This is a genomic window from Acetobacterium sp. (assembly GCF_030652775.1).
GTDB lineage: Bacteria > Bacillota > Clostridia > Eubacteriales > Eubacteriaceae > Acetobacterium.
Map to the genome: position 1 here is coordinate 57,672 of NZ_JAUSPS010000097.1, position 112,354 is coordinate 170,025.

Genomic DNA, 112,354 nt, shown 5'->3' on the forward strand with positions numbered 1-112,354 from the left:
TTGTTTAGATAATAGTTAGCTAATTCTGATAATGAGGCATGACCAAACACAGATGTTGAAAAGAAATTGTTTTTCAGACCATCTATAAAAAAGCGATCATAGGCTAAAGTGCATCTAAAATTTCTCTTGCTGTAACCTCACGACCACATTTCATACAGTATTCCAAAATCATTTCTTTTTTTCCCATAACTTTACCTCTTTCATTTGCAAAATCTTGGTTATCTAAATTGTATTACGTATCTTTTCTTTTCTTTCCTCACCCAATCCGCACCGCATTCTCCTTAACCGCCTTGACAATTTCCACCAGCCGCTGCTGTTTGGACAGATCGAACAGCTTGCCGAAGCTCTGGGGTTTGTCAAAGGGCGGTTTCATCAGTTCGGTGACGTTTTCGATGTAGCCGTTCTGGACCACGTAGTCGATGACCTTGCGAACAAAGACGAACTGGGATTGGTTCAGGGTCTGGTCGTCGATAAAGTCTGAGAAGGCCGCCATCGCCGCCTGGGGTTCCAGTTTGGCGATCTTGCGGAACAGCAGGCCAAAAGGCGTTTCGCCGAATTCGCACTGTTAATCAGCCTTGCTGCCCAGTTCTTTGGTGAGGATGTGCTCCAGCACCTGGTCAGTCCATCTGGGACAGGGAGATATTTTTGCGCAGTTTCTGAATCGCCAGGGTATCCTGATGGTCATTGACATCGCAGTTTACCTTCATTTTATAATCGCCGTAGTCATAGGCCGCTTCCATCACCAATCCCTCGTTGCGGTTGAGAATCGGATCATAGAGGCTGGTGATGACCGGAGACTTTTCCTGGCCCTCTTCAATGATAAACTTGATCAGCTCGCAGAGTTCCTGCCTCACTTTTTCAAAGGCCAGCAGATCCCCAGCGGCCCAGAATTCATCAGTGGTGACGGTCTGGATCAGCGGCAACCGGGTCTGGATCTGGGGGATGGTGATTTTCTTCTCCAGCTCGTTCATCAGGCCGCAAAGCTGACGCTTGGCGGTGTTATAGGTCTGCAGAGCTTCTATCTGGCTCAGCATCAGGCCGTAGATCAAGTTGTCGAAACGCTTGGCCGGCTCGTCGCTGTCTGCCATAAAATACCAACGGCGCAATTTCATGAACCAGGGCACCCTGATCCTGCTCGCTCAGACAGATGTAGGCACCACTCTGCCGAAACTGCTCGACAAGCCGTCGTTTTAAACTGACCGCTTATCAGCTCAGGGTTCAGGCTCTGCACTTGGGTCAGCACCGTTTTTGTCAGCTCCCGACGCCAGTGCAGATAGTTGTCCGCGGCAAAGGCGCTAACCTGAAGGTGACGCATCAGTCGCTACCCGTTTGGCAAAGATGGCCTCACTGAGAGACCCGGTCTCGCAGCTCTCGATGCCCTCCTTATGGGCCCGGACAAACTCAAAATTGCCAGATAGTCAAAGATAAAAAAGCGCCGCTTGTCGGCATAGCTGCCGTCGATCAGATCAGCGCAGTCCAGTCCCTGACAAAGCCTCGTACCCCGGCAGATCATCTGCCAGAACTTAGTCTTCGAGCGGGCTTTTTTTAACAGCACCAGATTGACGCATTCCGGGACATCGATACCAGTATCCATCATATCCACCGACACGGCGATGAATGGTTTTTTTTCGGCGATTTTGAAATCGTCAATGATCGTCTGGGCGTAGCTGTCCTCACAGGTGATCCGCTTGGCAAAGCCGCCTTTAAGATGGGGATAAAGGTGGTTGAACCGTTTCAGAATAAACTCAGCGTGTTGTTTATTCTGGGTAAAAATAATGGTCTTGCCAATCCGGTCACCGCCGGCCACATGGATGGCGTTGAGCATGGTGGGATAGGCGGAAAAGACAATCCGCGCGTTTTTATCCTCGCAATTGGACAACAGATTGCACAGCGACAGATGGGGCAGATAATTCTGGAGGCGGTCCGGGTTTTGCCGGTGCCAGTGGCCATTACCAGCAGGTTTTTGCGATGGCCCTGAGCGATGCTGTTGCACACCGCCTTAATGGCTTCTTTCTGATAATAACGGTCGGTGATAGCGTTGCTGATCACCACGGTGTTCAGATCCCGCTGCTCCTGGTGCTGATCCTTCTCGGCGGTATACTGCTGGGATAGAGCCGCAATTTTTAAACGCAGGGCTTCGATCTCACTGTCCTTCTGGGTCAGCAGGCTTTCCTGCACCCGGATTTTGACCGTATCCACCTCCACCTTCTGCTGAGGAATGGCGGCCTCATCAAAGCGCCGTTCGCGATAGTCTGACCCGTAGCAGTAATCGATCCATTGGGCAAACTCAAACAAACCCCGCAGGTCCAGGACGGCATCGCTGCCGGAGATATTTTTTTCGGTATGGATCGCCAGATTGCCAGCTTGATGATAAAGGGCATCTTTTTCCTGGTGTCATAGACCACGACATAACGGAAGCTGGTTTCTTGGATCAGCGACTGGAGGTTGTCCTTATAGGGCATCTCAATGGTCGTATCCACCGCATAGACGCACTTCACCGCCAGCTCCAGAGCCTTCCGGCAACCCACCGCCGACATCGCCGGTGAAGACGCAAACACCCGCTCAGCCTCAGGGCAAGCATTGGCGAACAGGGCGTATTCTTTTTGAGTAATCAGGCATTCATAATTTGATGGCATAAGGTTACCTCGTTTTGATATTTGTTTTCTTCTGACTGATATCTGCGTATTATCACTTGAGAACTATTTTACCGGCTTCTTTCCTTCAATCTTCTGTTGGGTAACTTTCAGGCTTTCAATGAAATCCTTCTCCACCTGAGAAAGCTCGGATTTTGTTTTATCCCGGTACTTTTCATACTCCAGTTCTGCTTTAATTTTGGCCTGGTCATGACTTATTTTTCCGGCATTGCTCAGTAATTCACTACCACTCATTTTAATGAAATCATCCTGTTTGGCAATCCAGTCTTTCATATACATGGGTTTCTGTCGAATTGCCTGGAGTTCGGCAAATTCCAAATACGCAGTGACCAATCGGTTTAAGATATTGATTTCGTCTTCATTGAGATAGTTTTTAGCGATGCTGGCATCAGCTTTTCTGAGCTGTCCGCCTTCAAAAGCCGTCATTCCCATAAATTCTTTTTCTGCGTTTGATCGTATATAAACAATCTCAGCCGCAGTATGACCATGGGCAGCAAAATGCATTTTGTTCTGGATCGTTTTGAAAAATGCCCGGGTGATTTCGGAGTTGGGTTCATAGTCGATGCTGGTGGCATAAATATCCAAAATCTGACGGTAAAAAACTTTCTCACTGGAGCGAATGTCCCGGATTCGTTCCAGCAGTTCTTTGAAATAATTCCCGCCGCCTACCTGCTTGAGCAGATCATCATTCATGGCAAAACCTTTAATAATGTATTCCTTCAGCCGTTGAGTAGCCCAGATGCGAAACTGAGTGCCGCGGTGAGATTTAACCCGGTAGCCTACGGAGATGATGACGTCGAGGTTGTAGAAATTCACATTGTAGGTTTTACCGTCTGATCCAGTTGTTCGGAATTTCCGAACAACTGATGATTCTTCTAGTTCCCCCTCTTCAAAAATATGTTTGATGTGTTCACTAATATTGGATTTGCTGCTTTGAAATAGTTCAATCATCTGCGCCTGGCTTAACCAGACGGTATTACCATCCATAGTGACTTCAATCTTAGTCTGTCCGTCGTCCGTCTGGTATATAAGTATTTCAGATTGGTTCACGATAATTACCTCGTATTTTTATTTTAATGACTTTGGAATTTTTGAAAACAGCATCAGCAGCGCTGGCCTAGCTTAACCAAGTCACTCAGATTTACACGCCCTGTTTTACCGCAAAAAAGACGGCAAAGTTTAAATATTTGAAAATACAATCGGCTTTGGAAAATCCTTCCGCAAGGAGCCAGTCCATCTGCTCGTTCAGGGGGGCGGTTTGATCAAACGAAGTGCGGTGATAGTAAGCCTGCAGTTCGTCATCCGGAATTTGTCTTGTTTTGACAAAATCATGCCAGATGCTGATAAACTGGGCTTCGATTTCCGGATCAGGACTTAACACCTGATCGGCATTGACAAAGATTCCCTGCGGTTTAAGGTTTGCAAAACAGCTCTTATAAAGCCCCTGCTTCTTTTCATTCGCCAGGTGGTGGATCGATAGCGCCGATACAATGGCGTCGTATTTTTCAGAAAACTGATGGGACGTATAGTCAGCAGCGATATAGTCAATCTGCTCCAAACCGGCAAAGCGTTCCCGGGCCAGATCGAGCATGTTTTCGGCCTGATCAATTAAGGTAATCTGCGCCTGGGGGTAGGCTGCCAGCACAAAGGCCGATAACAGACCGGTGCCGGCACCGAGATCGAGAATCTTTGGCGAGGCGGTATCAAATTGCAGAACTGAAATTGCTGACTGGTAAAAGGTATCATAGCTGGGGATGAAATGCCGTCGGTTGGCATCGTAATCCTGGCTGTATTGGTTGAAAACGTCTTTTAAATGCATTGCTTCTCCTCTTTTCGTTGTATTGAATGGCAGGTTTTTTTAATATAATGATTAGAAAAATCTAATCACAGATTTTCGCCAAAAGTAAAAAAATGGCTTCGATACCTTCCTTTGGCTTATTAAAGCCATTTGATCCTTTCTCTTTGGCTTCTCAAAGGCTTCTTTTTTGTTCACCCCCTTCTCTTTTTATGATAAATATCACATATTATCAAACAAAGCTGACTCATTTAATATAATCTTCTGAAAGATGCCTCGCTTTGTCTTGTCTTCTTTGGGATACATGAACGCCTTCGACAGCGGGTTTGCTTGTCCCATATTTTACATCTGCAACCACATCACGTATGGCGCCAGTTTTCCAGCTCTTTTTCATCTAGTGACCGGATAAACAATCAAATAGGTCAGCTCTTCGATGACGGTGAGGGGGTTGCTGATCCCCCCGGCCCAGATATCGGTCCATATTTTATCGACTTTGTTTTTTACTTCGGCTATGATCATTTTTTCTCTTGATTTCCTGTGTCTATTATATTTGCCGTGGCAAATTTTGATTTTTGCATTCGCTTATAATTATACGCCTTTTAGCAAAAAATGGCTATTGTAAATTGTACTTTTTCCGCCACGCTTTTTCCCCACTTTCACTTTTATTAGCACATGTCAACGTTTTGCCAGGTGCTCGGCCGACAACTGGAAAAATCTCGGCGGACTGCAGCAAAACCACAACGATGGCCCTTTAATTAAGACTCCTTTGATAAAATCCCAATAAAGAATGGTTATCGCAGGTAAACGATGGCGAGGAGGTGTCTCATGAAAATAATGTCAGTTATCGGTCTGCTCAGTGCGTTGCTGTTTTGGTTAGTATGGCCCGTTCCCCTTCACGCCCAGGCTGCCGTTCCCGCCTCCCTGGGGGCTGCTTATTGCGGCCACATTCAGGATTATGGGGATCTGCCAGCTGATAACGGCGTCGTCGTGAACGGCGGCCTGCTGGGCACTACCGGTGAAGGCAAACGGATTGAAGGGCTGACAGTCGAGTTAACCGGAGCTGCCGCAGCCACCGAGAATTACCATATCCGCTATAATGTCCATATAGAAAATGAGGGCTGGCAGGCGAGCACTGACGAACCGCTCAGTTGGAAAAATGATAGTGACTTTGCCGGTTCCCAGGGCAAAAGTCAGCGGTTGGAAGCGATTCAGCTCCAACTCACTGACGCCGCTGGACAACCAGTAACTGATTATGCCGTTGAATACCGGGTTCATATTCAGGATTACGGCTGGTCTCAAGGCTGGAAAAAAGACGGGGCCATCGCCGGAACAACAGGCGAATCCAAACGGCTGGAAGCCATCCAGATCCGGATTGTGCCCAAATTTACAAGTAGTCTCGATCCCGCTGTCTTTAAAACTTCCAGCCATCGCCTCGGCCAGACCCAGTTCAAGCCCGAAAACGTGGCGGTTAACGATGGCCAGTTGGTAATTACCATCCCGGCGGGGACAATGACCAGCGGCGAAGTTTCCAGCACCGATTTAAAAAGCTATGGCAGTTATGAGATTTCCATGAAACTGCCCGATGCGCCATCGAGCATCACCGGTTTTTTCCTCTATGCACCACCGGACTATGATCAGGAAATCGACATCGAAATCTATAATCATCCGGATGGTAAAATCATGTTTACCAGCTACGCCAATGGCGGTCTGACCGAATCGGTGACAAAAGATCTGAATTTTGACCCAACCGCCGATTTTCATCACTACCGGATTAATTACCAGCCGGACACCATCGATTTTTACGTCGACGATATTCTGCTGACCCGCTTTAGCGAGGGGATACCCCACAACCCGATGTATCTGATGGTCAATGCCTGGTTTCCCGACTGGCTTGATAAAAAACCACCAGCCCAAACTCAGCAGCTGCTGATCGATTGGATCCACTATTAAAAAAAGCTGCGGCAACCTAATTTCTGATAAGGTTGTCGCAGCTTTATTTTTACCTGATGAGCAATGGATCACTCCAGCCTTCTGAGCAGATCGTCCGATAAATTGACGAATCGCCCCTCTTAATAAATCATCACAGTCAATCAAAACGCTGTTAAATATTATTTTCGCCATTCTTCACAATTCTTCCATTGACTTCCCCTTTTTTAATCGCTAAACTTAAAAAAAGACCCATTCCGCTGGGAATGGGATAATCTGCGAAAGAAGGTCATCATCGTGCAGGAAAAAACTTTTACCTCCCCCCGGGGCACCGTTCATTATTGGATCGCCCAACACTGCGATCCCCAGGCAGTTTGTCTGGTGTTTACCCACGGACTTACTGCCAATCACTGGATGTTTGATCACCAGGTTGCTTATTTTAGAAAACATTACACCGTCATCAGCTGGGATCTGCCTCTCCATGGCGCTTCCCGTCCCTATGCGGATTTTTCATTTCACCATGTCGCCACAGATCTGGATGCCATCCTCCGTCAAGAAAGTATCCCTGCAGCGGTGCTCATCGGACAATCGTTGGGGGGCTATGCCTGTCAGCAGTATGCCCTGAATTTTCCGGAAAAGGTATTGGCCTTTGTCGGGGTGGATACCTCTCCTTTTGGTCTTTCCTACTATTCTCAGTCTGACAAATTCTGGGTGCGGCAGGTCGAGTGGATGTCCCGCTGTTATCCCCATAATAAACTGGTGACGGCTATTGCCAAAGAGGTTGCTCATACCAAACGGGGATTTGATAATATGATGGCGATGCTAAAACCCTATGGCAAGAAGGAACTCTGCCGCATCATGGGGATCGCTTATGCCAGCTTTCTCCGGGAAAACCAGGATACGGCGTTTAACTTCCCGGTGCTGCTGACGCTGGGCGAATATGACCGCTTCGGCAAAGTCCCCCAATACAACTGGGCCTGGGCGGCCAAAACCGGCTATCCCCTGAAAATCATCCCCGCTGCCGGTCATAATGGCAATGTCGACAATCCCGTTGTTTTTAATGCGGTGGTTGAAGATTTTCTGGATACCTATCATCTTATCTAATGAACACAAGGAGCAACGCAATGGAAAATGACTCTCAAAAACATATCGACGACATTGATCTCAATAACCAGAACAATACCTTTCAAACCGGGGAACTGTTCCGTTACCTTGGTTTTACACGGGATACATTAAGACATTACGAGGCCATGGGGTTTATCAACCCCTGTCATGATCAGACCAACAACTATCGCCAGTATGGTTTTGATGAAATATACAAGCTGCTGGTTATCGAATTTTATAAAAAAAGAGGTTTTTCCCTAGCTGAAATCAACCAGCTCCTTGACCAGGATCAGCTCACCCGTTTAACGGAGAACCTCAATCAAAAGCAGGCCGCCATTGAACAGGAGATTAAAAAACAGCAGCTGCTGCTGTTAAAATTAACCGACACCCAAGCATTTTGCCAGTCACTGCCCCAACACCTTAATCAGTTTTCAATCATGGACTTTCCACTTTATGAGATTGTCAGCTCTTTTTCGGCGATCTCCGCCTTCGACGAATATCAGGAAAAGGTTCTGGCTCATCTCAATCTTGCTGATGAGGATTTGCTTACCAATATGATCCGCTGTGTCACCTTTGATGCGTCCCAATATCACGATACTGAGATGCATCTTGTCGCCCCGGCTGCCGATCGGGAAATCGGTAAAAATTATCTCGACAACGGTTCCTGCCTTCATATTGTTGTTGAAGGCGGCCGGTACAGTGATGCTACCAATCAGGTCATCGACAAAACGCGGCTGGCGGCCTTTGAATGGGCTAATGAAAACCAGCTCCAGTTAACCGGAACCGTCTATCTGCATGTCCGTCTGATCCTCTTTCATGACAATATCGAACAGGCCTTTGTGGAGGCCTGGGCCCCCATTGATCAAAATAATTGACTAAAATAATTATTGACCTGGGGGCTGCCCCCGGCTTTATACTCTAGACATATCGTTAATGAGGAGTTGCAAATGAAAACAATGATTGTCAGAGAATTTCATGATTTTATGCTGCCGGATTCATATTTACTGGATTTGAGCGATCAAAAGATAAAAGGGTGCACCGGCTGTTGGATATGCTGGTGGAAAACACCGGGGCGCTGCGTCCATCATGATCTGGATCTCTTTTATCGTCACTATATTACCTCAGAAAAGGTCATCTTTTATCTCACCGTATCCCAGGGTTTTATCAGTGGCAATCTAAAAACCCTGTTTGACCGGATGATCCCCCTGTTTCTGCCCTATACCAATTATACTTCAGGTGAGTCCATGCATGATAAGCGCTATGAGCGCTATCCGGACATCGAAATTCATTATCACGATACTTTTTTAGAGGCGGCCGAAAAAAAAATCTTCGAAGATTATCTACAGCGAACATTTTACCAGTTTCACAGCAAAAATATCAGCCTGACTGGAGAACAACGAGGTGTTCGAAAATGAAAACACTGATTATCAACGGCTCCCCCCGGGCCAATCACGGGAATACCCAATTATTTATTGACCATTTTCAATCAGGTCTGACCCAACCGCTGCCGGTTCGCTATGTTTTGCGAGAGAACCCGACAACACTAGCCCTAGAGATGAATGACTATGACACCATTCTGCTGGCGATGCCCCTGTACATCCATGCCATGCCCGGGATTGTGATGAAGCTTTTTGAGGCGATGAATCCCCACCCCACCAATCATAAAAAAATCGGTTTTATTGTCCAGGCTGGTTTCATTGAAAGTTCAACTGCCCGGTATCTGGAAAACTATCTTTCATCTTTGGCCCACTATTTAAATTATACCTACCTCGGCACCGTTATTAAGGGTGATGCGGCAGCTTGTTCAATCCTGCCCCATTTTTTCTTTGGCAAGCTGTTTAAACAGCTTAAAGCTTTGGGTGCCGAGTATGAAAAAAATGAATCATTCGATCCGAACTTTGTTGAAAAGCTGGGTAATCCCGTTTATTTATCAAAATTTCAGGTGCGACTGTTGGAATCCTGCCTGGTTAAAAAGCTTGATCAGATTGGTTGGAACTGGAACCTCAAAAGAAACGGCTGTTTTGAAAATCGTTTTGATCAACCCTTTCTTTGATAGATGCTGATGATTACAGCGTCACGATTAAAAAGATCCGCCGTCATAAAAGCTACCGTCTGAGTAATTGTACACATTGCCACTAACCCCTGCAAAATTCCGACACCATTTTGACATGATTAATGGTTAGCATAATGGGCATACAATGATTGGAGGTGGTCATCATGGCTAAACCTAAAAAATTCAACCTGCGGCTGATGGTACAGATCTTTTTCTTTGCCCTTATCGCCCTTATTTCAGTGAATAAAACCCTGGCAGCTACGGGGATGGGGATTCCCTTCCTATCTGCGGCGTCTCTTCATGCTCTTTGCCCCTTCGGCGGGGTTGAGACCTTCTTTACCCTGGTCACAACGGGATTGTTTGTACCAAAAACTCAGATTTCCGCAATTATTCTAATGAGTCTGGTATTTTTGCTGGCGCTGCTCTTTGGCCCGGTTTTCTGTGGCTGGGTCTGTCCCTTTGGCGCCTTTCAGGAATGGATCGGCAAAATCGGAAAAAAGCTTTTCAAGAAACGCTATAACCATTTTATCCCCCCCAAAGTGGACAAGGTTTTGCGCTATTTACGCTATGGGGTGCTGGTCTGGGTACTGACGGTGACAGCGGTCTCTGGAGCGCTGCTGTTTGCTAATTTGGATCCCTATCATGCGTTGTTTAAATTCTGGACGGGAACGGTGGCGCTACCAGCCCTGATCCTTTTAGGCGTGATTACCATCGGCTCGTTGTTTGTGGAACGACCCTGGTGTAAATATGCCTGTCCCTATGGCGCTCTGCTGGGTCTTTTCAACAAGATCCGCATCTTTAAAATTCGCCGAAAAACGGAGACCTGTGTCAGCTGTCAGAAATGCAGCCGCAGCTGTCCGATGAATATTGATGTCTGCCGGAATGAAACGGTTACCAGTCTCAGTTGTATCAGCTGTTATGAATGCACCTCCGACCGGAATTGTCCCAAAGCCGAAACCCTGTTGGTTCAGGCCACCCAAAAAAGCCCCCAGGTTTCCATTGCCGTGGTGGCGATTGTAATGCTGACGGTATTTATTGGCGGGATTGTCGGATCGATGGTGCTGGGCATCTGGAGTTCAAAAACCAACGATCAGGGATCGGGCGGTAAGAACAACGGTAATGGACAGAAAAAGCAAGTTGAAATGCAAGAAGAGGTTTTAGATTAATCTGAAGAAGGACGAGCTGCCTTTCGCTCGGTCAGCAACTGTCACCATAATTTTCAGTTCCAATAAGAATTGTTTATAAGCGTATACGAATTTTATACAAACGTTTACAGTTTGTCTATTTACTTTTCTTTGTAGCGTGATATAATAGGCACATATCAAAAATCAACTCAATCATTTTCAGTAACGAGTGAAAAGAATCAATGTGTCAACAACTCAATAACAATTGCGACGCTGGCAATAAGATCAATGTACCGACCCGAGGTTGAAGGTGAAAATTTGACCATGATGAAATAATTGATTGACAGGCCGGGAAAACAATCTGCAACAAGTCAGATCTTCTAACTATTAAAAAGCGAAATCTTTTTAACAGCCGGATATCCCCTTATAAGTGTGTAATGTTTAAACTGAAAAGTGAAAAAGAAGGTTTTTGATAAAATCAAAAGAAGGAGTCCAAACGGATGACTACTGAGATTGTGAACTAGGCCGGTTTCGCAGGTTAAATGGCGGAATCGGTTCTAGTTCTTTTTTGGGTTGGAATGAGATGCTGCTGCTGGCAATCAGATTTCCATTTATTTTTCCATTAGTCTCAAAATATTAACTGGTCGGTTATCAACCTGCTCTAGGCATCTAAATCTTTGATAGTAACAGTTTTGGCATCGAATTCGATTAGACCATCCTGCCGCATTTTATTGAGCTCCCGGCTCAGGGACGACCGCTGAATGCCAAACCGCTGAGCCAGCTCTTTTTTTGATGACGACAGTTGGATCACCTGACTTTTCTGAACCCGGGACTCATACCGTAAGAAATCAATGATGCACTGGCGGATTGTTTTCATCAAGATGGCATTGATCTTGTCGGTGAGAATCAGGGTTTTATCGGAGATGGCTTTCATCAACCCGATCATAAAAATGCGGTTCATCTGGCACAGCTCCAGAATCAGCTCCTGATGAAGGTGAAGAATCACCGCTGGCGACTGAGCCAACACAGTCATCGGATAAGTGTTGCGGCTGGAAAAAATCAGATTGGCACCCAGTACATCCCCGTCCTGAAAAATACTGATGGTCAGGACATTCCCCTCGCTGTCCAGATTCTGGACAACCACCCGGCCGCTGAGAATTAAATCCATGGTCTGGCAGCATTCGTTCTGAAAATGGATCACCTGATCCTTTTCATACTCCCGTTTCTCATAGTAATGGGCTCTAAAAAACTGATTCAGGTCTTCATCCGGAAAATCAGAAAAAAGGCTGTGACTGGATAAAACTGCCATTAAATCCTGGTGATTCATAAAAAAACCTCCTATGTGTGACCGTGGTAACTTTTTATTCTGCTAATCTACAGTATACTATAGAAAATTCGAATTTTGAAGCTACAATTCACATGATCAACTTGGAGGTTGAAGGATGGATATTTTTACACTGATTTTCTGGGTGATTACCCTGGTATGGCTGGGATTTTCACTGAAAAAAGACAAGGGTAAAACCCTGAAGGCCATAAAAATGTCCGGGGGGATGATGAAAGGGATTGCCGGGGATATCCTCGGCATCTTGCTGTTGATTGGTCTGATCCTCACCTTTGTGCCGCCGGAGACCATTAAAGCTACTATCGGCCAGACCAACGAGGTAGTTTCTACGGTACTTTTTGCGCTACTGGGTAGCATCACCCTGATTCCCGCCTTTGTGGCCTTTCCGCTAGTAGCCTCACTGGTGGATGCCGGCGCCAGTATCGTTCCGATTGTCGCTTTTCTGACCACGCTGACGATGGTCGGGGTGGTAACCTTTCCGCTTGAAAAACGAGAATTCGGCCTGAAATTCACGCTGATCCGCAACTCTCTAAGCTTAATCTTTGCCCTGGTGATTGCTCTGACGATGGGGGTAATCTTATGACATTTTTGAAAAGCCAACTCAAAAACAACCGCTTTCTGATGATCGTGATTCTGGCTTATGTGGCAGTTGGAATTTTTTCCCCGGACAAATTTCTCCCGTCCCTGGGCAACACCTGGTATTATGTCAAGGAAATGCTGATGATCATGCCAGTAATCCTGCTGTTGACCTCGCTGATTTCAGCCTGGGTACCAAAAGAAACCATTGAAAATGCATTTGGCAAAAACTCGGGGATAAAAGGATCGCTGTTTGCTTTTTTACTGGGCAGTTTTTCAGCCGGTCCCATTTACGCCGCCTTTCCGGTCTGTAAAATGCTGCTGAGCAAGGGCGCCAGCATTGCCAACATTGTCATTATCCTGTCCACCTGGGCGGTGATCAAAATCCCGATGCTTATCACTGAAAGTAAATTTCTCGGCCCCGAATTTATGGTCGTCCGCTGGATACTGACCACCCTGGCGATTTTTCTGATGGGCTATATCACCTCCCGGTTTGTTAAACCAGAGGATCTTCCCGCCGACGATGAAGCCGCCGCTTTGGTTGATCCCCTTTCCCTGAATCCCGACTATTGTGTCGGCTGTGGCTTGTGCGCCAAAATCGCCCCCAGCCATTTCAAAATGGTTGACAAAAAAGCGACCGTCATCAGCCAGACCCTGTCGTCCGGCGATGGTCTGGCCATCAAGGACGCTGTAGCAAAATGTCCCTCACAGATTATCCGCTTTCATCCCTGAAAAATCCCCCTGATGCCGTTATTATTAGGCATCAGGGGGATTTTAATGTTTTTTTTAGCAGAAATCAACTGCGTCTATCAGTGATCCGCCCGAATTTCAACACTTTTCAAAGCTAAGCGCATCCAGCCTGATCAAAGTCATCAATCATCGCATCCAGTTGGGCGATGGTCTCTTTGCGAGTCAACACGTAATCGCTATCCGGCAGATCCATGAAAAAATCGGCAAACAGATCGATGATCCGCTCTTCTTTGAGTTCAATGGCTTTGAAAATAACCGCTTCGGCATCTTCGTAATGGAGCACCAGACGAATGGCTTCATCGGTCAGAAGAATTTCAAAAAAGCCATAATTAGCGTAAAGCTTGTCTGACATGGCATAAGCCTTAATCGCTCCAGCCGCTAGGTCATCCCGGGTTTTTTTAAGAAACGTAACCCCTTCCTCCCGGGTAAAGGGATGGCAGATATCCGGTGGAAAGAAAATGCATTGCCCCGAGATAAACCCCCGCAAATAATCCAGCGAAAAATAAGTGGTCATGGTTGACTTGCCCTTTTGCAACTGGGCATAAGTCGAAACAACGGCGTCCTGAAATAATTCATAGTAGGGCAACTCTTGATTGATCTTGGCTTCAATCATTTCCCTCGTAAAATACAGTCCAATGGCCGGAAGCGCATTCATAAGCTGATGGGTCACCCGGAACTGATCCATTCCGAATATTTTGTACAGATCCCGACTTTCTATAATAAACGCACCGGTCTTCTCCTGAAGACTGGCAAAATCATCCAGATAAAGCTTATGGATGCTGGCATCCTCATAAATGACGAGCCGTTTAAAGTCAGCAGAAATGGTCAGGGTCCGGTCTGAGGTAAGAATATAGTAAGGAAACAAGGCGCTGTGTTCAATCTCTCCTGCTTCATAATAAGCATAGTTAGACTGATAGGAGACATTTTTCAAAATCGAAATCGAGATCAGATATTTTAGCGTCGACAGATATTTATCCGTGGCCGATCCGTCACTGACCCGGGGCATGTGGACCACATCCTCTAGTATCAGACTTTTTTTATTCCCCATCAGCTGCTGAAAAATATGGTCGTAGACCGGCTCTTTTTCCCCTGCGATAAACATCCGGATCTGGGGAACGCCGGTATTGAAAAGTTCCCGGTCAATGGCGTTGCGAACGCTTTCCAGCACCGCTATTTCATCAGTGAAAATGGTTTGTGTGACGGGACAATCCACCCGAATCTGCCGCGATTCAGTTTTAGACATTTCTTTGGAAAACTGGATTTCCTGTTCGGTCAGCTCGGTAATGGTTTCAATGAGTGCGACAATTTTCTGGCGATTGTTATAACGTTGGGCACCCAGTTTCTGGATCTCATACAGTTCATACAATTCTGCTTCCTCAGCCGTTGATAAACGCAGAGTCTCGCACAATTCCCTTAAAAACGCTCTTGTCGGCAACCGTTCTCCTGTTTTAACCCGTTGTAAGGTGGTGCGGTTAAAATTCCCGATTCTGGCTAAAGACTGAACGTTTTCACCACTTTCATCAATCAGGTTATCAATTTTTTCACTGAATTTTGACATCGTCATACTCCTGAATTTATTTAATCTTTGGATGTGCTAATCTTAAACTATCTTACGATCCGTCACTGATCTTTGGATTTGATTATAACACAATCTGATTTTAAGAACTAGCTGGTTATATGGAGATAAACGATATGTAACGATAATAACATCGCCATCTTTTCAGGATTTCGCAAAAAAGCGTCATCCATTTTTCGAATGACGCTTTGTTTTGATTGTTTCGACATTTTTTTCTTGCTGTTTTCACTACCCCTGACAGCTTACGCCGTTTTAAGCACTCCCTTTTCACCACACAGCCTGGTTAGCTCTTCGCCGATGATCCGGGTCATCTGATTGAGGTCAATGTTTTCACCATTGAGGACGTCATACCAGCCGCCAGTCACGGCATCTCCGACGGTTTCTTTAAGGATGCCGCCGACGCCATTGTAGATTTTTATGATGGTTACGGTGGTTCCGCTTAAGGCCACCTGAATAACATATTTGTCTACCGGCGGAAACTGAATGCAGTGCATGATCCCTTTTCCGGTCAGCTGGGGTTCCCCACAGGGATAGTTTCCCGCAATCATAATCTCGTGAAGCTCTTCATAACTCAATTTTTGATTGAGTTTCACCTTGTCATAGCTTTTGATCATATCTTTTGATCCCTGTTTAAACTTGTCAAAAAATCCCATTATCCTACTCCTCTGCTAATTGAAATGGTATAAGAGGCCTTATAATCCCCTTCTCTCAAAGTTTAACCCTTTCATCAGCTATGTACAATCGCCGTTCACACCGAAAATCAGCCATTCACGAAGTCCTTCATCGGAAATCAATACTGTGGCAACACATCACCCCAGGCAAATCGGGCAAATAGAACAATGGAAACCATAGCTGCCAGCAACCCTAACGCATAATTTAAAATGAGAAAAGCCCCCCCATTGCACAGAAATTTTTTACTGTCACTGTTTTTTTAATTACTGAATAATAAGATGATAGATTACAAACTGAACGGGTATTAGATTAATATAGATGACCGCAAAAGCCTTCACACTGTGGAAGGGAGGTGAAATTCATGAAAGATTCAGAATTTTGTCCAAAGTGCGGAGCAAAACTGGAACCTGGCGAACCATTCTGTGGGAATTGCGGCTTTGATACCGATTTATCCGACCATGCAACACCAGTTCCTCAAGATTCGATTCAACCGGTTCAAATGGCATCAGCCCAAATGGCTGGATACCCAAAAACGACATCGTCCGGATCGCAGAAGACCGTGATCATCATCCTGGCTGTTATTCTAGGCGTAATCGTTCTGATTGGAGTCACCACATTTTTATGGTTCAGTCTCAACGGCAGAAATAACGGTAATCCGGCAACCACCGGCGATCAGACCACTCAGGGATTGACTGGCGAAAAACAGCTGGTAATCGCTCTGCCTTCCTATTCCTTAAACGAAGGCAGCTACACCTCATCCCAGCAAATTGAAATCAACAAACCTGCGGGCGATGGGATTCAGGTGTATTTTACCATTGACGGAGCCGACCCGACTGACAAGTCAAGCCGGTATGAAGCCCCCATCGTTTTAAACGCTTCGGCAACCGTAAAAAGCATTGCCATTGACAAAAACGGAAATAAAAGCGACATCAAGACAGGTACCTACACCATTACCATTCCTCAACAGACAACGACTCAGCAGGCCACGACCCAGCAGCAAACCACCGCAACCACAACACCGGCTGTAACCGTCGAGCCCGAAGTCAATGAATGGCAACAATTCGAAAATTACATCAGCGGCACCTGGAAGTGGACAGACAGCAGCGGGTTTACGCTTTATTATCAGTTCAGTGGGGGAATGCTTCTGGTGACAGACGGCGGCAGCGACTATTATTATGATTACTACTCATCAACAGTTTCGACGGGAACAAACGGCACCATCGGCACCATCTATACCGGTGGCGACCAGCTGTATATTGACTGTAACCCGTTGGGCGACAATGCCATCTATATCAATGGTTATCTTTGCACCTATGTACAATAACAAAATTTGCAGCTAAAAAACAGAAAGGAGTCCGAACCATGACAATGGAAAAACGAAGCTGAGGCTGATTCTGCACAAGCAATGCGGAATCAGCCTCAGTACTTTTTTGCTGGCATAAGCTGATCCGATTCGAATGATGCGCAATCTACTATTTTTCTCATCGAAACGGTCTGCCAGCTTGACGCCGTCATGTTGTTTCGATATAATCGAACCATCCTGTATATCCTAGGTTGGTTGTCTTAGTACGGCCATCATCAGCGAATTTTATTGTGAAAGGTGAACAAGTCGTGGCGCTATTTTTTATTTTACTTCTGGGTTTCATCAGTATCGTCACTGCCCTGCTGATGGTCTTCTTTTCCGGCAAAATGATCCCCTTCGCCGATGCCAACGGCCAGGTGCTGCCGGGCAGCTTGTCAGAAAAATCCTGGGTACCCATCAACGGGGTGGAAATGGGGATGATTATCAAAACCCGCGACCAGACCCGACCGGTGTTGCTCTTTGTCCATGGCGGCCCGGGGATGCCGGAGTATTGGCTTAACGAAAGCCATCCGTCCCACCTTGAAGAACTGTTTACGGTGGTGTGGTGGGATCAGCGGGGCGCCGGCCTGTCTTACAGCGACGCAATCCCCCCGGAGACCATGACCACCACCCAGATGGTAGCCGATACCATTTCAGTGACCCAATATCTGCGCCAGCGATTTCGCCAGGATAAAATCTATCTGATGGCTCATTCCTTTGGCACCTATATCGGGATTCAGGCGGCCGCCCAGGCACCGGAGCTCTACCATGCCTATATTGGGGTAGCTCAGTCGGTCAACCTGGCGCTGTCAGAAGAGCTGGCTTATGAATTTATGCTGGACTTCTATGTCAATGATAAGAAAAACCGGGAGCTACTAAAAAAAGCCCCTTACGGCACCGCCGCCTATGAACGCATCCGCGATCGGGTGATGCATGAGGCCGGTATCGGTACCACCCACAAGATGTATTCGGTGATTGCCGGTATTTTTCTGGCCGTGATGAAGCACCGGGAGTATATGCTTAAGGAGAAGTTCCACATCTGGCAGGGCAAAGCGTTTTCTAAAAACTCGGTGCTTAATGACGAATTTCGCCAGGCCAATCTCAGCGATATCGTCACCCGCTTAAACATTCCCGTTCTGTTTTTCTCTGGCGCCTATGATTACACTGTCAACCACCTTTTAACTGAGGTTTATCTGGAAGAAATCAAAGCCCCGAAAAAGCACTTCTATCTTTTTGAAGACTCCGCCCACAGCCCAATTTTTGAGGAACCAGAGGTGGTGCTGGAGATTTTGAAAGATTTAATCCTCTGATGATAAAAACAACCTGGACGTATTGAACGCCCAGGTTGTTTTTTAATTATAGTTATTTAATACTTATCCATTTCCACTTCGTCCAGGAAAATATCAATTTGTGGTGACGATGAGCTTACTGGCTTTGGTGCCAATTGCGGCAGGGTTCTGATACTGCTTCCAGAGCTTTTACCTTTGAGACGGAAGGCGCCCACCATTTGCTTTAGGATTTCGGCTTGTCCGGAAAGTTCTTCACTGGCAGCGGCGCTTTCTTCGGCGGTAGCTGAATTAATCTGGACCACCTGGGAAACCTGTTCAATCCCTTGATTGATCTGGGCAATTTCTGATGCCTGATCATTGGATGCCTGGGCAATGTCTCCGACCAGACTGGTCACCTTCTCAATTTGATTGAGTATTTCTTTTAAGCTATCAGCTGTTTGTCCGGCAATTTTTGAGCCCACTTCGGTTTTCGAAATCGAACCCTCAATCAATGTCGTTGTTTCCTTGGCAGCTTCGGCACTTCGAGCCGCCAGAGTCCGTACTTCTTCGGCAACTACGGCAAAACCCTTACCATGTTGTCCGGCTCGAGCGGCTTCAACCGCTGCATTCAGAGCCAGAATATTGGTTTGGAAAGCAATGTCATCAATAACCTTGATAATCTTGGAAATATTGCTGGAGGCTTCATTGATTTCTACCATCGCCGATACCATCTGAGCCATCTGCACATTGCCCAACTCGGCATTGGTTTTAACTTCAGATGCCAGTTCATTAGCGTTATTGGCATTTTTGGCGTTTTGCATCGTTTCACCAGCTACTTCCTTCATAGAAGCAGTGAGTTCCTGAATAGAACTGGCCTGTTCCGTGGTTCCCTGTGATAGCGCCTGTCCGCCGTCTGAAATCTGAATGGCACCGGCTTCTACTTGACCAGCAGCCTCATTGATATCCGACATGGTGTTACTGAGGTTGGTTGTAATCTCGTTGAGCGCCGTTTTAATAGCCTGGAAATCGCCCAGGTATTCTCCGGTAATTTCCAGATCCAGATTACCTTCACCCACTTCTTTTAGCGTATAAGCAATTTCATCCACATAACGTTTCAGAAAGACAACGGTCTGATTCATATCATCTTTAATTTGGGTGTAATCACCGTTGTAATTGCCGACCATGCCGGTGTTAAGATTCCCCTGGGCTAGTTCTTTTAAGGTTGCTGAAGCTTCCTGCACTGGTGCAACCACGGCGTCCAGGGTGGCATTGACACCGTCAACAATTTTGGCAAAATCACCCTGATGCTGGCTGGCATCGGCGCGGGTATTCAGTTGACCCTCAATCCCGGCTTGTGCCAACATGGTGGCATCACTGATGAGATTTTCAACCGAATCCTTCACTTCCGATAAACTGTTTCGGATTTCAGCAAACTGAGCACTGACTTCAGAGGTATACTCATCCGCTTCACCGATCATTAAGTCAAACGTCAGATCTCCCTGAGCCAGACAGGTCAGATTATTAGCCAATCGAGCCACCTCGGTGCTGGTATAATTGCTCACTCGGATCATTGGGGTCAGATCGGATACAATTTCCACAAAACCGACGTTTTCACCTTTAGCATTTTTTAGATAGGCGGTATCCTGCTTATTGTTTTTGCCGCACCAGTCAAAATAAGTCTCACCAATACCCTGATCAACCAGGCGACGGATACCGCAGCCTTCTGTCTGACAAATGTTGGCCCCAGCATGGTGGCAGTCCATCCCCACTGCCGCTTTCCGATCAGCGATAACCTTACTTTCAATCATCAGCGTTTCAAATGCTTTGTTCATAAATGCCCATTTCATGTCATTATCAGTAACATGTAGGGGAAATGGCACCGAGTCAATGATGGCCTCATACCAAACCATCTTGTCGACCACTGTATCCAAAGTATCATTAACGCCCTGAACAATCTTTTTAAACCCACCTTCAAAGGCATCTGCATCGCCCCGAGTTTGCCATTGACCAGCCAGCGCTGCATTTGACAGCATGGTGGCTTCACTAATCAGTCCCCGAATCGTTTCGACAGTCTGTTTCAGAACCGGGGTCACTTCATTAGTTGGATCAGTCACCACAACGTCTAATGAAACATCGCCGTTAGAAATTTTCTCCATTAAACCAATAATCCCAAATTGAAAGGTATCCGCTAGTTGGTTGAGGGAATCGGTCATTTCTCCCACCTCGTCCTGGGAGGTGATTGCCAGACGGTCGCCGAGATGCCCGGCATTTATTTCCTTGATCATCTGATTGGCGGCAATCACCGGCTTAGCAATGCGTTTAGAAATAATATAAGAGATCACCGCTCCAGCCACCAAAATTGCCAGTGCAAACATAATAATCGTATTACGAAGCTGCACAATCGGTGCCAGCATAACTGATTCGGATTCAGTGATGACCAGGGTCCATTCCGTTTTCGGGATTGGTGCCACAAAAGCCAGTTTGGTGTCGCCGTTATATTGATACTCAAAATCAGCAACTTCATTTGAACCGAGATTTTTGAACATCGCACCAAAACCCTCGGGTCCATCTTTTTCAATATTGTCAAAGACGTTAGTCTGGTCCAGAACTATTTCTTCACTGGGATGAGCCATCATCCCGCCGCTGGCACTGATCACATAGCCATATTTATTTTTACCATCTCCAAGCGTTTTAGTAATCGCACTTAAGAAATTGGCATCCCGTCTGCCCAGCAGGACTCCGACAACCTGATTATCTTTTTTAATCGGTACCACTTCAAAAACTGCTGGTTTTTTAGTTACCTGACTGATAGCAACATCCGATATGTACGCATTACCCTTGAGCGCTTCCTGATACCAAATCTCATTTGGTACATCGAATTCACCGCCGCTGACAACATACTTGCCATGGCCATTCGTTCCAATCACTGCCATATCTTGATACCCTAACCGTTCCACATCAACAGATATGGATGCGAACTGGGTAGCAAATTCCATACCGGTGGTACGATCCCGAAGGGCAATTTCATTCAGTGTTTTCAGATTGCCTGAAATTTCAGCCCCAATAAGGTTAGCTGATTCCTCCACATATTCCAGCCCATCAACTTCCGTTCCCTGATCAATAATGGTTGCACCAGTATTGATCACCAGAATTCCCAACGTGATGATAGCTGCGGCTAGGGTCAGCACCGTTAAAAGGATTAACTTGGTAGTTAATCGCATTTTAATATTAAAGCTACTACCGTCATTCTGGTTGTTAATTGAATCAATTTTTTCCATCTTCATCATTTACTCCTTCATTTTTTTCGGATGCAACCACCCTTTTTTTATGCTTCTTTGGTATATTTTCACTCTTTGATGCAAAGCAAATTAAATTTATTAGTATTTAAAGATTACTTTATCAAAGACTAGTATTAAAAGTTAGGATTTAGTCGTATTTAAACCTTGAAAACCGCAATGTTTAGGATTATACTATAACGGTCTCAACAAATTCTCAACAAACTTACCGTAAAGTACAATACAAGATTGTGGAATCCTGTTCTTTGCGCTTCAATCTTATATCATAATGCTACGGAGGTAGTAATTAATATGAGCAAACAATTAATAGCTAATTCGAAAATTGATTTTCAACTTCTGGTCGATAAACTCAAAGAATACATCTGGGTCTTTGATGTCGCCCTTGAAAAATTCGTATATGTCAGTCCCTCCATCTACCAATTAAGAGGACTCACTGTGGAAGAAGCCATACAGGAAAGCATGACCGATTGCTTAACCCCTGAATCCCTTCAGAAAATAACAAACAGCGGACTTCGCCGATATCAGCGGTTTATGGATGGCGACCGAAGTGATGCCATCGTCTATGACCTCAGTGAATATGCCCAATATTGCAAAGATGGATCGACTAAGATCATTGAAACCTCAACTCGACTTGAAATGAATCTGGCTACAAATAGTCTGCTTGTGATCGGTGTTTCCCGGGATATTACAAAACGAAAACTCCATGAAAAGAAACTCATTGATACCATCCGCAATCAACAAGAATTGATAAACAACCAAAAACAACTAAACGAATGCACGCCCGAGCTTTATGTTTATTTTTTCGGAAAATTCAGAGTATTGACTAAAAACGGCTTCAAACCGATCAAATGGCGAACCGCTAAAACCGAAGAGTTATTTGCTTTTTTATTACATAAAGAATCTCAATGTATATCAAAAACTGAAATACTGGAAGCCCTGTGGCCGGATTTTGAACCGGAAAAGGCCAACAAACATCTCCATACCACCGTTTACAATCTGAAAAAGAATTTAAAAGCGGTTGATGTATCCTTTCAACTGGAGCTGATCAATGGTTTTTATTGTATCGACTCACACCACTTTTATTCCGACCTTGGCGAACTAAACAACTTGATCAAAACCACTGTGAATCCCTATGATTCCTGTGATATTGAGACTGTCCCAAAAATCGAACAGTTCATATTATTATTTGAAGGTGATTATCTGGCCGACAATGATTATCTCTGGGCTTTATCTCAATCAACTTTCTACCGACAACAGTTTGAAAAATATGTATTTGATCTGGCCCGGCATTATTTTTTTAAACGCGATTACATGTCAACTAAACGTATATTAAAAAAACTGATTGAAATTGATAATCTCAATGAAAGTTATCACCAACTCCTGTTGAACATATTTCTATTTGATGATGATTTTATCTCCTTTGTCCGCTATTATGACCATCTAGAGACTCTGCTTCAAAAGGAACTGGGCCAACTCCCCAACGGCTCTATCCAAAAAATGAATCAGCATTACCGTAAATATGCTGAAGAGGATATAAAAAACGAAAAATCTCATTTTTGAAGAATACCGGTTTCATTATCGTGGTTTTTATTTTTGAATAGTCGATCGGGATTTTTCAGTTTGCAAATACTTTAACCACCACAAAACCCTGAGAAAACTCAGATCATTATGAGTTTTCTCAGGGTTTTCAATTGTTGCTAGTGATCAGGCGAACTCAAACCTCTCCTTCGTTCATTTCAGCAATTGCTTTATCCCGATTTCCACCTTCTTTTTTCATCGGCAAACTGGTTTTAGTCAACATTAAAGCAAGTACCAGTGCTATAAAAACAAGCACAGTCAGGATAATAAAAACCACATGCAAAGCGGCATTCAACGCTAAAGCAACCTGTTGACCAGTAAGTGTGATCCCCTGACCAGTGGATTCATATAAATCATTGGGATTTACTCCCCAAATGCCGCTACTATTAAAATACTGAACAATCTTCAGATTAAATACCGATCCGAAGATGCTGATACCAATGGTCTGTCCCAATGTCTTCAGCAATGTATTGGTCGCCGTTGCTGCGCCCCGCTGACTGTAACCCACTGACTCCTGGATGAGGATAGTCAGAATAGTCATGGCTCCGCCCATACCAAAACCAATGATAGCAACATAGAGGATTACCAGAATCAACGGCGTCTGGATTCCCATGGTAGGCAGCAGCAGAATCCCCAATAATAGAATTACAGTTGCAATGATGGTCACGGTTCTCCCGCCATGGCGAATGATCAACCGCCCCAATACCACCGATGCAATCAGCCAGGTGATGGTCATGGAAATCAACGCCAGACCAGATACAGTGGGACTGAATCCCAGCACATTCTGAAGGTAGATCGGCAAATAAACATCCGCACCTATTAAAACAGCTGCCAGTAAAAAGCTAATGCTATTCACCATCTGATTGGTTTTTGTTAAAATTTCCAACGGCACGATCGGCTCAACGGCCTTTTTCTCAATGCGATAAAAAACAACCAGTAATAAAAGTGTTCCCACAACCGACATACCAATGAAACTTCGACTGTAATTCAAAAACTTGGCGGACAGAAAAATATTAAAAAATACTAGCATCGCTGCCGTCAAGGTGCCAATCCCAGCATAGTCGATGATCTGTTTTTTCTTTTCAAAGGATTCTTTTAGGTTCCGCTGAATCAAGAAAATGGATAGGATGCCAAAGGGAATATTAATAAAAAAGATCCAATTCCAAGAAAGCAAATCAATAAAGACGCCACCCAACAGTGGTCCCACCAGACCGGCAATCCCCCAAACTGTCCCTAGACTGCCCTGGACTTTGGGACGTTCTTCTAGAGTGAAAATATCCCCGACAATGGTGTAGGTCAGGGTGAAAATTGCACCGGCTCCCAGCCCCTGGATGGCCCGAAAGCCGATCAGCATGTCCATGGTCATGGCAAAACCACAAAGGGTGCTCCCTAGCAGAAAGATGATAATGCCAATCGAAATTACATTTTTACGGCCGTAAAGATCAGCGAGTTTGCCATAAATCGGCGTTGAAATTGCTGAGGTTAATAAATAGGCAGAAAATACCAGACTGATATTTTCAAACCCATTTAAATCTTTGGCGATGGTGGAGGCGGCGGTGGTAACGACCGTCCCTTCCACTGCTGCCAGAAACATTGCCACCATTAGTGCGAGTGTAATTTTTTTTTTGCCGCCTGCTGTTTTCATCATTTATGCATCTTTCCTTGCCTGTTCTCATTTAGAATGCTAAGCGCAATCACGCCGCATTTATCACTGCGTTCTGACATCAATTTTTATATTATAGCAAACAAAACCGGCTAAATCCAGCGACTCCGGATTAATCCGTTTTTGTGTGGTTGCCTATCTGCGTCTGATTTTTTGTCCTATTTAAAACGACGCGAAGGTTCGCAGCTCATAGCTATCCTGACCACATCGCAAAAAAAGGCTGCCAACCCAAAGGTTTGGCAGCCTTTTTATTTAATATTTAAATTTGATGCTTGTTGATTCTAGTAATTCTTATCGGCGTAGCCAACCCAGCCGCCTTCTTTGACCAGGGTCTTGTCAAATTCGCCAACCTTGAAATCAATGGTTTCGGATTTGCCATCGGCCTGAATGTTAATCTGGTTACCATCCACATCAATTTCCATGGTCACGGCTTTGCCGGCATAGTTGTGAAACAATCCGTCAATCTTTTCTTTGGGCAATTCAATGGCGAACATCCCGCAGTTGTACATATTCTGCCTAAAAATCCGGGCAAAGCTTTCAGCAATTACCACGTTGATGCCATTAACTTCCAGAGCCCAGGGCGCATGTTCTCGGGACGAACCGCAACCGAAGTTTTCCCGGGTCACTACCACGGCCTTATCCTGGGTATCTGCCCGGGAAAAGCCTGGTAATACCAGATCCTCCAACAGATTCGGTTTTAAAGCCTCTTTAGTAATTTCGGTCAGATATTTTGCCGGGATAATCTCATCAGTGTTAATATCGCTGCGATCTAAAAATAATACATTTCCTATAAATGTCTTCATGTCGTTCCCCCTTTTTAAACCTTGAATAATAAAGAATTTACAATCGTTCCGGTAATGGCGGCGGCGGCGGCTGAGGCTGGACTCATCAGGTGAACCATGCCGCCCTTACCCATCCGGCCGTTGAAATTACGGTTGGTTGTTGAGGCACACACTTCGCCTTCCGCCAACACCCCGTTGCTCATGCCCAGACAGGCACCACAGGTGGGGTTGGTCACGCAGAAGCCGGCATCCTGGAAGATTTCAATGATGCCTTCTTTTAAGGCCATGGAGTAAATGGCTGGAGTAGCTGGACTGACAATGGCACGAACATTGTCGCTGATTTTTTTGCCTTTAAGAACATCAGCGGCGATCCGCAAATCTTCAATCCGACCATTGGTGCAGCTACCGATATAGATCTGATCGACTTTGGTGCCCGTCATTTCGGCCACGGTTTTGACCTGATCGGGCTTGAAACCAACGGTAACCATCGGTTGCAGTTCCGAAACATTGTATTCCAGCACCCGTTCGTACTCAGCATCAGCATCGGAAACCCATTTGGAATAATCGGCCAGGGCATCAGCTTTGGTGGCAAACTCGTCCTGGATGAAGTCCCAGAGATAATCCACGGTGGTCATATCGGGATAGCAGATCCCACAGGTGCCGCCAGCTTCGATAGCCATGTTGCACAGGGTCATTCGGGATTCCATCGACATGGCGTCCACCACTGGACCGGTAAATTCAATGACCATGTTGGTAGCACCGTTGACGGTCAGCTCTTTGATAATAAATAAGATCAGATCCTTGGCATAAACTCCCGGTTTCAGTGCTCCGGTGAGGACAATTTTAATGGTTTTAGGAAAATGGAAGGCACAAACTCCTTTTAAAATCCCGACTTCCAGGTCAGTGGTGCCGATTCCGGCCGCAAAAGCCCCAAAGGCCCCATGGGTACAGGTGTGAGAGTCGCCCATGATGATGGTATAACCTGGCCGGACAAATCCTTTTTCCGGGAAGATGGCATGACAGACGCCGTTTTTGCCGATATCGAAAAAGTCCTTGATATCATGTCGTCTGGCCCAGTCCCTGAGGATTTTTCCCTGGGCCGCAGTTTTTGAATCCTTGGCGGGGGTCACATGGTCGATAACGGCTTTGATCTTGGTGGGATCGAAAACCCGATCCATCCCCCGCGCCATCAGATCGGTGATGGCAATTGGTGTGGTGATTTCATGACAGAAAACCCGGTCCAGTTTTAACACATGTGTATCTGGAAACGGCTCATCTACCCGATGTGCATCAAATATTTTTTCAGCTATTGTCTTACCCATTTTAATCTCCTTCTTTTTTTGTCACTTTCTTAATCTCAATAAACTTACATCTTATTATGACATAAACCTGTAAATAGATCAATAAACCAGATAAAATCAATCCCACAGTCTGAAATATTTTTCATTTTGACGAAAACTTTTTAAATTTCCCCCTTGACTCTGACCTTAGGTCATAGCTTATGATAGAATCAGGCAAGGGAAAACCAAGCCGAAACGAATCCCAGCAAGGAGAAGAAAATGAAAATGACAGTTAAGGAAGTGGCAACGCTAACCGGGGTCAGTGTGCGCACCCTTCACTACTACCATCGTGAAGGAATTCTGATCCCCAGCGAAATCACCGAAAACAAGTATCGATACTACGACGAAACCAACCTAGCGCAGCTCCAGACTATTCTGTTCTTACGGGAGCTGGATTTTTCGATCCAGGAAATCAAAGGGATTCTGGCCGATCCCGACTATGATGAAATGGATGCCTTTAAAAAACAACGCCACCTGCTGCTGCTCAAACGCTGCCGTCTGGACAAACTGATTGCCTTGCTGGATCAAAAATTAGAAGGAGAAGCAACCATGAATTTTAAACCATTTGATATGACTGAAATTGAAGCGAACAAGAAACAATACGAAACCGAGGTGAAAAGCCGCTGGGGTAAAACTGACGCCTATAGCCAGAGTCAGCAGAAAACCAATAAATATACCGCTGAAAACTGGGAAGCCATCCACAACGAAGCGGAAGCCATTTATGCCGGCTTTGTTACCCATATGGACAAGGAGGTCTCAGATCCGGCCGTCCAGGATCTGGTTGCTCAATGGCAGGCACACATCACCCGCCACTATTACGATTGCACCAAAGAAATTCTGTCCGGACTGGGGCTGATGTATGTCCATGACGACCGGTTCAAGGCGAACATTGACACTCACGCCGAAGGCCTGGCTCAGTTTATGAGCGATGCTATTGGGATTTATACCACTATATAGGGATTAAAACCCATTATCAGTATTATTATGCAAATATAAAGAACCATTTTGGGATCATCTACCATGTTTTCCCAAAGTGGTTCTTTTTTTTAACCCCATTCCCATAACTGCTCATACAATAATCGCTTTGGTTAATTATTGTTTCATGCGCAATGAGTCTTATTCCGCAACAACTAAAACATTACTGCTTTAATCTTCATTAAATCGTAATCTTTTGTTAACATAACGTTCACATTCATCTGCTATTATTTATTCATACACTCAATCAATATCCATGTCAATGGCAGTCGATTAACCCCAGCAAAACCGGTAGCGATACTCACCGCAGTTTCGTATATGCCTGATAATTATAAAATTAGGAGAATCAAAATGAATCAATTAACTTTAAACAACTACTTTACCCTGTCCGATCTGGAAAATGCCGTGACCAAAATCAGTCATAATATTAGCCGTACCCAGATCAAGCAAGTATTTGAGCAACCCCAGAAAACCTGCCTGAAATTTTTAAAGAGCCTCTGGTCCGACGTCAACATTGAAAACCACTGCGACCTGACCAATATTGATTTTAATGAGGTCAAAAAATCCGAGGATATTCTGATCCCCGAAACCATTGACAACCAGTGTCAGGAATGCCTCAATGCCAGCAAACATAAGCTGTCAACCTTTGAGCAGTTGTTTCTTTCCAACTATAACCTGGCCATGAATGACTTTGAAGACGGCAAAATCAAGGAATCATTTTCCAGTTATGACCACTATCTATAAACCCCTTCATCCAAGCTACTTAAAATCCAAAATCAGTCAAAATCAGTGAAGTTGTGTTCCAGATGGTATTCGATATTACTATCGTGCAGGATGACATTGGTAGTTTCGATCAGCTCCCCGAACATGACATTGGGAAATTCGTACCGATCAGCACCGAGGGGTTGGGCGGCGATCCACTCGTTGCTGTTGTAAATGTCATAGGGGGCATCACTGGCGCCGCTCTCGGTGACAATAATTTTGTTATCGCCGGGGGTTCCAAAGTCAACTTCTAAAATCATCGGATCGGTCGGATGGTAATCCCAGACCGTCGACTTCCAAAGGTGACAGGTATTTATTCTAATTGTCCCGCCATTTTCCGTGGTGGCAATCACCTCATAATAACCGCCGAGGTTCTGCCCCAGTGAGGCGGCAAAGATCCGGTCAATGCAATAGCTGTCGGTGAAATAAAGAATGTGCGTCGTGGGTTCAATGTAAGTGTACCAGAGTCCATCCATTTTGCTGCTAAAATCTTCGCTGGTCAGTTTTCCGATAAAGGGTCGGGCGGTTGATCCCGGTGCGGTTGCGCCTTTTGCGACGATCACAATCCTGATCCCTTCGAGACGATAGGACAGACCAGAGGTTCCGGCACTTTCCCCATTCTTAGCCCAATCAAGCCAGCCCACATTCTGGGCATGAACCTGATAGTAAACATCATAGTCTTCTGCATCGGCACCAGTTAGTCGAATCCCGATGGCTTCCAATCGCAATGACCGTCCCGAGGTGCCGCTCATGGCACCATCACTGACCCAGTCCTGCCAGCCGACATTCTGAACATGAGTACGATACTCAATCCCAACATCGACGGTCTCGTCATTCTGCTTGATCTCAATACCTTCCAGCCGCAGCGATTGTCCGGTGGTACCGCTTAATTCCCCATCCTGACGCCACTCCTGCCAGCCAATATTCTGGACATGGGAGTGATAAGAACAATTCAGGGCGATGTCCACAAAGGGCAGTTGGTGGGCTTGGGCATACTGCTGGGCAAAGGTGCCTGCTTCGCCAAAAATAGTGATATCAGGAGAGGATTCAAAAGCATTGTCGGCAATGCTGACCACCGTTTTTGGTATTGCAACCTTAAACAGATTGCGACAGGAACCAAAGGTATAATTATCAATTGCTGTCACCTGCTCCGGTATGGATATGCTTGTAAGCATGTCGCAGCGGGCAAAGGCTCCATAACCAATGGATTTCACCGTGTCCGGAATGATGATACTTTCCAGCGCACTGCATTCCCAGAAGGCGTTAGCCCCGATGGTCTCAAGCTTTTGCGGCAGCTCAATGCTTTTCAGACCGGTACATCCCCAGAATACATCACTGCCAATGCCAAGAATGCCGTCAGGGAGAACAATACTTTTTAGACTGACGCAATTGGAAAAGGCAAAATCCCCAATACTGACCACCGTTTTTCCGTCAAGCATTGATGGCACGATCACCTCGCCGCCGCTGCCAAGGTATTTGACAATTCTCACCCCAGTCTGATATTCTTCAACTTGAAAATCCGCTTCAACCGCCTTTCCCGAAATACTCACCTGGGCCAGCGCCGTAACTGGTAATAAGCCGATCAGGATCAGCGTTACCAGCAAACAAATCGATTTTTTCAGATACGTTTTCATGATCATTTCCTCCTTGTTATTTTGAACCATTTGTTTAGTCCATAACCAATTGGAAACAGCAAAACCGCAAGTCCGGAAACTGTGATGCGCTTTGCTTTTCACTATTTGTCTACCCTTTCTGACGACGCTGAAACTTGATTGAAGGTCATCTGAGTATTTTTTTTATTTTACTGACATAATCGCAGTTGATGATTGTTCTTATTCCCTGTATACTATTAAAAAACGACATGTTTTTGATGAATAGAAAGGAAACGCTTATGAAATATCTGGTTATCGGAGCCGGCGGGACTGGCGGATGCATTGGGGCTTATCTGGCCAAAGCGGAAAAAGATGTGACCTTAATTGCCAGAGGCCATCACCTGGACACAATCCAAAAAAACGGGCTTGAAGTAGAAACCAATTGGCAAGGGACTTATACCGTGTCCCCGATCAAGGCCTGTGACAGTGAACATTATGAGGATCAACCGGATGTGATTTTTGTCTGCGTCAAAGGTTATTCACTTGCCGAAATTGTTCCGTTTATCAAACGGGTCGCACATAAAAATACCGTGGTGATTCCCATTTTAAACATTTATGGTACCGGTGAAAAACTTCAAGCCCTGCTTCCCGAGTTGCTGGTTACCGACGGCTGCATTTATATCTCCGCCAATATTACTGATCCCGGAAAAATCAAGATGCACGGCGAAATTTTCAGAGTTTTTTTCGGGATCCGTGATCCCGCTCAATTCCGGCCGGTGCTGAAACAAATTGAAGCAGATTTAAATGACAGCGGTATTCTGGGCGTCCTGTCCCCGGATATCCGCAAAGACGCCTTGCAGAAATTTTCCTATGTGTCGGCAATGGCAGCCTGCGGTTTGTATTATCATGTTGAGGCCGGAGCGGTTCAGAAACCTGGTGAAATCAGAGACACCTATATTGATTTGCTGCGCGAAATCAAGCTCCTGGCGCTGGCCATGGACATTCATTTCGACGTTGATATCATCGAGTTTAATCTGGATATTCTGGACTCGCTGGCGCCGACGGCATCAACCTCGATGCAACGTGATATTAACCTGGGGAAAAAGTCGGAAATTGATGGCCTGGTTTTTGAAGTCCTGCGGATGGGAGAGCACTACCATGTTCCCATGCCGACGTATCAACGACTAGCGCAAACATTTGATGGATATGCTCAGTAACAGACTCTGCCATCAGGGCTATCATTGCGTCTATCCCCGACACAACACCAAGATCCACCATTAACACCAATTCAATTTGAACCGGTACAATAAAAAAACTTGCATCCATCAACTCAAAACGCTAAAATAAAACAATATACTAAAAATTCCAATATGAGAGAGAAGACCATGAATAACCAGAAAGAACAAATCCTCCAGGTGGCCAGCAAGCTGTTTTATGAACAAGGCTATAAGAAAACTTATCTGGATCAAATTGCCGAGATCTGCGAAATTACCAAACCCCTGATTTCCTATTATTATAAATCAAAATCAAGTTTGGCCCGGGCGGTCTCAGATACCTTCCTTTTCGAGCTTAAAAACAACGTTGCCTTTAAACTTTATACTGACTATTTCAAAGAGCGAAAGGTCGATCTTCAAGTCAGCACGGCGGTGGAAATCCGGCTGTATAACCTGATGTTTCTCACTGATCCCAATGCCATGCGGTTTTTGAAAGAGCTGGCCGATGATAAATATGAGGATTTATTCAGTCAGGACAGCATCCGTCTCTATAAAATCCATGATCGCCGTTATCATCTTAAAATACATAACAACATAGATGAATTGGCAATGATTGCCAATGCGGCTCGTGGTGCCTCTTTTTCTGTTTTATGGGCTTACAACCGGGGCGAATTCAATTGCACCCAGGAAGATTGCCTGGATTATATCACCCGGCTAAACTTTGTGCTGATGCATATTGATCCAATCCGCATCGATGCCATTCTGTCCGAAAGTAAGGAAGTCCTTAAACAGGTTCCCTTTGCAATTAAACCTTATTTTCAGATTGAATAATGCTAACTCTTAACTGTAAAAACCTCCCGGATTCATAGTTGAATCCGGGAGGTTTTTGCGTTGATGACGGTTATTTAGTAGTCTATCTTTTGTCCAGAATGGCATTGCCAATAAAGGACATCACCCCAACAGCAGCCAGACCGATGGCCGCCAACAGAAATTTGATTTCGATATTGCCGCCGGCTAAATTAGCTACCCCATTGGAAAGGATGGGTGAGACAAAAATTCCCACACTGGTAGCTGCTGTGACGATGGCAATGGCCAATGAACTGATCGAGGGATGAACGGCATTGGCAGCTAGAAAGGTTCCCGCCGGATTAATAGTGGCCAGGCAGAATCCACAACACATCGCTCCGATAAATAGTGAAGGCAGCGAGCCAATCACAAAGATAACCAGCATCCCCAAAGCGCCAACCAACAGGGATACCGGAATGACGAATTGCTTAAGCACCCGTTGCATCCGTCCAAACAACACCCCAGTGAGCATCCCGGCGGCTGACATCGAGGTATTGATCAGCCCGCTGGTGGAGGCATCCCCCAATCCCTTTCCGGCTACGTAGAGGGCGATATTAGTTTGAAAAACAAACAGGAAGACCCCGAACAGAAACATGGTCAAGGCCGTAAAATAAACCCGGGCATTGAGCTTGACACTTTTTTCTGTGTGTTTTTCTTCAGTGTGCGCCGGGGCACGATCCATGGGCAGGTTTTTCATGACGATCACAATCACTGGTATGAAAACCAGATAAACCAGGTATGACATTTGCCAGGAAATCCCAGCCAGCATCCCCGAGGTGAACAGCAGTACCATGCTACCCCCGTTGACAAATGCCGACTGGAGCCCCATCAGAGCGCCACTTTCCTCCGCCACAAAATAATCAGCAATCAGAGCCATGGACATAGTAGAATTCATCCCCTGGGCGATCCCCAACAGCAAACTGCAGCCCAGCAACACATAAATGCTGGTGGATCCGAAAAGCAGGGCAATCATCCCCCCAGCCAATCCGCAGACCAGGCCAAAAATCACCAGGTTTTTCTTCGGCAGCCGCAGCGATAAGGGCCCGGACGCAAAAGCAAACACCAACCCCATCAATGACGGGATGGTTAAAACCATCGAAATCAACGATGAGTCCACTCCCACAAAATAGGCCTGAATATCGGCCAGAATCGCTGATGCGGTCATTGATATCATCAATAATGATGAGATGGACAGAATCGCGACTTTAATTTTTCTCTTTTCCAAGACTTTCTCCTATACTCTTTTCCATTTTTTTTGCCGACACATTTCATAAAACAGTCATAAAACTTTACCGGTTAAATTTAGAATATTATATTATATTTTGATTTGCCTGTCAACGCTTTCAGTGTTAACAACAAACATCTATACGGCTGAAACCTTAAAATCTAAAGAAGCCGTATTCAACCTAGATGATGGTTGAATACGGCTTCCTTTATTTTTTTGATAGTGCTTCCAAAGGGTTTGTCTGTTTTCTATCTTCTTTTTAATTCAAACTGATTAATCATTTGTTTTAACATTTCTGCCTGACCGGACAGTTCTTCACTGGCGGCGGCGCTCTGTTCAGCGGTGGCAGAATTCTGTTGAACAACCTGTGCGACCTGTTCGATGCCGGTGTTAATCTGGGCAATTCCAGTCGCCTGCTCGTTGGAAGCTTCGGCAATATTTCCAACCAAGTCGGTGACTTCTCTGATCCCTTCGACGATTTCATCTAGCGCCGATGCGGTATCATCCGCAATTTTCGTCCCATGTTGAACCTTATTGATGGATCCTTCAATTAAAACAGTCGTTTCTTTAGCGGCCTCTGCACTTCTGGCCGCCAGGGTTCTTACTTCCTCGGCAACCACAGCAAAACCCTTGCCGTGCTGACCCGCTCTTGCCGCTTCAACGGCGGCGTTTAAAGCCAAAATATTGGTCTGGAAGGCAATATCGTCAATGACTTTGATAATCTTGGAAATATCCTGAGATGACTGATTAATCTCAACCATCGCACCCTGCATTTCCGTCATTTGCGCATTTCCTTTGGCAGCATTTTCGCGGACATCCATGGCCAGTTCTCTAGCTTTGTTGGCATTCATGGCGTTGTCTTTGGTTTGATCGGCAACCTCGGTAATCGATGCGGTCAGTTCCTGAATCGAGCTCGCCTGTTCGGTAGAACCTTGCGCTAGTGACTGGCTTCCCATTGAAACCTGAGCGGAACCGGCGGTTACCTGTTGCGCCGCATCACTGATATCTCCCAGTAATTTATTTAGTGAAGTAATAATCCCATTTAAGTCATTGGACATTTTTCGGAAATCTCCACCGTAATCACGAACCTGTTCTAAATTAAGATTTCCTTTTTCAATTTCTCCGGTAACAACTGACATTTCCTGAACAACGTTCTCAATCCGGACAGCCGTGTAGTTAACAGACTTAACCAGTTCATCAAATTCACCCTTATAGGTGCCGGCAACTTCCACATGTAAAATTCCTTTGGCCATTTCAACCATTACTTTAGCCACTTCTCGGGTTGGTTTGGCAATTTCATCAAGAATATTGTTCATCCCACCAACAAGATCTTCCCATGCACCTTTAAATTTACTGGCATCTGCCCGGGTATCCAATTCCCCGTCAATGGCGGCACTGGTTAGCATGGTGGCATCATTAATCAGATTGCCGATCGATTTCTTAACCTCAGCTAAATTACTGCCGATTTCACTGAATTGGCGATATACCTCCTCAGTATATTCTCCGGCTGCGGCAATGTTCGTATCAAGATCCAAGTCACCTTCTGCTAAACGCAATAAGTTCATTTCTAATCGTTTTATTTCTGTATTGGAGTACTCATTCACACTGATAATGGATGTCAAATCCGTTACAATTTCGACATAGCCTATCTTCTCGCCTTTTTTGTTGACCAGATACGCCGTATCCTGTTTGTTGTTTCTGCCGACCCATTCAAAATAACTGTCGGTCAAGCCTTGATCTACCAGTCGTCTGATTCCACAGCCCTCGGTGTTACAGATATTAGCATTCGCACTGCTACATGGCATGCCACAAGCGGCATCACGATTATTTATTACTCCATTTAGAATCATCAGATCAGAAAACGGCTTGTTTAAAAATGTCCAATTCATATCGTTGTCAATAACGTGAACTGGGAACGGAATAGCATCCAGGATCGCTTCATACCACTCCATCTTATCAACAACAATATCCATCACTTTGTTGGCATTTAAAACGGCATTTTTGTATTCGCCGACAAGATCATCAGCTGGATCTCGCTTCGAGAATTCGCCACTTTGCGCCCATTCCACCAGCAACGCCGTGTCACCGGCAAAGCGTTTAATGGAATCTCTGATTGTAACCAAACTATTCCCCAGGACATCCTGATCCGATCCGCTGATGATTTCAACCGTCATATCCCCTTCCGCCAGTTTCTTTGCAGTTGCGGTATGCATCTTGATATTCTCAGCAATATTTGCAAAGGCTGCACTGAGTTCACCCAATTGATCCTGAGAATGATCAATTTCAATCACCATATCAATGTCGCCCTTGGACAGTCGACTGGCAGCTAGGGTCAAACTTGATAGTTTGTTTGAGACACCTTTTACCGCTATGATAAATACCCCCAGCATTGCAACCAGACCGATACCAAAAATCAACACCATGTTGTTCTGGTCGCCCATTGTCACAACCAGACCGGCAACAATTAAAAATACCGCACTGATTGGCAACCCTACCGATAATAACAACTTTGATAATAAACTCTTTTTATTATTCATTTTTTCCTCCATGATGTTTATCTAATTGTATTTATACCCTTACTAACCGAATTATTCAGATCAAACTGGAAATAAATGATGTTAAAAAAAACTAACCGCAGCTTTGGGTTTCTAGTTTTTCGGATGCATCACATCATCCTGAATGCCATTGATCAAACGCTCTTAATCATCAAAGTTTAAGGCAATTTTTTACTCTTATTTAAATTATCAAGCAGCAAATATTGCAACTATATAATCGATTACTGATATTATAAACTTATTCGCAATAATATACCAATGTTTTTTACTCTATTTTTGACTTTTGTGAAATACACTGATAATATTTTGCACATTACTGATAATATTTTGCACATTTATGGAATCACTTTTCAACCCATTATTAGAAATTCACATACAAAAAAACCGCATCAACCTTTTTATTGGTTCGATACGGCTTTTGTTCGTTTAATTATGATTTCTTTGACTTATTCAAAATGAACCCGCTCGGCATCAAACCGGTCTTTCTGCTCGGTATCAGCCACCGGGTAACCAATCGGAATAATGGCGTAAGGCGTCAGATGATCCGGTACATTCAGTACTTTTCGGACATTTTCCATTCGATCTGCCAGCGGTGCAATACCAATCCAGACTGCTCCCAGTTCCAGTTCCGTGACTTCAAGCAGAATATTTTCGGTGCATGCAGCCATATCGATGTCGGCAAATTCTGGCATCATCATTTCTTTACGGTAAACCGGCACAATCGCCATGGCAGCATCTTTAATGCATCCGCCATAGGGACTGCAGTCGGCCAGAGCGGCCAGGGTTTCTTTATTTTTGACCACATAAAACTCCCAAGGCTGCTGATTGGCGGCTGATGGTGCGGCCATGGCGGCTCTAAGAATCTTATCGATTTTTTCCGCTTCCACTTCCTTATTTTCATACTTTCTGACACTAGTTCGATTAAAAATTACGCTCATTTTTTTCCTCCAAATTTTTCATAATTGTATTTTTGTAATTTCTTGCGCCTTGCTCTTATTCATGCTATCATTTTACCAATCATTTTCATAAAAACAAGTATGTACTATTTAGTTACTTACTACCCAAAAGGATAGTAAGTATTCAAAAAACTGCTAAAGGAGTCCCAAATGACTGAAAAAAATCATTTCTGTTTCCCCATTGATGCCACCATCAGCCTGATCGGCGGTAAATATAAAACCAAGATTCTCTGGAATCTGGTCAACTAATGAAGAAATCACATCAGTGATGCGATCGGATTGTTTGCCTACTTGTCATAAAGAATATTTTTACGCAAGGTCTCGGCCTCTTTCACACCAGCTAAAACCGCCACGATTTCCAGGGCAAAATCCACCGCTTTTCCCGGACCCCGCGAGGTGATTATGTTGCCGTCCTTGACGACCGCATCCTGTAGATAGATTGAATTAGGGATATCCTTTTCAAACCCAGGGTAAGATGTCACTTTTTTTCCAGCGATGATCTTTGCTTTTTCTAAAACGATCGGCCCGGCACAGATCGCAGCCACTAATTTCCCGGCGGTATGCATGTCTCTAACGATTTTCACAACCCGTTGATCGTCTCTTAGATTCGCTGCCCCTGGCATTCCGCCGGGAATAATGACGGCCTCGTAGGCGTCAAGGTCTGCCAGCTCATCGATGTGTTTGTCCGCTTTTACTTCGATCTGATGACTTCCGGAAACCTGAAGGCTGTCGCCGATGGCAACCATATCAACCTTAATCGGGTTGACTCTTCTTAAATAATCGACAACGGTTAAGGCTTCCACTTCCTCAAATCCCGCTGCTAAAAAAACAATTACATTCATTTATTTTCCTCCCTTTGCGTTATTATTACGATACCATGCAACGCTTAATATAAAATACAAAGCCGCAGCGTTTGTTTTTGTCTCTATTTTAACAGAAATTCGACCTCAGTTGGAGCGGATTATCAATGTCGGCGGAAATTACTTTAACATCTGTTGGGTGCCCGACACTCACCATCAGCAAGGCTGTTTTGATATTATTAGTCAAAATAGATGCTGCCGCCGATGAATTCACGCAATATTGAATTAAAAGGGACTTTCTCAGTATTAATTGGCTCACAGAAGGATAGAATATTAAGCAGGCGATCTCTTGTCTTCACATAGGGGCTGTTATCATCTATTTTATTTAAGGATGCTTCGGCAAAAGTTCTCATTGCATTTAATTCGTAAAGAAGGCTCGAATTAAACATCACGTCAGATTCTTCCTGGAATTTAAAAACGTTTTTATACTCGCCGCGCCGTACATTTTCCCACTGATCCAGGGTATCCTCCGGATGCGTACCGCGGAATTGGTCGCCTCTGACGATTCGTCTAATCAGCCGTACTTCAGAACTCGGCACTCTGTTTTCCAAGTTGAAATTTAACTGAAACAGTGAGCTGAGGTAGACTTTAAAAAGCATGTTCCGGTTGATACCCAAAAACAATACCGGATTCAATGCATGGATCCCTTCTACGACAAGTATTTCATCGGGTCCGACTTGCAGTCTCCTTGTTTGGCTGGAACGATGGCCGGTTTTAAAATCATAGATCGGCGTTTCAATCGTTTTTCCATTTATCAGCTCGACAAGCTGCTGTTGCAAATAGGGAAGATCCAAAGCATCAAGACAGTCAAAATCTGGCTTGCCGTCCTCAGTAAGCGGCGTCACTTCGCGGTTCACAAAATAATCATCCATCGCAAGCGTAACCGGCTTTAATCCGTTCACACTCAACTGTGTCGATAATCGTTGCGCAAATGTCGTCTTTCCTGAAGAAGATGGCCCTGAAATCAGCAGTACCCGCAGAGCCCGCTGCTGCTGCAGAATCATCACGGCAATATCGGATATTTCTTTTTCGTGCAGGGCTTCGGCCATCCCCAACAGCTTCAGGCTGGCGCTGCTGACGACAAAGTCGTTAACATCATTAAGCAACTCAATATTAATATTTTTCAGCCACTTTTGTGTCTTATCATACATTGCCGAGAGTTTATCCGGCGGAATTAACGAGGTGTTGCAATCGCGGTCAATGTCTCCAAAGTCGACAATAAAACCATCTGCATAAGGAATTACACAGAAAGGATCCATATCTTCAACGTTTGTTTCGCAGGGATAAATCATTTTTACAACATAGTCATCTACCTGATAAAAGTAGTAGCCTCCCTCATGCTTTAAAAAGTCAATATCAGGATTACTCAAAATCCATTCTTTTAGTTTTTTTTCAATCTGATAGACTTCTCTGATTGAAATTGCAGAATCGGCAAATCGGCAAAACACTCCCTCCATAATTGAATAAGCGATTTTAAGTGATTCTTGAGGAAAAAGCTGCCTGATTACAATGATCAATCCCAGCTTACAAGTCTGCCGGCTTTGAATCAAATGTGTTTCTCGCATCGTCATACCTTCTTTCTATCTAATTTATGATTGCGTATCTTAGTATCAGACACCGGTTTGATTGTTTTCTTTCTTGTTTATATCCTCGCCAAGGCGTATTTATCCATTTCGTGGTTAAGTAACTTCATAATCGTCAACTCATCCATCGCATCAGTCAGCGCATTATGCAACTCACAGTATTCCAGCTCTGCGCTTAACATCCGGTAAACACTCTCCACGCCGTAGCCTCGCTTCAATCTGCCGGTGCCGTAGCATTCGGCACAATCAGGTATGCTGTGATTGTGCTGTCGATATGCCGCCACCTTCATAATGTCATACCAGGTAAAATGCCTTAATTCTGGCAGATGCCGGTAATCAAACGCAGCGTTGTAAGCAAACATCGCCGTGGCCTCATGATCTGAAAGAAACTGCCGCAATTCAGCCATTGCCTTTTCCCGTGAACACTCAAGGTCAGGTTTGATGCCGTTGGAATATAGGGCGTATGTGTACATCCCGCCATGATCCTTGAACGGTGTGAGGATGTAATATCGTTTGTCGACCAACTCGAAGGTCACCGCATCGGCGATGACAATCCCAACCGACATAACCGCATCACCCCAGGTCGTTTCCGTGTCAATTACAGCGAATTTGCTCATTTTTTTCTCCTTTTTCGCAATGCTCACAATACTTTCTGTCAAGCACAGGCTTGCCGCAAGACTGGCTACTGTATTGTACCATTTTTTTGTTACTCATTGGATTTGCCCTCCAAATTTTTTGTTAGATTTTCCTTTGTTTTCAATAAAAACATCGATATGTTAAGCTTGTGTCTGGTACAAAATTTCAAAGTTTATTTTTATTATACGCCCCTGCCATCAAAAAAACTATTCCTAATTCGATTTTTTCGCCATGCTTATTCTCCATATTCATCTTATTTGACATTTGTCAAAGACTTCCCCAGATTAACGCAAAAACCCCGCCAGCAAAGTGGCGAGGTGTATCACTAAATATTCAAATTGCGGGGCTATCAGACCGTTCAGGCGTCAACATGCCCACTATCCCCATCTAAATCCAGTGCTTCCCGATCCAGATTCTCATAACAGACCACCTGGTTGCGGCCGTTGCGCTTGGCAACATGGAGCGCCTGGTCGGCTTTTTTGATGGTCTCGAAACAATCACCGCCTTCATAGATGGCAACCCCCAGGGAAATGGTGATCTTGCTCACACCGTTAACCGACTTTTCCACCGAGCAGCGGATTCGTTCAGCCACCAGGCTGGCCTTATCCCGTTGGCAATCAAACAGAATTGCGACAAACTCCTGGCCACCCCAGCGAATCACCAGATCCGGTCCCCGGAGACTGTGGCGGATACAGTCTGCCACAAACTGCAGAATCCGGTCGCCCTCATCGTGTCCATAGGTGTCATTGACCTGCTTAAAATGATCGACATCCATAATCACAATGGCAATGGCATCACTCATGAAAGACAAGTTATGCCCTTCACCCATGATCTTATGGAGCTGCCGCCGATTGAAAACCTGGGTCAAAGGATCGTGGAACAGGGCAAAGTCGAGTTTTTTCTGGGTAATATAATGATCATAATAAAACCCGGTAGCAATCAAATCCAAGAAACACAATAGCACGATCACCGGAACATTAAAGGACAATATCACATCCAGATTGGGAAAATGATAAAGCTGATCCGCCAGTAGGATATCGCCGATCAATGCCAACTGAGCGGCCATGGCGTAAAACGGCGGCGCACTGAAAGCGACCAGCAGCAGGATAAAGCTCATGATCATAAAACTTTCATTGACATAGGACTGATCGACCACGTAGGAACCTGCCCAGATGTTTCCCCAGATCACAACATGGACCATCATCAGCGAAATAGCCGACATGATCCGATAATTGCTGGTCTTTCGATAGGCCAGCACCACCACCGCCAGGGGAATCACCACCAGGCTTCGAATTAACAGGGATTGCCAGGAAAACTGCTCGGTCACCTGCCAGTCAGTCACTATGAGAATAAAAAATATCAAAGCCGAGACAAACAAGATTACCAGATTAAAACGTTTATAATAATCGTATTTGGCCTGGTAAAAATCCTCTTCTGCCTTACCCTCTAGTCTTAAAAATGCATCCATCTGCCTGACCTCCCCATGCTAGTCGTTTCCTTCATTAAACCCCATCTTGCCTGGATTTGTCAAGAACAACCGCTTAGCCAGACCAGCAAAGCATTTTTGCGAGTCGGGTAATCCGGGGATCAGATTGCCAACACTGTTTATTTATTTTAAACGATCAGGTGCTGTTTTATTTCTTTTTTACAGATTCGCCAACAGCATCGCTTCCACCGTTTCAAACCCCAGTCGGGCAATGGTCTGGGCAAATCGCTCCTTGGGCAGACCCTGTTCTTGATAAAAGAAAATAATTTTCTCCACCAGCTTCAAAACGTCTTCCGGCTCGGTAAAAATTCGACGTAGCGGTTTACCGATGGCGACCTGTTTGCCCCAGCGGCCGCCAATCACAATCTGATAGCCGATTTCCCCGCCAACGACGGCATCAAACGGACATTTGCCAATACAGAGGCCGCAGTTTTTGCACTTTTCGCGGTTGATCCCAATCACTCCATTATCCAACTGGACGGCTTCAATCCCACAGTTTTTTTTGACGCCACAGATTTTGCAATTCTTACAGAGCTCGGGATTTACAACTGGCACCGATTGGCCAATGATTCCCAGGTCATTGAGATCTGGCTTCATGCAGTTGTTGGGACATCCGCCCACAGCGATTTTAAATTTATGGGGTAGTGCCAAATCCCCAAGCCCAGTATAAAAGCGCTCATGGATTTCCCGGGACAGCCAAAAGGTATCAATCAACCCGTATTGGCAGGTACTGCCTTTACAGGAGGTGATCGGACGAACTTTAGCACCGGTTCCCCCAGTTTCCAGTCCCGCTGTCGCCAGATGGGTTCTAAAATTGTCGATCTGTTCAAAGGGGATTCCCTGACATTCGACGGTTAACCGGGTGGTCAAGCTCAGGTTACCATTGCCGTATTTTTCGGCCGCTTCCACCATACACCGCATTTCATCGGCGGTAACCATCCCATTGCGGGTAATCACCCGGCCAGAAAACGCATCGGTTCCTTTATTGCTTAAAAACCCCAAGGCTTTAACTCTTTTTTCTTCTTCATTGCTGATTGTCAGTGTTGCCATTTGCTTTTCTCTTAATAGGTCCTATTGTTGACTTTCTTTATATTTCATGTCCATGTGTGTTTAGTATAGCACTTGCCTTTCGATAATTAAAATGATAATATTTTATATTATCGATAAGAATTACTTATATTATAAATCTGCGAGGAGGATCCATGGATATTCGTCATCTGAAAATTATGATTGCTGTGACCGAAGCTGGCTCCATGTCAGGAGCGGCTAAAACGTTGTATATCACCCAGCCCGCCGTCAGTCAGGTGATTAAAGAACTCGAAAACCATTATGGCTGCCGACTTTTTGAACGCCTGGGCAAAGGGATCTTTATCACCGAAGCCGGGAAACTACTATGCAGCCAGGCGCAAATGGTGATCCGGCAATTTGAGACGCTGGAAGAAAACATGCAGAATATGCGCGCTAGAGAGATGCTGAAAGTGGGCTCGACCATCACCGTGGGTGCCTGCATCATGCCCGGTTTGATGGTCGATTTTCAAAAAATACATCCCTCTGTCGATCCCTATAACTTTGTCAACAATACCAAGATTATTGAGGAGCGGCTGCTCCAGTCCCAACTGGATATCGGATTGGTGGAGGGCGAGGTTCGCCATCCGGATCTGGTCGTCGAGCCAGTGATTCCGGATTACTTAGTGATTATCTGCAGTCCCCACCATCCGTTTGCTGGGCGAACTTTTATCGACGCCCGGGAACTGGAAAATGAAACCTTCGTGATGCGCGAAGATGGCAGCGGTACCCGAGAATTATTTGAATCCTTTGCCCAGAGCCGGGGCTTTCATTTAAAGATCACCTGGGAGGTCACCGCTCCGGAAATCATCAAAACCATCGTGCAAAAAAACAACGCCCTGGCCGCCATTTCCATCCGACTGGTGGAGGCAGAACTGAAAAACGGCAGCATCTATGCTATCCGGCACCCGGAAAACAGGTGGAACCGAAGCTTTAATCTGGTTTATCATAAACATAAACAGATCACTACCGGCATGCAGGGTTTTATCGATCTGGCTCGAAAATTTGGCCGCCAGGAAGTCGGGAGCGATCAACCCTTTGGCATTCTACAATAAGAAAAGGCCACTTGCTCCTTTTTGTTGCGTCCTAGATCAGCAGGTTCATATAAAAATCAAGGCTTTCTTTGCTGAACCGCTCAAAATTGGCCCGGGCAAAATCCGGGGTCAGCGGATAGCTTTCTTTGAATGTATCCCAGTCGAACAAATATTGAGACTGCGGCTTGGGCACCAGGCTTTCATTAACGACAAAGCCTTCACTGTTTAGCGGCATACCAAAAGATTCACCAGAGTTTTCGTAGCTGGCGTTGTCCCGGATGTACTCGGTTAAGGCGGCCAGGGTTTCCAGATTCACTTCTTTCAGGGTTAACGGGTTTTTGTCAAAACCAAAAATATAACCGCCACCGGGAAGCATAATATCCAGGAAGGCTTTGGCGCGGTCAACAATCTGGGCTGGAGTGTCTGTCTTCAAAGAACTGCTGGGGAATAGGCCAGTGATCATAAATTTTTCTCCCAGTTTATCTTTGATGGTTCGGGGATCACCGTATTCAAAAGCGATCTTACAGCCGGCCGGGATTTCCGACAGCAGGATATCCAGATAACGGCTCCAATCATGTTCACAGAACATATTGGGACGAGCGCCCACCGCCGCATACTGCTGCAGCATAGTTTTATAGGAAGGCAGATAGATCTCCACAAAATCTTTTTCCCGCATAAAGGTCGGCATATGCAACGGAATAAAAACCGATCCTTCGGGATGGATATTTCTCGGTAACCCCCAATGATAAAGCAACGGCATCACCGCTGCGGCCGCTTCCTGCAGCTGGGTTTTATGACGGCGGATATCCATGCTGATCCCGGAAAAGCTGCGTAGCTGATCGGCAATAAAATCCAGCGGAGCTTCAGTAAAACTAAATGAACCGCGAGGACTGCCGGGGTAATAGCCATGGGTCTGGATCAGTTCAAAAAAGGTTGGCAGAAAGGCTATTTCGTCATTCTGCAAGGCCATTTTACCCATCTGGATAGCAGTGGCCATTTTAATCGGATTCTTCGGATCAAGGTTTTTGTGCTGCCGGGGGATAACAGTTTCCACCAAAAAATCAAAGGTGTTTTCAATCAATTGGGGATATTCGTCATCCATCATTCCGACCACCTCAGGATGCTGCACAAAGCCGCCATTCCCCATTACAAAAGACTGAGATCCATAGAGCTGATACATCGACGGGGTCCGGGACAGCAGAAAATTAGTCGGTGCTACCGGACAGGAATCCGAATATATTTTTGCACATAGCTCCCGAGCCGGGTCGGCCAGCATGGCGTAGTTAAACTGAAAATCAAACAGATTCTGACTACCATATTCGGCCACCAGATGATAGGGCAGGGTGATCCCGATTGGCATCCGCTCAGGAATTGTGTTGGCATAGATATCACTGTACAGTTTACCCCGTTGCTGTTGTAAGACTAACACATCACTCATTTTTTCCTCCGTTTTATTTAGATTGATTATTCATAACTAATTTTCTATCGGCTAACCCAATTTCATACTGCATACTTCCCAATCCGGTTATTCACCAGATCACCTACCGCTTCAGTCGCTTCAAATAGATCATTGGCGTAGGCATCAGCCTTGATTCGACCAGCATATTCGGCGGTAACTGGTGCTCCACCGACAATTACTTTTACCTGCGATCGCAGCCCCTCTTCAATCAATACATCCATCATATTATCCAGTTCTGGCAGGGTGGTGGTTAACAATGACGACAAGGCCAAAACATGAGGCTTGTGCATCCGAATCGCCTTAATAAAGGTTTCTGCCGGCACATCAATCCCCAGATCAATCACCGTATAACCGCTGCCCTGAAGCATCATGATTACCAGGTTTTTGCCGATATCATGGAGATCCCCGGCCACGGTACCGATAGCCACAATGCCTTTAGTGACACCGGAAAACCGTGAAAGAATCGGTTCCATCAAATACATGGCAGCATGGGCTGCCCGGGAAGCCATCAGTACATCGGTTACGTAGATTTCGCCGTTAAACATTTTCTGACCCAGATCTTTAAAGGCCGGATTGATGGCTGTTTGGATGATCTTATCAGTTCGCAGCCCATGATTGAGGGCTTCTTTGGTTTTATTCATGGCAATCTGGGTTTCTCCGTTTTCGATGGCCTGCTGTAATTCGATTAGTATTTTTTCCATATTCTGCACCTATCGTTTATGAACTTTTCTAAATTGAGTTGGCGTAATCCCTTCAACTTTGCGAAATACCTTGGTAAAATAGCCGGCATCCCCATAACCCACCGATTCAGCAATGGTCTGGATTTGATAGTGGGGATTCAACAACAGCTTTTTCGATTTCTCAACTCTCACCTTTAGCACGTAATCCATGATCGGCATCCCCAGTTGCTCCTTGAATATTCGACCCGCATGGCCGGTACTTAGACAAGCTGATTCGGCAATGGCATCGACCGACAGATTTTCCGGATAGTGGTTTTCAATATAATCGACCATTATACCAATGTTGGGATTTTCTGATTTTTCTCCAAACTGCTCAAAGGTTTCCAGATAAGCATCCACCGCCCGAGATGCCAGAACACAGATGCTTTCGATCGAATCATTCTGATAAATCTGGGCGATGGCCTGGCTGTTGATTCCCTGAAAGGTGTCGGCCTCCAGCCCCATTTGACAGGCAACCCGGGAGAGGATCACCAGCAACTCAGTCATTTTTGCCCGCATTAACGACAGGTTCTGGTGGGCTTCATAGCGCTGGCTGGAAATGAGTCCTTCCAGATATGCCTTGGCTTTTTTTCGATTGTTCCGAAGCTGTAGCAGTATCTCGCCTTCATCAATCAAAAAACCGGATAAAACCGTCTCATGGTTTTTTTCAAGATTCTTTCGGTTTTCAATTTCAGCATGATAGAGGGTCCGCTGCATGGCGAATTCCCGGGACTGTTCGTAATTCTCCCAACCAGCTTTCATGATGTAATTGGCCACGACATATAAAAGATAGGCTGAGGCCTGAACCTGGTTGCCGGTAACGATGGCCAGTTCCCCCACCGCTTCAAACAACTCCTCAAAGTCATCGGTCAACGGCTGGTTCATTTTGCGCAGCTCAATCCAGAAAAATTCTTCCGGTTCCCACATCAGCACCTGTCCGCAAATGATGGTTCCAACATGTTCATCGTTTAAGATGATCGGCGCTGCCCATTCAATCAGCCCGGAAGGGCAACGAAAAATATAAGGCTCACCAAACAGCGCCGCCTGCTTGCCAGCCCGTTTGTAGGCCGCCTGACAACGGTTCTTCCCACCGTCCAGATTGTAAATGATGCGGCAGAATTTGCAGCATTTCTTGATGCCTTTTCGCGGGAAAATGGAAACCCCTTCGACATCCACAATATTGGCCATCAGGCCGGTGGTGGTGGTGAAGGCGTCGAGAATTTCCTGGAGGGTTTTAATGTCCACCAGGTCGCTGATGCGTTTTTGAGTTGTTTGGAGAGGGTCTGGTTGTCTGTCCATTGTTTCACCTGCAAAACTTAATTCTGTTTTTTTATCAGTATAGCATGATTTTTCTAAAAACAATATTAAATATACAAAGGCCGCCTTTTTTACAAAGATAAAACAACACAGCGTGTTTAATGCGCTGTGTTGTTTTAACTCTTTATTTGACTGTGCTTTGTCTCCCCCCAACTTGCCATGGCATGTCGGTTATACCCGTACCGAGTAAACATAACTTAATATAGCTCAAAAATATTGGAGTAAACTCTGGTTCCCCCCCCTCGATCATGACATAAAAATTTTCTCTCTGATTCATCTATATATCATCCCGTTATATTTTTATTGGCCCATGAATCCCCTGTCGGTAAGCGCGGATATACTCCACGCAGTATTCGTCATCCCCCATCAATGCCTCAGTAGCAAAAATGATGCCCATCAGATCCCGATCGGTGGGATCAAGAATCCCACTATCCAGCCCGGCCATCATGGCCATAACGGTAAAACCCATGTTCACCGTCTTTCTGGCTGGCAGATTAAAAGAACAGTTGCTGATAGCTCCAGTCACATGGATTGTTGGGTACTGCGCTTTTATCGCCCGAATCACATCCATGACCATCGAAACCCCGTCTTCAGATGTGCAGAGCATTTCGACCAGCGGATCAATGTGGAGTCGCGAAGCGGCAATGCCGTATGCTTTGGCTTTGGCCATCGTATCAGCAAACACATCCAGCCGATCTTTGGCTGTTTTGGGAATTCCCTTGTCGCTATTTAGCAGCGCCACACATTCCCAGGCGGTATCAGCGATTGCTGCAAAACCCACATCGGCCTTGTTCCCTTCCATGGAAACCGAATTGAATAAACCTGGACATTTGCAGAACTTCATTGCCTCAACGCAGGTCTGAACGTTGGGACTATCAACCGCAATGGGGGTGTCGGTTACCTCCTGGACGATATCGATGAGCCATTTCATGGTTTCAAGCTCCACATCATTTTCCACTGAGGCACAGACATCGATAAAATCAACCCCAGCCGCCGTCTGGATTCTGGCCAGATTTTTAATAAACTCGGCATCCCGCTCGGCAATGGCTTTGGCTGTGGCTGGAATGGCACCGTTTATTTTTTCTCCAATGATGATCATTTTTATGTTTCCCCTATCTATTTTTTCTTTTCTATCATTTATTTTATGGTTTCATGTCCGGAAAAAATATCCCGGACATCATAACCGCTTCCTTGTATTTATATTTTTTATGCATTCACCACCTGTTACCAACTATTTATTGAACCTTTTGATATTTTGCTAATCAAGTCTACCAGCTAAGCCGATATTTCATCTCATCATACCAAATTAAAGCTTATCTACCTGATGCCATGCTCCAATCATTGGTCCTAATCGCGAATCGCCAACAAACAGCGAGTTGCCATTTTCATTCAACAAAGTTGGAAAAAGTATGAAATTGCCGTATTTTCCATACTGTCTGGCACAGCGGATGGTCTCTGCAACGACTTCTTCAGTTGAAGCACCAATATAACTAGCTGGACCTGAAGAGTCCCAACCGCCTTCGACAATCAATTGACCCTGATATTTTTCCATAATCGCTTCTAGATCATTGCTGATCTGTGCCGAACTCCAGATTTTAGCACCCATTTCGACGTAATCTTCTACGATCTTTCCGCATTTTCCGCAGGTGTGCTGGCAAAATACCACGCCTCGGGAAGTCACTGCCTCAATAATTCTTCGATGTGCTGGTTTGATGACTTCCCGATAAACTTTTGGAGACATAAACAAACCATTGGCAGTCGCTAAATCATCTAAATAGGTGATAACATCCGGTTGATAAGCGTCAATGAAACGATTCATACAGGCAATTTTATAGTCAGCAAAAGCTTCGAAAAATTCCCGACAGGAATCGGGATCTTCAACCAGTGAACACAGAGTGTTTTCAAAACCCATAAATGCGGCCAGCCGTTCGAACAATCCGGAGGGACTGTAAACATTGATGATGACTTCATCCCGATTTACACCGGCCAGTTCCATTTTTGCTGCTTCTTCAATTCCTAAGGTATCGACATCCGGAAATTTCACATAGTCTTTCCAGTCAGCAATATCCTCAAACATAAACTTGTTTGGCTCCGGCATCTCCCCTTCTTTAGTCAAGATCCAATTGACACCAAAGACATCCACTCCACCTATTGTCGGTTGATCTGCCCGATCAGCTCCACCAATACAGATTTTATATACCTCCATAATATTGGGAATAAACTCTGGTTTTTTCCCCTCGATCATAGCAAAAAAATTCTCTCTCTGATTCATCTCTATCCTCCCGTTATTTTTTTATTTGTTTATCAATACCATCTTATCTAACTAGTTCTTTGGCCTTTACCGCAGCGCTACCGGCATCTGCTGCATAGCCATCGGCTCCAATTTCGGCGGCGAATTCCGGCGTTACTGGAGCGCCGCCCACAATCACCTTGCATCCAGTCAGTCCGCTGGCTTTAATGGTTTGAACCGCCTCTTTTAAAGCTGGCATCGTGGTGGTCAATAATCCCGAACAGGCAATTAATGTGACCTTTTCATTTTCTTTAGCGGCTTCCACAAATCTCGCCGCAGGCACATCCACGCCCAGATCAACCATGGTAAACCCGGCGCTTTCAATCATCATCGAGACCAGGTTTTTGCCGATATCATGGAGATCGCCAGCGACGGTTCCGATCACACAGGTTCCCAGTGACGCTGAAGTATCGCCAGCCATCAGCGGTCTGATCACATCTACCCCTTTTGACATGGCTTTGGCGGCAATCAGCATTTCCGGCACGAATATATCTCCAGCAGAAAATTTATCACCCACCACGCTCATGGAATCCACCATAGCCTGAAGAATTTCTGCTGGCTGGCCGCCGGCATCTAATGCTTCCTGTACGGCTAATCCAATCATTTTGGACTTGCCTGTTTCCACCAATTCTTTCACATCTTGAATTTTTGACATCCTTTTTTCCTCCTATTATAGTCGATTTTTGTCAATTTGTTGGCTAACGATTTTGAAATATCCAGTTTATTTTCTTACTGGCTCATCAGGTCTCGGACATACTTTTTCTCCAAATCTGAAATGCTTAACCACCTTTTTATTTATTTTGTAATATCTGTATTATATATAAATAAAAGCACCGATTAAATGGACAAAGTCACATCATTTTATGACAATTGCAGCTTGTTTTCCGAAATTTATTTGAGTTCTATAAAAAAAGGACTATTCAAACATGGAAATGACAATAATAGGATTATTCCGACCTTACTTTGATGCGACAGCATTATCTAGTTATTTAGTCACTGATCTGTTTATTCCTTTAAAATAAAGAAAAGGTCAATCCTTAAGTGCTTAGGATTGACCTTTATAAAAGATTATGTTTCACTTCGGCCTCAAGCAAGAGCTTTTCAACTTGATGAAATTTAACATCTGTCGGTTTTCTGATGTTCTCGACTTTCAGGAGCCTACATGTTCAATTGTTCGACAAATAAGCTACTTCTTATTTACACCCGATTCGTGCGACAATCCGCACAATCCGCGGTCGATTATACCGCTGGGCAATCACACAGGGCAGATTAATGACCAGGGCGTAGATCAGCATATAGAGAATCACGATCGGCGGCGTAAAAAAGCCGAAGACCCAGAAGGGTAGAATCGCCAGCCAGTGGATCATTTCGGCCCGGCAGGATTCCAGTAGGTATTTATCAAGATTATCTTTTTTAAAACTGACCAGCTTTTTCTTTTCAAAACCGCCCTTGACCAACGATCCACCATCGGGCAGGTATTTTTTCCAGTGTCGCACCCGGAACCACTTTTCATAGATCTCGCCATCGTTTTCCCAGGGATGCGTCCGGTAGAACCAGGCAGCGTAGTCAAACCAGCGATCCGGCAGGCGAGTGCAGATCATGGCAGCGCTTACCATCAGAAACGGCCAAACGATAAAACACAGGAGAATTGTCAGCCCCTGGGGCAGAAAAATGATTTGCATGATCTTCTCCTCTCTTATTTATCCAGGCGAATTTCCCGGTCTTTCCAGATAACCGGCTGACCTAATATTTTTTTAGCCATTGATCTCAAAAAAATCAGCAGATAGAAAATCAGCAGCAGCGGATAAAAGAAGATGCTGCTCACCGAAAAGCTACCAATATGCCGGGCGATGCGGATCAGCTCCAGCACCCAAATGGCGTAAAACACTGCCAGTATCCCGGCCCAGAGCCACTGCTGCCAGACCAAATTAAGAGCCAGATAAAGCGGTGCCGAGGCAACCGCAGTGATCCAGAAAAAGACCAGCACTAAAATCAGCAGCGGCGTTTTCGCCACCCCGGCGGCCTGATTTTTGGTCCAGCCCTGAACCAGCTCCCGCAACCCGCCGCCATACATCCGATAGGAAACGTCGTGATCCCCCAGAAACAGGGCAAAGGAAATGTCTTTTTCACGGAGTTCTTCACCCAGCGCCATATCATCGACGATGCTGTCTTTAATGGCGGCATGACCGCCGACCGCCTGGTAATCGGCCTGACTGATTAAGATCACCGGGCCATAGAGGCCGATCTGATAGGGATGGCTGCTTTTTTTATTTTTTTGTTTTAGATTTTTTTGCTCTTGTTTTTTTTGATCACGCCCCGCCGGCAAACCCAGACCATTGGCGCCCATCTGAATGCAATTAAAAAACAACGACAAGGCTTCGGTTTTGTTCTCGATCTGATGATAGGGCATCACCGAGATCACTCGGCCGGTCCTTTGATGGGCCTTTAACAACTTGCCGAGACCCGCCAAGCTAAGCCGGACATCGGCGTCCAGAAATAAAAGCAGCTCCCCGGTGGCGGCGTCCCCGCCCTGCTGACAAGCCCAGGACTTGCCCAGCCAGCCGGCCGGTTTTGGGGCCGCAGTAATCAGCCGGGTCCCAAAAGCCGTAGCGATGCTGGCGGTTTGATCGCTGGAGCCGTCATCGACGCAGATAATTTCGTGAATGTCGAGCGTCTGGTTTCTTAAACCTCCCAGCAGTAAGGCCAGGTTTTTTTCTTCGTTCCGAGCCGGGATAATAATCGAAAGCCGGGCCGATTTTGGGATCGGGCCGTTCGCTTCTTTCGGATTAACTCCTTCCAACTCGGGAAAGCGGTGAAAAAGAATCCAACTGGCCGCCAGCCCCAGCATGATCATACCACTGACGATGATCATCGTCGGGCTCCCGATTCATCACTGGACCGACCTGATCGGCGCTGTTTTTTGAGCTGTTTGATCACCCCATCCGCTGCCAGCTTACCAGTCAGGATCGATACCGGCAGCCCCGAGGGACTGAATGTCCATTGCCCGGCCTGATAAATATGGGGTAGCGGGGTTTCAATGGTTTTGGCAATTTTTCGAAAAACGCTCACTGCCGGTAATTTCCCGGCTTTCGCATCGTCGGGAAATGCCCAACCGGTGATGGCTCCGCCGGAATTCCCGGTGAGTCGCTCAATCGTTAAGGGGGTGGAACTGAAGCATTGCTCAACCTGCTCGGTCAAGCCGGGAAAAACGCTGTTCTCCAGCACTGCCAGGATCTGCTCTTCGCATAAGTCTTTAAAATCCCGATACCAGCCCGCTTCAGCAATGGCTTTGACTAATCGATAATCCATTAAGGTGCTGACAATCACCCCAGTTTTCCCGGCTGGAGCCAGGGCCGGATCCCGGAGCGCCGGGCAGGAAATCTCATAGGTGGTGAGCTCCAGATATTCCCGTACCCAGGCTTTCAAAGCGGTCTGTTGATCGGCCGCTGACCGGGTCGGATCGGCCAGCACCGCCGGCCAGTGTTCCGACTGGATAGCTGAAAGCCCGGCCTTGCTGGGGGTGTAAAAACAATGGGGGCCGCAGCGCCGGGCAAAATAGGGGGGTTCCAGATTAACTCCGAGATAGACGGTCAAGATCGAATCCCCGCCGCAATTTTCGTGGATCTTTTGTTGCTGTTCCCAAACCCGGGAGCCAAGTTCCCCTGATTTCGCATCATCAACGGCCTTATAAAGCGCTTTCATATCGCCGCACCAGATCAGTTCCTGATAGCCGAAGCGACGGCCATCCCGAGTCATTACCTGTCGGGTGCGGATATCGATCTGACTGATTTCAGTACCCAGCACCAGCTCGCCCTGGTGGGCGGCAATAAAATCACGCATGGCGGTCACCAGCCGCCCAGTACCACCGATGAGATAACTGTAATCGCTGTACAAACCAAAATAACTGAGGGCAAAAAAAGTCGGCATCTTTTCAAAAAAATGCTGGCTGATGACATCAATTATGGCCTGATTTTTAGTAAAACGCAGCAGATAGCTTTCAATCGGTTCATTAAGCTTCTGAGCTTTGCGGATATTCACCTGATATTTAAGCAACCAGGGCAACAGGGTTTTAAACAGATACTCCTTGTCCATGGTCAGATCCATAAACAGCGGATTTTCAATGCCGTAGAGCACATCCATATAACCGGTAACTTTACGGATTTCGTCGATAATAGCAGCAATTTCCGCTTGATTATCGGGAAATTTTGCGCTCAGCATGGTGGCGTAAGCAGCCAGACTTTCTACCCCTTCTAAGGTCATCTGAGTATCTTCAATACCGATGACCACCGGGTTATTAACAAACTCCAGGGCAATCCCCAGCTGCGCAAGCATCGGCAAAACAATTCCTGAGTTTTCAAAAGCTCGAATGCCGGCGTCAAAGCTAAAGCCCTGGCGGCAAAAGCTCCCCACTAGACCCCCGGGTTTTTCGCTTTTTTCACAAAGCAGGGTGGTATAGCCGGCTTTGGACAGATAAGCAGCGCTGGTCAAACCAGCCATCCCGGCGCCCACGACAATCACATCGTAAGTGTTTCCTGCTTCTCTGGTTTCCCTTTTATCTGCTGTTTTTAAATCTTTCATCTCAACCGCCTCCATTTACGTCATCAATCAGTCAATCCCGGCTTTCATTTAACCGATTTGCTGATCGTTATATTTTTGTAATCTATTCATTTCATACCCTGAATCATTATCATAAAAACATAGGTTTACCTAATTTTACTGTTAAAATGGTCAGTTTGAGGAGGCCGCCTTTGATTCGCTGGTTTTTTTCCAGAACCGCCGCCTTTTTAAATTCGAGCTCTTCATTCTGTGCATAAATTCGCCTCTTTTTATTTGTGATAACAGTATCTTTCAGTCTCAGATTCACACGTTTCATTGAGAGAAAAACATGTTAAGCAAGCCTGGAACCGTCAGTTTTTACTCATATTGAGAAAAAATTAAAAGCCGATTTTTGATAAATTAGTTTTTAGCGTTATCTTAAGGCCATGTGGTTGGCGTGATTTTATCAATAAATCGGGTAAGTAATAACTATACCTAAGGAGGCTCAATAATATGAAATATCAATTTGTTAAAGAATTTCCCCATCCCATTATGGAAAAAGGAAAACGCCCGGTTATCTCCATTTATATTAATACCCATATTCCAAAACCGGATCGACATGAAAATCCGATTCGTTTCAAGAATCTTGTGCGAGAAGCCCAGGACGCTTTAAAGAAAAAAGAAGTTCGAGGCTTTAAAGATCTGTTTTCTCTTTTCGACGAAATGGTCGATAATGCTATCTTCTGGGAAGGTGCTACCGAAGGAATGGCCATTCTGGCGGATGAAGAAGAATGTATTGTTTATAAACTGCCCATCGACGTTACCAGCCGAGCCATCGTATCCGATAGCTTCTATATAAATCCGCTTTTGAAAAGCTATCAGCAAAAAGGCCGGTACCACGTTCTCGGTCTCAACCGCGATCGTTTTTTTCTCTATAATGCTGATCTTAATGGCATTCATGAGATTTCATTGGATGAAAAGGACTCCACCCTTGAAGGTGTTTTAGGAACTCAATTAACATCAAGCGACCTGTCCCATTCCAGTCTGGGTGGGGATCAAGCCACCTATCATGGCTATGGCGGCGCAAAGGATGAGAAAAAAATCGATGAAGAAAAATTCTTTCGTCATGTGGATAACTTCGTTCAGGAGAAATATTCCATGCCGTATAAAATACCCCTCATCCTCGTTGGGCTCGACGAACATCAGGGCGAACTACGAAAGCTATCAAAAAATCCATATCTAATCAAAGAAGGCATTAAAACTGATATTGACGCAATGGACAAAAAAATGCTTCATGCATCGGTTCAAAATGTCATGACAAAACTTTTCAACCAGCAATTAAAAGAACGCATGGAAATATTTAACCAGGCCCATGCAAAAGATATGGGTTCGGATGATGCGGTTCAAATTGCCAGAGCCATCATGGAAAAACGCGTGGAAGTCCTTTATATAGAAGAAAACACCGTCCGCCCGGGCAGCTATGATCTGAGTCTCGGAACCATTACCGAAGGGGTGTCACCAGATTCTTACATCGGCGACATTTACGACGAAATGGCTGAAGCAGTTCTTAGTCAAGGTGGCGAATTGTTAATTATAAAGAAGGCTGATATGCCAACCGAAAGCGATATTGCAGCGGTATACCGATTCTAAAAATGCCTGCGTAAAATAATACCCACACGCCCAAACTGAAAGGACCAGTTACCCAGTTTTCTAAGAAAACGAGTAGCTGGTCCTTTTATAAGTCAAGTAACCGGGCACCCTCCGAAAAACGGCTATAAAAAAGCTCGCTTTCTTAAATCGTGAATGAATATGCACTAGACACAAAATGGCTGACTTTTGTGAAAGATGTGTGCCACCCCCGCAAGACCGCCATCCCAGGGTTGTTCCCTGTTTCAGCGCTGACCAACATTCTTGCTTGGTAAATTCATAATACCATCCTTTTTTTTCGTGATCAGGTCGATGTCCATTGTGTGAACATATTCAGAGATACAACTCGAATAGACATACTCCGAAAATTCTTTTAGCACCACCTGATTATACAGGGATGCCCGTCTGCTGATGATTTCCAGGGCCTCAAATAAGGCTAGTACCAATGATAAATCCGCCTTGCCGTAGTGCACAATCTGGTAAAAGGTGAAATAGATATCGTTGCGGAAATCCACGCTTTGATAAATAATGGCAGCCTTTGATTCTTTCGTCTGGATGATGGTATAATGACCATCAATGCCCGCCAATTTTCCCAGCAGCACGCCGAGCATCCGAATACAGCGGATCGCCGTGTAAGGATCATTAATGCCCGTCGAAATCGCCCGCAATGAAATCTCGATAATCTTCTGCAATGAAAAAATGTAATCATTATAGGCGTATCGTTCATCTTTAATCGAGAAACAATTAGCTAATTGGCTGCTTAAATTCTCATCTGTTTTGCCCTGAGGATAATAATAGGCGATTCGTTGCTTTTCCGACAGATAATCCCCAATTTTCGAATCGATCAATATCTTGCAGTCCAGGTCTTTAATTAAGTTCCACATCAAATCAAAGTTCATTAGATCTAAATAACCATTTTTTCTGGCAAAGATCTCAATTTGAAAATCACGGGGATCAAAACTGTACTGGTCCATTCGTTTCTTGTCTTTTAAGAATGCAAGGGTACTTTCGATGGCTTGATTTGATTCATTATATAATCGTTCAATCAGTTTATTGGCTTGTATCGATGACGACACGGTGTAGACAAAAATGATGAAGTAGATAATGCAGAGGATGGAATATAGTACGGCAACGGTGGCCCCAATCACCCAATAATTGAGGTGAACATTGCGCATAAACAACAGATTTGTAATGCAGTAAAAGAAACCGCCGACATAGATTCCCATAACTTGCATGGTGCTTTTATTCGTCAGGAAATTTTCCACCACCCGGGGGGAAAATTGCGAGGAGTACATCGTCAGCACAATTAAAATCGTTGAAAAAGTAAAGGTTGTGATGGTCAAAAGAACCCCGGCCAGCAATCCCAAAATCTCTTTTGCCAAAGCAACGGTGGTAAACAATAATTCTGGAATGTAGGGTTGAATTGGCAAGGTTCTGTTGTCGATCAGAATGACAAGAATCGACAATAATAAAGAACCCAAAAGATACCCACCTAAAATAATCCACATTTTGTTATTTTTAAACAACATTATTATTTTTTGAACCATGACTTCACCCTAATCTGAATCCGTTCTTTCACTTCCAAACCGGAATGCCACGTACTCAATGATCATCCCGTATGCAATACCCGCTAAAAAGCTCACGATGTCGATGAAACCTGTCGAACTGTAGTAGGCAAAGGATACGATCAGGCCCAGAACGGCGCCGCGGCCAAGCAGCTTTGGAATGCCGGTATGTAACCAGGGCAAGCCGATCACAAGTCCCATCAACAGCCGATTGTACCACAGGGCAAACAGCAAGTAGACTTCCATTTGAAACCCGAATCTTACCAACGCACCAATGATACAAAATACACCCAGAACAGCACCAGTTAATAGGGAAACTTTCATTCTCTTTGACATCATCTTTATCGTCAACCTCCTTGAAAAGATTTGAATTGATTTGACTTTGAAGGGCTATTTTATTGTCATACCGCCTAAAAAAATTTTAAGTGATGGCAAATTTCTTAACATACTTTACCCTAAACATACTTTAAAACCATCACAAACATATGAAACATTTACATCCATCGCTATCGGGTCTTCGACCGCTGGAACTGCGAAAGTATATCATTACCATTTATTGCATCGATCATCTCCGATTTAAATCTTCTTAATCTTTAGATATCTCTCTTATATCATTAAATATTCTTTCGTCATCACTAACCGTTTTCTATAATTTCATTTCCAAGGGCGGTATTTTTGTCAGCGCAATCGTTGTCGAAGCCAGTTCTACCTGGTTTGAACTGGCTTCAACCTGCTCAAGAATTTTTGTAAATAATTGATCCTTTACCCCGACTCGCTTTTTATAGTCCACCACATATCTTAGGCTAAACTCAACCCAGTTATCATTAGCAATAATGGTTACCGTGGGATGGGTTGAGGCGTTTTCAATCATAAACTTTTTCAGCATGATTTCCCATTGCTTTTCTGCTTCAACTGAATATTCACCAACCACTTCCTGACCGACATCAAAAATAATTTTTCTTGCCAAAGTGTAATTACTTCCGTATTGAATCGGAACTTTAATTTCATCCCAAAGAAACGGAAAATCCGCCGAGTAATTGTATACGGGCTCTTTAAAAACAAAGCTATTGGCGATTCTGACAATTCTGCCATTATATAAATCAGCCTCGACCCATCCGCCGATTTCCATGATAGTGGTTCGCAATACGCCGACATCAATTACGTCCCCTTTAATGCCTCCCAGCATCACCCGATCCCCTGTCTTATATATGTCTGTTAACAAAATCGAAATCCATCCGGCGATACTGACAATTACCTCCTGTAAGGCAAAAGCAATCCCTGCTCCGACAATCCCGAAAAAGACTGCCAGGGTTCCCAGACTTTCGCGATAAATGATAGAGATCAACAACAGGATTAAAAAATATCCCACAGCGTTGATGGCTTTTTTGCTTCGGTAGGAATTATTATTATCTTTAATATGTCTGATTAGGCGCGATCGAATCAGGTTTTTCACCGTCAAAATGAAGATCACACCTACTACAACCATTATTAGTTGTAGTACATATGGATTTTTCGTCACCAGCTCGGTATATTTTTCCATATAGCCCCTCCTCTATGTAGCTTCGACATTTTTCAAATTATCCTGATCAACCGCCACTGCTACTCGTAAGTGTCCATTCTTAGCCTTCGATAGCAGCTTTTTTTTCGCATTTCAAAGGTTCGATTTTCATAATTTTCTCCTTCGTATTTGTAATTAAATATTTGCGAAACGACCGTATCCGCTAGGCAATTATCTAACTTCTAAGCATCACTACAATCATTTTTTTGTGTTCTATAACTTATTTAACCAATATTCTTACGTCTAATCCTTTTTATAGCTTCTTAACTCAACTTTCCCAGCTGAAAAATACAGCTGAGCCATTATACATAGCCACTTAAACTTCTAAAAATATAGAAGTTGACAGAAAAATGCACCCAACGTCTGATATAATGTAGATGCAAACCAAACAAAAATCAGACAGGAAAGGTTCATACCATTGTTTTTACCCGTTACATTCTCCTGGAATGGCTTCGCCGAAGTGAAAATGTTGATAAAACCTTGTATCAAAAGGGATTCCCTGCCATTAAACGTCTTTGTAACCATAACCGCTTCTAAACTATCCCATTTATCAGTCTTGTGATTTCTTAATTGCTTTAAAACCAGAAATAACATCACTGATTTCTTCGGTAATTTGATCCTGACGCTGCCGTCGATAGCTGGCGTTTAACATCTCCAGGCGCTCATCAATATTTTTGCCCGCCGCTTCCATGGAGGCCAGTCGACTGGCATTCTCGGACGCCAGCGAATAACAGAAACTGCGGTAAAGGGTGATGAAAAAATATTGCTGGATCAAATCGGAAAAAAGCGTTTCTTTGGCAATCAGATAGGTGGGCAATGAGTTGGACTGCCACTCAACCTTATTTTTTTTCAGTTTTTTAAAATCAATGGGAAAAAGACGTTCGGACTCCTCTTCAAAAAGGGTCAGTTGAACCGGCTTATTGTAATAAAGCATGATTTTGTCAATGGCTTTTTCATCACGAATTTCATCAATTTCAAATAACAACTTTTGCACCATCGCAGTAATCCCTTCTTCTGTTTGTGGTACATGCAAAGTATGGGAAACCGTGAATTGATCCGCTAACCGGGGCAGGATCTGCTGACCGATGGCGATGATAATATCTTCTTTACCCGGAGTTATTTTTTTTAAGGAAAACTCGGCAATCCGTTCATTAAACCGCCCGGCCAGCCCGTAATCTGATCCAAAAACAATGTGAATAGTACGCCCCTGTTGTTGCAACTGCGGTCTTACAGGTTCTTCATCGCCGGCCAAAACGACATAGAGCCCCAGATCCAATACTTGACGATAGGTCATTGAAGCACTGGCGGCATTTTGAAATTGGGTAATGTTCGCCGCGGCATAGGCTTTCATGGTTGATACAATCGACCGCAGATTTTCAGCCGAATTGATCTGTCTTTTAAGCGCTTGCAGATCTTCCATTTATAAGTTCAACTCCTCGTTCAATTTTGTCTTGACCCGAAGCAAGAATTCTTTGCGGTCCTCTTCCGTTAGTTTTTTTTCATTTAACAGCTTATTCCTAAACCCGGTATCCTCGCGGATCATCGCCCTGATCCATTCTTCGGCCTGGTGAATCCGCTCCAGCGGAACCTCATCCAAGGTGCCAGAGGTAACCGCCATCAACACGGCGATTTGTTCGGTAACCTCGACCGGGGCATACTGCGGCTGATTAAGCACCGCCCGAATGCGCATGCCTCTTGCCAAAGTTCGTTTGGTACTTTCATCCAGACGGGTGCCAAAACTTGCAAAGGCCTCCAATTCTTCAAACTGAGAATAGGTGAGCTTGAGCGCGCTGGTAATTTGACGATAGACCGGTACCTGGGTTTTGCCACCCACCCGGGAAACGGAAGCGCCAATTTTCACCGCCGGGAAATGTCCCTTTTGAAAAAGCTTTGGTGAGAGATAGATCTGACCATCGGTAATGGAAATAAGGTTGGTGGGAATATAAGCAGCCAGATTTTCGGCCTGGGTTTCAATAATTGGCAATGCCGTCAGGCTGCCGCCGCCATACTCTTTTTTCAAATGGGTTGATCGCTCCAGAAATCGCGAGTGAATATAGAAGATATCCCCCGGATAAGCTTCCCTGCCAGGCGGTCGCTCCAAAAGCAGCGATAGTTCCCGATAAGAGCGGGCATGTCGAGTTAGATCATCATAGATAATCAGAACGTCATGGCCTTTTTCCATAAAATATTCGCCCATCGAAGTCGCCGCATAAGGTGCTATAAAAGCCACTCCCGGAGGGGATTCTGCCCCGGCAACCATAATCATCGTATAGGCCATGGCGTCGTTTTTTTTAAGCACGTCAATCAGCTTGGCAACCCCGGTGACCTGCTGGCCAATGGCACAGTAAATGCATATAACATTTTCCTCCCGTTGATTGATGATGGTATCAATGGCAATGGCGGTTTTACCAATTTGTCGGTCTCCCAGAATTAATTCCCGTTGTCCGCGGCCAATTGGAACCACTGAATCGATGACCTTGATGCCCGTATGCAAGGGTTTGTTCACTGCGGCGCGATGCATAATTGGCGGAGCTTCGCGTTCGATGGGCAGGCGTTTGTCCGCTTCGATGGGACCCAAATCATCAATCGGTTCACCCAATGGCGTAATGACCCGGCCTAAAAAGTTATCGGAAACGGGGATATCCGCCACCTTGAAACTCCGTTTGACCCGGTCCCCTGATTGAATGTGCTGGTATTCGCCCAGTAAAATCACCCCCACCGAATCGGGGTCCAGGTTATAGGCCATCCCCATAACATTTCCTGGAAATTCAATCAATTCCTGGTTTTGTACCGATTTTAATCCTTTAATCACAGCAATCCCGCTGTCGATGGAAATAATGGTGCCCGTCTCCTCGATATCCGCTTTTCCAAGGGACTCCTGCCTAAATAAGTCAATCGCCTCTTCCAGCAAGGAAAGTTGTTCTTTCAGCATATTGTATTCCCTCCCTCGCGTTAAGTTATCTTCTTTTTAAGTATCGCTTGAATCGTCGCTTCCGCTTCTTCCAGATAATGATTCATATTTGTATGAACGGTTAAGCTGCGGAGATTTAGTTCAAATCCCTGAATTAGGTTTTCATCCACCTCATAGCTGATTGTGCCAAAGTTGTCCAATTTTTCCCGAAGGGCAGTTTCCAATTGATTGCGCTGTGCTTTTATTAATGGTGTTGCGCTGATTAAAATAATCTTGTCCTCGGTGGATTTGATTTCCTGCTGGAGCATTTCCCGATCCAGAGCTCGAATTTTTTCCATAAAAGCAGCAAAAATCTTGCCGTCCAGGTCCTCTTTGGCAATCGTGCTCAGGATTTCAGCCGCAATCGTCACTGCGCTTTGGCCCAATACCGTTCTTAATTCATGTAAAAAGCGCTCCTCTTCTTCGGTTACTTCATTAAAATAATCGATGCGCTTTTGTTCTGCTTCTTCCCGATAGATCTGGATCAAGGCCTCTTTTTTTTCCTGTGCTTCGCTGCTTGCTGCTGCCATTTTAATTTCTTTGTTCGCTTCCCATTCTGCCAGTTTTTGCTGATAGCTTTTAATTAAATGATCCGCTTCATTCATTTTCCCATCAGCTTCATTTTGAAGATCACTAATCCGTTGCTGTCGCTCTTGCATCGACTTCATAACCGGCTTGTAAAAAAGCTTTTGCAGAATAAAAAGCAGAATAAAGAAGTTGACAATTTGAGCAATGATTTCAAACCATTTTATTTGCATATCCTAACCTATCCGATTACGAAATTCCAAAACGGATTGGCAAACAGCAGAATCATCGAAATAACAAAGCAGTAGATCGCTGTTGATTCAACCATCGCAAGCCCCACGAAAAGGGTTCGGGAAATGGTGTTCGCCTCGTCAGGCTGCTGGGCAATTGATTGCAGGGCCTGGGCAACCGCTTTGCCTTCACCAAAAGCCGGTGCAATCGAACCCACTGCCATAGTAATCCCTGCCGTCACAATAGATGCCATACCAATAATACTGATCGAATCCATAAGATAGCCTCCTAGAATTAATTTAATTTTTTACTTGGTGCCCGTTTTTTTATTTCTTTTTATTGGTGGCCGAGCCAATATAGACAATTGCTAAAATCGCAAAAATATAAGCTTGGATGACGCCGGTGAGCAACCCTAAGAGCTGCAACACAATCGGAAAAAAAATCGGAATAACACCGATTAGAATGGCCGCAATAATGCTGGCACTCATCACGTTACCGTAAAGACGAATGGCCAGCGATAAGGTTCGCGACAACTCACTGATAATATTAAACGGCAGCATCAGCACCGTCGGTTTAATATATTGTTTGAGATACCCCAACAGCCCCAGGCTTTTTATCCCATAGACCGGAACGGCAAAAAACACGCACAGTGATAGCGCAATGGTGGTGTTTAAAGAGCCGGTTGGGGCGATAAATCCCGGCACCACCGACAGGATATTTGCGGCCAGAATAAAGATAAACAGGGTAGCGATAAAAGGTAAATATCGGCCCGGTTCCTGCCTGCTGACCTCCCGAATCTGCTTGCGAATGGTCTCAATCGCAGCCTCAAGAATATTCTGGCCTTTGGTCATTTTCGGACCGGGTTTTAACTTCCTGGTAATCAGAAAGGAGCCCAAAGACAAAATAACCATGGTGATCCAGGTAAATACCAGGGTCGCTGAAATACTGACAAAGCCCCATTGGAAATAAACAATCTCGCTGGGATCAATACTCATAAAATCACTCCTTTACTTATTACTCGGGGGAACGGGATTTTTTTCGGACGCTTAAAATGATTAAAAACTTAACCAGAATAACCCCTGCCAGCACGGCCAAAAACTGCTTCATGTCGTTACCTCCCAAAAAATAAATACCCAACAGCAGCACGACCATTCGCCCTACTGCACTGATTAACATTAACGGGCCGGGGTATTTAACCTGTCCAATTTTTTGCACCGTCCAGTAAAGTCCGCCAAAAAATACCAGCCCCAACAGCATCCCGCCCACAAATCCAATCACCATCGATCATCCCCCCTTTTTAATCCTTATCACTGTCACTTTTTTGTTTGATCCAATACCAGGCATTTAAACACCCCACAATCACGCCAACAAACAATAGCGTCAGGGTCCAGGAAAACCCCATTGAAAAAGTATCGTCTAGGTAAATCCCCAGAAAAATGCCTAACAGCGTGGGAATGCTGATCGACCAACCAATAATGCCAAACACCCCCAGACCAAACATGATGTCATCCTGCTCAGCTTTGGCTTTTATTTTCTTCTCCACATCGGATTGGATCTTTTTTTCGATTTTCTTTTCTGGCGAATTTTTTTCATTGTCCAACGCATTCCCCTCCTTATCACTCGATTTCCATAAACCGCCTGATGGTATCGGCTTCCAGCTTGACGAGAATTTCCCGAGCTTTCTTTTCCTGGTCGTCCTGAACCCTAAAACTTTCCACCAGGACCTGATATAGGTCTTCCAGCGAATTTCCTTTGATGGCCTGAAACGAAGCAACATAAACGGTCGCCCCTTCCTTCACCAGAATCCCCTGGTGGATAGCGTAATAGTCTTCCTGCGTATCCTTCGCCAAAATCAAGATGCCGGGTTTCAGGCTCCAGGCCACGTCAATGTGTCGGGGCAAAACCTGGAAGCTCCCCATTGTTCCCGGCGCCGTAATTTTATCGACTTCCTGATCCAAAAGGGTTTCATTGGGAAGCACCAATTTAATTAGCATCGTTTTTGGTCCTTTCCCTGCGTTTTTCATCAGCCTGATCGATGGTACCAATCATATACAAATCACTTTCATCATAATCCATGTAATCATCGTTGAGGATCGCTTCGCATCCTGACAAGGTGTCTCCCAGATCAACCAACTGGCCTTTTATTCCGGTAAATTGTTCGGTGGTAAAAAAGGGTTGAGTCAGGAATCGCTCCAAACGCCGTCCTCGAAAAACCACGTTGCGATCTTCCGGGGACAATTCTTCGATCCCCAGCATGGCAATGATTTCTTTTAATTCTTTATAGGTCGCCAGGGTCTTTCTGATTGCCATCGCAACCCGGTAATGTCTGGCCCCGACAATCGCTTTGTTGAGCATTTTTGAGGTCGATTCCAGGGGATCGATAGCCGGGTACAACCCTTCGCTGGCCCGCTTTCGGGAAAGCACCACCGAAGCCGAAAGATGATGAAAGGTATGGGTCGCCGATGGATCGGTAAAATCATCGGCCGGCACATAGACCGCCTGAATGGAGGTGATGGAACCGTTGGCAGTACTGGAAATCCGCTCTTCCAGCTCGGATAATTCAGTTTCCAGGGTGGGCTGATAACCGACCCGGGATGGCATTTTACCCATCAGTCCCGAAACTTCAGCGCCAGCCTGAATAAACCGGAAAATATTGTCGATCAGCAATAAAATATCTTTTTTTTCGACATCCCGTAAATACTCGGCCATGGTTAAGGCGGCATGGCCGACCCGGAAACGGGCCCCCGGTGGTTCATTCATTTGCGCAAAAATAAGTGAGGCATTTTTAAAAACCCCTGATTCCCGCACCTCCCGGTACAGCTCTTCGGCTTCCCGGGACCGTTCGCCAATCCCACAGAAAATACTGTAACCCTTTGTTTTTTGCGCGGTATTGTTGATCAACTCCGTAATTAATACCGTTTTACCGACGCCGGCACCGCCAAACAAACCAGCTTTTTCACCTTTGGCAAGGGGCATCAGCAGATCAATCACTTTAATTCCGGTTAGAAAAATTTCATCCGAAGTCACCCGTTTGGAAAAAGGCACCGGCTTTTTATGAATGGATTCATATACCACCTTTTCGCCTAATGGTTCATCACTATCCAAACGATTTCCAAACATATCAAACATTTTTTCCAGGATTACTTTCCCCACCGGGACGCAAATCGGCCCACGGGTGTCAATGACCCGGTCGCCTCTGGCAATGCCTGACGTAAAGGTCAGGGCAATGGCCTTTACGGTGAAATCATTCACATAAGCGTTGACTTCCATAATAATTTCCTGCTTTTTTCCGGCCAGAAGCATATTGTTAATACCGGGCAGTTCATTTTTAAAAACAACTTCAATGACGCTGCCTCTGATTGATTGAATACTACCTATGTTCTGATTACTCATCTTCATTCCCCTTGGCTTAATTTATCGGATAACGACTTTCTTATTATTGTCTTTACCCGTTTACCCGTAAATGAATCAATCAACTTTTTTCCTCAACCCATCGATCACCGCCTGGATTTCAACCGACTGACCATTTCTGGTGTTTTGAATGCAGCGGCTTTCGCAAAGCGCCAGATCCAACGGTTCTGTTTCAATCCTGATCTGGTGTTCCTCGCAATAAGCGGCCAGCCGTTTTCTGGCCCCGACCAGATTCCCCACCGTGACCCGGCGCATGATTCCGCGGATATCCAGATTGGTCCCCTGGGTTTGCATCCCGAGAGAACAATAGGGATGCTCGCAATATTCACAACGGGATGCCTTCTGCATCAAGGTCCGAATTTCGACCGGGACATCGGCATAGAGTTTTTCGGCGGTCACCGGTTTGTCTAGGACCCGTACCATCTTCTTTAGCTCTGGCTGATAGACATAGGGCTGTAGGCCCCGTTTCTTGAGCACGGCATTGGCCGCCGAAATCCCCGATGTGGTCACGGTTGGCGTGCCGGTGCCCATCACCGTCGACTCGCCGCAGCAGAACAGATTGTCCCATTCGGTCCGGGTATGGAGCCGTTTGAACATGTGCTGCCCCAGCATCTGTTTGGGACCGGCCACCGCCCCGCCGTTTTTATTGGTATAACGCTCAATCGTCCGGGGCGTGGCCAGTTCAACGTAACGGATCGCTTCGCCAAAGCCGGGAAAGCGGTTTTCCAGCACCGCGATCAGCCGCGCTTGTTCCAGTTCTTTTCTGGCCAGATAATCGGCTTCCTCACCCGTTTGCCAGTTTTCAAAGCTGGGGCCGATAGCCAGCACCACATGACTGCTGGCATCACAAAGAGTGTGGTCATCAAGACTGGAAATATAGACCGTAACCTCACTTTCATCAAGCCGATCCGGGTTGCCCACCAGCATTTCCACCGGCTCGGTGTCCGGCGGGATCACCGCTTTGTTGACCTGGGCATAAAGTACCACACTGGGATAGGTAGGCACCTGTCGGGCCGCCCAGCGGGCCCGTTCCAGGCTCAGATATTGCCGATCGATGAGCTTGCCGTATAAATTCCAGACCGTTCCCGAATAGATCAGATCCCGGCCAAATAATTTTTCACCACTGCTCAACTCCACCCCCACCGGCCGGTTATGCTCAAAATTAATCCCCGTGACTGTTTGTTCCAGCACCATTGTGCCGCCGTTTTCTTCGATCACTTTCTCCAGCTTGCCCGGCAGAAAAATGGTCGAACCGGCGGGATAATAGCTACCGCCCACATGGTTGTCGACAAACATCACCGCTGCCAGCACCGCCGGTGCTTCTTCCAGGGTGGCATAGCAATAGGTGGAGGTGATCTTATCAAAAAACTTGAAAATTTCCGGATCGCTGAAATAAGCGGCCAGCAGACTGCGGGCACTTTTATTTAAATAGCCCAAAAACCGGGCATAGGAGAGCGGGTGTTTGATCAGACTCTTGAGGGCGCCCCGGGCTTCGGTTTCATCCGGGGTGGTATAATTGGGACTGGCCACCATCACATCGCGATACATTTTCTCCAGATCCCGGTAAAAACGCCGGATATTGACTTGTTCCGAGGGGAACACCGTACCCAGCTGCGCGGCAAAATCATCGATATCAGCCCCAAAGCGAATGACATGACCCTTAAAATGCATGCAGTACAACAGCTCGTGCTTGACCACCTCAATCGGTTCCTCCAGACAATCAAAAACAAAGCGATGGGCGTTAAAGCCCTTGTCGCCAAAACCGAACAGCATCGCCGCGCCAATATCAAAGGTCACCCCATTGCGTTTAAACACCCCGCAGGAACCGCCGGGATTATAGCTTTTTTCTACTACCGCCACCTTCAAACCACTTTTCGCTAGCAAACTCCCGGCCGTCAAACCGGCTAAGCCGCCGCCAATAATAATCGCATCATATTCCATAACTCTACCCTCTTTGCGCTCATTTTTTTGTTATTGTTATCTATTCATACCCCGAATCATTACAATTACGCCCGGTGTAGTGCGCAATTTTTTCGAGATTTTGATCAGCCCTCGTTTATTCTGGCTGTCAACAGGTATAATAAAACCACCAGAACGCAAGCAGCCTATTTTTGTTTATCCGTTTCATAATCACCCGATCCCCAATTTATCACCGGAGGTAGAAATGATTTTATATGGACTCAATCCCAATCAAATGATCCCTACAGCCCAGGCTCTGCGGCAAAAAGGCAAAGCCGCCCGGGCCGTTGTTACTTTTGTAAACCAGGGTACCTTTAATCCGGTTAACCGGGATGTCAATACCATGATCGACGAGCAGAACCGCACCCGGCTGCCCGAACTCATCGACCTGCGGCGGGAACGGATGGCGGTATCACCCTTCACCTTTTACCGCGGCACCGCGCTGATCATGGCCCATGACCTGTCCCACCAGGCGATCACCGGGGCGCCGCTGATTATCTGCGGCGATGCCCATATCAACAACTTCGGACTGTACGCCTCCCCCGAACGGCGGCTGGCTTTTGACCTCAACGATTTTGACGAAGCCGCCCCCGGCCCCTGGGAATGGGATCTGAAACGGCTCATCACCAGCATTTTCCTCTGTGGCGAAGACCTGGGACTGAGCGATACTCAAGTCAAGGAAGCCGCCATCAAAGCCGCCCTGGCCGGTGATGTTGAAGCGGCCTTTGAAGCTTATAAACAAACCGTCCGCGCGGATATCGCCCTGCTGCTGTCTCAGCATCTTTTAACTGACGTGGCGAGGCGGGTTGTCGGCGTCGGCAGTGTCGGCACCCGATGCTATCTGCTGGTGTTAACCTGTGAAAACGCCAGCCATCTGGTGCTCCAGATCAAAGAGGCATCCCCTTCGGTGGTGTCCCGCTATAATCCCATTGTCGGCTCACCACTGGGTAAACTGAACCCCGAACAAAACAACGGCCTGCGGGTCACCACCTATCAGCAGATTCTGCAGGCCTACTCGGATCCTTTTCTGGGGCACTTTCAGGCCAACGGCCGGGATTTTTACGTCCGTCAATTCCGGGATATGAAGGGCTCCTTTGAAATGAATGAACTGACCAACCAGGGCTTTCTCGACTACGTCGAAGGCTGCGGCCTGATGTTGGCCCGGGCCCACGCTCAAAGCCCCAACGCCAACTACGTCGCCGGCTACATGGGCAAGTCTGACAACTTCGAAAAGGCCATTGTTAAGTGGTGCTATGGCTATTCCCGCCAGGTTTATAGGGATTATGAGAATTTTGTCAGGTAGCCCCAGGTATCCTAGCACTCATTAAAAAAACCGGATCTTGCGGATTGATCACGGCATCTTGCTTACCGTAAAACAAATCAGGAAACGACCTGAAAAACGGTCATTTCACTTTTGCTATTCTGACTTTTCCTTTAATCCATTCAAGTTAAGCTAATATGATTGGACACCCATCTGGAAATAAGATAAACTACAGCTATAAATTTGACTACTTGAAGGATCGCCTACCCCGTCCACCTGTATTTTAAAATTAAAGATATCTTCTATCTTGACGATTCCAGAAGAAGATGAACAGAAGGAGAAATCGCTATGTATAATGGTATTGTTGACTATGAACGGTATAACCAAGTCGAAAAGAACCTGAAAAATGTATTGAATTTAGCCAACGCCGATCATTATTCAAAGGCCGTTGAGGAAGAAATTTATTATCATACCGCAAAAAACATTGGCAGCCGACTCAATGTTACTGATTACAACAGTTTATCGGCAAAAATAATGGAATTGGGGATCGGCGAAATCGTCATCACCGATATGACAGACGATAAGATAATCTTTCGGTTATTTGACTGCTTTACCTGCTCTGATATGAAACATCTTGGCAAACCGATCTGCTTTTTCGAGGCGGGTATCCTGGCGGGAGCTGTCTCGAATATTCGCAAACAGAACATGGATGCCAACGAAGTGAAATGCAATGCCCTGGGCGATGATTTTTGCGAATTCGAAGTTACGAGAGGAATTCCCGACAAAATCGATGACACTGCTGAAAAAAAAGATGATCAAGATAATATAAATCTGCTGTTTTTAACCATTAACTCATTAACTTTAGCTAAAATCAACAATCAGATACAATCCCAAAGTCAGCGTTCAGAAGAAACTAACCATAAACTGAACGAAGCCCTGAAGAATGCTCTGGAATTGAACAATTTCAATCAACATATTTTCGATAGTATCCCCAATTATGTTGCCGTGATTGACAGTAACGGTTCTGTGATCCGAATTAATGAAAAGTATCGCGAAACCCTCGCTGCTGCTTTTATCGGCGAGACCAGTATCACTGATTTAAAATGGGAATCAAAATTTGCCGAAGTCCTGGAAACCGGGAAACCGGCTATCTGGCAGCAGCTGATTTACGGTGCTGAACACATTATCTTTGAAAGCCCGATTATCGAATCAAATACTGTTTTAAGACAGGTCATCCCATTAGAATCTGAATTCGTTAAACAACTGCTGGATAAGATACCTGACGCAGAACCTGAAGTGATGCCCCGTAAAAAGCGAACCATTAAACAGGAAAGTCTATGTGATAAAAATATTATTGTTGACAGTCCTGCGATGAAAGAGCTCGTTCATTATATCAAAAAAATATCAAGAACCGATGCTTCCATCTTAATACGTGGTGAAAGTGGAACCGGAAAGACCCTCTTTGCTAAACAGATTCACCAGGAAAGTCGCCGCAGTCAACACCCCTTTGTTTATATTGACTGTACCACCATTCCCAAGAATTTTTTTGAAACTGAGCTGTTTGGATATGAACCAGGATGCTTTACTGGTGCGAATAAGAGTGGAAAAATCGGCAAACTGGAAATGGCCCAGGGTGGCACCGTTTTTCTGGATGAAATTGGGGAAATCCCCATCGAGATCCAATCAAAATTGCTGCGCTTCCTCCAGGAAAAACAATTTGAAAAATTGGGTTCAGTGGTAACCCGAAGTGTCGATGTCCGAATCATTGCCGCAACCAATCAGCCGCTTGAAACGCTGATCCGGGAAGGCTTATTCAGAAAAGATCTGTACTACCGGTTAAATGTTATTAATGTGATGATGCCATCACTGAAAGAAAGACGTTCCGAAATACCTGGCCTAATCGATAAAGTGCTCCTTGAAATCAGTGCCGAAACCGGATCGGAACCAAAAACCATTGATTCTACCGGGATAAAACACTTAATCCAATATAATTGGCCTGGCAATATCCGCGAGCTGGAAAACCTGATCAGGCGTCTTTTCTTCCTGGCCGATGAAAATGTCATTGGTGAGGATATTATTTTAAAAGAACTCACTGCTGCCGATGGTCTCAATCGCTATGAAAGAGCCCCACTGGCAAGGGAAACCAATCTCAATGAAAAAGACCTGATCCTCAAAGTGATCAAGGACTGCAATAACAATAAATCTGATGCCGCCCTTAGACTGGGTTTTACCCGGCAGACCCTCTATAATAAAATTAAAAAGTATCAGCTGCTATAATCAACAGCAATGGGCAGTGTCAAAAGTGTAAACCTTTACTTGACACCTTTGTATATTTGACACTTTTCAAACCTAATAATTTATTAAAAAAACACATTAACCCACCTAGTTTAACCATAGGTGGGTTGGTGTGTTTTTTTGGCACGATATTTGCGTTGACTATAGAATGACCACATTTTTTAATTGAAATTTGAAAGGCGGTGAAAATATGTGCATACCAAAAGAATCGAAATTCCTGGCGGTGGATGCATCCCAATGTATGGGGTGTCGAAACTGTGAATTAGCCTGTTGTACCCGAAAGGTAGAGCATTATGGTAATGAAGCTAAGCCTGGTGATATTAGGATTATGCCAAATATTATTATTGGGCACGATGGCAACGGAAGCAAACCTGCATTTTGCAGACACTGTAGCGAAGCATTCTGCGAAAAGCTTTGTCCTGTCAATGCGACAATAAAAGTAAATGGCGTTATCTTATTTGATAAGACTAAATGTAATGGTTGCGGTATCTGTGAACAGGCTTGTCCCTATGGCGTAATCACCATCGGAACATTTAAAATTAATGAAATAACGAAGAAGCTCGCTACTAAATGTGACTTGTGTATCGATCGTCGAATTAACGATGAAGAACCAGCCTGTTATGCGGCTTGTCCCACCAAAGCTTTAGCACTTATTTGAGTTGTTGTCTCTACCCAGGTTGTACTCAAAATTGAAATGAAGGAGAAAATTTATGAATGATTGTTATAACTGTTCCGACCAGAGTCTGATTGAAAAAGCTGAAAGCGAAAAAATAGATTTAGTATGGCAACGATACGAAAAGATGAAACCCCTGTGTGGCTTTGGTGAACAAGGCATCTGCTGCCGGATTTGCATGAAAGGTCCCTGCCGGATCAACCCCTTTAGTAAAAAACGCAGTGTCGGTATCTGCGGCGCCTCAGCGGATACTATCGTTGCCAGAAACCTGGTCAGAATGATTGCTTCCGGTACAGCAGCCCACTCGCTTCATGGCAAAGAAGTGGCCAAAACCTTGATGCATGTCGCTAGGGGCGAGACCGCTATCTATTCGGTCAAAGATGCGATCAAGCTGCGCAGCATTGCTCAAAAGTTAAACATCGAAACCGATGGCAATGATTTAATCCCTCTGGCTGGCGTTGTGGCGGCCAGCAGCCTGATGGATTACAGTCGCATGGATGATGAAGAAATCTGTAACTGGCTTAAATACACGATTCCCGATGCCAGACTGGAAAAATTAAAAAAACTTGGCATCACCACCAGTAATATTGATGGCTCCATCAGTGATATCATGGCCCGAACTCATGTGGGAACCGATGCTGATGCGGTAAATATCTTGCTTGCCGGTCTCCGCTGTGCATTGGCCGATTATTCGGGGATGCAGGTTGCGACCAATCTTTCTGACGTTCTGTTCGGAACCCCGCAACCGGTGGTTAGCCAGGCCAGTCTGGGGGTCCTCCGAAAAGATGCTGTCAATATCGCCATCCATGGTCACAATCCCCTGTTGAGTGAAATCATCGTCGACGTTGCCTATAAAATGCAGGCGGAAGCTGTCGCAGCCGGCGCCACCTATGGCATCAATATTGTCGGCGTTTGCTGTACCGGCAATGAAGTTCTGCTCAGACACGGAATCCCCCTTGCCACAAATTATCTGTCCCAGGAACTGGCAATAATAACCGGTGCTTTAGATGCCATGATTGTTGATGTCCAATGTATAATGCCATCACTCGCCAAGGTATCTGCTTGCTATCATACCGAGCTCATTACAACCATGCCCGATGCTAAAATTGCCGGTGTAACCCATATTGAATTGGGCAGTGGCGACAGTTTGAAAAAGGCTGAATTGATTATCCGAAAAGCAATCGATGCCTATAAGAACAGAGATGATGATCGGCTTTCCATCCCGGCGGAAAAAAATAAGGTCATCGCCGGTTTCAGTGCCGAAGCCATTATTGATCTGCTGGGTTCAATCAACAGTGAAGATCCGCTAAGCCCGCTGATCGAAAATATTGTCAATGGCAAGATCAGAGGCATTGTCCTTTTTGCCGGATGCAACAATGTTAAAGTCAAACAGGATCATAATTTTGTTACCATGGCCCAGAAATTACTGAAGCATAATATTTTAATCTTGGCAACCGGCTGCGGTGCTGGGGCTTTTGCCAAAAATGCGCTGATGAATTCCGAAGCAACTGAAGCTTATGCCGGTGACACCTTAAAAGAGGTTCTAACCTTTCTGGGCTTTGAAGCCGGTTTAAATGCCCCCTTACCGCCAGTTTTACACATGGGGTCCTGCGTTGACAATGTCCGAAGCGTTGATCTGGCCGTGGCGATTGCCAATCGTTTGGGCGTCGATTTAAATCAATTGCCTTTGGTGGCCTCAGCACCAGAGCTCATGAGTGAAAAATCAATTTCCATCGGATCCTGGGTGGTCACCCTGGGAATTCCTCTTCATGTTGGGCTGGCGCCTCCTGTTACTGGAAGCAGTCTGGTAACCAATGTGTTAACCTCAGAATTAAAAAATATCGTTGACGGTTACTTCATGGTTGAAGAAGATCCCGAAGAAGCGGCTGACAAAATCATCAGTATCATTGAAGAAAAAAGACTGGGTCTGAATCTGGACTCCAGTTTGGATTCCGCAAACAATATCGAGGTGCTTTCTTGAATATTTCTAAGGATGATTATAACAAAATTGATAGCTGTCCTGTATGTGGTCGTAAAATCAAGCCAATAAAAATGGACTATATCAAAAAAAGAATACCGGATATTTCTGAAGAAGAATTACAGTCCCTTAAAATCTGTAGCAGTTGTAAAAGAAAACAACAATAATCCAGGTAAAAAACGCACCCTATATCATTATAGAAGTTAAAAAATGCCGTGGCCTATCAGTTCATGATCAGGCCACGGATTTCCTCAATTTTATTCTGTTTTACCGGTTATCTAGAATTCTGCAGTTTACTTTTAGATTCATTTAAAATCCCAGCAGATCCAGCACCTTGTCATCGACATGGCGGTTCTTGCCAACAAAGGGATAATTATGAATATGCAGGGCCGGGTTGAAGTTCAGTTCGATGATGCTGTAATTGTTGTCAGTGGGGGGTTCTTGAATATCATGGATAATGATATCCGCGCCACAGATTTTGGCGCCCACCGCTTGCGCAGCTTTAACAGCAATGGCTTTGTACGCAGCGATGATCTCATCGGTAAAATCAAGGCTGTCACCGCCGGTACTGATGTTGGAATTTTCCCGCAGATAGACGGTTTCGCCAGGGCCGGGAATGGTCTCGATCGATTTAGACTGCTCGCTGAGAAAGGCAATTTCAGTGTGGTCCAACCGCAGCTTCTCCAATGGTGTGACATAGCCCTTACCCCGCAGCGGATTCAGGTTTTTCTCAGCTACCAGTGCTTCGATGGTATGCACCCCATCGCCCACCACATTGGCCGGAACCCGATGAAGAATCCCCACTACCTCATCGCCGATAACCAGAAAGCGATACTCCTTGCCGGGTATGAATTCTTCAATCAGCACCGCGGTATCATGAGTGAAAGCCTGGATTACTGCCATCTGGTAGCAACTTTCACACTGGAGATTCTTATGAATCACAATCCCCAGCCCAAAGTTCGAGGATTTGGGCTTCACCACAATATCTTTGCCCCGAAATTCTTCATAATACACCATCGCTTCGGCTGCCGATTTGACCTTAATCCCGGCCGGCACGTTGATGCCCTTTTCACGCAACACCAGCTTGGTGACTTCTTTATTCTCCATAATCAGCGGTGCGATATAGGTGTCGGCTGATGTCCGGGTCGCCTGTTTGACATACTCTATTTTATCGCCTTTTTTAAGCCGGATAAAATTGTCTTCAGCATCCAGGATCTCAACCGCAATCCCTCTGTGCTCGGCCGCATTAATCAGCATCGCCGTTGACAATTCCAGTTTTTTATCATTTTTTTCAAACATCACTCTTCTCCCTTTTTATCGCCGCAGCTCTGGCTATAAAGTCTTGATTCTTTATTATAGCAGTTTTAACGATTGATAACAGTCTGTTTTGAATAAAGTATCCAATTTTTGTTGACATTTTTGCAACATCAGTATAGAATTAGCTTGTGAATTATTTAACTAAATAGAAAGATAGCTCCGAGCCTTGATTACCTAAAGCATTGCTATGGGATCAGGCCGATAGGGTGTAGATGGAAACGTTTGCGCCTCCACGTTGGGAAGGGGTTAATTCTTCAAATCACAAAGCAATATTCTGATTTATTTAGCATACTTGTTTTGATTTGGTATGCTTTATTCTATTTCAGTATGCTTATTTTGCTTCGGCTTGCTATGATTTGATTGCGTTAATTTAAGAAGACCAACTGGTCTTCTTTTTATTTTTGTTTTAATGATTCCGGGGGAAGTGGCTTCCCCGACTTGTTATGCACCATCAGATGAAAGGAGGTTTCAATTAATGGACTCAATCACATTAGCATCAGACTCTTCTTAACACCGTTTATTCTATCCACGATTCAGATCATCGGAAATCATGAAAGAATAAAAACTTTGGAGGAAATATGGAAACCAAAAAATATTTTGCACCATCGGAAATTGTTGACGTTGCCATTGGTGCGGGGATAAAAAAAGTCTCAACCCCCTATTTAAAAGAATTCATGCTGGCAATACTGGCCGGTGTTTTTATCGGCTTTGCATCAGAAGGTTCCAATATGGCCGCTTTCAATCTACTGGCAGATCCAGGGACTTATGGTCTTGGCAAATGCCTTGCCGGAGCAATATTCGGTACTGGACTGATGCTGGTTATCATTGCTGGTGCGGAAATGTTCACTGGTCAGACCCTGATCACTGCCGCCGTATTGGACAAGAAAGTCCGTCTTTCTCAAATGCTCGTTAACTGGGGACTGGTGTGGATCGGCAACCTCGTCGGCGGCGTATTTCTGGCCTATATGATGAGCCAGAGCGGTCTATTCAACAGCGGTGACAACCTGCTGGGCGCCATGACCATCAAAATCGCCGTCGGCAAAGTTACCTTACCTTTCATGTCAGCTTTCTTCTTGGGGCTTATGTGTAACTGGCTGGTCTGTCTAGCAGTCTGGATGGCCTTTGCTGCTAAAGACATAACCGGCAAGATTCTGGCCATCTTTTTTCCTATCTGGTTGTTCATCACCTCTGGTTTTGAACATAGTGTGGCTAACATGTATTATATTCCCGCCGGGATATTAGCCAAAGCCAATCCAAAATGGGTTGAAGTTGCCCTAGCCCATGGTGTCACCCCAGAAAAACTGGATGCTCTCAACTGGACTTCCTTTTTTCTAAACAACGAACTGCCAGTGACCTTGGGCAATGCAGTCGGCGGTGGCCTGCTGGTTGCTGCTTACTACTGGTTTGTCTATAAATCTGACTTTGGCAAAAAAGAAGAACTTAAACACTGATAACAATCAAAATATCCTAACACAAACGCTTAGTAAAGTCCGACATCTGATTTTTTTCTCACGATGTTCGGGCTTTTTTATCTTTTTTATTAATTCTGATTTCGATTACAGTTCCACGTTTGATTGACACAATTATTGCGACATGATAACATTATTTCATACAAGGTGATGGAGTTCACCTGAATTGCTAACCAGCTGATGACTCCTGCAGGATTTTTCAATGCTGCAGGTTTTTTATTGTCTGAAATAACCAAATCATACCCTAAACCCTTCATGTCAAACTATTTTTTGCCCTTAAGTCAGGAGGACTGTCATGAAAAAATATTACTTTATCGCAGCCGGCGGCGCTGTTGGTGCGCTGTTGCGATTCGAAATCAAAAGCGCTCCCACCCTTTTTCAATCTGCCGATCAGCTCATCAATCTGGCCTTGACCATTCTTGTCATCAACCTGATTGGTTGCCTGTTGCTGGGGATGCTCAATGCCATTTTCTCTAAAACCGAACGAATCAGCACCGATGTCAAGCTGGGACTCACGGCCGGACTATTGGGCGCCTTTACCACCTACTCAACCTTTTGCAAAGAAAGTCTGACGATTCTGGATGCTGGCTATCTCCGTTTTTTTTGTTACTATGTGGCGGCCTCCGTTACCCTGGGCGTCGGCGCTGTTTACCTGGGTCATCTGATCGGCCATCATATTTTGCATCCGGTTGGCAAAAATTTGGTGGCTCGATTTAGCATCGATTATTAATAAGGAAAATAGTTCATGGAAACTTTATGCGTCATTGTCGGCGGTGCTTTAGGCAGCACCACCCGTTATTATCTGGGCAAACGTTTTGCCTCCCGGCACAAGCACATCCCGGTTGGAACCTTTGTCATTAATGTCTCCGGTGCCTTTCTTTTAGGTGTCGTCACCAGTTTTGATGTCTCAACCCTGCTATATGGTTTATTTGCCGAAGGCTTTCTGGGAGCCTATACCACCTTTTCTACCTTTATGTTTGAAGATTTTGTACTGCTCCAAAATAACCGGATTCTCAGTGCTATTGTCTATATGCTGGCTACGCTGGTCTTGAGTTTTCTGGCTTTTTATGGGGGATTCATGATTTCAGGAGCAATAATTGGCTAAATATGCTTGACAAATGAATCTACCGGCCTTAAAATTAAAGTATCTCTTTGCACTGCATATTAATCTACAGTACAACCTGATCAGGCCATGACCATTTATGCTCATGGAGCCGGGCCGTCACGACGGCAACAGATTTGAATTTTCGCATCTGTGGGACAGAACGTTCTCACAGGTGTTTTTTTATACCCTTTTGAGAACAGATATGCTGGTTTTAGCCATTAGCTGCGTGCTGAGAATATATTTTAGTACATGCAAAAACAGAAAATGGAGGACTATTATGATCGAAAACTCAACCAGCCCAATGGGGCTGACCACCAAAGAAGCGAGCCTACGGCAAGAGCAATTTGGAAAAAACGAATTGGCACCCCAGAAAAAAGAAAGCTTTTTTCACAAGGTGCTGCACATCATCAGTGAGCCGATGTTCGTGCTGCTGCTAGTGGCCGCCGCCATCTATTTTATTCTGGGCGAACCCCGGGACGGTGCCATTATGCTGATCTTTGTCATCGGCATCATCAGTATTGATGTGATTCAGGAATGGAAAACCGACAAAACCCTCAATGCCCTGAAAGATTTATCCGCGCCCCATATCAAAGTCATTCGGGATGGTCAGGAAGTCACCATTGCCAGTGTCGATCTGGTTCCCGGCGATCTGATGATGATTTATGAGGGAGTGAAAATTCCCGCCGACGGCATCGTGATCCGTTGCAATGATTGTTGTGTCGATGAATCATCCCTGACTGGCGAAGCCGAAGGGGTCTGGAAAATCGCCACTGAAAATGTCGAACCGTCAACCGATCATTGGCGTAAAGACTATTGTTATGGTGGCACCTTGGTGACCCAGGGGACCGCTTTGGTTGAGATTGATAAAATCGGTCCATCCACCGAATATGGAAAAATCGGTATCGATGTGGCATCAGCTCCGGATGAGCCCACGCCGCTCCAGAAGCAAACCGGCAGCTTGGTGAAACTCTGCGCCGGTCTTGCCGCAGTCTTGTGTGCCTTGGTTGGGGTAGTTACCTATATCAATATTCCCGACCATGCCCTGGGTGACCGGCTCACCGAAAGTATCTTGTCAGGGATCACCCTGGCCATGGCCATGATACCCGAAGAATTCCCGGTCATTCTCACCGTCTTTCTTTCCATGGGCGCCTGGCGTCTGGCCAAGAAAAAATCCCTGGTTCGTAAACTGCCTTCAGTTGAAACCCTGGGTGCGGTATCGGTGCTCTGTGTCGATAAAACCGGTACTATCACCATGAACCAGATGACTGTTCAGGACACCTGGGCGCTCGACGGCGATGTTGATACGCTATGCGAAACTATGGGTCTTGGCTGCGAAACCGATGCCTACGATCCGATGGAAAAAGCCATGCTCAACCACTGTGACAAATCGGGTTTTTCAAGAGACCACCTCTTTGGCGGTGAACTCATCACCGAATATGCCTTTACCAATGAGCTGAAAATGATGGGACATGTCTGGTTTCACGATGACGAAATTATCATTGCGGCAAAGGGCTCCCCAGAACGGATTCTGACGATCTCCGACCTTTCTCCCGATCAGCGAGCAATCGTCGATGCAAAAATCCTGGCCATGTCCGAACAGGGCTTACGCGTGATTGCTGTTGGACTGATGAAACCCCAAACCAAAGCCGATATTCCCCAAAACATTGAGGATTGTCAGCTGACCTTATGCGGTCTGGTCGGTCTGGCTGATCCGCCCCGAGAATCGGTGAAAAAAGATATTGCCATGTGTAATCAGGCCGGCATTCGAGTGGTGATGATAACCGGGGACAACGGCATCACTGCTGCCAGCATTGCCAAAAAAATCGGCATGCCCCATTCCGATCACATCATCACCGGCGACATGCTGAGCGAAATGACTGACGAAGAACTCCGTGAAAAGGTCAAGGATGTCAGCATTTTTTCCCGGGTGGTACCTGAACATAAGATGCGGATAGTCAAAGCCTTTAAAGAAAACGGCGAAATTGTGGCCATGACTGGCGACGGCGTCAATGATGCTCCGGCTCTAAAATATGCAGATATCGGGATTGCCATGGGCAAACGGGGTTCGGAAGTGTCCCGGGAGGCCGCTGATCTTATTTTGATGGACGACAATTTCTCAACCATTGTTGACACGGTTCAAGACGGCCGTCGTATATTTGACAATATCCGCAAAGCGGTGGGTTACGTGTTTACCATTCATATTCCCATTGCCTTCGCCGCTTTGCTGGCACCGCTGATGGGTATTTCCCCGGGCAGCCTGCTGTTATTGCCCCTTCATGTGGTATTGCTGGAGTTGATCATTGATCCGACCTGTTCGATCGTGCTCGAACGGCAGCCCGCCGAAACTGATATTATGGAGCGACCGCCCCGAAATCCCAAAGAAAAGCTTCTCAATGCCAAAATCCTGTTAAAAAGCGTCACCCAGGGTGTGGTGCTTTTTGCGGCCTCATTTGGCACCTATCTCTATATGCTGGGGCAACATCCGGACAACCCGGAGCTGGCTCGTACCATGGGTTTTGCAGTCATTATGCTGGCCAATCTCTTCCTGGTTCAGGTTAACAGCTCGGATCATGATTTTGCCTTCCAATCCATGAAACGGCTGGCTAAAGATAAGGTTATGTGGATTGTCAACATCGGAACTGTGGCTGGGCTCTTTATTATTCTATATACACCGCTGAATGCGTTTTTGAAATTTGCCCCTCTCACCGTCAGTCAATTCCTGATCGTCTTTGCCATTGCTGGCATCTCGGTTTTGTGGTATGAATTGGTGAAACTGATAAAAATACTAAAAAAATCGGATCAGGTTTCTATTTAACCGGATTATGACCGCAAAGAATATCTGCGAACATCCATACAATCGCTGTAAATCAATTGTTTAATGATCCTATATTGATTATTTTTTATGTTTTCGCAACTGTTGATAAAACCAAAACAGTCAGGAATCACAAGTGATTCCTGACTGTTTTTTCGATTGCTTTTTTAAATAACGGTTCTGTTAAGCTGGCTGAAATCAACCTTTGACAAGAGAACCCATGTTGATTTTCAATCTGAAGAAAAAATTCTTGATTACGTCATTTTATTCATTGCAAAATAATATTTCACAAAATCATCTGCTGATAGCGGACGACTGAAAAGATATCCCTGGATAAAATCACAACCGAATTTTTTCAGGAATTCCAGTTGTTCCGCTGTCTCGACACCCTCGGCAACAACCTGAATGCCAAGACCATGAATTATCGTAATCATCGATTCTGCAATCATTTGCTCCCGCTCATCGGTTACCATATTACTGATCAGCGACCGATCCAATTTAATAATATCCAGGGGCAGATCTTTCATGCAGCCAAAGGAAGAATAACCGGTTCCAAAATCATCCAGCGCCAGTTTAACGCCAATTTCTTTTAATTCATAAAAAACTTTGACCAGTTCGTCGGTATCTCGAATCAAAATGCTTTCAGTTATTTCAAGTTTAATGCAGGTGGGTTCGATGCCCGCTTCCCGAATACCGCCAGAAACCGACTCCGTCAGTTCAGCACCGCGGTTTTCAAATGACAAAAGTGAAACATTAATGCTGACAGTCATATCACACATCCCAGCTTTTTGCCACTGTTTGATTTTTTCACACACTTCCCCGATGACCCAATCGGTGATGGGAATAATGAGTTTTGTTTTTTCAGCAATCGGGATAAAATCAAGGGGTGAAATCCTCCCCAGATAGGGATGATCCCATCTGAGCAGCGCTTCAGCATGATTAATGATCCCGCTATTGATATCATAGATGGGCTGATAATGAAGTTCAAATTCACTCTTTTCAAGGGCTATCTTCAAATCTTTTTCCAGAATTGCTTCCCTGGTTCGAGTTTGATCCATTTCAGGAATGTATCTAACAATTTTATTTTTTTCTTTTTTGGCCACATATAATGCGGTATCTGCATTTTTGACGGTTTGTTCCAAGTCTTCTGGTTCTGATCCAATTCCGATGCCAATGCTGGCGGTTAAATAGAAAAGCCGTTTTACTACCATAAATTGGGTTGAAATTGCCTTTAGCACCTGTAATGCCAGCCCGTGAACAAACAGATAATCACTGGACTCAACGATAATTACAAACTCATCCCCGCCATATCGATAAACTAAACCATTACTGCCAACACTTTTTAAAATTCTGGTCGCCATGTCCAGAAGAACATCGTCCCCTTCCTGATGTCCCAGGGCATCATTGATAATCCGGAAATTATCAATATTGATGATAATCACTGACTTTTGTCGTTTATCCGCTTTCCCATCGAGAAACTTCTGCCTCAGCGCTTTTCGGTTTAACAACCCTGTCAGCGGATCATGGAAATCAATATAACGGATTTGTTCTTCTTTCATCTTTCGTTCATTAATATTCCGGCTCGAACTGACAATTTCGATCTCACTCTGGGCGTTATAACGAAATCGGGATGCGGTCTCCACCCAGATGGTTGCGCCATTTTTACACGGCTGCTGGATCTCATAGATATAGGTCTTGGAAATATCCGGTTCAGCGATAAACTCTTTTTTCCTTATGGAAATTTCTTCCCTAAATTTAGGGGCACTGTTAAAAGCCAATTTATCAACAAAGTTTTCCATCATCGCTTCTTCTACCGTATACCCTCGCAGATCCTGGATGGATGGACTGATATAGACAAATTTCCCCAAATCCACGTTGAATACCCAGATTACATCGGCCATCGTATCAGCCAACAATCGATATTTTTCTTCACTAGCCGCCAGCGATGTCCTGGAGTCCAGGATTTCCTGTGTCTGGTTTTCCAGACCTTCATAAATCATATTGTATAAAAATACCAAAACGATAATTATGATCTGAGCGGTGATCGCATTGACCAGCCAGAAATCGCCATACATTTCAATCGGCAAGCCTTTCAAAATACCAGCCAGGAACATCACCGTCAAAACAAAGAAAGTCACCAGATTAATGGCAAAAAAGACCTTATTCTGTTGCTTATTCAATAATGATACCGCCAGCACAAAGGAAAAGATAACACTGATCATCCCCGCACCCACGGGGCCCGTATAAATCAGCAAAATGATGCTGATCACGTAGATGCTGATAATAACAATATACTTTCTCGTGGCGATCCTCATTTTCTTTTTGCTGACTGCATATAAAATGACGCCAAAGATCGAAGCCTCAATAATGGCAAGCAGTGTATTCCCACCCGTATAGAACAAATATGCCCCATAAATAAGGATCGGTCCGAATAAAAAAACAAGTGAAAAAGAAAGCAGTGAAAAGATTCTATTTTTCCAGAATTTAATACCGTGAGTATCATCGTTGACATCGATTTTCCGAAATATCAATTTTCCGAAATTTTTTTTTATTTTTTCTCTGTCCATTAGCGTTTATCCTTATCGTTTAGTCAATCAAACTGAAAATGATGCGTTTTAACTAATAGTTGAATTATAGCACGAAAATATTTTTCTTAACACTATTATTCATTCCACCTTCCCAAAAATCAGGCGTCGTTTGTATTTAACAAAACGACGCCTTCTTATTTGGTTAAAAATTTTAACTATTAACCTGATTGCGGACAACCCCATTAATAAAATGGATCAGATTATCCACTGCAATGTCCATCAGCCGCTGTCGGCTTTCCTGGGGTGCCCAGGAAATATGGGGGGTAATAATGATGTTTTTGGCCTGCAGCAACGGGTTGTTCAGTTTGATCGGCTCAGTGGAGACCACATCCACCGCTGCGCCCCCGACCTTGCCGCTGTTAAGGGCATCGCTGAGATCTTTTTCAGCTATCAGCTGGCCCCGGGAGTTATTGATAATCAGTACGCCATCTTTCATTTTAACGATACTTGCGGCATTGATCATCTCCCGGGTATATGAAAAAAGTGGCACGTGCAGAACAATAACATCCGCTCCTTGATACAATTCATCGAGACTCACGTAGTGGCACGTCTCCGATTCCAGCTCCGGGTATTTAGTAACATCATTGGCCAACACCTTCATCCCCATGGCTTGGGCAATGTGACCAGTGCGCTGGCCGATTTTTCCAAAGCCGATGATCCCCATGGTTTTTCCGGCCAGTTCAATCAGTGGATAATTCCAGTAACACCAGTCCGGGTTATTGTTCCAATCACCGGCCATCACTGACTGGGCATGATCGCCAATCCGGTGGCACAATTCCAGCAGCAGGGCAATGGCAAACTGAGACACCGCATCGGTGCCATAGCTGGGAATATTGGTGACGGTGATACCCTGTTCTTTTGCCGCCGCCACATCCACCACATTGTAACCAGTTGCCAGCACCCCGATGTATTTAAGCTGCGTGCAGATCCCCAGGGTTTCTTTTGTAATCAGGGTTTTGTTGGTCATAACGATCTCGGCATCACCAATCCGCTGGGCTACATCGGCTTCTGCGGTTCGGTCATAAACCGTCACCGTTCCCATTTTTTTCAGACTATCCCAGCTTAGATCTCCGGGATTTAGTGTATATCCATCCAAAACGACAATCTTCATTTCTGTCACCTGTTTCTGTGTAAATTTGAGTTTATTCTTTTCATTTTTCCTAATTTCTTTCTTTACTCTGGCAGCACATCCGGTGGCGGAGCCTTAATCAGAATCAACTCCAGAGTTTCCGGATTGAAGTTATTGAGAACCATTTTAGTATTGGAGGGGATTTTTAACACCGTCCACTCCGGATAGGCATAATAATCCTGATCATCCAGCTGTAGTGAAACGATCCCCCGAACTACGGTCATATAGACCACCGCATTGGTATAATGCTCAGGAAACCCATCACTCTGATTAATAATCGCATGCATATAATGAAGATTTTCATCGAGAATCACCTTTTCAACCACCTTGTCATTGCCAGCCGTTAGTTTAAATATCTGCTCAACCATTTTGATTTCTCCTTTTCTATTCGCTCCTGCAATCATTCTGATAATACGATGTTAGTTTTATACCCCATTTTGATCGATTTAAAAGACCCTGATTATTAATATCTTATTTTTTATGTATCATAATAAAATCACCTATTGGTTGATTTCATCAACCAGAATCAACCGCAAATCCATTGAACTTTTTTGTGAAAGGTTCTATAATCAGAGTGAGGTGATCAAATGAAAGAAATCAATATTGGTAAAATTATTGTCGCCAAACGCCGCGAAAAGGGTCTGACTCAGGAAGATTTGGCCGCTTATATTGGGGTTTCCAAGGCCTCTGTTTCCAAATGGGAAACTGGCCAGAGTTATCCGGATATTACCTTTCTCCCCCAGCTTAGCGCCTATTTCAATATCAGCATCGATGATCTGATGGGTTATTCACCTCAGCTGACCCCAGTGGATATCAAAACTCTGTATCATCGGTTGGCTGATGATTTTGCCGCTAAACCGGTTGCTGAAGTACTGGCCGAATGCGAAACTATTATTAAAAAATACTACTCCTGTTTTCCCTTGCTGTTGCAAATGGCCGTACTCTTGGCCAACCATCATATGCTGGCGACTGACCCGGCAGCCGCCAAGGCAATGCTGGAAAAGGCGGTCACGCTTTGCCAGCGGATCAGAGCCGAAAGCGATGACCGGAACCTGACCCGGGATGTGATAGCGGTTGAGGGCATCTGCTATCTGATGCTGAACCAACCTGATCAGGTCATGGAATTGGTAGGTGAAACTGTCCGCCCCTTCCCCACTGATACGGAAATGCTGGCTCAGGCCTATCAGATGGCGGGTAACCCGGATAAGGCCAGACAGGTGTTGCAGATCAGCATGTATCAGCATCTGCTATTTCTGGTTTCCACGGCTTCAGCCTATCTGATGCTAAATGCCGGTGATCTCAACCGGGTGGAAATGATTCTGACCCGAACCCTGGGGGTGGCCGCACTCTACGATCTGAATGCCCTCCATCCCAATACCATGGCCCAGGTTTATTACGCCGCCGCTCAGGTCTATGCCAGCCATCAGGATACCGACACCACCCTGGCTTATCTGGCTGACTATACTGAGGTCTGCGTTTCTGACTTTTTCCCCTACTCCCTCCATGGTGACGACTATTTTGACGCCATCCAGCCCTGGTTTGAGGATTTCGACCTGGGGGTGGGTGCACCCCGGAGCGAAGAGGTCATCAAACAAAGCATGCTGGATGGCCTGGTGGCTAACCCCCAGTTTGACTTTATTAAAGGGGATCGCCGCTTTAAGGATCTGATAACACAATTAGAAACACATTTAAACAACAAAGGAGACAATCAATGAAACGAATTGGATTTTTTTTAGGATTAGCTTTTTTTCTGACCTGGACCCTGGAATTCGCCTTAATGGCCAATGGTGGGCTGTCCAGCAGCTACGCCATTTTTGTCCTTTCAGCAGTGATGCTGATGCCTGCTCTTGCGGTGGTGGCCACCCGGCTGATTACCAAGGAAGGGTTTAAGGACTTTGGACTGAAGCCCCATTTCAAAGGCAATGTCCGTTATTATCTGGCGGCCTGGTTTGGCCCGGCGCTGCTGATTGCTTTGGGTGCGCTAATTTATTTTCTGTTGTTCCCCAACCAGTTTGACCCCACTATGAGTCAGATGGCCGGGATCTATGCCGCCCAGGGAATAACCCTACCAGAAGGTACCCTGTTCACGATTTTTCTGAGCCAGTTGTTGCTTGGTATCTTCCTGGCCCCCCTGCTTAACATCATCACCACCTCCGGTGAAGAAATCGGCTGGCGCGGTTATCTGTTGCCAAAGCTGATGGAAAGGTATAGCCCCCGAGTATCGATTGTTATTTCCGGGATCATCTGGGGTCTATGGCATGCCCCGATCATTGCCATGGGGCATAATTACGGCACCGGTTATCCCACCGCTCCCTGGGGCGGCATCCTGGCAATGGTTTTCTTCTGCTTGTTTATTGGCTCCATTTTCTCATTTCTGGCCATTCGCACCAAAAGCTTTTTGCCGGCATCCATCGCCCATGGCTCCCTTAACGGATTTGCCGCTATTTCGATCTGGTTTACCCTGGGCACCCCCAGCCCTTTCATCGGGCCTTTGCCCACAGGGATTATCGGCGGCATCGGACTGATCGTTGTGGGAATTCTTTCTTTTGTTTGGGTGGGCAGTAAAAATACCGCAGTTAAACAATAAAAAAGCAGCCCCAAGTAAGCCGCTATTATTAATTTTTTTAGTAATAATGATTTTAAGTTGACATAATGATAGAGCTTTGGTATAATGTAATCAATAAAGTTGTGAAGTATATACTTTGAGTAGTTTTTCTGGTGAGCATATTTACGTGTTAAGAAACGTGGAAATATGTAAGCCGGATGATAAATAAATGAAATCTGTATAAAAAAACATTTTTATGGAACTGGGGCTTGTGTAGGATCGTGAGGTCATACACTATACTATTGGGCAATTTCGCCACAAATGGTATATTGTGAGTTATTTATATAGCGAAGCTAGGGCACTCTAACTCTGTATTTTCAGAGTTAGGGTGCCCTTTTTTTATAGATTTTTCCTTGTAGTTTGGATTTCTCTACGAACTCGGTACATATTACTTTTCCTTGATTATTATCACACAATTGTGAAAGGATAAAAATCAGGTTAATATAGATTTACTACTTACATTCAGGAGGAAGAAATGAAAAAGAAAAAATTAATGATAATGGTTTTAGGTGTGATGCTGGCCGGTGTTCTAAGTGGGTGTTCCGGATCATCCGCTGACGAAACGACCTATTCTAAGATTATCGAAACTGGTGAGATGACCTTTGCCATGACTGGTGCTTATCCGCCCTTTAACTATATCGATAAAAATGGTGAGCTGACCGGATTTGATATTGAAATCGCCCATGCCATCGCCAAAAAAATGGGGGTTACTGCCAAACCCATTACGGTCGAATGGGATGGCATCATTGGCGGACTGACCGGGAATCGCTTTGATATGATCATCGGGAGTATGGCAGTTACGGAAGAGCGGCTTAAACAGGTTAGTTTCACCGATCCCTACTACTATGACGGCGCACAATTTTTTGCCAAAGCCGGTTCGGGATTAAACAGTATTAGCGAACTGGAAAATGGCAAGGTTGGGGTTGTCACCGGTACCACCTTCCATGAATATTTGGATGGGATGGAAAATATTGCTGAAATTCTTCAATTCCAGAGTGATGTGGATAATTTCAAAAGTGTCGATCAAGGCCGTTCTGATGGGCTTGTCACCAGCAAGGTCGTTGGCGCTCGCGCTCCGATTGATTATGGGGTTGCCATTGAGCCGGTCGGTGATCTGCTTTATACCGAAAACATCGCCATCGCTATCCGTCAGGATGACCCGGAGCTGCTGGAAGCCGTCAACAAGGCTCTGGCTGCCATTATTGCCGATGGCACCTATGCCGAAATAAGCAATCGCTGGTTTGGTATGAATATTCTTGAAAAATAGAAGCTTTTTATTCAGGCAGTCCGGGTCTTAACCGAACTGCCTGAAACCATTTTTACGCTAACCAAGTATTATCTAAATTTAAACCAAATCTAAAACTGTGACATCCGTATTTTTTTTAGAGAGACGATACGGATGTCATCATTTTATGATTATTCAAAAAACAGGAGGTATCCCATGGATGCTATCATAAATCTGGCCAACAATAGTATTGAATTTTTTAAAACCGTGGTCGAATTTGCGCCTAAGTTTATTCCCGGCGTGATCTTAACCCTGCAGCTGGCATTCTTTTCCATCATCTTGGGGATGATCATCGGACTGGTGGTAGCCGTTTTAAAACTGACCAAATATAAGTGGTTAAAAAAAATCATGAACGTCTATATCACCATCGTCCGGGGAACCCCGCTATTGCTCCAATTGTATTTTATTTTTTACGGACTCCCTAGCCTGGGCATCATGATTGACAGTTTTCCCTCGGCGATTATTGCCCTGGCTCTCCATAATGGTGCCTATATCAGTGAAATTTTTCGGGGTTCCATTGAATCGATCGACTATGGTCAGCGGGAAGCCGCCCGGTCGCTGGGTATGACCAAATGGCAGGCGATGAAACGAGTCGTGCTACCCCAGGCCTTTAAGCGCTCGGTTCCGGCTTTAGGAAATCAGTTTATCATTGCCGTCAAGGACTCTTCCCTGGCTAGTGTTATCACCATCACCGAAACCATGCTGCTGGCGCGACAGTTTGGTGCCGCCACCTTTAATGTCTTCCCGATTTATTTCACCGCCGGGGTCTACTATCTGATTATTACCATGGGGCTGACTAAAATTCTTAGTATGGTCGAACAAAAGTTGAAAGTGAATGAGAGGTAAACAATGAGTATGATCGAAATTAAAAATTTACACAAGTATTTTGGCGAACTGGAAGTTTTACGCGGTATTGATTTAACCGTTGACGAAAGCGAGGTCGTCTGCCTGATCGGCTCCAGTGGATCGGGAAAAAGCACGCTGCTGCGCTGTATTAATTTCCTAGAAGAAAAAAACGAGGGTGAAATCTACATTGACGGCCAATTGGTCACGTCAAAAGATATCAATAATATCCGCCAAAAAGTGGGTATGGTCTTTCAGCGATTCAACCTTTTTCCCCATATGACGGTCATTCAGAACGTGATGGAAGGCCCTATCACGGTTAAAAAAATGGCTAAGAAAGAAGCCCGGGATCTGGCCATGGCTCTGCTTGAAAAGGTTAACCTATTGGATAAGGCTGACGAATACCCCGCCATGCTTTCCGGTGGACAGCAGCAGCGGGTAGCGATCGCCCGCTCTTTAGCGATGGAGCCGAAAGTGATTCTTTTTGATGAACCGACCTCAGCTCTCGATCCGGAGTTGGTCGGCGAGGTCCTGGGGGTTATGAATGACCTAGCCAAAGAAGGCCGAACGATGATTATTGTGACCCACGAAATGGGCTTTGCCAAAGAAGTGGCGGATCGGGTTATCTTTATTCATGACGGTCAGATTGCCGAAGAAGGAACCCCGGAAGATATTTTTGATCGCCCGGAAAATGAACGCCTGCAGAACTTTCTGGGGCAAATTTTAGTCTAGGTTCCCTTTTTGTCAGTGTTCATTGGTCAAGTCTTCAAACCAATCTTTTTTGAACTTCCTGATATTAAGTGCTATACTGATAGTAACACTAATTTTTATCACCATCAAAAGAGGAGGAAATCAATGAAGTTACTTGTTTATGTCCTAAGCCAGCCTGACAAACTGGATGCACTGCTGGCAGCATTGGCGGCCGAACGAATATGCGGTGCCACGGTGCTTGAAAGCCGGGGCATGGCCCGACATCTCAGCCATCTCCACGATGCCGACGAAATTCCCATTCTGAGTTCACTGCGATCTTTTCTGAATCCGGAAGTGACTCAGGGTAATCTTATTTTGATCGTCATTGAGGATGAAAAAATTCCCAGTGTCCTTGCGGCCATTGAATCGGTTGTTTTACCCCTGGACGAACCAGATTCGGGCATTGTCTTCACCATCCCCGTCGATTTCGCGAAAGGTCTGTGTTCAATTGGAAGCTAAACTTATCATTGAAATAGCGATTATGTTGTTAGCCGGAATCCTGCTGGGACGACTGGCCAAACAATTCAAAATGCCCAATGTCACCGGATACCTGATTGCCGGACTGGTTTTAGGACCTTCCTTTCTGAATATCATCTCGATTGATATGGTCAACGGTTTTGTGGTGATCTCAGATATTGCCCTGGGTTTCATTGCCTTTTCCATCGGCAGTCAGTTTGACCTCAACTATTTCCGGAAGGTTGGGATTGCCCCGATTGTGATTGCCACTGCGGAAGCCCTGCTGGCGGTAGTCCTGGTCACTCTGGTCCTGATGTTTTTCGGTTTTGATCCCAAACTTGCGATTATGCTGGGCGCGATTGCGGCCGCCACCGCTCCAGCTCAAACCATTATGGTGATCAAGCAATATGATGCTAAAGGCCCCCTGACCTCGATGCTGATGAGTGTCGTTGCGATTGATGACGCTATAGCTCTGATCGCCTTTGGTTTTGCCGCAACCATCGTCAATGCCATGAATTCAACCGTCGAAACAAGCCTGATCCTCTCGATTCTGGCCCCTTTTTATGAGGTCATTATTTCGTTTGTGCTGGGCGCTGCGGCGGGAATCCTGATGAAACTGTTTTTTCGGTTTTTCAAGAAACCCTCCAATCAAATCTGCATCGTCATTGCCTTTATTTTACTGACCTACTGGGTCGCTGATTTGCTTCATGGTTCCCCATTACTGGCTTGCATGGCTCTGGGCGGTGTCCTGGTCAACATTTACCGCGATCATATCGATGCCTTGATGAAAACCACCGATGCCTTTACCCCACCAATTTTTTTGGTCTTTTTTGTCATCTCCGGGGCCGGATTTCAAGTTTCCGCCCTGCCAGCGATTGGGCTGATCGGGATCATCTATGTGGTTGTCCGGGTTATCGGCAAAATGGCCGGGGCCTGGTTTGGTGGCAAAATCAGCCATCAGAACGAAAATATCTGCAAATATCTGGGACCAACCCTGATGCCCCAGGCCGGCGTCGCACTAGGGCTGGTGGTCGTTGCTGCTAAAATAGTTCCCCTTTATGCTGAACAGATCCAGGTCGTTATTTTATGTTCTACCTTCATTTATTCAGTGATCGGTCCGATTGCCGCCAAGTATGCTCTGGTTAAAGCTGGAGAAATCACACTGCCCGAGACCAGACCGATATCCCCTAAAAAAATTCATTCTTAAAACAGCAATGGCGATGCTTCCTTTTAAATAGGAAGTATCGCCATTGTTAATTTATTTCCAGTACCAGCGTGTTACTTACTTAGACCTGACAGCCTTTTTAAAACTTCAATCGTGATAAACAACTCAAATCAAAGGCGCCAACAACTCGGCCGGTAGCATCCCGGACGCCAATCTGATTGACGCCGTTTTCCAGACAGATCCGGATGCCAACAATCAGCGGATCATCGGCTCTAACCCAATGGGTCATCTCTTTTTCAGCGGCATTGCCGTTCGTGCTACCATTAAAGGGACAAACCACTTGTTCGATTTTGACAATATTCAAATAGGATAAAAAGCCCTTGTTACCGATAAAATCATCGGCAAAATGGCTCTTGCTATGAAAAACAATCGCATCCCGGGAACCCACTTCCATGATTTCACCCTGATTCATCACCACAATTTTGCTCCCCAGCTTGATGGCTTCTTCAATGTCGTGGGTGACAAAGACAATGGTTTTATTAAGGGTTTGATAAATCCGGATGATTTCATCCTGGAGCACCCCCCGATTAATCTGATCTACTGCGCCCAAGGGCTCGTCCATCAAAATAATTTCAGGATCAGCTGCCAGCGCCCGGGCAATACCGACCCGCTGCTTCTGGCCACCACTTAATTCATTGGGGTATTTGGGCAGATAATCTTCCGCTAGGCCAACCAGCTGGATCAGCTCCCGGGCCCGTTGCTTTTTCTCGGTTTCGCTGGCTTTTTGAATATCCAGGGCATAAGCAATATTTTTTTCTATGGTCAGATGGGGAAACAACCCCACCTGCTGGATGACATAACCGATGTTGCGTTTCAGGGTAATCGGATCCCACTCTTTGAGCTCTTTTCCCTTGATCCGGATTTCTCCGCTGTCTGGCTGAATCAGGCCGTTCATCATTTTTAGCAGCGTCGTTTTGCCGCAACCGGAAGGACCGATCAACACCACAAACTCGCCCTGTGAAACGATCAGACTCAAATGCCGGATAATTGGTTTCCCGGCTTCATACTGCTGGCTGACATCACGAAACTCAATCATCGAATTATAACAAGCCCTTGGCTTTCAGGAATTCAGCGGCAACGTTGCCAGCATCCCGATTTTCTTTTTCCACATAATAATTCATCTGCTGCATTTCCTCGTCACTGATCTGTCCCGCCAGTTGGTTAAGAATCGCTTCCAGTTCCGGGTATTTATCCAGGGTTTCCTGACGGATCACGGTGGCCGCTTCATAGGCCGGGAAGAATCCCTTATCATCTTTTAGCACCTTTAAATCATATTCGGCCAGTAGTCCATCAGTGGAAAAATTATTGATCACATCCACCTGGCCCTCGCCGATGGCCTTATATTTCAGACCGATATCCAGTTCTTTGGTTTCCTTGAAATTAAAACCATAGGCCGTAACCAGTCCGGGATAGCCATCTTCCCGTTCGTAAAAATCATATTCCGATCCCAGCACCAGACTGCCACTCTGGGCGGCCAGATCCGAGAAGGTATTAATCCCCATGCTATCGGCTTTGGTTTTATCCATTGCCAATGCGTAGGTGTCGTTAAAGCCATAGCGATCCAGCCAGACAAAATTGTATTTTTCCTGATACTGGCTTTTGACCCCTTCATAAAGCGCTTCCGGATCGGTCACCAGGTCATTTTTTAGCACAAACAGCCAGCCGGTGCCGGTATATTCCGGGTACATGTCGATATCACCGGCCTCCATGGCTGGCTGAATATTGGATGTACCGCCGCCAATGCCCATTTTATACTCCACCGTGATATCAGAATTGGCTTCGATCAGCTGACCCATCATTTCGGCAATGATATAGCTTTCGGCCATTGGTTTTGAGGCAATAACCACCTTCTTGTTCTCAGTTTGACAACCGGCCACTAAAAAAACCAGTACGACGATTAATCCTAACTCCATCCACTTTTTCATTTTGTCCTCCTTAATAATCTTTTTTCTACAATTCCTAATAAACCATCGGCCACAAAGGCCAGTAAGGCCACCAGCAAACTGCCGGTCACCGTCATTTCATCAAAATTCGTGGTGATGCCCCGCCAAATCGCCACGCCCAGTCCGCCGGCGCCGATAAAGGAAGCAATCCCAGCCAGAGCGATGGTCATGACCACCATATTGCGGATCCCGGCGATGATCACCGGCAGCGCCAGGGGAAACTGAATCTTTGACAGCAACTGCCAGGGGGTGCTACCCATCCCCACGGCCGCCTCCAGAATCTGATCATCCACCTCGATCAGCCCCACATAGGTATTGCGGATCACCGGTAGCAGTCCATAAATCACCAGAGCGATGATCGCCGTGGTATTGCCGATGCCAGTGATCGATACAAAAAAACCAAACATCGCAATCGAAGGAATGGTATAGAGCACATTGGTGAGACCAATCACCACGCTGGCGGCTTTTTTTGATTTGGAAATCATAATCCCGGTGGCAACTCCCACTACCGTAATAATCACAATTGCAATTAAGCTCAACACGATGTGCTGCAGCAGCAGTTCGATAAAAAAATCACTTCTAGTCTGAAATAATTCACCTAAATTTTTTATGAATTTCATGAGCGTTACCGACACTTTCCTGTTGTTTGCTGAATTTCTTTGAAGTCATCGACCAAGGCTGTAACCAACCTGACTGATAAATAAAATTGCTGCTACGATACCATTAATACCCCAAAAAGCTGGATTGAAGCAATACCTATCAGAAATCTCCTTGATGAATGCTTTTAATAATGATAGATTGCACCCTTAAAGCAAAAGGCCTCCACGCTTTACACGTGGAGGCCTTTTGAATATCACTATAATAAATCAGAAATTCTTTATCGTTTATCGCACCTGAACGGACCCTAGTTTATTCTCAAAAGCTTCAGCTGACACGGGTCGGCCGCAGTAATATCCCTGAATCTCGTCACAGCTCTGGACCCTGAGAAAATTGAGTTGGCTTTCTGTTTCCACCCCTTCAGCAATGACCCGTAGCCCCAGCTTTTTGGCCAGATGGATCATCACCGAAATGATTGATTCGTCCTTAGGCTGAACCCCAATTCCGCAAATAAAAGGTCGGTCGATTTTGATGCTGTCGACCGGCAGGTCTTTTATCCGACTCAACGAAGAAAACTCGGTGCCGAAATCATCAATGCTGATACGTACACCCATGGCTTTCAGCTGGCGAAGAGTCTGGACCACATCCTGTGACTCCTCCATAGCAATGGTTTCGGTTATTTCCAGTTCCAGATATTCCGGATCCAGACCGGTTTGCTCCAAACAATTCTTGACGACCGTGATCAGATCACTGCGAAACTGATCCACCGATAGATTCACCGACACCGGCAGCGGTTTAACGCCGCGATCCTGCCAGGACTTGTTCTGGGCACAGGCTGTCAGCAACACCCATTCGCCGATCGCTGTCATCAGACCATTCTGCTCAGCAAAGGGAATAAATACCTCTGGCAATACGTTTCCCAGTTCGGGATGTTCCCAGCGGAGCAGGGCTTCACAGCCAACCACTGTCAGTCTTTCGATCTCAACTTTGGGCTGGTAGTGCAGGTATAGCTCCTGTCGCTCCAGCGCTCGATGCAAACTGTTGGTCAGGATCATTTTCTCCCGGACATCCTTTTTCATGGCTTCCGAACAAAAAACAACCTGGCTCTTACCTTTTCTTTTGGCGTCATACATCGCCAGATCGGCATGTTTGATCAGCGACTGGACGGTGTCCCCATCTTCCGGGAAAACTGCGATTCCACCGCTTCCGGAAATATAAAATTCCTGTTCACCAAGGCTTACCGGCTGATGAAAGACCGACATTAATTGTTTTGCTACCTCCGCCAGTTCGCATTTATCGGTTAACTGCGACACCAGAATCAGGAACTCATCCCCGCCAAACCGCGCCATTGAATCACTATGTCTGAGATTTTCCGACAAACGCATGCCGATGTGTTTTAGTAGATGATCACCCCAGTCATGCCCCATGGTATCATTGACTTCCTTAAATCCATCAATATCCACAAAGATCACCCCAAGCTGCTTGCCATCGGCTTTCGCTGCTTCAATCGACTTCTCCAGCCGGTTATGAAACAGCATCCGGTTAGGCAAGCCGGTCAGGCTATCATAATAAGCCCGGTTATGCATTTCTTTTTCGTTTTCAATCTTGACGATGGCATCGGCCAGAATATTGGCCAGTACGCAGAGCAGTTCCGGGTCATCCATCCGCCAGTATTTTTTTTTCTGAATCTGGTCAAATCCCAGAAACCCGATGATCTTTTCTCTGCTTTGAATGGGGATCAGTATCAGCGCCGATATCTGATACTCTCGCAATTTTTCTTTTTCGTCTATCGCTTCATCAGGCAATTTGTCAATTGATTCCAGATAAACAAGCTGATTGTTCAAAAGCTGTTTGACACACCATGGGAAAGCAGATTGGGGAATCTTTACGGTCTTTTGCACAGACGGCAAATTGACTCCAGCTAACCACTCATCGATGTAACAAAATTCACCCTTGTCTTCAGAAAACATCCCCACATAGGTGCGATCCGAATTGGTAAATTCCCCGCTTGTTTTTAACAGATCCTGAACCTTTTCGTCAAAGTTGCTGGCGGATACCGAAACAAAATGGGTAGTCACCTGAGAAATCATCTTTTGAAAACCAATCTGTCGATCATTTTCTTTGAGTCTGGCAATATAAATGCGATTGGTATAGCCCGCCAGGTGAATGGCAACAATGCAGATGAAAAATCTGGCCAAATAATCTGCCGTCCCAATATGTGACCACTGACCCGGTTTCCATAAGCAGATGATCGAACCCGAAATAAGCATTACCAATGCAAAAATAACAAACATTTTCTGGCGTCTAAAAATAATGGTGGTCATCATAAAAATTAGTGGCACCGCCCACACCGTATTGGCTAGATTATCCAGCGGTTTAAAGAGCGCCAAGGGAATGGCAACTGCCATCAGCATCGTCATAATCTGATCCTGGCTTGTCGTTGATAAACCGGAGAAGGGCAGACTGTAAATACCGAGACCCAGAGCCAGATTAATGGTACTGACTAACATCACTCGCCATAATACAGTTGGGTGCAAAAAGAAGTGACCGAGATTTAAGACGCTGATGATAACTAATATAATTGCGATACCTCGGAATAGCGCTAAGTGCGCATCGCTACTGAGAATTTCACTGATCTTTACTTTTTTTGTTGCCGTTTCTGGAGCCATCAGTTTATACTTTTTGATATCATAGCCAAATGCCAGTACCGGAATGAGAATAATAATGGGCGCAATGGAGGGAATTTTATAGGCCAGCATGTTGTTTGCCAACATTTCTGATCCCGTGCCCAAAGCAATCGACACGGAAAATGCCAGTAGTAGCCAGAAAGCCTGCTGCTGCTTTTGTCGATCCGCAGATGTGCGATACCATTTAAACAACCCTCCCAGTGTAATCAGCGAAAAGCTCAGATAGTAAAGGTTATAGAAGCTATCCCAAAAATTGTTGCTGGGAATATTTCCCCAGCCAGCCGGGGTCTGAACCAGATTATATTGGGCATTGGCCAGATCAGGAAACAGCGAAAAAACAGTAATGGTGATGGCCGCCGGCAGATAGATGGCTACTCGTATTTTCGGGGAACGGAGTAGTTCCTGCTTTTCGGTTAGCACAAGCATAAAATGCAGCATAAAACTGAAGGCGATTCCCCAGCCCAAGGCCGCAATCCGGCGCCAGATCAGCACACTCTGGACATCACTCAGCGAGTTAGAAATGGCAAAAGCAAAGGACCAGATGGCGTAGCTCATACATAACCAGAAAAACACTTGATTGAGTCGCTCTTTTTTATTGAGAAACAGACAAAAGAATCCCAGACTGCTATACAGGATAAAAATTAAATAGAATAGCATTGATATTTGATTTTGCAGCATTTTTATCCCCTTAACAATCGTAATCCTAAAGTTTATCTTTGTTTTATGAAAGAACTCCACCAGCCAGTGCTTCTACGCACCGGGAATTATTTTTTATCCTGGAAAATTGGTTCTGATAAATGTCCTCTTTGATGGCAGCGGCAGAAACCGGCTTCGAGAAATAAAACCCCTGGATCTCATCGCAAGCCTCCACCTTTAGAAATGCTAACTGCGCAGCTGTTTCCACCCCTTCGGCAGTAACTTCCAAGCCCAGCTCCCGAGCCAGATGGATCATCACCGATATAACCGCTTCATCCCGGGGATTCTCGCCGATCCCCCAGATAAACTGTTTGTCGATCTTTAGTCGATCCACCGGCAGATCTTTTAACCGGCGCAGCGAAGAAAAGGCCGTGCCAAAGTCATCGATGCTGATGGTCACGCCCAATTTTTTTAATGCCTCCAGCTGCCTAACCACATATTGGGAGGTCTTCATGGCAATCCCCTCGGTGATTTCCAGTTCCAGATACTGTGGTTCCAGCCCGGTAGCATCCAGACAGTTGCGGATAATACGCTCCAGATTGGAACTGCGAAATTGTTCCACCGACAGATTAACGCCCATCCGCACCGGCTTGTATCCTTGATCCTGCCAGATCTTGTTCTGGGCACAGGCAGTTTTCAGCACCCATTCGCCAATGCTGCTGATTAATCCGCTTTGTTCAGCCAGGGGTATGAATACTTCTGGAGAAATGACACCCCGTTCCGGATGTTGCCACCGCAGCAGCGCTTCAAAACCGCTTATCTCATGGGTAATAGCTGATACCTGGGGTTGATAATGGAGAAACAGCTCCTGCTCTTCCAGGGCTCGATGAAGGCTGTTGGTCAGGGTCATCTTTTCCTGAACCGCCTCTTTCATAACGCCTGAGCAGTATGAAATTCGGCCTTTTCCGCTTTTTTTTGCGGCGTACATCGCTAGATCAGCATTCTTAATCAGGCTATTGACATTTTCCCCATCTTTGGGGTAAACAGCAATCCCACCACTTCCGGAAATATACAGTTCCTGTTCAGCCACCAGCATCGGGCGATGAAATATTGACATGACCTGCCCGGCCATTTTTTCCAGCTCCAGATGATGTGAAATCTGGGGAACCATAATCAGAAACTCATCACCGCCAAACCGACCGACCAGATCAGCTTCACCAAGGCAATCAGTAAGCCGCTTCCCAATCCGACTCAGTAGCTGATCGCCCCAGTCATGACCCAGGGTATCGTTCACTTCCTTAAAACCGTCCAGATCGATAAAGATCACCCCCAGGTTTTTCCCGGTTTCTCTGGCCAGGTCAATAGCCTGCTCCAATCGTCGATAAAACAAAACCCGATTGGGGATCCCCGTGAGGGGATCATAATAGGCCAGATAATTCATGTCATGTTCGGTTTCCACCTTCGCAATGGCATCCGCCAGAAGATTGGCCAGCACTCTAAGCCAATCCTGGTCGATGACCCGTAAAGCCTTGCTCCCATGCATCTCATCAAATCCGATCAGACCGATGATACTGTGATTACTCTGAATCGGAACGAGTATCTGGGATCGAACTTTTTGCTTTTTTAGCCATTGTCGTTCCTCATCAGCCGTTACCGGAAGCTGATTCGCACTGGGAATATAAACAATATCATTATTTAGAAGCTGCCCGATACTCCAGGCAAGTGTCGTTGCCACGTTATTTTCGGTATCACCGATCAGGGGTGTTATTCCTTCTTTGAGCCATTCATGGGTAAAAAACAGCTTTTTTCCATCCTGCGAAAACCGCCCGATATAAACCCGATCGGTTCTGGTAAAATTGCCGCTTTTTTTAAGTAATTGATTGATCTTTTCATCAAAATTGGTGCGATTCATGGTTACAAAATCTGACGACAATTGTGAAATCATTTTCTGAAAGGCATCCTGTTTACTATTTTCCTGTAATCGCAAAACATAAATCTGGGTGATGATGGCCGTCATTCCAATCCCGATTATGTAGAACAGCAGTCGGTAAAAATAAAACTTCTGATCAACCATCAGCCATAAATCTGGCATCAATATCCATAGAATCACTTCCATCAGCAGACTTAAAGCACCTAGCACCAAAAAAATGTTTTTATTATTAAAAATAACCGTAATCATCATAAAAAATATCGGAACCGGCCAGATAATGTTGATGAAATCCGTGTTGAAATAGGCCAGCATCACAACCGGCATCAGGATTCCCAGAAAAAGCCCCAGGACCGTCTCCTGAACTTTGATGGACTTAAAGAGATAGGGAATGCCCACAACAACGGCTCCCATCAATACCAGCGTAAAACTTAATAATAGCCCGGTTATACTATTTTCACCAGCTCTGATCCGGTCATAGAAATTCAGAATACTCCCGACAATCATTACGATACTGACATATTTCAAAAGCCTCGTGCGGCTGAGCGTACTGAGAATTATTCCTTCTGGTTGTGATTCATTTATATTCTGGGGAGACAGCATCAAACCATACTTACGGATGATACAATAAATTGTAACCACCGGTATCATGATAATCAGCGGCGCCAAAGACGGTAGCTGAACGTTTGAGTAACTAACGGTTATAATATCGGTCAGAGTTCCCAACACCAAAGCCACCAGAAAGGATGAAAGAATTGCCAGCGCTTTTTTTCGGTTAATTGCGCTATCCGTTTGCCGATACCATTGGACAATTACTATCATCGATGCCAGGGAAAAACTCAGATAATAACCTAAAAACATCCGGTCATACCAGATCACATCCGTTGTTGTGATCCAACCTGCCGGGGAATAGATCATTTGAACATGTCCATTTTCAGGCATACTATAAATAAAAAAGACGATGACGTTAATTACCGCAGGCAGATAAAGCAATGACGTCAACAGCGTTTTTTTTTGTTTTTGACTCCAACTGGATTCCATCAGGACAATACTAAAATGAAGCATGATACTGTAAACCACTCCCCAGCCAAGTACTGACATGCGCCGCCATAAAAGCGCTTCTTCGCTGGTGAGTGAAGAATTGATGGCCGCAAATGTAAATCCCCACAAGGCAAAGCAAAAACAGAGACAGGCAAACACCCGATTGAGTCTCGATTTAATGTTGACGGTTAAACTATAGGTTCCAAAAATAACATAGACGACAAATGTAAGATAGAATGTCATGGATATGATATTTTGAAGTGTCATTTGTCCTCCTCGACGATAATTGATCAATGCTAGTACTTAACATTATACTATTTTGCGACGCGATAATCAATTGGATAAAAATATGGCCCCCTCAATGAGGAGGCCATTTCAATCATTTTTTATTCTGCTTATTTTTGGGTTAATGTCAGTATTTATCCATTTCCATGTCATCCAAAACAATTTTTGGTTGCGGTGCTGGGGTATTATCTACCATTATCGTTTTTGGGGGAATTGCAGCATTGATTCGTTTTGATTTATTCGCAGCAGACTTAAGCTGGAAGGCTCCGACCATCTGCTTGAGCATTTCCGCTTGACCAGTGAGTTCTTCGCTGGCGGCAGCACTTTCTTCGGCCGTGGCAGAATTGGTTTGAACCACGGTTGATACCTGTTCGATTCCCTGAGTAATCTGGGCGATTTCTGATGCTTGTTCATTGGATGCCTGGGCAATATCGCCTACCAGTCCGGTGACCTTTTCAATTTCGCTGAGAATTTCTTTTAAGCTTTCCGCCGTTTGGTCAGCTATTTTTGTTCCCGTTTCAACCTTGTCGATGGAGCCTTCAATCAGACCGGTAGTTTCCTTGGCGGCCTCGGCACTGCGGGCGGCCAGGCTCCGAACTTCTTCGGCAACCACAGCAAAACCTTTACCATGCTGGCCGGCTCGGGCGGCTTCTACCGCTGCATTGGGCGCCAGAATATTGGTCTGAAAGGCGATGTCGTCAATGACTTTGATAATCCGGGAAATGTTTTTAGAGGACTCGTTGATATCCACCATAGCTGTCACCATTTCTGTCATTTGGACGTTGCCAACCTCAGCATTACCGCGAACCTCCTGAGCCCGTTGATTGGCTTCATTGGCGCGCATGGCATTTTTCTTGGTTTCTCCGGCCACTTCTTCAATGGAGGCGTTCAGTTCCTGAATCGAGCTAGCCTGTTCGGTCGTTCCCTGGGACAGTGCCTGGCCGCCATCGGATATTTGTACCGCTCCGGCTTCAACCTGTCCTGCCGCGTCATTGATTTCGGCCATGGTCGTGCTGAGGGTGGTGGTGATATCATTCAAGGCGATCTTGATGGCCTGGAAGTCTCCCAAATACTCGGAGGTGATCTCCTGATCCAAATTCCCCTGACCCATTTGTTCCAATGTCTGGGTGATTTCATCCACATAGCGTTTCAAGAAGGCAACGGTATTATTCATCGCCGCTTTGATTTCTGAGTAATCGCCATTATAATAGCCAGTCATTCCAGTATTTAAATTTCCTTTTGCCAACTCATTGAGTGTCGCAGAAGCTTCCTGGACTGGAGCGACCACAGCATCCAGGGTCGCATTTACCCCATTAACAATTTTAGCAAAATCACCTTGATGTCGACTGGCATCAGCCCTCGTATCCAGTTGCCCTTCAATACCAGCTTGTGCCAGCATATTGGCATCATTAATCAGATTTTCAACCGAAGTTTGCACCGCTTCCAGGCTGTTTCTGATTTCGTTGAATTGAGCACTGACTTCAGAGGTGTATTCATCGGCTGCGCCAATCTCTAAATCAAAGGTCAAATCGCCTTCTGATAATTGGATCAGGTTATTACCCAGTCGCATCACTTCATTTTTGGTATAGTCACTGACCCGAATCATCGGCGTTAAATCTGAGACGACTTCGACAAAACCGACATTTTCACCTTTGGCATCTTTGAGGTAGGCCGTGTCCTGTTTATAGTTGCGACCATACCAGTCAAAATAACTCTCTGCTAGTCCCTGATCGACCAGTCGTCGGATCCCGCAGCCGTCAGTCTGACAGATACTCGCTCCGGCATTGTAACAATCCATCCCACAGCCGGAAGCCCGATCAGTGATGACCCCATTGGCGATCATCATCGTTTCGAAAGACTTGTTCATAAAGATCCATTTCATGTCATTATCAGTAACGTGGATCGGGAATGGTACCGCATCAATAATGGCTTCGTACCAGACCATTTTGTCAACCACTGTATCCAGGGTAGCGTTGACCCCTTCAACAATTTCTTTATATCCGCCACGAAACTTTCCGGCATCACCGCGGGTCTCCCATTGACCCTGGATAGCCGCCAGTGCCAGCATCGTCGCTTCATCAATGAGTGTGCGAATGGTTTCAATGGTCGACTTGATGGCTGGTGCCAATTCGTCCTGATCATCTCTGGGTTCGATATTCGCACTGACGTCTCCGCTGGCAAGCTGATTCATGGTTCCAATCACAACGTTCTGGATGGCATCCGAGAAGGAGTCCATCGCCTCGGCCATTTCGCCAATTTCATCCTTACGTTTCATCTTCAATCGCATCGTAAAATGGCCCATATTCATTTCTTTGCTCATCTGGGTTGCCTGTTGCAGAGGCTTGCTGATCAATGAACGCAAGATCAAACCAAAGGCTATTGCCACGGCAAATGAGATCAAGGTAACAATAATCATGGTGTTCTTTGCGGTACTGGCTGTAGTTACGTCAAGTTCTTCAAAAACCTGCGCTTCCTCCAGCTTCATCGGCACCAGTTTATTGATGGCAGCCATTTCTACGGAAGCAGCTTTTCCATAGGAACCTTCATCCGCCAGCAGTGCAAAGGCTTCAGCATCCTTATTTTCAAGAGCCAGCGCTTTCACCTTTTCTAATTCGGTTGCCAGACTCTTTCGAGATACCACAAATTCTTCAAAAATCGCCTGCATCTCGGGATCAATCAGGGTCTCCTGAAAAGCCGCCGCTGCCTCATCGATTTCCTGATTGCGAACGCCGACCTGATCGGCATGTGACAAAATTGAGGCCGGATCATTCGTAACAATCATATCTCTGACAATGACTTGCATCTCCTGATAGGATGTGGAGATCTGCCCGACCGCAGCAATTGGCAGGGTCATTTTTTCGTAGAGAATGATGTTTGAGTCTTCAAGTTTTTGCACATTGACATACCCGACAGCTCCAACTATCCCGGTAATCAAGGCAATAATAATGAAACTAACCAGTAGTTTCGCACCAATTTTCATGTTATACATCCATTGCATGTTTTTCTCCTTCTGATTCTTTATCAATATCGATGTTGCTAATTTGCAAATCTAAATTTGACGGCAAGTGTCCGCTACATTTTGGCATAAAAAAAGAACGAAATAAAGTCAATTGCGAAGGCTTAGGATCCGTTCTCGCTGTTTAACGAACCAGACTTAACTTGATCTCGTTTTTTGTTAATTATAAAACAGTAGCAGGAATAATTATACTATTCTGTAAGATATTAGTCAATTGCTAAATTTTATGTTAAAAGACCATTATCTGACTTCTCACCGAACATCGATCTCCGGCCGTTCTTACCGAACTTGATCGAAAAAAGGGGCATACTCCGCCCCCAGCCGAATCGCTTCAATTAAGCTCACCGGGCTGGCAATACCCTTCCCGGCAATATCCAGCGCCGTCCCATGATCCACCGAGGTTCGCAGGATCGGCATGCCGATGGTAATGGAAATGGTCTTTTCGAAGTCAACCATTTTGGTGGCGATATGACCCTGATCATGATAAAGCGATAAGACCGCATCATATTTACCTTTTAAGGCAAAATGAAAAACACTGTCGGCTCCAATCGGACCATCAACATCGATACCGCGCTTTCGAGCCGCCGCCACGGCGGGCATCACGGCATCGATCTCTTCCCTGCCAAAAAGGCCATGTTCGCCACTGTGAGGGTTAAGACCGGCAATGGCAAGATGGGGATTTTTCACCCCCAGAATATTCAGTGCTGCCACACTCTGATCAATAAAGGCTGAGATATTATCCTTTGTGACCAGTTCACAGGCCTGTCGCAGCGAAACATGGCGGCTCAGAAAGAACACCCTGAGATTATGAACCTGAAACATCGTCAGGGGATTTTTAGTTCGGGTTAATGCCCCGATAATTTCGGTGTGTCCGATAAAGGGAACCTTTGCGGCTTTCAGAGATTCCTTGTTGATGCAAGTGGTGGTCAATACGTCAGCTTTTTTATCGAGACAGAGCCGGGTCGCTGCTTCGATATATTGATAGGACGCCTTTCCCGTCATCGCCTGAACCACGCCCATTTTCAATAGATCCATTTCAATATTATCCAGGTCAATGAGATTAAGTACCCCAGGCGCAAAGTTTCCATCCTGGGGATCATTGATGCAATTGATGGCCAGCTTAATGTTTGAAAAATCCATCGCTTTTTGAAGCACCTTCCGATCCCCCACCACCACCAGTCGCGCCATGTCGTGCACAGCACTGTCGGTCAAAGCTTTCACCGTTATTTCCGGGCCGATGCCGGCGGCATCGCCAATCGGAATTGCCAGTATTGGTTTATTCATATTGTTCTCCTTATCGCCGATTTCACAATATACCCGGCGTTTTCTGTTTGGTCTAATTTTTCATGCTTTTTCTTTACGTCCGAGTTCTAAGATCAGCCTTTTTTCAACTCATTCAGCAATCCTTCCAGATGCGACTCCCCAATGGGACGGCTGAAATAATAGCCCTGAACGTGATCACAGTGATAGGTTTTTAAACAATCTAGTTGTTCTAATTCTTCAACCCCTTCGACAATTACATCCATATGAAGAGTATGAGCCATCATAATGATGGACTCCATTAAATGCTCATTGGATTTCTTAATCAACAGATCCCGGGTAAAGGCCTGGTCGATTTTTAAGGTATCAATGGGCAAATTCTTTAAATAAGCCAGTGACGAATAGCCGGTGCCAAAATCATCCAGTGACATACGGATGCCAATCGTCTTAAGTCGATTGAAAATTTTAATGGCCTCTTCAAAGGAATGGATAAACAGATTCTCGGTAATTTCTAGTTCCAGCAAATTCGGTTCAAGTCCACATCGTTTGAGGGTCTCTTCAACCATTTGCGGAAAATGTTCATGACTCAGTTGGACCGGGGAAACATTAACTGAAATCATAATATCAGTGCCCATTTTATGATTGATTTTTACGATTTGGCGGCAGGCGGTTTCCAATACCCAGGCGCCAATCGGAACAATCTGGCCGGTAGATTCGGCAATATGGATAAAGTCCAACGGCGATACTAGCCCCAATTGCGGATGATCCCAGCGGATCAGCGCTTCAAACCCCCGGATTTTTTTATTTTCGACTTCGATTTGAGGTTGGTAATGAAGAAAAAACTCATTGTTATCAAGGGCTGATCGCAGGGAGTTCTCCAGCATCATATTTCGTAGCAGGTTCTGCTTCATGGTGTTCTCAAAAAAAGCATACTGGGATCGCCCCCGTTGTTTAGCCATATCTGCCGCCGTGTTGGCATATTGAAGTAATTCTTCGACCTCCCGGGCATCATCGGGATAGAGCGCAATGCCGACGTGAAAACGGAGATAAACATTATTCTCATTGAAGGTCATGGCCTGGTTAAAAACCGCCCGTAACTTTTCAATCTCGGTCAGGGCATCTTCGGGTTTCTCAAGATCCGTCAGCACCCGGATAAAATTGGAGCCGTTGATTCGGGCAACAAATCCATGTGAGCATTTAAGCGCCAGCAACCGGCCTCCCATCATCTCCAGGATCTTGTCCCCAAAGGATGGTCCAAAGGTATCGTTGATTCGCTTGAAATTATGAATGTCAAAACAGATTACGGCAATTTTACCGTGACTATCGACAATCAATTGATTTAGGTTCTCCAATAAATAAGCGGCATTGGGTAGTCCGGTCTGAGCGTCGTAATAAGCCAGATTCTTTAAGGCTTCATCCCGTTCCTTGACACTAGCTACCATGCCATTAAAATTTTCAGTGAGCCGATTAAATTCGTCAAAGCGATTGTCGGTATTAATTGGGTGGTAATCCCCAGCGGCAATTTCTTTTGTCTGCTGATTCAGCTCACCAAACGAATGGTTAATGTCTTTAAAAACCAACCGGGCAATAATCCGGGAGAATAAGACTAGTAAACAGGTAAATAGGAGCATCATCCCTAAAAAAGATCTTAGCGCAACAAGAATTGAATCATAGGATTGATAGACAAAGACCTGCCAATTGGCATTGTCGACGTTGACATGACTGACCATCGCTGTTTTTCCTTCATAGGTGAAGGTCGGATTCTTGTCTCCTGTCTCTGATTTCTGGTGGATTGATTGAAAATTAGCTTCAATTTCCCGCTGATAAACCTTGTTGATATCCTGATGCGAAATAAATACGCCGTTGTCATCGGTGATGGCGACCGTTACCTCATCCCCAAATGTTTTAATCAGATTAAAAGAAAGCATACTGATTTCTTCCAAGTTCAAGTAGGCCACCAGCACTCCTTCGCCATGCGGGATGGCAATCGTAACGGTAGGCTGGCCGGTTTGTTGAGAAATAAAAGAAGACGATACAAAGGGTTTACCGGTAGATTTTGTCTCGCTGAAAAATGGCTGACTGGAACGATTGACCCCCAGAATATTCGTGTTTTGAGGTGCGTTGACTTTGACAATCCCATTAGCATCAAGAACTTCAAATCCCTCGACTGAATCAGAACCTTCAAGCATCGCATTCAAACCAGTCATAACCGCCGGATCATCCTTTAGAATACCCGTTTCCAGAAGACCGCTTAACTGATACAGAAATTGAAATGATTCATCCATAAAATCTGTCATCCGATTGGCAATGGTAGCCGCAATTATGGTGTTTTTTTCATGCATATCTTTGATGAGATAATTATAGATCAAAGGCGTTACTATAAGGCCCACGAGAATCAGCGGGATGGCAATGGAAAGCATATTGTTGATCAGGATAAAATCTCGCAGCTTTTTTATTCGCTTCATTATCTATTCCACCTTTTTAAATTCACCATTCTTGATACTATATAAATATAGGCTTCTGCTGGCATCTCCCCATTCATCAATGGTAATACCACCTTGCAGTCCCTGAAAAAGACCTTTATCGATAATGGCTTTTTTGATTATATCGGGATCATAACTGTTTGCCTTTTTCAGTGTGTCAAACAGGATCATCGCTGATTCATAGGAGTAGGTCGCTGCAAAGGTCGGTTCAGCACTGTACTTATCAAGATAAGCCTTTTCAAAAGCCAGGTATTCCGGTTTCTGCGACTCTCGATCAAGTAAACTGGGGATATAAACCCCTTCCACCGAATCGCCACCCTGCAAGATCAAATCATTATTCATCGCCCAGAGCGGCAGATAAATGGGCACTTGATTGCCGGATTTGTAAAACTGCTGACAAAACATCGCCCCATCAAAACTGGCGGCCAAAATAACAATGGAATCGGGCTTTGCATTTATTACCCGGTTTGATATCTCCAGATAAGCAGGGTTATCTCCGGATTGAAAGGCTTCTTCATAAATAATACCACCACCATTTACAGACAGTTCTGAAGCAATAAAAGCTTTGATAGTTTCTGTGTATGATCGATTTTGGGATTCATAGATAACTGCGATATTTTTCCCGCCATTTTTAAGGATGCTCTCGGCGATAAAATCCGCTTCAATATCATTAGAAGATACCACCGTGATAAAATGATCGTCCTGATTAGCCAATTCATACGAACTCATCGTTGGACTGATCATCAACAGCTTGTTTTCGTTGACAAAGGGCAGACTCAGTTTTGCCATACTGCTGGTCATGTGACCGATGATAAATGAAATGCCGTCTTCGTATAGCTCCCGATCAACAGCCAGCCCGGTGTCCGGATCATTTTGGTCATCCTTAACCACAACCTCCACCAATTTGCCATTAATACCGCCCGTGGTATTAATTTCTTCCACCGCCATCATCAGACCATTGCGACCATTAACGCCCAACTCTGATGTACTTCCGGTGAGACTGGCAACAAAACCAATGGTGACCGGCTTCTGTTGAATACAGGAAGTGAGGGTCAAAACTATCATGATGGACAGAATCAGACCTGAATATATTCTCTTTTGGTTCATGGCCAACGCCTCCTTTCCAGGGTTTAGTATTTGGGCACGTGAAGATTCTAGCGAACTGAATTTAAAATCATTTTATACCAATATACCCAATATTTAATGAAATTATTCATCGATTATTTATGGACACTTTCTTTAACCTATCTTAGTCTGTTTTAAAAAGAAATACAACCAATAAAGTGCCTTTATCCTGAATTTTACATTCAATATATTAAAGCCATTTCGCTTGTTAAAATCTCATATTATAATTTTTATTTATTCGCATCTGATTATCTGTTTATTTTTGTAATTGCAGGGTAAAAATCGGGTGTATAAGGCCTAATAAATAACGTGCATCTCATTCTCGGTTTTAGCGAAATTGATCCTGCACTAGCCCTGTCCAAGTCGACAATCAAATTCATCATCAATCATGATGAGTCAAAGGAGAAATGAAATGAATAAGAAAAAAGGTTTACTCTTCAAAATGTTGCTGTCCATCGGCTTGCCCGTCGCCCTTATTTTTGCGATTGTGGCCGGGGTTTCCCTGTATGTTGTGAACCAGGCGATTACCAAAATTACTATCAATGAGCTGTCGGCTCGCTCCCAATCGGTTTCCAATGAAATAGATAGTTATTTCACGAGGTATCTGGAGGCCGCCAACCAAATGTCCACCAATCCCGAAATTCAGAACCTATTTAATCAAGTCACCCCGGGAACCGGGATCACCTCAACCGCGAATTTCCCGGAAATCAAACAGGCTCTCGACAATGTGGTTGCCACCGATCCCGAAAATATCCGGGTAGCCTGGGTTGCCGATGTCGATTCCAGTCAGTTCACCCAGTCCGACGGAGCCTCATCCGATGGCACCTATGATATTAATTCACGACCCTGGTTTAAGGAATTAGTAGCCAAAAAAGAGGTCTTCATCTCCGAACCCTATTTAGACGTTGTCACTAATCAAATTATTGTGAGCGTGGTTGCACCGGTCTTTAAACCGGGCACCAAGGACTTGATCGGCGCCACCTGTGTGGACGTATCGATTGATCGGATCAAAGAAATCATTGCCGAAAATAAAATTGGTGAAACCGGCTTCTTCGTTGTCTCGACCAACAGTGGCATCGTCTTTGATCATCCCAATCCCGACTTTAACAACGGTCCACTTAGCGATACCGATCTCTCCGAAAATATTATCGCTGCCCTGACCGATAAAACTACCGGCCCGATTTCCTATTCATCTGCTGACACTGAAAGCCAGGGCTATGTCACCGAGATCGGAGATTCCGGCTGGGTGCTGGCCACCGGACTGCCGATGGCGGAATTCAACCAATCATTTGCTACCATTCAGACGATGATGCTGGTCATCTTTGGCCTCGGTCTTTTGGTCATCGTCGGACTCATCGTTATTTCCACCCGCAGCTTTATCCGACCGATTACCAAACTGGCTGAGGCTGCCGATCATCTTGCTCTGGGTGAGGTTGATATTGACTATACCATCGCCGATGACGCCAAATCCGATGAAATCGGCGAGCTAACCAAGTCCTTTGTCAACATGGCCGAAAATATCCGGGATCAGGCCGAAGCTGCCCAAAATATGGCGCTGGGGGATTTATCGATCAATATCCAGCCCAAGTCGGAAAATGATGTCCTCGGCAACAGTATGGTTTCCATTAAAAGTGCCATTGGCAGCCTGGTTTCCGATACCATTATGCTATCCGATTCAGCCATTCGCGGCGATTTTACCAAACGGGCCGAGGTCAGTAAACACGCCGGCGAGTATGCCAAAGTTATTTCCGGCGTCAACCAGACCCTGGATACGGTCGTCGACAACATGTTCTGGTACGAAGCCATTATTGATGGGATCCCCTTCCCGGTTCACGTCACTGACATGGATATGAAGTGGACCTTTATGAATCATTCCTTTGAAGCTCTGATGATCAAAAACGGTGTCATCAAAGATCGGGTTTCCGCCTGTGGCATGGATTGCTACAATGCCGGGGCTAACATTTGCCAGACCGAAGGTTGTGGCATCCGTCGGCTGGTCGATCAGGGCTTAGCTGACTCCTACTTTGAATGGGTGGGACGAAACAACAAGCAGGATACTGCTTACCTCAAAAATAAAAAAGGCGAGAACATTGGCTTCGTCGAAATCGTCACTGATTTAACTCCAATTATTCGGGTCAGCGATTATACCCATGCTGAAGTTTCCCGCCTGGGTGATAATCTGATGCGTCTGGCCGATGGAAATCTCGACTTTGATATGAATATCAGTGAAGCTGACGAATATACCACCGAAGTCAGCGTTCAGTTCAACGAAATCAGCAAGAATCTATCCGCTGTAAAAGCATCGATCGGCGACATGATTGATGGCGCCTCGATGATCACCAATGCGGTGATTGACGGAAATCTCCAGACCCGCGCCGATGCCAGTAAATTTAATGGTGCCTGGGAAGAACTTGTCGGTGGCATGAATGCCATTTTGGACGAAATCAATAAGCCGCTGGGTGAGGTAATGGTTGTGATGGATGCCATCTCAAACGGCGATCTCAAGACACGGATTAGCGGTGATTATAAAGGTGATATTGATGCCCTCAAAAAAACAGTTAACACCACCGCCAGCCGCTTGGAAGTCGTAGTCAGTGAAATTACCGAGAAAATTGAACAATTGTCCCAGGGCAATCTGGATATTGACCATGCCCGCGCCTTCCGTGGTGATTTCATCACCATCTCCAATGCTATTAATGTGATCATCGATTCCCTGAATGATGTCATGGGCGACATTAATGTGGCTTCCGAACAGGTGGCCTCCGGTTCTGGCCAAGTGTCAGCGGGAAGTCAATCCCTGGCTCAGGGTTCTACCGAACAGGCCAGCTCGGTTCAGGAACTCACTGCCTCCATCGCCGAAATTGCTGATCAAACCAAAAACAATGCCGTAGATGCCAATAAAGCCAGAGAATTAGCCGATATGGTTAAAGATCACGCCGCCAAAGGCAATGCCCAAATGTCACAGATGCAGAATTCAATGGTATCCATCAACCAGTCATCCAACGATATTTCTAAAATTATCAAGGTGATTGATGACATCGCCTTCCAGACCAATATTCTGGCGCTCAATGCCGCCGTCGAAGCTGCCCGCGCCGGTCAGCATGGCAAAGGCTTTGCTGTTGTTGCCGAGGAAGTTCGGAACCTGGCAGCCCGGAGTGCCGAGGCCGCCAAAGAGACCACTGCCTTAATTGAAGGCTCCATCGACAATGTTCAGGAAGGAACTAAAATTGCTGATGATACCGCTGCTGCTCTGGATGACATTGTCGCCGGCATCGAAAAGGTCACCACCCTGGTTGGCAATATTGCCGTGGCTTCCAACGAACAGGCTTCAGGCATTGCCCAAATTGATACTGGCGTCGAGCAGGTCGCCCAGGTAGTTCAGCAAAACTCTGCCACCGCCGAAGAAAGCGCTGCCGCCAGCGAAGAGCTTTCCGGTCAGGCCGAACTGCTTAAACAACTGGTTGATACCTTTAAACTCCGAAGTAAAAGCAAAGCTAATACTGCTTCAGCAGCCCCCCAAAAAAAATTGGAAAAAAATAACAAACCAGCGCCTGAACCAAATATCGACCTAGGTGATATGGACATGGATAAATATTAATTCCACAAAAGTACCATTTAGAAAGGTATTTGTGTGGAACGGCCTATTCCGTTCCCTTACAAAACACCCGTATCTACTAGCTTTATCCATGATATAAGCTAATATTCCTACACGCTGTCCGCATTAAATACATTTTGTTTGACCTTTTATTTCGAAGGTCGGAGTTGG

91 protein-coding genes, 1 pseudogene and 3 riboswitches are annotated in these 112,354 nt (G+C 45.3%); of the genes and pseudogenes, 33 read left to right on the plus strand and 59 right to left on the minus strand.

All coding sequences use genetic code 11. From position 1 onward, the window contains the following. Positions 1-256 precede the first annotated feature (256 nt). The 8 genes and pseudogenes from Q7J41_RS17830 to Q7J41_RS17295 form a co-directional block, all read right to left on the minus strand. Entirely contained in the window at positions 257-493 is a 237-nt protein-coding gene (locus Q7J41_RS17830; RefSeq protein WP_370651037.1) for a type I restriction-modification enzyme R subunit C-terminal domain-containing protein, read from the minus strand. Positions 494-617: 124 nt separating this feature from the next. Next, the gene (locus Q7J41_RS17835; protein ID WP_370651038.1) at positions 618-1,112 is read right to left on the minus strand and encodes a hypothetical protein; all 495 of its coding nucleotides are present in this window, start codon (positions 1,110-1,112) and stop codon (positions 618-620) included. A 209-nt stretch (positions 1,113-1,321) separates the two neighbouring features. Beyond that, positions 1,322-1,825, minus strand: a complete 504-nt coding sequence (locus Q7J41_RS17840) for a helicase-related protein (RefSeq protein WP_370651039.1) — start codon at positions 1,823-1,825, stop codon at positions 1,322-1,324. Further along, positions 1,735-2,199, minus strand: coding sequence for a DEAD/DEAH box helicase family protein (locus Q7J41_RS17845; protein ID WP_370651040.1), 465 nt, complete (start codon positions 2,197-2,199; stop codon positions 1,735-1,737). Before Q7J41_RS17845 ends, Q7J41_RS17840 begins: the two co-directional genes overlap by 91 nt. After that, a complete protein-coding gene (locus tag Q7J41_RS17850) occupies positions 2,160-2,636 on the minus strand; it encodes a hypothetical protein (RefSeq protein ID WP_370651041.1) in 477 nt (158 codons plus the stop codon). The genes Q7J41_RS17845 and Q7J41_RS17850 overlap by 40 nt, the downstream gene beginning before the upstream one ends. A 63-nt stretch (positions 2,637-2,699) precedes the next feature. Continuing rightward, complete coding sequence (locus Q7J41_RS17285) at positions 2,700-3,707, minus strand: virulence RhuM family protein (RefSeq protein WP_370651044.1); 1,008 nt, start codon at positions 3,705-3,707, stop codon at positions 2,700-2,702. Positions 3,708-3,795: 88 nt separating this feature from the next. After that, positions 3,796-4,473 (minus strand): trans-aconitate 2-methyltransferase, encoded by a 678-nt coding sequence (locus Q7J41_RS17290; protein WP_304889686.1) that lies wholly within the window; start codon positions 4,471-4,473, stop codon positions 3,796-3,798. Between the two features lie 353 nt (positions 4,474-4,826). Then, positions 4,827-4,968: pseudogene (locus Q7J41_RS17295) on the minus strand (type I restriction-modification system subunit M N-terminal domain-containing protein); the annotation flags it as partial. 306 nt (positions 4,969-5,274) lie between these two features. On the opposite strand from Q7J41_RS17295, the gene Q7J41_RS17300 reads away from it, so the two are divergent. From Q7J41_RS17300 to Q7J41_RS17325, 6 genes are all read left to right on the plus strand, one after another. Next, positions 5,275-6,399 (plus strand): family 16 glycosylhydrolase, encoded by a 1,125-nt coding sequence (locus tag Q7J41_RS17300; RefSeq protein WP_304889687.1) that lies wholly within the window; start codon positions 5,275-5,277, stop codon positions 6,397-6,399. 273 nt (positions 6,400-6,672) lie between these two features. Beyond that, positions 6,673-7,479 carry an alpha/beta fold hydrolase gene (locus Q7J41_RS17305; protein ID WP_304889688.1) on the plus strand — a complete coding sequence of 269 codons (807 nt, stop codon included), beginning with the start codon at positions 6,673-6,675 and terminating at the stop codon, positions 7,477-7,479. Between the two features lie 20 nt (positions 7,480-7,499). Continuing rightward, positions 7,500-8,354, plus strand: coding sequence for a MerR family transcriptional regulator (locus Q7J41_RS17310; RefSeq protein ID WP_304889689.1), 855 nt, complete (start codon positions 7,500-7,502; stop codon positions 8,352-8,354). A gap of 72 nt (positions 8,355-8,426) precedes the next feature. Next, positions 8,427-8,894 carry a flavodoxin family protein gene (locus tag Q7J41_RS17315; RefSeq protein ID WP_304889690.1) on the plus strand — a complete coding sequence of 156 codons (468 nt, stop codon included), beginning with the start codon at positions 8,427-8,429 and terminating at the stop codon, positions 8,892-8,894. Beyond that, entirely contained in the window at positions 8,891-9,532 is a 642-nt protein-coding gene (locus Q7J41_RS17320) for an NAD(P)H-dependent oxidoreductase (protein ID WP_304889691.1), read from the plus strand. The genes Q7J41_RS17315 and Q7J41_RS17320 overlap by 4 nt, the downstream gene beginning before the upstream one ends. A gap of 164 nt (positions 9,533-9,696) precedes the next feature. After that, on the plus strand, positions 9,697-10,698 hold the full coding sequence (locus Q7J41_RS17325) for a 4Fe-4S binding protein (protein ID WP_304889692.1): 1,002 nt from the start codon (positions 9,697-9,699) through the stop codon (positions 10,696-10,698). A gap of 619 nt (positions 10,699-11,317) precedes the next feature. Here Q7J41_RS17325 and Q7J41_RS17330 read toward each other — a convergent pair. Beyond that, a complete protein-coding gene (locus Q7J41_RS17330) occupies positions 11,318-11,983 on the minus strand; it encodes a Crp/Fnr family transcriptional regulator (protein WP_304889693.1) in 666 nt (221 codons plus the stop codon). 115 nt (positions 11,984-12,098) lie between these two features. Between Q7J41_RS17330 and Q7J41_RS17335 the strand changes: the two genes are divergently transcribed. Together Q7J41_RS17335 and Q7J41_RS17340 are read left to right on the plus strand one after the other, a co-directional pair. Then, positions 12,099-12,581, plus strand: a complete 483-nt coding sequence (locus Q7J41_RS17335; protein ID WP_304889694.1) for a permease — start codon at positions 12,099-12,101, stop codon at positions 12,579-12,581. After that, on the plus strand, positions 12,578-13,306 hold the full coding sequence (locus Q7J41_RS17340) for a permease (RefSeq protein ID WP_304889695.1): 729 nt from the start codon (positions 12,578-12,580) through the stop codon (positions 13,304-13,306). The genes Q7J41_RS17335 and Q7J41_RS17340 overlap by 4 nt, the downstream gene beginning before the upstream one ends. A gap of 112 nt (positions 13,307-13,418) precedes the next feature. On the opposite strand, the gene Q7J41_RS17345 is transcribed toward Q7J41_RS17340, so the two are convergent. Together Q7J41_RS17345 and Q7J41_RS17350 are read right to left on the minus strand one after the other, a co-directional pair. Continuing rightward, a complete protein-coding gene (locus Q7J41_RS17345; RefSeq protein WP_304889696.1) occupies positions 13,419-14,882 on the minus strand; it encodes a hypothetical protein in 1,464 nt (487 codons plus the stop codon). A gap of 260 nt (positions 14,883-15,142) precedes the next feature. Further along, positions 15,143-15,553, minus strand: coding sequence for a hypothetical protein (locus tag Q7J41_RS17350; protein WP_304889697.1), 411 nt, complete (start codon positions 15,551-15,553; stop codon positions 15,143-15,145). A 380-nt stretch (positions 15,554-15,933) separates the two neighbouring features. On the opposite strand from Q7J41_RS17350, the gene Q7J41_RS17355 reads away from it, so the two are divergent. Together Q7J41_RS17355 and Q7J41_RS17360 are read left to right on the plus strand one after the other, a co-directional pair. After that, positions 15,934-16,896, plus strand: a complete 963-nt coding sequence (locus tag Q7J41_RS17355) for a chitobiase/beta-hexosaminidase C-terminal domain-containing protein (protein WP_304889698.1) — start codon at positions 15,934-15,936, stop codon at positions 16,894-16,896. 287 nt (positions 16,897-17,183) lie between these two features. After that, positions 17,184-18,224: an alpha/beta fold hydrolase gene (locus Q7J41_RS17360; protein WP_304889699.1), complete on the plus strand. Its 1,041-nt coding sequence runs from the start codon at positions 17,184-17,186 to the stop codon at positions 18,222-18,224. 56 nt (positions 18,225-18,280) lie between these two features. Here the strand turns inward: Q7J41_RS17360 and Q7J41_RS17365 are convergent, their stop codons facing one another. Beyond that, positions 18,281-21,469, minus strand: a complete 3,189-nt coding sequence (locus tag Q7J41_RS17365) for a methyl-accepting chemotaxis protein (RefSeq protein ID WP_370651042.1) — start codon at positions 21,467-21,469, stop codon at positions 18,281-18,283. Between the two features lie 300 nt (positions 21,470-21,769). Between Q7J41_RS17365 and Q7J41_RS17370 the strand changes: the two genes are divergently transcribed. Next, the gene (locus Q7J41_RS17370; RefSeq protein WP_304889700.1) at positions 21,770-23,038 is read left to right on the plus strand and encodes a PAS domain S-box protein; all 1,269 of its coding nucleotides are present in this window, start codon (positions 21,770-21,772) and stop codon (positions 23,036-23,038) included. Between the two features lie 154 nt (positions 23,039-23,192). Here the strand turns inward: Q7J41_RS17370 and Q7J41_RS17375 are convergent, their stop codons facing one another. From Q7J41_RS17375 to Q7J41_RS17385, 3 genes are all read right to left on the minus strand, one after another. Continuing rightward, entirely contained in the window at positions 23,193-24,704 is a 1,512-nt protein-coding gene (locus Q7J41_RS17375; protein WP_304889701.1) for an MDR family MFS transporter, read from the minus strand. 296 nt (positions 24,705-25,000) lie between these two features. After that, positions 25,001-25,522: a 3-isopropylmalate dehydratase small subunit 2 gene (locus Q7J41_RS17380; RefSeq protein WP_304889702.1), complete on the minus strand. Its 522-nt coding sequence runs from the start codon at positions 25,520-25,522 to the stop codon at positions 25,001-25,003. 14 nt (positions 25,523-25,536) lie between these two features. Continuing rightward, a complete protein-coding gene (locus Q7J41_RS17385; RefSeq protein ID WP_304889703.1) occupies positions 25,537-26,823 on the minus strand; it encodes a 3-isopropylmalate dehydratase large subunit in 1,287 nt (428 codons plus the stop codon). 237 nt (positions 26,824-27,060) lie between these two features. On the opposite strand from Q7J41_RS17385, the gene Q7J41_RS17390 reads away from it, so the two are divergent. Next, the gene (locus Q7J41_RS17390) at positions 27,061-27,798 is read left to right on the plus strand and encodes a MerR family transcriptional regulator (RefSeq protein WP_304889704.1); all 738 of its coding nucleotides are present in this window, start codon (positions 27,061-27,063) and stop codon (positions 27,796-27,798) included. A 369-nt stretch (positions 27,799-28,167) separates the two neighbouring features. Next, on the plus strand, positions 28,168-28,560 hold the full coding sequence (locus tag Q7J41_RS17395; RefSeq protein WP_304889705.1) for a hypothetical protein: 393 nt from the start codon (positions 28,168-28,170) through the stop codon (positions 28,558-28,560). A 32-nt stretch (positions 28,561-28,592) separates the two neighbouring features. On the opposite strand, the gene Q7J41_RS17400 is transcribed toward Q7J41_RS17395, so the two are convergent. Then, complete coding sequence (locus tag Q7J41_RS17400) at positions 28,593-30,212, minus strand: leucine-rich repeat protein (RefSeq protein WP_304889706.1); 1,620 nt, start codon at positions 30,210-30,212, stop codon at positions 28,593-28,595. A 257-nt stretch (positions 30,213-30,469) separates the two neighbouring features. On the opposite strand from Q7J41_RS17400, the gene Q7J41_RS17405 reads away from it, so the two are divergent. Then, on the plus strand, positions 30,470-31,387 hold the full coding sequence (locus tag Q7J41_RS17405; protein ID WP_304889707.1) for a ketopantoate reductase family protein: 918 nt from the start codon (positions 30,470-30,472) through the stop codon (positions 31,385-31,387). Between the two features lie 168 nt (positions 31,388-31,555). After that, the gene (locus Q7J41_RS17410; protein WP_304889708.1) at positions 31,556-32,215 is read left to right on the plus strand and encodes a TetR family transcriptional regulator; all 660 of its coding nucleotides are present in this window, start codon (positions 31,556-31,558) and stop codon (positions 32,213-32,215) included. 82 nt (positions 32,216-32,297) lie between these two features. On the opposite strand, the gene Q7J41_RS17415 is transcribed toward Q7J41_RS17410, so the two are convergent. From Q7J41_RS17415 to Q7J41_RS17450, 8 genes are all read right to left on the minus strand, one after another. Then, positions 32,298-33,455 (minus strand): MFS transporter, encoded by a 1,158-nt coding sequence (locus tag Q7J41_RS17415; protein WP_304889709.1) that lies wholly within the window; start codon positions 33,453-33,455, stop codon positions 32,298-32,300. 248 nt (positions 33,456-33,703) lie between these two features. After that, complete coding sequence (locus Q7J41_RS17420; protein ID WP_304889710.1) at positions 33,704-35,992, minus strand: methyl-accepting chemotaxis protein; 2,289 nt, start codon at positions 35,990-35,992, stop codon at positions 33,704-33,706. A gap of 464 nt (positions 35,993-36,456) precedes the next feature. Further along, entirely contained in the window at positions 36,457-36,948 is a 492-nt protein-coding gene (locus Q7J41_RS17425; protein ID WP_304889711.1) for a nitroreductase family protein, read from the minus strand. Between the two features lie 305 nt (positions 36,949-37,253). After that, the gene (locus Q7J41_RS17430) at positions 37,254-37,808 is read right to left on the minus strand and encodes a DJ-1 family glyoxalase III (RefSeq protein ID WP_304889712.1); all 555 of its coding nucleotides are present in this window, start codon (positions 37,806-37,808) and stop codon (positions 37,254-37,256) included. Between the two features lie 197 nt (positions 37,809-38,005). Beyond that, on the minus strand, positions 38,006-39,391 hold the full coding sequence (locus Q7J41_RS17435) for a uridine kinase (RefSeq protein ID WP_304889714.1): 1,386 nt from the start codon (positions 39,389-39,391) through the stop codon (positions 38,006-38,008). A 77-nt stretch (positions 39,392-39,468) separates the two neighbouring features. Then, on the minus strand, positions 39,469-40,026 hold the full coding sequence (locus Q7J41_RS17440; RefSeq protein ID WP_304889715.1) for a hypothetical protein: 558 nt from the start codon (positions 40,024-40,026) through the stop codon (positions 39,469-39,471). Between the two features lie 377 nt (positions 40,027-40,403). Beyond that, on the minus strand, positions 40,404-41,513 hold the full coding sequence (locus Q7J41_RS17445; RefSeq protein WP_304889716.1) for a diguanylate cyclase: 1,110 nt from the start codon (positions 41,511-41,513) through the stop codon (positions 40,404-40,406). Between the two features lie 177 nt (positions 41,514-41,690). Further along, positions 41,691-42,581: a 4Fe-4S binding protein gene (locus Q7J41_RS17450; RefSeq protein ID WP_304889717.1), complete on the minus strand. Its 891-nt coding sequence runs from the start codon at positions 42,579-42,581 to the stop codon at positions 41,691-41,693. A 152-nt stretch (positions 42,582-42,733) separates the two neighbouring features. On the opposite strand from Q7J41_RS17450, the gene Q7J41_RS17455 reads away from it, so the two are divergent. Beyond that, entirely contained in the window at positions 42,734-43,651 is a 918-nt protein-coding gene (locus Q7J41_RS17455; RefSeq protein ID WP_304889718.1) for a LysR family transcriptional regulator, read from the plus strand. A gap of 31 nt (positions 43,652-43,682) precedes the next feature. On the opposite strand, the gene Q7J41_RS17460 is transcribed toward Q7J41_RS17455, so the two are convergent. The 9 genes from Q7J41_RS17460 to Q7J41_RS17500 form a co-directional block, all read right to left on the minus strand. Next, complete coding sequence (locus Q7J41_RS17460) at positions 43,683-45,068, minus strand: hypothetical protein (RefSeq protein WP_304889719.1); 1,386 nt, start codon at positions 45,066-45,068, stop codon at positions 43,683-43,685. Positions 45,069-45,130: 62 nt separating this feature from the next. Continuing rightward, positions 45,131-45,790, minus strand: a complete 660-nt coding sequence (locus Q7J41_RS17465) for a B12-binding domain-containing protein (protein ID WP_304889720.1) — start codon at positions 45,788-45,790, stop codon at positions 45,131-45,133. A gap of 9 nt (positions 45,791-45,799) precedes the next feature. Then, positions 45,800-47,107 carry a PocR ligand-binding domain-containing protein gene (locus Q7J41_RS17470; RefSeq protein WP_304889721.1) on the minus strand — a complete coding sequence of 436 codons (1,308 nt, stop codon included), beginning with the start codon at positions 47,105-47,107 and terminating at the stop codon, positions 45,800-45,802. A gap of 310 nt (positions 47,108-47,417) precedes the next feature. Beyond that, complete coding sequence (locus tag Q7J41_RS17475; RefSeq protein WP_304889722.1) at positions 47,418-48,224, minus strand: methyltetrahydrofolate cobalamin methyltransferase; 807 nt, start codon at positions 48,222-48,224, stop codon at positions 47,418-47,420. 207 nt (positions 48,225-48,431) lie between these two features. After that, on the minus strand, positions 48,432-49,397 hold the full coding sequence (locus Q7J41_RS17480) for a uroporphyrinogen decarboxylase family protein (RefSeq protein ID WP_304889723.1): 966 nt from the start codon (positions 49,395-49,397) through the stop codon (positions 48,432-48,434). A 43-nt stretch (positions 49,398-49,440) separates the two neighbouring features. Then, complete coding sequence (locus Q7J41_RS17485) at positions 49,441-50,070, minus strand: corrinoid protein (RefSeq protein ID WP_304889724.1); 630 nt, start codon at positions 50,068-50,070, stop codon at positions 49,441-49,443. A gap of 538 nt (positions 50,071-50,608) precedes the next feature. Continuing rightward, entirely contained in the window at positions 50,609-51,097 is a 489-nt protein-coding gene (locus Q7J41_RS17490; protein ID WP_304889726.1) for a hypothetical protein, read from the minus strand. 14 nt (positions 51,098-51,111) lie between these two features. After that, on the minus strand, positions 51,112-52,287 hold the full coding sequence (locus Q7J41_RS17495) for a glycosyltransferase (RefSeq protein ID WP_304889727.1): 1,176 nt from the start codon (positions 52,285-52,287) through the stop codon (positions 51,112-51,114). Then, positions 52,284-53,993, minus strand: coding sequence for an NAD(P)/FAD-dependent oxidoreductase (locus tag Q7J41_RS17500; protein WP_304889728.1), 1,710 nt, complete (start codon positions 53,991-53,993; stop codon positions 52,284-52,286). Before Q7J41_RS17500 ends, Q7J41_RS17495 begins: the two co-directional genes overlap by 4 nt. Positions 53,994-54,464: 471 nt before the next feature. Here Q7J41_RS17500 and Q7J41_RS17505 point away from each other — a divergent pair, with 471 nt between their 5' ends. Then, entirely contained in the window at positions 54,465-55,601 is a 1,137-nt protein-coding gene (locus Q7J41_RS17505; RefSeq protein WP_304889729.1) for a hypothetical protein, read from the plus strand. Positions 55,602-55,843: 242 nt separating this feature from the next. Here Q7J41_RS17505 and Q7J41_RS17510 read toward each other — a convergent pair whose 3' ends face one another. The 13 genes from Q7J41_RS17510 to Q7J41_RS17570 form a co-directional block, all read right to left on the minus strand. Beyond that, positions 55,844-57,145, minus strand: a complete 1,302-nt coding sequence (locus tag Q7J41_RS17510) for a DUF2254 domain-containing protein (RefSeq protein ID WP_370651043.1) — start codon at positions 57,143-57,145, stop codon at positions 55,844-55,846. 9 nt (positions 57,146-57,154) lie between these two features. Further along, complete coding sequence (locus Q7J41_RS17515) at positions 57,155-57,502, minus strand: hypothetical protein (RefSeq protein WP_304889730.1); 348 nt, start codon at positions 57,500-57,502, stop codon at positions 57,155-57,157. Between the two features lie 307 nt (positions 57,503-57,809). Next, entirely contained in the window at positions 57,810-58,703 is an 894-nt protein-coding gene (locus tag Q7J41_RS17520; RefSeq protein ID WP_304889731.1) for a mechanosensitive ion channel family protein, read from the minus strand. A 568-nt stretch (positions 58,704-59,271) separates the two neighbouring features. Continuing rightward, on the minus strand, positions 59,272-60,141 hold the full coding sequence (locus tag Q7J41_RS17525; RefSeq protein ID WP_304889732.1) for a FoF1 ATP synthase subunit gamma: 870 nt from the start codon (positions 60,139-60,141) through the stop codon (positions 59,272-59,274). Then, entirely contained in the window at positions 60,142-61,653 is a 1,512-nt protein-coding gene (locus tag Q7J41_RS17530; protein ID WP_304889733.1) for an alternate F1F0 ATPase, F1 subunit alpha, read from the minus strand. Positions 61,654-61,673: 20 nt separating this feature from the next. Next, the gene (locus Q7J41_RS17535; RefSeq protein WP_304889734.1) at positions 61,674-62,429 is read right to left on the minus strand and encodes a hypothetical protein; all 756 of its coding nucleotides are present in this window, start codon (positions 62,427-62,429) and stop codon (positions 61,674-61,676) included. Positions 62,430-62,437: 8 nt separating this feature from the next. Beyond that, entirely contained in the window at positions 62,438-62,704 is a 267-nt protein-coding gene (locus tag Q7J41_RS17540) for a F0F1 ATP synthase subunit C (RefSeq protein WP_304889735.1), read from the minus strand. A gap of 49 nt (positions 62,705-62,753) precedes the next feature. Then, positions 62,754-63,422, minus strand: coding sequence for a F0F1 ATP synthase subunit A (locus Q7J41_RS17545; RefSeq protein WP_304889736.1), 669 nt, complete (start codon positions 63,420-63,422; stop codon positions 62,754-62,756). A gap of 19 nt (positions 63,423-63,441) precedes the next feature. After that, positions 63,442-63,708 carry an ATP synthase subunit I gene (locus Q7J41_RS17550; RefSeq protein ID WP_304889737.1) on the minus strand — a complete coding sequence of 89 codons (267 nt, stop codon included), beginning with the start codon at positions 63,706-63,708 and terminating at the stop codon, positions 63,442-63,444. A gap of 16 nt (positions 63,709-63,724) precedes the next feature. Then, positions 63,725-64,027 (minus strand): AtpZ/AtpI family protein, encoded by a 303-nt coding sequence (locus Q7J41_RS17555; protein ID WP_304889738.1) that lies wholly within the window; start codon positions 64,025-64,027, stop codon positions 63,725-63,727. Between the two features lie 16 nt (positions 64,028-64,043). Continuing rightward, the gene (locus tag Q7J41_RS17560; protein WP_304889739.1) at positions 64,044-64,421 is read right to left on the minus strand and encodes a F0F1 ATP synthase subunit epsilon; all 378 of its coding nucleotides are present in this window, start codon (positions 64,419-64,421) and stop codon (positions 64,044-64,046) included. Continuing rightward, positions 64,411-65,820 (minus strand): F0F1 ATP synthase subunit beta, encoded by a 1,410-nt coding sequence (atpD, locus tag Q7J41_RS17565; RefSeq protein WP_304889740.1) that lies wholly within the window; start codon positions 65,818-65,820, stop codon positions 64,411-64,413. Before atpD ends, Q7J41_RS17560 begins: the two co-directional genes overlap by 11 nt. A 75-nt stretch (positions 65,821-65,895) precedes the next feature. Then, positions 65,896-67,779, minus strand: coding sequence for an FAD-dependent oxidoreductase (locus Q7J41_RS17570; RefSeq protein WP_304889741.1), 1,884 nt, complete (start codon positions 67,777-67,779; stop codon positions 65,896-65,898). A gap of 223 nt (positions 67,780-68,002) precedes the next feature. On the opposite strand from Q7J41_RS17570, the gene Q7J41_RS17575 reads away from it, so the two are divergent. The 4 genes from Q7J41_RS17575 to cooS all read left to right on the plus strand — a co-directional run bounded on the left by Q7J41_RS17575 (position 68,003) and on the right by cooS (position 74,007). Then, on the plus strand, positions 68,003-69,100 hold the full coding sequence (locus tag Q7J41_RS17575) for a DUF2252 domain-containing protein (protein ID WP_304889742.1): 1,098 nt from the start codon (positions 68,003-68,005) through the stop codon (positions 69,098-69,100). Between the two features lie 306 nt (positions 69,101-69,406). Beyond that, positions 69,407-71,335 (plus strand): sigma 54-interacting transcriptional regulator, encoded by a 1,929-nt coding sequence (locus tag Q7J41_RS17580; RefSeq protein ID WP_304889743.1) that lies wholly within the window; start codon positions 69,407-69,409, stop codon positions 71,333-71,335. A gap of 208 nt (positions 71,336-71,543) precedes the next feature. Continuing rightward, complete coding sequence (locus Q7J41_RS17585; RefSeq protein ID WP_304889744.1) at positions 71,544-72,011, plus strand: 4Fe-4S dicluster domain-containing protein; 468 nt, start codon at positions 71,544-71,546, stop codon at positions 72,009-72,011. A 52-nt stretch (positions 72,012-72,063) separates the two neighbouring features. Continuing rightward, positions 72,064-74,007, plus strand: a complete 1,944-nt coding sequence (gene cooS / locus Q7J41_RS17590) for an anaerobic carbon-monoxide dehydrogenase catalytic subunit (protein WP_304889745.1) — start codon at positions 72,064-72,066, stop codon at positions 74,005-74,007. Positions 74,008-74,313: 306 nt separating this feature from the next. On the opposite strand, the gene gshAB is transcribed toward cooS, so the two are convergent. Continuing rightward, on the minus strand, positions 74,314-75,303 hold the full coding sequence (gshAB, locus tag Q7J41_RS17595) for a bifunctional glutamate--cysteine ligase GshA/glutathione synthetase GshB (RefSeq protein ID WP_304889746.1): 990 nt from the start codon (positions 75,301-75,303) through the stop codon (positions 74,314-74,316). Between the two features lie 163 nt (positions 75,304-75,466). Next, positions 75,467-75,583, plus strand: a riboswitch (molybdenum cofactor riboswitch). A gap of 316 nt (positions 75,584-75,899) precedes the next feature. Here gshAB and Q7J41_RS17600 point away from each other — a divergent pair. The 4 genes from Q7J41_RS17600 (at position 75,900) to Q7J41_RS17615 (ending at position 80,710) form a co-directional block, all read left to right on the plus strand. Beyond that, complete coding sequence (locus Q7J41_RS17600) at positions 75,900-76,772, plus strand: formate/nitrite transporter family protein (protein ID WP_304889747.1); 873 nt, start codon at positions 75,900-75,902, stop codon at positions 76,770-76,772. A gap of 155 nt (positions 76,773-76,927) precedes the next feature. After that, positions 76,928-76,987: riboswitch (Fluoride riboswitch) on the plus strand. Positions 76,988-77,085: 98 nt separating this feature from the next. Then, positions 77,086-77,520 carry a CrcB family protein gene (locus tag Q7J41_RS17605; RefSeq protein ID WP_304889748.1) on the plus strand — a complete coding sequence of 145 codons (435 nt, stop codon included), beginning with the start codon at positions 77,086-77,088 and terminating at the stop codon, positions 77,518-77,520. Positions 77,521-77,535: 15 nt separating this feature from the next. Continuing rightward, a complete protein-coding gene (gene crcB / locus Q7J41_RS17610) occupies positions 77,536-77,895 on the plus strand; it encodes a fluoride efflux transporter CrcB (protein ID WP_304889749.1) in 360 nt (119 codons plus the stop codon). Positions 77,896-77,961: 66 nt separating this feature from the next. Then, a riboswitch (NiCo riboswitch) is annotated at positions 77,962-78,056 on the plus strand. 116 nt (positions 78,057-78,172) lie between these two features. Then, positions 78,173-80,710 (plus strand): cation-translocating P-type ATPase, encoded by a 2,538-nt coding sequence (locus Q7J41_RS17615; protein ID WP_304889750.1) that lies wholly within the window; start codon positions 78,173-78,175, stop codon positions 80,708-80,710. A 251-nt stretch (positions 80,711-80,961) separates the two neighbouring features. On the opposite strand, the gene Q7J41_RS17620 is transcribed toward Q7J41_RS17615, so the two are convergent. The 3 genes from Q7J41_RS17620 to Q7J41_RS17630 form a co-directional block, all read right to left on the minus strand. Next, positions 80,962-83,274: a bifunctional diguanylate cyclase/phosphodiesterase gene (locus Q7J41_RS17620; RefSeq protein WP_304889751.1), complete on the minus strand. Its 2,313-nt coding sequence runs from the start codon at positions 83,272-83,274 to the stop codon at positions 80,962-80,964. 172 nt (positions 83,275-83,446) lie between these two features. Further along, on the minus strand, positions 83,447-84,406 hold the full coding sequence (locus Q7J41_RS17625) for a D-2-hydroxyacid dehydrogenase (RefSeq protein ID WP_304889752.1): 960 nt from the start codon (positions 84,404-84,406) through the stop codon (positions 83,447-83,449). A gap of 62 nt (positions 84,407-84,468) precedes the next feature. Further along, positions 84,469-84,792, minus strand: a complete 324-nt coding sequence (locus Q7J41_RS17630; RefSeq protein ID WP_304889753.1) for a cupin domain-containing protein — start codon at positions 84,790-84,792, stop codon at positions 84,469-84,471. Positions 84,793-85,011: 219 nt separating this feature from the next. Between Q7J41_RS17630 and Q7J41_RS17635 the strand changes: the two genes are divergently transcribed. The 7 genes from Q7J41_RS17635 to Q7J41_RS17665 all read left to right on the plus strand — a co-directional run bounded on the left by Q7J41_RS17635 (position 85,012) and on the right by Q7J41_RS17665 (position 91,570). Beyond that, the gene (locus Q7J41_RS17635; RefSeq protein ID WP_304889754.1) at positions 85,012-86,139 is read left to right on the plus strand and encodes a helix-turn-helix transcriptional regulator; all 1,128 of its coding nucleotides are present in this window, start codon (positions 85,012-85,014) and stop codon (positions 86,137-86,139) included. After that, positions 86,136-87,011 carry a CPBP family intramembrane glutamic endopeptidase gene (locus Q7J41_RS17640; RefSeq protein WP_304889755.1) on the plus strand — a complete coding sequence of 292 codons (876 nt, stop codon included), beginning with the start codon at positions 86,136-86,138 and terminating at the stop codon, positions 87,009-87,011. Before Q7J41_RS17635 ends, Q7J41_RS17640 begins: the two co-directional genes overlap by 4 nt. A gap of 493 nt (positions 87,012-87,504) precedes the next feature. After that, positions 87,505-88,296, plus strand: coding sequence for an ABC transporter substrate-binding protein (locus Q7J41_RS17645; RefSeq protein WP_304889756.1), 792 nt, complete (start codon positions 87,505-87,507; stop codon positions 88,294-88,296). A 174-nt stretch (positions 88,297-88,470) separates the two neighbouring features. Then, the gene (locus Q7J41_RS17650; RefSeq protein ID WP_304889757.1) at positions 88,471-89,160 is read left to right on the plus strand and encodes an amino acid ABC transporter permease; all 690 of its coding nucleotides are present in this window, start codon (positions 88,471-88,473) and stop codon (positions 89,158-89,160) included. A gap of 9 nt (positions 89,161-89,169) precedes the next feature. Then, entirely contained in the window at positions 89,170-89,889 is a 720-nt protein-coding gene (locus tag Q7J41_RS17655; RefSeq protein ID WP_304889777.1) for an amino acid ABC transporter ATP-binding protein, read from the plus strand. Positions 89,890-90,012: 123 nt separating this feature from the next. Further along, a complete protein-coding gene (locus Q7J41_RS17660; protein ID WP_304889758.1) occupies positions 90,013-90,366 on the plus strand; it encodes a P-II family nitrogen regulator in 354 nt (117 codons plus the stop codon). After that, positions 90,356-91,570: a cation:proton antiporter gene (locus tag Q7J41_RS17665; protein ID WP_304889759.1), complete on the plus strand. Its 1,215-nt coding sequence runs from the start codon at positions 90,356-90,358 to the stop codon at positions 91,568-91,570. The genes Q7J41_RS17660 and Q7J41_RS17665 overlap by 11 nt, the downstream gene beginning before the upstream one ends. A gap of 97 nt (positions 91,571-91,667) precedes the next feature. Here Q7J41_RS17665 and Q7J41_RS17670 read toward each other — a convergent pair whose 3' ends face one another. The 9 genes from Q7J41_RS17670 to Q7J41_RS17710 form a co-directional block, all read right to left on the minus strand. Next, on the minus strand, positions 91,668-92,624 hold the full coding sequence (locus tag Q7J41_RS17670; RefSeq protein ID WP_304889760.1) for an ABC transporter ATP-binding protein: 957 nt from the start codon (positions 92,622-92,624) through the stop codon (positions 91,668-91,670). A 4-nt stretch (positions 92,625-92,628) separates the two neighbouring features. After that, positions 92,629-93,513, minus strand: coding sequence for a glycine betaine ABC transporter substrate-binding protein (locus Q7J41_RS17675; RefSeq protein ID WP_304889761.1), 885 nt, complete (start codon positions 93,511-93,513; stop codon positions 92,629-92,631). Further along, positions 93,510-94,151: an ABC transporter permease gene (locus Q7J41_RS17680; RefSeq protein ID WP_304889762.1), complete on the minus strand. Its 642-nt coding sequence runs from the start codon at positions 94,149-94,151 to the stop codon at positions 93,510-93,512. The genes Q7J41_RS17675 and Q7J41_RS17680 overlap by 4 nt, the downstream gene beginning before the upstream one ends. A 264-nt stretch (positions 94,152-94,415) precedes the next feature. Next, positions 94,416-97,493, minus strand: coding sequence for an EAL domain-containing protein (locus Q7J41_RS17685; RefSeq protein ID WP_304889763.1), 3,078 nt, complete (start codon positions 97,491-97,493; stop codon positions 94,416-94,418). A gap of 43 nt (positions 97,494-97,536) precedes the next feature. After that, the gene (locus tag Q7J41_RS17690; protein WP_304889764.1) at positions 97,537-100,686 is read right to left on the minus strand and encodes an EAL domain-containing protein; all 3,150 of its coding nucleotides are present in this window, start codon (positions 100,684-100,686) and stop codon (positions 97,537-97,539) included. A gap of 145 nt (positions 100,687-100,831) precedes the next feature. After that, positions 100,832-103,702, minus strand: a complete 2,871-nt coding sequence (locus Q7J41_RS17695; protein WP_304889765.1) for a methyl-accepting chemotaxis protein — start codon at positions 103,700-103,702, stop codon at positions 100,832-100,834. Between the two features lie 297 nt (positions 103,703-103,999). Further along, complete coding sequence (gene pdxA, locus Q7J41_RS17700; protein ID WP_304889766.1) at positions 104,000-105,004, minus strand: 4-hydroxythreonine-4-phosphate dehydrogenase PdxA; 1,005 nt, start codon at positions 105,002-105,004, stop codon at positions 104,000-104,002. 92 nt (positions 105,005-105,096) lie between these two features. Further along, entirely contained in the window at positions 105,097-107,445 is a 2,349-nt protein-coding gene (locus Q7J41_RS17705; RefSeq protein WP_304889767.1) for an EAL domain-containing protein, read from the minus strand. 3 nt (positions 107,446-107,448) lie between these two features. Continuing rightward, entirely contained in the window at positions 107,449-108,570 is a 1,122-nt protein-coding gene (locus Q7J41_RS17710) for an ABC transporter substrate-binding protein (RefSeq protein ID WP_304889768.1), read from the minus strand. A 430-nt stretch (positions 108,571-109,000) separates the two neighbouring features. Between Q7J41_RS17710 and Q7J41_RS17715 the strand changes: the two genes are divergently transcribed. Then, positions 109,001-112,186 carry a methyl-accepting chemotaxis protein gene (locus tag Q7J41_RS17715; RefSeq protein ID WP_304889769.1) on the plus strand — a complete coding sequence of 1,062 codons (3,186 nt, stop codon included), beginning with the start codon at positions 109,001-109,003 and terminating at the stop codon, positions 112,184-112,186. Positions 112,187-112,354 lie beyond the last annotated feature (168 nt).

Excerpts from the sequence above, each read along its gene's own strand:
- Q7J41_RS17830 (WP_370651037.1), bottom strand. The coding sequence starts at position 493 with ATGGCGGCCTTCTCAGACTTTATCGACGACCAGACCCTGAACCAATCC.
- Q7J41_RS17835 (WP_370651038.1), bottom strand. The coding sequence starts at position 1,112 with ATGAAATTGCGCCGTTGGTATTTTATGGCAGACAGCGACGAGCCGGCC.
- Q7J41_RS17840 (WP_370651039.1), bottom strand. The coding sequence starts at position 1,825 with ATGCTCAACGCCATCCATGTGGCCGGCGGTGACCGGATTGGCAAGACC.
- Q7J41_RS17850 (WP_370651041.1), bottom strand. The coding sequence starts at position 2,636 with ATGCCATCAAATTATGAATGCCTGATTACTCAAAAAGAATACGCCCTG.
- Q7J41_RS17290 (WP_304889686.1), bottom strand. The coding sequence starts at position 4,473 with ATGCATTTAAAAGACGTTTTCAACCAATACAGCCAGGATTACGATGCC.
- Q7J41_RS17300 (WP_304889687.1), top strand. The coding sequence starts at position 5,275 with ATGAAAATAATGTCAGTTATCGGTCTGCTCAGTGCGTTGCTGTTTTGG.
- Q7J41_RS17310 (WP_304889689.1), top strand. The coding sequence starts at position 7,500 with ATGGAAAATGACTCTCAAAAACATATCGACGACATTGATCTCAATAAC.
- Q7J41_RS17315 (WP_304889690.1), top strand. The coding sequence starts at position 8,427 with ATGAAAACAATGATTGTCAGAGAATTTCATGATTTTATGCTGCCGGAT.
- Q7J41_RS17320 (WP_304889691.1), top strand. The coding sequence starts at position 8,891 with ATGAAAACACTGATTATCAACGGCTCCCCCCGGGCCAATCACGGGAAT.
- Q7J41_RS17325 (WP_304889692.1), top strand. The coding sequence starts at position 9,697 with ATGGCTAAACCTAAAAAATTCAACCTGCGGCTGATGGTACAGATCTTT.
- Q7J41_RS17330 (WP_304889693.1), bottom strand. The coding sequence starts at position 11,983 with ATGAATCACCAGGATTTAATGGCAGTTTTATCCAGTCACAGCCTTTTT.
- Q7J41_RS17335 (WP_304889694.1), top strand. The coding sequence starts at position 12,099 with ATGGATATTTTTACACTGATTTTCTGGGTGATTACCCTGGTATGGCTG.
- Q7J41_RS17340 (WP_304889695.1), top strand. The coding sequence starts at position 12,578 with ATGACATTTTTGAAAAGCCAACTCAAAAACAACCGCTTTCTGATGATC.
- Q7J41_RS17345 (WP_304889696.1), bottom strand. The coding sequence starts at position 14,882 with ATGTCAAAATTCAGTGAAAAAATTGATAACCTGATTGATGAAAGTGGT.
- Q7J41_RS17350 (WP_304889697.1), bottom strand. The coding sequence starts at position 15,553 with ATGGGATTTTTTGACAAGTTTAAACAGGGATCAAAAGATATGATCAAA.
- Q7J41_RS17355 (WP_304889698.1), top strand. The coding sequence starts at position 15,934 with ATGAAAGATTCAGAATTTTGTCCAAAGTGCGGAGCAAAACTGGAACCT.
- Q7J41_RS17365 (WP_370651042.1), bottom strand. The coding sequence starts at position 21,469 with ATGATGAAGATGGAAAAAATTGATTCAATTAACAACCAGAATGACGGT.
- Q7J41_RS17370 (WP_304889700.1), top strand. The coding sequence starts at position 21,770 with ATGAGCAAACAATTAATAGCTAATTCGAAAATTGATTTTCAACTTCTG.
- Q7J41_RS17375 (WP_304889701.1), bottom strand. The coding sequence starts at position 24,704 with ATGATGAAAACAGCAGGCGGCAAAAAAAAAATTACACTCGCACTAATG.
- Q7J41_RS17380 (WP_304889702.1), bottom strand. The coding sequence starts at position 25,522 with ATGAAGACATTTATAGGAAATGTATTATTTTTAGATCGCAGCGATATT.
- Q7J41_RS17385 (WP_304889703.1), bottom strand. The coding sequence starts at position 26,823 with ATGGGTAAGACAATAGCTGAAAAAATATTTGATGCACATCGGGTAGAT.
- Q7J41_RS17390 (WP_304889704.1), top strand. The coding sequence starts at position 27,061 with ATGAAAATGACAGTTAAGGAAGTGGCAACGCTAACCGGGGTCAGTGTG.
- Q7J41_RS17395 (WP_304889705.1), top strand. The coding sequence starts at position 28,168 with ATGAATCAATTAACTTTAAACAACTACTTTACCCTGTCCGATCTGGAA.
- Q7J41_RS17400 (WP_304889706.1), bottom strand. The coding sequence starts at position 30,212 with ATGAAAACGTATCTGAAAAAATCGATTTGTTTGCTGGTAACGCTGATC.
- Q7J41_RS17405 (WP_304889707.1), top strand. The coding sequence starts at position 30,470 with ATGAAATATCTGGTTATCGGAGCCGGCGGGACTGGCGGATGCATTGGG.
- Q7J41_RS17410 (WP_304889708.1), top strand. The coding sequence starts at position 31,556 with ATGAATAACCAGAAAGAACAAATCCTCCAGGTGGCCAGCAAGCTGTTT.
- Q7J41_RS17420 (WP_304889710.1), bottom strand. The coding sequence starts at position 35,992 with ATGAATAATAAAAAGAGTTTATTATCAAAGTTGTTATTATCGGTAGGG.
- Q7J41_RS17425 (WP_304889711.1), bottom strand. The coding sequence starts at position 36,948 with ATGAGCGTAATTTTTAATCGAACTAGTGTCAGAAAGTATGAAAATAAG.
- Q7J41_RS17430 (WP_304889712.1), bottom strand. The coding sequence starts at position 37,808 with ATGAATGTAATTGTTTTTTTAGCAGCGGGATTTGAGGAAGTGGAAGCC.
- Q7J41_RS17435 (WP_304889714.1), bottom strand. The coding sequence starts at position 39,391 with ATGCGAGAAACACATTTGATTCAAAGCCGGCAGACTTGTAAGCTGGGA.
- Q7J41_RS17440 (WP_304889715.1), bottom strand. The coding sequence starts at position 40,026 with ATGAGCAAATTCGCTGTAATTGACACGGAAACGACCTGGGGTGATGCG.
- Q7J41_RS17445 (WP_304889716.1), bottom strand. The coding sequence starts at position 41,513 with ATGGATGCATTTTTAAGACTAGAGGGTAAGGCAGAAGAGGATTTTTAC.
- Q7J41_RS17450 (WP_304889717.1), bottom strand. The coding sequence starts at position 42,581 with ATGGCAACACTGACAATCAGCAATGAAGAAGAAAAAAGAGTTAAAGCC.
- Q7J41_RS17455 (WP_304889718.1), top strand. The coding sequence starts at position 42,734 with ATGGATATTCGTCATCTGAAAATTATGATTGCTGTGACCGAAGCTGGC.
- Q7J41_RS17460 (WP_304889719.1), bottom strand. The coding sequence starts at position 45,068 with ATGAGTGATGTGTTAGTCTTACAACAGCAACGGGGTAAACTGTACAGT.
- Q7J41_RS17465 (WP_304889720.1), bottom strand. The coding sequence starts at position 45,790 with ATGGAAAAAATACTAATCGAATTACAGCAGGCCATCGAAAACGGAGAA.
- Q7J41_RS17470 (WP_304889721.1), bottom strand. The coding sequence starts at position 47,107 with ATGGACAGACAACCAGACCCTCTCCAAACAACTCAAAAACGCATCAGC.
- Q7J41_RS17475 (WP_304889722.1), bottom strand. The coding sequence starts at position 48,224 with ATGATCATCATTGGAGAAAAAATAAACGGTGCCATTCCAGCCACAGCC.
- Q7J41_RS17480 (WP_304889723.1), bottom strand. The coding sequence starts at position 49,397 with ATGAATCAGAGAGAGAATTTTTTTGCTATGATCGAGGGGAAAAAACCA.
- Q7J41_RS17485 (WP_304889724.1), bottom strand. The coding sequence starts at position 50,070 with ATGTCAAAAATTCAAGATGTGAAAGAATTGGTGGAAACAGGCAAGTCC.
- Q7J41_RS17490 (WP_304889726.1), bottom strand. The coding sequence starts at position 51,097 with ATGCAAATCATTTTTCTGCCCCAGGGGCTGACAATTCTCCTGTGTTTT.
- Q7J41_RS17495 (WP_304889727.1), bottom strand. The coding sequence starts at position 52,287 with ATGATCATCGTCAGTGGTATGATCATGCTGGGGCTGGCGGCCAGTTGG.
- Q7J41_RS17500 (WP_304889728.1), bottom strand. The coding sequence starts at position 53,993 with ATGAAAGATTTAAAAACAGCAGATAAAAGGGAAACCAGAGAAGCAGGA.
- Q7J41_RS17505 (WP_304889729.1), top strand. The coding sequence starts at position 54,465 with ATGAAATATCAATTTGTTAAAGAATTTCCCCATCCCATTATGGAAAAA.
- Q7J41_RS17510 (WP_370651043.1), bottom strand. The coding sequence starts at position 57,145 with ATGGTTCAAAAAATAATAATGTTGTTTAAAAATAACAAAATGTGGATT.
- Q7J41_RS17515 (WP_304889730.1), bottom strand. The coding sequence starts at position 57,502 with ATGATGTCAAAGAGAATGAAAGTTTCCCTATTAACTGGTGCTGTTCTG.
- Q7J41_RS17520 (WP_304889731.1), bottom strand. The coding sequence starts at position 58,703 with ATGGAAAAATATACCGAGCTGGTGACGAAAAATCCATATGTACTACAA.
- Q7J41_RS17525 (WP_304889732.1), bottom strand. The coding sequence starts at position 60,141 with ATGGAAGATCTGCAAGCGCTTAAAAGACAGATCAATTCGGCTGAAAAT.
- Q7J41_RS17530 (WP_304889733.1), bottom strand. The coding sequence starts at position 61,653 with ATGCTGAAAGAACAACTTTCCTTGCTGGAAGAGGCGATTGACTTATTT.
- Q7J41_RS17535 (WP_304889734.1), bottom strand. The coding sequence starts at position 62,429 with ATGCAAATAAAATGGTTTGAAATCATTGCTCAAATTGTCAACTTCTTT.
- Q7J41_RS17540 (WP_304889735.1), bottom strand. The coding sequence starts at position 62,704 with ATGGATTCGATCAGTATTATTGGTATGGCATCTATTGTGACGGCAGGG.
- Q7J41_RS17545 (WP_304889736.1), bottom strand. The coding sequence starts at position 63,422 with ATGAGTATTGATCCCAGCGAGATTGTTTATTTCCAATGGGGCTTTGTC.
- Q7J41_RS17550 (WP_304889737.1), bottom strand. The coding sequence starts at position 63,708 with ATGGTGATTGGATTTGTGGGCGGGATGCTGTTGGGGCTGGTATTTTTT.
- Q7J41_RS17560 (WP_304889739.1), bottom strand. The coding sequence starts at position 64,421 with ATGCTAATTAAATTGGTGCTTCCCAATGAAACCCTTTTGGATCAGGAA.
- atpD (WP_304889740.1), bottom strand. The coding sequence starts at position 65,820 with ATGAGTAATCAGAACATAGGTAGTATTCAATCAATCAGAGGCAGCGTC.
- Q7J41_RS17570 (WP_304889741.1), bottom strand. The coding sequence starts at position 67,779 with ATGGAATATGATGCGATTATTATTGGCGGCGGCTTAGCCGGTTTGACG.
- Q7J41_RS17575 (WP_304889742.1), top strand. The coding sequence starts at position 68,003 with ATGATTTTATATGGACTCAATCCCAATCAAATGATCCCTACAGCCCAG.
- Q7J41_RS17580 (WP_304889743.1), top strand. The coding sequence starts at position 69,407 with ATGTATAATGGTATTGTTGACTATGAACGGTATAACCAAGTCGAAAAG.
- Q7J41_RS17585 (WP_304889744.1), top strand. The coding sequence starts at position 71,544 with ATGTGCATACCAAAAGAATCGAAATTCCTGGCGGTGGATGCATCCCAA.
- cooS (WP_304889745.1), top strand. The coding sequence starts at position 72,064 with ATGAATGATTGTTATAACTGTTCCGACCAGAGTCTGATTGAAAAAGCT.
- gshAB (WP_304889746.1), bottom strand. The coding sequence starts at position 75,303 with ATGTTTGAAAAAAATGATAAAAAACTGGAATTGTCAACGGCGATGCTG.
- Q7J41_RS17600 (WP_304889747.1), top strand. The coding sequence starts at position 75,900 with ATGGAAACCAAAAAATATTTTGCACCATCGGAAATTGTTGACGTTGCC.
- Q7J41_RS17605 (WP_304889748.1), top strand. The coding sequence starts at position 77,086 with ATGAAAAAATATTACTTTATCGCAGCCGGCGGCGCTGTTGGTGCGCTG.
- crcB (WP_304889749.1), top strand. The coding sequence starts at position 77,536 with ATGGAAACTTTATGCGTCATTGTCGGCGGTGCTTTAGGCAGCACCACC.
- Q7J41_RS17615 (WP_304889750.1), top strand. The coding sequence starts at position 78,173 with ATGATCGAAAACTCAACCAGCCCAATGGGGCTGACCACCAAAGAAGCG.
- Q7J41_RS17620 (WP_304889751.1), bottom strand. The coding sequence starts at position 83,274 with ATGGACAGAGAAAAAATAAAAAAAAATTTCGGAAAATTGATATTTCGG.
- Q7J41_RS17625 (WP_304889752.1), bottom strand. The coding sequence starts at position 84,406 with ATGAAGATTGTCGTTTTGGATGGATATACACTAAATCCCGGAGATCTA.
- Q7J41_RS17630 (WP_304889753.1), bottom strand. The coding sequence starts at position 84,792 with ATGGTTGAGCAGATATTTAAACTAACGGCTGGCAATGACAAGGTGGTT.
- Q7J41_RS17635 (WP_304889754.1), top strand. The coding sequence starts at position 85,012 with ATGAAAGAAATCAATATTGGTAAAATTATTGTCGCCAAACGCCGCGAA.
- Q7J41_RS17640 (WP_304889755.1), top strand. The coding sequence starts at position 86,136 with ATGAAACGAATTGGATTTTTTTTAGGATTAGCTTTTTTTCTGACCTGG.
- Q7J41_RS17645 (WP_304889756.1), top strand. The coding sequence starts at position 87,505 with ATGAAAAAGAAAAAATTAATGATAATGGTTTTAGGTGTGATGCTGGCC.
- Q7J41_RS17650 (WP_304889757.1), top strand. The coding sequence starts at position 88,471 with ATGGATGCTATCATAAATCTGGCCAACAATAGTATTGAATTTTTTAAA.
- Q7J41_RS17655 (WP_304889777.1), top strand. The coding sequence starts at position 89,170 with ATGATCGAAATTAAAAATTTACACAAGTATTTTGGCGAACTGGAAGTT.
- Q7J41_RS17660 (WP_304889758.1), top strand. The coding sequence starts at position 90,013 with ATGAAGTTACTTGTTTATGTCCTAAGCCAGCCTGACAAACTGGATGCA.
- Q7J41_RS17670 (WP_304889760.1), bottom strand. The coding sequence starts at position 92,624 with ATGATTGAGTTTCGTGATGTCAGCCAGCAGTATGAAGCCGGGAAACCA.
- Q7J41_RS17675 (WP_304889761.1), bottom strand. The coding sequence starts at position 93,513 with ATGAAAAAGTGGATGGAGTTAGGATTAATCGTCGTACTGGTTTTTTTA.
- Q7J41_RS17680 (WP_304889762.1), bottom strand. The coding sequence starts at position 94,151 with ATGAAATTCATAAAAAATTTAGGTGAATTATTTCAGACTAGAAGTGAT.
- Q7J41_RS17685 (WP_304889763.1), bottom strand. The coding sequence starts at position 97,493 with ATGCTGCAAAATCAAATATCAATGCTATTCTATTTAATTTTTATCCTG.
- Q7J41_RS17690 (WP_304889764.1), bottom strand. The coding sequence starts at position 100,686 with ATGACACTTCAAAATATCATATCCATGACATTCTATCTTACATTTGTC.
- Q7J41_RS17695 (WP_304889765.1), bottom strand. The coding sequence starts at position 103,702 with ATGCAATGGATGTATAACATGAAAATTGGTGCGAAACTACTGGTTAGT.
- pdxA (WP_304889766.1), bottom strand. The coding sequence starts at position 105,004 with ATGAATAAACCAATACTGGCAATTCCGATTGGCGATGCCGCCGGCATC.
- Q7J41_RS17705 (WP_304889767.1), bottom strand. The coding sequence starts at position 107,445 with ATGAAGCGAATAAAAAAGCTGCGAGATTTTATCCTGATCAACAATATG.
- Q7J41_RS17710 (WP_304889768.1), bottom strand. The coding sequence starts at position 108,570 with ATGAACCAAAAGAGAATATATTCAGGTCTGATTCTGTCCATCATGATA.
- Q7J41_RS17715 (WP_304889769.1), top strand. The coding sequence starts at position 109,001 with ATGAATAAGAAAAAAGGTTTACTCTTCAAAATGTTGCTGTCCATCGGC.